The organism is Arthrobacter sp. OAP107 (assembly GCF_040546765.1).
Taxonomy (GTDB): Bacteria; Actinomycetota; Actinomycetes; order Actinomycetales; family Micrococcaceae; genus Arthrobacter.
This window is the reverse complement of record NZ_JBEPOK010000001.1, coordinates 3,477,359-3,592,155: the sequence shown is the minus strand read 5'-3', so window position 1 is coordinate 3,592,155 and position 114,797 is coordinate 3,477,359. Positions and strand designations below refer to the sequence as shown.

Genomic DNA, 114,797 nt, shown 5'->3' with positions numbered 1-114,797 from the left:
CCGCAAATACACTGCCGCGGCCATGGTCAGCAGCGCCTTCACGGCACCGCATGTGACGGAGTTCCTGACTGTCGACGTCACTCCGGCGATGGAGCTGCTGGCCAGGCTGAAGGAAAGCAAGCCCTTTGCCGGCCACAAGCTCACCCCGCTGACCCTCGTGTCCAAGGCTGTCCTGATTGCCCTGCGGCGCAATCCGGGCCTCAATGCCAGGTGGGACGAGGCCAACCAGGAGATCGTTCAGTTCAACTACGTGAACCTCGGCATCGCGGCCGCCACCCCGCGCGGGCTCACGGTTCCCAACATCAAGGATGCCGACCGGCTGACGTTCGTCGATCTCTCCACGGCGCTCGCGGAGCTGACGGATACGGCCAGGGCCGGCAAGACCAGCCCGGAAGACCTCTCGGGCGGCACCATCTCCATCACCAACATCGGTGTCTTCGGCATTGACGCCGGCACTCCCATCCTCAACCCGGGTGAGGCCGCGATCCTCGCCGTGGGCGCCGTTCGCAAGACTCCCTGGGAGTACCAGGACCAGGTCGCGCTCAGGCAGGTCATGACGCTGAGCCTGTCCTTCGACCACCGGCTGGTCGACGGAGAACAGGGATCCAGGTTCCTGGCCGACGTCGGCGCCCTCCTCGCGGATCCCGGCATGGCCTTCGCGATGGCGTAGCCGCAGCCCGAAACCAAAGGAAAACCGGAAGGTCGTGGGCCGTCAGGGGGCGGCCGGGGCAGCAGGCTACTCCGCGAGCGGGCTTGTAGTCACCAGCAGGGCCGCCAGAGCCATGTTCTCGAGAAGCGGCCGCGCCGACCTGATGGCCACGCGCCGGCCGTGGGTGCGGACCGAGTGCGGAGTGGAGTTGATCAGTCCGAACGTCGCGTGGGCGCGCATGCGGAGATCGGCCGTGTCGGTGGTTCCGTGGATGCCTGCAAGCACGTCCACCCACACTTCCACGTAGCTGCGCTGCAGGGCCCGCACCTGTGCCTGGTCCTCGCTGGCCAGGTTGCTGAAATCCCGATCCTGCACGCGGATCACGTCGGGGTTGCTGAGGGCAAAGTCCACGTGGAACTGCACCAGCCGGGCCAGCGCCGCGGAGGGATCGGCGGCATCGGCAACCACGTGGCGGCCACCGTCGAGCAAGTCCTGGCTGACGGTGAGCAGCAACGCGCCCAGTACGGCCTGTTTTCCGGGGAAGTGGCGGTATACGGCGGGTCCGCTCACGCCAGCCGCGGCGCCCAGGTCCTCGAGGGAGACCCGGTTGAACCCGTTGACGGCAAAGAGCGTGGCCGCAGCGGACAGGAGCGCCTGCCGGCGGGATTCCTTCGCCCGGCTGCGCTGCGTGGGGACGGACGCCTCATGGCCGGCAGCGGCCTGGGCAGGAGCGGTGAGCTCTCCGTGATCTGTGGTGGGCACATTTCCTCCTCGGAACCCAAGAACTCTACCAACATCCTGTGTTGGACATCACAGTTACTAGAGACTAACCTAAACTCAGTTACGAGGCACTAACCGAAATGCGGCAGGACTGCCGCCGGAAGTGCCCGGGAATGGAAGCGGTCAATGGAGACACTCGCCAGCCGGCTGGACACCTCCGGCAGCGCCTTCGAGGCCAACAGCCTCGCGCAGCGCGCGCTCGCCGATGAGCTGCGGAAGCGTCTTGCCACCACCGCCCTCGGCGGCCCGGAGAAATCCCGCGAGCGGCACATGGCCCGCGGCAAGCTGCTTCCCCGGGAGCGGATCGACCGCCTTCTCGACGACGGCAGCCCCTTCCTGGAGATCGCACCCTTGGCCGCGAACGGCATGTACAACGACGATTCGCCAGGTGCGGGCATCATCACTGGCATCGGCCTGGTGCACGGCCGCCACGTGCTGGTGATTTCCAACGACGCCACCGTCAAGGGCGGCACCTACTATCCCATGACGGTGAAGAAGCACCTCCGGGCCCAGGAGATCGCGCTCGAGAACCGGCTCCCGTGCATCTACCTCGTGGATTCCGGCGGAGCCTTCCTCCCCAAGCAGGACGAGGTCTTCCCCGACCGGGACCACTTCGGCCGGATCTTCTACAACCAGGCCAGGATGTCGGCCGCCGGGATTCCGCAGATCGCTTCCGTGATGGGCTCCTGCACCGCAGGCGGCGCATACGTTCCCGCGATGAGCGATGAAACAGTTATCGTCCGTAACCAGGGCACCATCTTCCTGGGCGGGCCGCCCCTCGTGAAGGCGGCCATCGGAGAGATCGTCAGCGCGGAGGAACTCGGGGGCGGCGACGTGCATTCCCGGATCTCCGGAGTTACGGACCACCTCGCCGAAAACGATGAGCACGCCCTGCAGATCGTCCGCGACATCGTCGCCACGCTGCCCGGTCCCGCCGGGCCCGCCTGGGACGTGGACACCGCCGTCGAACCCGTTGCCGCGCCCGGACAGCTGTACGGCGCCGTGCCCACGGACGTCAATGCCCAGTACGACGTTCGCGAGGTGATCGGCCGGCTGGTGGACGGCAGCCGCTTCCACGAGTTCAAAAAGAACTACGGGCCCACCCTGGTGACCGGCTTCGCCAGGCTTCACGGGCATCCCGTGGGCATCGTGGCCAACAACGGGGTGCTGTTCAGCGAGTCGGCACTCAAGGGCGCCCACTTCATTGAGCTGTGCGACCAGCGCGGCATTCCGCTGCTCTTCCTGCAGAACATCTCCGGCTTCATGGTGGGCAAGGACTATGAGCAGGGCGGGATCGCCAAGAACGGCGCGAAGATGGTTACCGCCGTTGCCACCACCCGCGTGCCTAAGCTGACCGTGGTGATCGGCGGGTCCTTCGGCGCCGGCAACTACTCGATGTGCGGCCGGGCCTATTCACCCCGCTTCCTCTGGATGTGGCCGGCCAGCCGGATCTCGGTCATGGGCGGGAACCAGGCTTCAAGCGTCCTGGCGACCGTCAAGCGTGACCAGTTCGAGGCGGCCGGGCAGGACTGGTCCGCCGAAGACGAGGAGGCGTTCAAGGCCCCCATCCGCCAGCAGTACGAGGACCAGGGCAGCCCGTATTACTCAACCGCGCGGCTGTGGGACGACGGCGTGATCGACCCCGCGGACACCCGCACCGTGCTGGGCCTGGCACTCGACGTCGTGTCCCGAGTCCCGCTGCCGGAGACCTCCTTCGGCCTTTTCCGGATGTGAGCCTGACATGACCAGCGAAACAATGTTCCGTACCGTCCTCGTGGCCAACCGTGGCGAGATTGCCTGCCGGGTAATCAGGACGCTGCGCGCCATGGGCATCCGTTCGGTTGCGGTCTACAGCGATGCCGACGCCGGTGCCCGCCACGTGCGCGACGCCGACGCTGCCGTCCGGATCGGTCCCGCCGCGGCCGCCCAGAGCTATCTCAGCATCGACGCGATCATCAGGGCCTGCCAGGAGACCGGCGCCCAGGCCGTGCACCCCGGCTACGGCTTCCTCAGCGAGAACGCCGACTTCGCCCGGGCTCTGAAGGATGCCGGCATCACGTTCATTGGCCCCGGGGTGGAGGCCCTGGAGGTCATGGGCGACAAGATCCGGTCGAAGAACCAGGTGGCCGGCTACGGCGTTCCGGTGGTCCCGGGCATCGCCGAGCCCGGCATGACCGATGAGGAACTCCTCGCCGCCGCCCCGGCCGTGGGCTTCCCCCTGCTCATCAAGCCCTCGGCCGGCGGCGGCGGCAAGGGAATGCATGCAGTGGGGCGACCGGAGGATCTCCCGGCCGCCCTGGCCACGGCACGGCGGGTGGCTGCCAGCGCGTTCGGGGATGACACCCTGTTCCTGGAACGCCTGGTCACCTCCCCGCGGCACATCGAGGTGCAGGTCCTGGCCGATACGCACGGCAACGTCATCCACCTGGGGGAGCGCGAATGCTCCCTGCAGCGCCGGCACCAGAAGGTCATCGAGGAAGCGCCGTCACCGCTGCTGGAATCCCTGTCCGACGGCGAGGCAGTCCGCGCGAAGATCGGCGAGGCCGCATGCCAGGCGGCCCGCAGCGTCCACTACACCGGCGCCGGCACCGTGGAGTTCCTGGTTTCGGACGACTCCCCGGACGAATTCTTCTTCATGGAAATGAACACCCGCCTCCAGGTGGAACATCCGGTGACGGAAATGGTCACCGGCAACGACCTCGTTGAATGGCAGGTGCGCATCGCCGCCGGTGAGATGCTCACCGTCGGGCAGGACGACGTCGAACTTAACGGCCACGCCGCGGAAGCCCGGGTCTACGCCGAGACCCCGCACCGTAACTTCCTGCCGTCCTCGGGCGAAGTAGTACTGCTCGACGAAGACGGTGGCCTTTTCAGGCCCCTGGGCTCGCCGGGCGCCCAAAGCCAGGGCGTACGGATCGACTCATCGCTGCTGCCGGGGCTCGAAATCTCCAGCGACTACGACCCCATGCTGTCCAAGGTCATCGCCTGGGGAACGGACCGCAAGGCCGCCCTGGACAAGCTGGACGCGGCGCTGGAGCGGTACACCGTCCTGGGCATCGACACCAACGTGGAATACCTGCGGCTCCTGATTAACGACGACGACGTCCGGGCCGGCCGCTTGGACACCACGCTCATTGACCGCAAGATGCCGGAGCTGGAGTTCCGCGAGATCGGCGGCACTGAACTCACGGCGGCGGCGCTGCGGCTGTGGCTGGGCGACGTCGTGGCCTCTGCCCCCCTCGGTGGACGGACCAGGGTCCGGGCGCCCTGGGACAGTGCCCGGGGCTGGCGCCTCGGCGCCCCCGCGGCCTGGCGGACCAGCTTCGGCCTTCCCGGCGGTGCCATGGCCACCGTGGCCATCACCCCGCAGGGCGACGGCGGCGCAGATGACGGCCGTGCCCTGGTCCGCGTCGACGACGGGCCGGAGCGCCCTGTCCGGGTCCTGTGGCCGGCGAGGACCGCCGTCATCACGTTCGAGATGGAGGGCCAGGAGCACACCTTCGCCATTGGTGAATCCCCGGGCCCCCGTGCCGGCGCCGGAAACCGCCGGGAAGTGCCCACCAGGATTTACGTGGGCAGCGGCGGCTGGTCCTGCGGGCTCGAAGTCCTCACCCGTGAGTCCCGCCTGGAGCGGGTCCTGGCCGCCGTCGAACGGGAAGAGGGCGCCGCCGATCCCGAAGTCCGCTCACCCATGCCCGGAACCGTCGTCTCCGTTGCCGTGAAGGACGGAGACCCGGTGGAGTCCGGCCAGGTGCTGGTGTCCGTGGAGGCCATGAAGATGGAGCACCAGCTCGTGGCCGAGGTCGCGGGCACCGTCCACATCAGCGTCGCCACGGGCGATCTGGTCAAGGCCGACCAGGTCGTCGCCACCATTCACGCGGAACAGCCCGCAACCCACGAACCAGCAGAAGAACGTAAGGAGGCCTAGCCATGGCCGATTTTGACCTCAGCGAGGAATACCAGGACCTCAGCAAGACTGTCCGCGAATTCGCCGACGAGGTGGTGGCCCCCGTCTCCACCAAGCACGACGAGGAACACAGCTTCCCCTACGAAGTGGTCTCGCAAATGGCGGACATGGGGCTGTTCGGCCTGCCGTTCCCGGAGGAATACGGCGGCATGGGCGGCGACTACTTCGCGCTGGCCCTTGCGCTGGAACAGCTGGGGCGGGTGGACCAATCCGTGGCCATCACGCTGGAGGCAGGCGTGTCTCTTGGCGCCATGCCCGTTTACCGCTTCGGCACCGAGGCCCAGAAGCAGGAATGGTTGCCGCTGCTCGCATCCGGAAAGGCGCTCGCCGGCTTCGGCCTCACCGAACCGGAGGCCGGCTCCGACGCCGGCGGCACCAAGACCACGGCCCGGCTGGAAGGCGACGGAGAGGCAAGAAACTGGGTCATCAACGGCAATAAGGAATTCATCACCAACTCGGGAACGGACATCAGCAAGCTGGTGACCGTCACCGCCGTCACGGGCCAGCAGGAACGCAAGGACGGCAGTATCAAGAAGGAAATCTCCACCATCCTGGTGCCCACAGATACACCCGGCTTCAAAGCGGAGAAGGCGTACAACAAGGTGGGCTGGAACGCCTCGGATACACACCCGCTGACGCTGCGCGACGTCACCGTTCCCGAGGGGAACCTGCTGGGCGAGCGGGGCCGCGGCTACGCCAACTTCCTGTCCATCCTGGATGAGGGCAGGATCGCCATCGCTGCCCTGGCCACCGGCGCGGCCCAGGGCTGCGTGGATCTCTCCGTCCGCTATGCCAAGGACCGCAGCGCCTTTGGGACCAATATCGGAAAGCACCAGGCCATCGCCTTCAAGATTGCCCGCATGCAGGCACGGTCCCATACGGCCCGTCTTGCGTACTACGATGCGGCGGCCCGGATGCTCGCCGGCAAGCCGTTCAAGACGCAGGCGGCCATAGCTAAGATGGTCGCAGGCGAGGCGGCCATGGACAATTCGCGGGATGCCACCCAGGTATTCGGCGGCTATGGCTTCATCAACGAGTTCACCGTGGCGCGCCACTACCGGGACTCCAAGATCCTGGAGGTCGGGGAGGGCACCACGGAGGTCCAGCTGATGCTGATCGCCCGGGAACTGGGGCTGTAACAGGCCCGGTGGCCGTGTCTGTCGAGAGTCTGTGGAGACGCCGAAAGGATCAACGATGATTGACAAGGTTGTTGCCAGCGCTGACGAAGCGGTCGCCGACATATCCGACGGTGCGTCCCTCGCCGTCGGGGGTTTTGGACTGTGCGGCATCCCGGTGGCGCTCATCGATGCCCTGCACCGCCGCGGCACCAGGGACCTGGAGACCGTGAGCAACAACTGCGGCGTGGACGACTGGGGCCTGGGCATCCTCCTCCGGGACGGCCGGATCCGCCGTACCGTCAGCTCGTACGTGGGGGAGAACAAGGAGTTCGCCCGGCAGTACCTCGCCGGTGAACTGGAGGTGGTCCTGACCCCCCAGGGCACCCTGGCCGAGAAGCTGCGTGCCGGCGGCGCCGGCATCCCCGCCTTCTACACGAAGGCGGGCGTGGGGACCCAGGTGTCCGACGGCGGCCTGCCGCAAAAGTACGACGCCGACGGCGGCATCGCCATCGCGTCGCCGGCCAAGGAGGTGCGGAGCTTCGACGGCGTCGATTACGTCCTGGAGGAATCCCTCACCCCCGACTACGGGCTAGTCCACGCCTGGAAGGGCGACCGCCACGGGAACCTGGTCTTCCATGCCACCGCCATGAACTTCAACCCGCTCTGCGCCATGGCTGGACGGATCACCATCGCGGAGGTGGAGGAACTCGTGGAACCGGGCGAGCTGGACCCCGAACACGTCCACCTGCCGGGCATCTTCGTCCAGCGGGTGGTCGTGGTGCCCGAGTCCGAGAAACGCATTGAGAAACGGACCGTAGCACTGTCAGCTGCGTCGGCGGGCCAGCCGGGCAATGCCGGCACCGCAGGAACCACAGCCGCGGCGGGCACCACCGGCACCACCGAACAGGCAGGAGCGTAGCCATGGACCTGAACAGCGCACAGGGGGAGCCGCCCCGCCCCGAGGCCGTCCGGCACGAGTACCGCCGGGCCGCATCCTCCCACCCGGAGGGGAAGGGCTGGACCCGCAATGAGCTCGCCGCCCGGGTGGCCCAGGAGCTCAGCAACGGCCAGTACGTCAACCTCGGTATCGGCATGCCCACCCTGATCCCCAATTACATCCCGGCCGGCGTCGAGGTGGTCCTGCACTCCGAGAACGGCATCCTCGGCGTCGGGCCCTACCCCGGCGAGGACGAGGTGGATCCGGACCTGATCAACGCCGGCAAGGAGACCGTCACCGTCAACAAGGGCGCGGCGTTCTTCGACTCCGCCCAGTCCTTCGGCATGATCCGCGGCGGACATGTGGACGTGGCCGTGCTCGGCGCCATGGAGGTGGCAGCCAACGGGGACCTCGCCAACTGGATGATCCCCGGAAAGATGGTCAAGGGTATGGGCGGTGCCATGGACCTGGTCTTCGGCGCCAAGAAAGTGATTGTCATGATGGAGCACGTGGACCGCAGCGGGAAGCCGAAGATCGTGGACCGCTGCTCCCTGCCGTTGACGGGCAAGGCCTGCGTGGATCGGATCATCACCGACCTCGCCGTCCTCGACGTGACCCCCGACGGCCTGGTCCTGCGCGAACTCGCCCCCAACGTGTCGGCGGAGGATGTTGCCGCGGCCACCGGCGCGGAGCTGTACGAGGAAGACCAGGAACTCACCGTATGACGCCCAAGCCTGAACAGAGTGCTGCCGGGGTTTCGGCGGACTCCACCAGTGGCGGCGCCCGCGTCGTCGAGCAGCGCGGACTCTACTTCGAGGAACTCGAGGAAGACGTCGTCTACGCCCACCGGCCCGGGCGCACCGTCACGGAGACAGACAACGTGCTGTTCACCACCATGACCATGAACACGCAGGGGCTGCACCTGGACGCGGCCTGGAGTGCGGGGCAGCCCTTCGGCCAGCGGCTGGTCAACTCCATGTTCACGCTGGCCACGGTGGTGGGGCAGTCCGTCGGCCAGCTGACGCAGGGGACCATCATTGCGCAGCTGGGGCTTACCGACGTCTCCTTCCCGCACCCGCTCTACCACGGCGACACGCTGTATACGGAGACCGTCATCACCGGCAAACGGCGTTCCGGGTCACGGCCCGGGCAGGGCGTGGTCACCATGCAGCACACCGGCCGCAACCAGGACGGAACCGTGGTTGCACTGGCCACACGGAGCTGCCTGATGTGGACGCGCGAGGCGCATATAGAGGCGCAGCGGGGCAAATAATCGGACAATGGAGCTATGACTTTTGTGATGGGCCCCGCCCTGCTTTTCTGCCCTGCCGACCGTCCCGAACGCTTCCAAAAGGCCGCCGAGCGTGCCGACGCCGTCATCCTGGACCTCGAGGATGCCGTGGCCGCGCCGGACAAGCAGCGGGCACGGGGCGCCATCCTGGCCCAGCTCGGCGGCTCCGGCGAGGGCCCGGAACTCGACCCCAGCCGGACCATCATCAGGATCAACCCGGCCGGCACGGAGGACTTCGAGAAGGACCTGCACTGCCTGGCCCACACGCCCTACCGCACCGTCATGCTCGCCAAAGCGGAGAGTGCCAGCCACCTCCGGGCTTTGCCGGACTTCCACGTGATTGCCCTGTGCGAGACGGCCGCGGGCGTGGTCCACGCACCCGCCATTGCCGCTGAACCGAACGTGGTGGCCATGATGTGGGGGGCGGAAGACCTGCTCGCCTCCCTCGGCGGCACGTCCAGCAGGAACGACGACGGCGGCTACCGCGCCGTTGCACTGCACGCCCGCTCCTCCGTGCTGCTGGCAGCCGGTGCCGCCGGCAAGCAGGCCGTCGATGCCGTCTACGTGAACATTCCGGACCTTGACGGGCTCGCGGCGGAGGCCCGGGATGCCGCCGCGTCCGGGTTCGGCTCCAAAGCCTGCATCCACCCCAGCCAGGTGGCCGCCGTTCGGGCCGCCTATGCGCCCTCGGGCGAGGACATTGCCGCGGCCACGCACCTGCTGGAGGCGGCAAAGGAAGCCGGGACCGGCGTGTTCCAATACCAGGGCCGGATGATCGATGGCCCCATCCTGCGGCACGCGGAGTCGGTGCTCCGCAGGGCCCGGTAGCCTCGCACAACCAAGCAGTCTGGCACCCAAGCAGTCTGGCCGCCAAGCAGTCTGGCCGCCAAGCAGTCTGGCCGCCAAGCAGTCTGGCCGCCAAGCAGTCTGGCAGCCGCCGTCGGAGCCGGCCGTCGGAGCCCCTGTCTGCCGGACGGCGTATGTCCGGCAGCGGTTATTTGCCTGCCCGCAGGGAAATGGGCGGGATCGCTTCATAGAGCGGCGTCCGGATCCAGCGCTGGCCGGTTTCCCGGAACTCCGCCCGGGTGGCGAAGCGGTAGAGGTAGGTGCGGGCGCGCACCCAGCGGGGGCGCTCGCCGTCGAACGGGTCATAGCGCAGCAGTCGCAGCATGGCTGCGTCCGCCTCAAGGAGCTTGCCGAGGAAGGCGTAGAACCATTCCTCGTGGACCGTGCGCAGGGGCAGGAACCACATGAGCCAGTCCAGCCGCAGATGGTAGGGAGCCCACTGGCGGGGGAGCCGGTGCACGTCGCCGGGTTTTCCCTTGAACCCGTACTCGCGCCAGTCGGCCGCCGCGTCCGGCTCCTCGTCCAGGGTGCCCTCCACCGCCACCTCGATGCGCTGCTTGGTTACCGTGCCGAACGCACCGTAGGTGTTCACCAGCTGCCAGCGGTTGAAGCTGGCGTTCATCAGCTGGTACTGGGAGAACAGGTTGCGGATGGGCCAGTAGCTCAGCACCACCAGGAGCAGCGACGCGGCCAGCGTGATGAGAAGCCACCACAGCGGCGTCTCCCCGGTGGTGTGCCAGTCCAGCGGAATGACCGGGAGCACCGCGTGCGCCACGGTATCGCTGACGCCGGCGAAGGCCAGCACGATCGCTATCCAGTTCAGCCACGCAAAATTGCCGCTGGCCACCAGCCACAGCTGGGTGAAGATGATGATGCCCGCCGCGATGCTGCCCAGCGGCTGGGGTGCGAAGAGGAAGAACGGCACCACGAGCTGGGCGAAGTGGTTACCCACCACCTCCAGCCGGTGGAAGGGCTTCGGCAGCAGATGCGCCTGCCGGCTCAGGGGGCCGGGCATCGGCTGGGTCTCGTGGTGGTAGTACAGCGCGGTGAGGTCACGCCACTCGCGGCCGCCGCGGATCTTGATCATGCCGGCACCGAATTCCAGCCGGAACACCAGCCAGGCCACGAGGATCAGGATGGTCCGCGGGGGATCGGTCTGGTCTGATCCCAGGAAGGCCACGGTGAAGCCTGCCTCCAGCAGCAGCATCTCCCAGCCGAACCCATAAAACGTCTGGCCCACGTTGACCACCGACATGTACAGCAGCCACAGCGCCAGGAACGCGATCAGCGGCAGCCAGGGCGGGCCCAGCTGGGGGAGACCGAGGACCAGAACGCCGGAGATGACCAGACCCACTGCGCAGACGGCCCGGAACAGCCGGTCTGAGTAGCGCCAGCGGAACAACGTGGGCCTGCGCATCCGGCTAAAGGATTTCAGATAGTCCGGAACAGGAAGGAGCCCGCGCTCGCCGAGAAGGGCGGGGAACTGGTTGAGGGAGGAGAGGAACGCAACAAAATAGAGTGCGGCGACACCGCGCTGCAGCACCTGCCGGGCGAATTCATAGTCCGGCGCATCGAACCATGCGGCCCAGTCCACGGGCACCACGTTACCCCGGCGCGGAAGCGCGTCAAGGTGCTGCCGGCCGCCCTTTGGATCCCGCGTCCCCGTCCGTCGGCCACCGGCGGTGCGGGATACTTAAGCCATGCAGACTTCCGGCTCCAGCCGTCCAGCCAGCCAGCCGCGCACCATCGTCATTCTCGGATCCACCGGTTCCATCGGCACCCAGGCGATTGACGTCGTCGACGGCGCGCCTCACCTTTTTGAGGTCGTGGCGCTGAGCGCCGGGGGCGGCAACCTCGAACTTCTTGCCCGGCAGGCCGTGCACACCCGTGCCGGTGCCGTGGGCATCGCCGAAGGCGATCCCGGACGCCTCCGGGCCCTGATCAACGACGCCGCCCGTGCGGCCGGGTTGCGCGAGTACCGTCCCGAGATCATCGCCGGACCCGACGCCTCAACCACCATCGCCGCCGTGAAGGCGGACGTGGTGCTCAACGGCATCACGGGCTCGATCGGGCTGGCGCCCACGCTCGCCGCGCTGGAATCCGGCGCCACCCTGGCGCTGGCCAACAAGGAGTCCCTGATCGTTGGCGGTTCCCTGGTCAAGGCCGCCGCCGCGGACGGACAGATCGTGCCGGTTGACTCCGAGCACTCCGCCATTGCCCAGTGCCTGCGCTCCGGGACCGCTGCAGAAGTGGAGAAACTCATCCTGACTGCCTCGGGCGGCCCCTTCCGCGGCCGGACCCGCGAACAGCTCTTCGCCGTGACGCCCGAGGAGGCGCTGGCGCACCCCACGTGGGACATGGGCCTGATGGTCACCACCAACTCCGCCAGTCTGGTGAACAAGGGCCTTGAAGTCATCGAGGCGCACCTGCTCTTCGACATCCCGCTGGACAGGATCGACGTCGTGGTCCATCCGCAGTCCGTGATCCACTCGATGGTGCAGTTCGTGGACGGTTCCACCATCGCCCAGGCGTCGCCGCCGGACATGCGCCTGCCGATCGCACTTGGCCTGGGCTGGCCTGACCGGGTTCCCCACGCCGCAGCCCCCTGCGACTGGACGCGCGCCACCAGCTGGACGTTCGAGCCGCTGGACTCCACCGCGTTCCCCGCCGTTCGGCTGGCCAAGGACGCCGCGCGGCAGGGAAGCACCTATCCCGCAGTGTTCAACGCCGCCAATGAAGAAGCCGTGACGGCCTTCCACGCCGGGCACATCCGGTTCACGCGCATCGTGGACACTATCGAGGCCATCCTCAGCGAACACTCGGGTTCCTCCGGGCTGACGGTCGGATCCGTGCTCGATGCTGAGAAATGGGCACGTGCGCGCACCCACGAACGTTTAGCAGTGAGCAGTCTCTAGGAAGCAGTAGATCTGAAGCATGAGTCCCGTCATCCTCTTCATCCTTGGTGTCGTCTTTGTGGCGGTCGGCATCGCGGTATCGATTGCGCTGCATGAGGTGGGCCACCTGGTGCCCGCCAAGCTGTTCAAGGTGCGTGTCACCAAGTACATGATCGGCTTCGGCCCCACCCTCTGGTCGACCAAAAAGGGCGAGACCGAGTACGGCTTCAAGGCGCTGCCGCTGGGCGGCTACGTGTCGATGATCGGCATGTACCCGCCCAACAAGGAGGACGGTTCAGTGCGTCCGTCTAGCACCGGCATGTTCCAGACGCTGGCCAGTGAGGCCCGCTCCATGGCGCATGAGGATGTGGGACCCGGGGATGAGCACCGTGTGTTCTACGGGCTCCCGGTCTGGAAGAAGATCATCATCATGCTCGGCGGCCCGGCCATGAACCTGCTGATCGGCCTCGTGCTGACGGCAGTGCTGCTCATGGGCTTCGGCATTTCCGAGCCCACCACCACCATCGCCGATGTTTCAAAGTGCCAGGTGAAGGCGGGCGAGACCGTCGACCCAAACTCTGCGGACTGCAAGCCGACGCCGGCAGCTGCAGCCCAGCTCAAGCCCAATGACGTCATCACGGCCTTCGACGGGAAACCAGTCACCAGCTGGGACCAGCTGACGGGCTGGATCCGGGCTTCGGCCGGCAAGGAAGTGTCCATCACCGTGGAGCGCAACGGTTCGCCGGTGACCAGCACCGTCACGCCTGTCCTGTCCGCACGCCCGGTGGTCGGAGCGGACGGGCGCCAGGCGAAGGACGACGCCGGAAAGCTCCTGTACCAGGACGTCGGCTTCCTTGGCATCGGTGCGCAGACCGCCCTGGTTCCCCAGCCGGCGTCGACCGTCCTGCCCATGGCAGGGGAGAACATCAAGCAGGTGGCCGGGGTGGTGCTCAACCTGCCGTCCCGGGTAGTTGGCGTTGCCAAGGCGGCGTTCAGCGAAGAACCCCGCGACCCCAACGGCCCCATCAGTGTGGTGGGCGTGGGCCGCGTGGCGGGCGAGGTGGCCGCCATGGAGGAAGTCCCCGCCCAGGCGCGGCTGGCCGCCTTGGTGGGACTGCTCGCCGGGCTGAACTTTGCCCTTGCCGTATTCAACCTGATCCCGTTGCTCCCGCTCGACGGCGGACACGTCGCCGGTGCACTGTACGAGGCCGTGCGGCGGCGGGTGGCCAGGCTTTTCGGGAAACCGGATCCGGGCGCCTTTGACATCGCGAAGCTGCTGCCGGTGACCTACGTGGTGGCCGCGCTGCTCATGGGCATGGGCGCGCTGCTGATCTACGCGGACATCGTGAAGCCGGTGAATTTGTTTGGCTGATGTTCATAGATCACCTTTTTCTGGCTGATAGGCAAAAATCAGCCCGGAATGATTGATTTGTAAATATAGGCTGGATATGGTTTAGCCATGTACGTTCTGACCATCGACCAGCGTGGCAGCAGCCATGACGTGGACAGGGTGCCTGAGCTCCTCGGAGACCTCGGCAGCCACTATGGTGTCCGCTTCGAACGCTCCGTCGGCGACGAAGTGCAGGGGGTTCTTCAGGACCCGGCACTCGTGGTTGACGTGGCTCTGCATGCCCTGCGGAGCGGCCACTGGTACGTGGGAATCGGCGTGGGCCCGGGAACCCTGGCGCCGGAGGCCAGCCCACGGGAAGGATCCGGACCCGCCTTTGTCGCTGCGCGCCGGGCCGTGGAACGGGCCAAATCAGCCGCGAGCCATGTCCCCGCGGCGGTGGTTGCAGGGAGCCGCGACAGCGAGGCCGCCACGGCGTGCGCCAACGCGGAGGCAGTGCTGCGGCTGGTCGGAAGGCTGGTGCAGGACCGGACGGAGGCCCAGTGGCGCGTAGTGGACGCCCTCCGGGCGAAGAGCGGGACCCGTTCCGGGCAGGGTCCTGGACGCCACGGACTGCAGAAACAGGTCGCCGGGGAACTGGGAATCAGTGAACAGTCGGTGAGCCGGGCCGTCCTCCGCTCCGGCTGGCAGGAAGAATGGGCGGCAAGGCCGGCCGCGGAATCGCTGCTGGCCGCCGCCCACCGCCTCATCCTGGGGAACCTAATGCCTGAGAACCCGAGTCCTGGAGACCCCGGCTCCGATAAACAGGACGGCGACGACAACCGAGGAGAACCGTGAACGCTGTCTGGATCGCAGCCGCCCTGCTGACGGCCGGGTTCGTGGGCTGGCCCGTTACGGCGCTGGTTTTCCGGCTGGCCCGCACCATTGACGACAAGGCCGATGCCGCCGCCGCCGGCCGGGACGCCGCTGATGATCCGTCCGCGGATGTGACAGTGGACGGCCCCGCCACTGCTGGCAGCCCAACTGCAACTGACAGCCCGGCCGCAGGGGACAGGGCCAATACGGTAAACGGCGACATCACAGTGGACGCCGGGAATGCCGCCGCGCCGGAACCCGGAGGCGGTGCTGCGGCCACGAGGATCCTCCGGGGCGGGGCCATCATCGGTGTGCTCGAGCGGCTGGCTGTCTGCCTTGCCATCCTGGCCGGGCAGCCCGTGGCCATCGCCTATGTGGTGGCCATCAAGGGCCTGGGCCGGTTCGCGGAACTCAAGGAAACGCCCGTGGCAGCGGAGCGGTTCATCATCGGCACCCTGGCCTCCATGCTCTGGGCGGCGGGCGTCGCCGCCTTCACGAAGGTCGTGCTCCTCGGCTAGCCCGGCCCGGGATAGGGTATCTCTATGACTGTTTTTGCTGTTGAGTACGTATACGACGCCGAGTCCTCCGAAACGCGTGCGGCCACCCGGCCCGCCCACCGCGAATGGACTGCAGGTCTGGCGCAGGACGGCACGCTTCTTGCCAGCGGACCCTACGGCGACGGCGCGGGAGCCCTGCTCATTTTCAAGGCGGCCGACGAAGCTGCACTCAACGAGCTCCTGCGGCAGGATCCCTTCGCTGCTGCGGGCGTTATTTCCGGAACCCGGACCACCGAATGGGCGCCCGTAACCGGCCTCCTGGCTGAGCACGCAGCCTAGCCGCCCCGCACTACCGATTTTCGAATTCAAGGAGTCCACGTGACCTCGGTCAGCCTGGGAATGCCATCCGCACCGCCGCCCGTTCTTGCCCCGCGCCGCAAGACGCGCCAGATCAAAGTGGGCTCCGTCGGCGTCGGTTCCGATTTCCCCATCAGCGTGCAGTCGATGACCACCACGCCCACCACGGACATCAACGCCACACTGCAGCAGATCGCCGAGCTGACCGCGTCCGGCTGCGACATCGTCCGCGTGGCCTGCCCGTCGGCCGACGACGCTGAAGCGCTGCCGATCATCGCCCGGAAGTCGCAGATCCCGGTCATCGCCGACATCCACTTCCAGCCGAAGTACGTCTTCGCGGCCATCGAGGCGGGCTGCGCGGCAGTGCGCGTCAACCCGGGCAACATCCGCAAGTTCGACGACCAGGTCAAGGAGATCGCCGCGGCGGCCAAGGACCACGGCACGTCCATCCGCATCGGTGTGAACGCGGGGTCGCTGGAGCCGGGCATCCTGAAGAAGTACGGCAAGGCCACCCCGGAGGCCCTGGTCGAATCGGCCGTCTGGGAAGCCTCGCTGTTCGAGGAGCACGGCTTCCACGACTTCAAGATCTCCGTCAAGCACAATGACCCGGTGGTCATGGTGGCGGCCTATGAAATGCTCGCCGAGAAGGGCGACTGGCCGCTGCACCTCGGCGTGACGGAGGCCGGCCCCGCCTTCCAGGGAACCATCAAGTCGGCCACGGCCTTCGGCGCCCTCCTCTCGCGCGGCATCGGCGACACCATCCGCGTGTCCCTCTCCGCGCCTCCTGTCGAGGAGATCAAGGTGGGCAACCAGATCCTGCAGTCACTGAACCTGCGCCCCCGCAAGCTGGAAATCGTCTCGTGCCCGTCCTGCGGGCGTGCCCAGGTGGACGTCTACACGCTCGCCGAGCAGGTCACTGCAGGGCTCGAGGGAATGGAGATCCCGCTGCGGGTCGCCGTCATGGGCTGCGTCGTCAACGGTCCGGGTGAAGCACGGGAAGCCGACCTCGGCGTCGCCTCCGGCAACGGCAAGGGCCAGATTTTTGTGAAGGGCGAGGTCATCAAGACTGTCCCCGAGAGCCAGATTGTTGAGACACTGATCGAAGAGGCCATGCGTATCGCGGAAGAGATGGGGGAGGCCGATGGCGAAGATGCTGTCAAGGGTAGCCCCGTGGTTAGCGTCTCATAAGGACGGCGCCGCGCCGGACGGTTCCACCGTCCGGGTACTGGGTGTTGCGGACACCCGTCAACTGCGCGAACTGGCGGAGATTGATCCTGTGGCCAACGTGTTCATTCTGGCGCACCTGGAGTCAACGGACTCCGCCGCACCCACCCCGGGCGGGGCCAACGTCCTGGGCGTTTTCGACGACGACGTGCTGGTTGGCGCCTGCTGGGCAGGCGCCAACCTTGTCCCGGTCCAGCTCGACCCGGAACTGGCCGGAGCGGTGGCCGCGGCGGCCCACCGCTCAGGGCGCCGGTACGCGTCGATCTTCGGACCGGCCGCCACGGTCCTTTCCCTGCACCGCCACCTGGAGGAGCTTGGCCACGTTGCCCACGAGGTGCGGCCCGACCAGCCGCTCATGACCATCACCGGTGCCCCGGCCGTGGAACCAAACTGGGAGCTCGGGTACGGGCAGTATGCAGATTTTGACGCCATCCTCCCCGCTTGTGCGGCGATGTTCGAGGAAGAAGTTGGCTATTCGCCCTACCTCGGCGGCCGCGACTTCTACAGCCGCCGGGTGGCGGGCCTGATCCGCCAGGGCCACTCCCTGGTCCACCTGAAGGACGGCGAAGTCGTGTTCAAGGCCGAGCTCGGTGCCGTCACCGCCGAGGTCACCCAGGTGCAGGGCGTATGGATGAATCCCAGCCACCGGGGACTCGGCCTGAGTGCCGGCTACATGGCGGCCGTGGTGCTGCTGGCCCAGAAAATGGCTCCCGTCACCAGCCTGTACGTCAATGACTACAACTCGCGGGCGCGGGCCACGTACGAACGTGTTGGCTTCCGCCAGGTGGGGACCTTCGCTACAGTTCTCTTCTAGCCGGCGCCGCCGACGCATTCACTCACACGGGGGAACATTTTGAAATCAGCTCTGCACATTTTTGCTGCCACAGCCGTGCTTGCCGCCGGCCTGTCCGCCTGCAGCAGCCCGGCAAGCACTTCCGGTGCAGCTACTGTCAGTTCATCGGCGACCGCCACCTCCGCTCTTGCCGCAGCACCTACTCCGACGCCCACTTCCTCCCCGACGCCGGTCAAGAAATACACCAGCAGCGAACTGGCCGCATTGGTGGGTCAGCTGCGTGATGCCGCGGGCAAAAAGCTCGCGGTAATGTCCAGCGCCGACCTCTCCGGGAACGTGGAACAGGCGAAGAGCGTGATGGCGTCAGCGGCTGTGGAGCCTGCAGCGTGCCGCGAACTCGCGTTATCTGGCAGCGCGCCGTCGGTGGAAGGGGCCACCGCTGCGATGGGAACAAGTTTGGATGCTGCGGCCGGTGCCTCGACCGCCATTGCCCTGACCTCCGGCTTGGACCCGGCGTTTCTCAGGAAAGGTCTTGCCCAGTCTGCGGAGCTCAGTAAGTGCGCGAACATGTCCCTGACCATGTCCGGCGTGAAGGTCGCTGTAACTATCAACAGGCTCAGTGGGATCGGCTCCGTGCCGGGGGCGAGTCGCATACAGGACTGATACCGCCTTGCCGGACGGCGGCCACCAGTCGATGATCACTGCGCAGGCTGTGAAGCGCGGCGTTCTGATCACCGTGCTTGCAGCCGGGGGCGCAAGCGAGGCAGACGCAAGCTCCAGGGCGGCAAAACTCATGGACTCTGCGGCAGCGCTTGTGAAGTAGCGTGACCTGGTCCGGTGGTCGGGCCGCTAGCCCCGCCAAGCCGGATTTGGAATCGGTGACGGCTATCACATAGGTTCTTCCTAACCGCGTTTACGGACTCGGGTGGTCTCTCAAGAATTAGCGGCATGACCGGCCGCGAAGCCACGCCACCGCAGGGATGACCAGCCGGAATCGGCCAGGGGCTTCTCCTGCGGGGCGTGGCTTTTCTGTACGCTGCCACAGGGTCCGGAAACCTGTACTGCTGCCCAGCCGGTAGATTAGTACCCAGACAATCAGCACTTCCCCCAGAAACGGACACCTACCCGTGGTTCTTCGACTCTCCAAGCTTTTCCTGCGCACCCTGCGTGAAGACCCCGCCGACGCCGAGGTGGCCAGCCACCGGCTGCTCGTGCGCGCGGGATACATCCGCCGCGCGGCTCCGGGCATCTACACCTGGCTGCCGCTTGGACTGAGCGTCCTGCGCAAGGTGGAACAGATCATCCGCGAAGAAATGGCCGAAATCGGTGCCCAGGAAGTCCACTTCCCTGCGCTGCTCCCGAAGGAGCCCTATGAGGCGACCAACCGCTGGACCGAATACGGCGAAGGGCTGTTCCGGCTGAAGGACCGCAAGGGCGGCGACTACCTGCTGGCCCCCACGCACGAGGAGATGTTCACCCTCCTGGTCAAGGACCTGTACTCCTCGTACAAGGACCTGCCGCTGAGCATCTACCAGATCCAGAACAAGTACCGCGATGAGGCACGTCCCCGCGCCGGCCTGCTCCGCGGCCGCGAATTCATCATGAAGGACTCCTACTCGTTCGACGTCGACGACGCGGGGCTGGATGCCAGCTACTCCGCCCACCGGGCGGCGTACCTGAAGATCTTCGAGCGCCTGGGCCTGGAAGTCATCCCTGTGACGGCCACGGCCGGTGCCATGGGCGGATCCCGGAGTGAGGAATTTCTGCACCCCACCGAGGTCGGCGAGGACACCTTCGTGCGCTCGGCGGGCGGCTACGCCGCCAACGTCGAAGCCGTGACCACCGTGGTTCCGGCCGAGATCGACTTCACCAACGCTCCCGCTGCGGAGATCCGGGATACCCCGAACACTCCCACGATCGAAACGCTCGTGGCTGCCTCCAACGAGCTCGTGCCGCGCAGCGAGGCCGACGGCGGCCCCTGGACTGCCGCTGACACGCTCAAGAACGTTGTTCTCGCCGTCACCCTGCCCACCGGGGAACGCCAGATCGTGGTCCTCGGTGTCCCCGGCGACCGCGGCGTCGACCTCAAGCGCGTGGAGGCCAATATCGGCGCCTACCTGCCGGTGGCCGGTGAAATCGCCGTGGAAGCCGCGGGCGAGGAGGACCTGGCCCGCAACCCGCTCATCGTGCGCGGTTACCTCGGCCCGGGCATGTCCCTGAACGAACCCCTCCTTGGCCTGGAGGGCGCCGCCAAGCTCCTGTACCTGGTGGACCCGCGCGTCGTCAGCGGCACGGCCTGGATCACCGGGGCCAACATGGCCGGCAAGCACGTCTACGGGCTCGTCGCCGGACGCGACTTCACGTGGGACGGCGTCATTGAATGCACCGAAGTCCGCGCCGGTGATGAAGCCCCGGACGGCTCAGGACCGCTCGAAACGGCCCGCGGCATCGAGATGGGACACATCTTCGCGCTGGGCCGCAAGTACGCCGAAGCGCTGGAACTGAAGGTCCTGGATCAGAACGGCAAGCAGGTGGTGGTCACCATGGGTTCCTACGGCGTGGGTGTCACCCGTGCCGTGGCCGCGCTGGCTGAATCCAACCACGACGCAAAGGGTCTCGTCTGGCCCCGCTCCGTGGCGCCGGCCGATGTGCATGTGGTGGCCGTCGGCCGCGGCGAGGAGATCTTCGCCGCCGCTGAACAGCTCGCCCTCGAGCTGGAAGGCGCCGGCCTGGACGTCATCTACGATGACCGGCCCAAGGTTTCCCCGGGTGTTAAGTTCGGCGACGCCGAGCTTGTCGGTGTGCCCACCATCCTGGCCGTCGGCCGCGGACTGGCGGACGGCGTCGTCGAAATCAAGGACCGCCGCAGCGGCGAGGCTGAGAACGTGGCCGTGGACAAGGCCGTTGACTATGTGGTCAACGCCGTCCGCAGCAACTGACGCCCACTCGCTAGTGGTTTCGGGGTTTGAGTCGATCCAGCTCGCCACTATCGTCCTGATAGTGGTGGCTGGCTTCTCCGCAGGCTGGGTGGACGCCGTCGTGGGCGGCGGCGGGCTGTTGCAGCTGCCGGCGCTGCTGCTCGTGCCGGGGATCACGCCGGTGCAGGCATTGGCCACCAACAAGATGGGCTCCATCTTCGGCACCACCACCAGCGCTGTGACTTACTACGGCCGCGTGCGGCCCGATCTGCGGACGGCTCTGCCCATGGCCGTGATCGCGTTGGCCGGCAGCTTTGGCGGTGCGCTGCTGGCCACCCGGCTGCCGGCGGAGGTGTTCAAGCCGATCATCGTGGTGGCCCTGGTGGCCGTTGCGCTGTTCACGGCCCTCAAGCCCGACGCCGGACACCTCACCGAGCTGAGGCATGAAGGCCATACGCACTATGTGGTGGCGTGCGCCATCGGCGCGGTTATCGGGTTTTACGACGGCCTGATTGGCCCCGGGACCGGATCGTTCCTGGTGATTGCGCTGGTTTCGGCGATGGGGTACGCGTTCCTGGAGGCCAGCGCCAAGGCGAAAATCGTCAACATGGCGACGAACGCCGGGGCGCTAATATTCTTTCTTCCGCACGGCTCCCTGCTCTGGGGAGTCGGCCTGCTGCTGGGCGCGGCGAACATGGCAGGGGGCTACCTCGGCGCGCGAACCGCGGTAAAGCAGGGGAGCAAGTTCGTGCGCGTCGTCTTCCTCGTGGTGGTTTTCGCCCTGATCGTCAAGCTCGCCTTCGACGTCTGGCAGGAGAACTTCGCCTGAACCAAGCCCCGGTGAAGCGTGTGTCCTCGCGGGCAGCTACGGGACGGCGTAGCATGCCTCTATGTCAGCCGGTGCGGAACCGTACCGGGACGCCTTGGCCGCAGCCGTCCGGCACGCCACGCGCTGGCTGGAAAGCCAGCCCAGCCGCCGGGTAGGTCCGCAGCAGGCAGCCCGGGAACTTGCCGCAGCGTTCGACGGAGCGCTGCCACAGTCCGGCATGGCGCCGGCCGACGTGGTGGATTACCTGGCGAGCCACGCCGAACCGGGCCTGATGGCCATGCCGTCCGGACGCTTCTTCGGCTGGGTCATCGGCGGCACCCTCCCGGCCGCCATGGCGGCGGACTGGCTGGTCAGTTCCTGGGACCAGAACTCGGTACTCCGCTACGCCACCCCAGCCATAGCCGCCATCGAGGATGCCGCCGGCCACTGGCTGCTGCAGCTGCTGGGCCTGCCGGAGGCGTCCGACGTCGGTTTCGTCACCGGGGCCACCATGGCCAACTTCACCGGGCTCGCGGCCGCCCGGTGGCGGCTGCTTAGGCGCGCCGGCTGGGACCTGGAACGGGATGGGCTCTTCGGGGCGCCCCGGATCCACTGCCTGGTGGGGCAGGAACGGCACGAGACCGTGGACCTGGCCCTGCGCTACCTGGGCATGGGCAGCCCCACCGTGGTTCCGGCCGACAGCCAGGGACGCATCGACGCCGCCGAGCTCGACTGTGCCCTGGACCGGATCGCGCTGGAGCATGCTTCCGGGCAGCGGTCGGATGCCGCTCAGCCTGGCGGAGCCCAAGGGCGGGGAGCTGCCCTGGTGCTGGTGTGCCTGCAGGCCGGAAACCTCCACTCCGGAGCCTTCGATCCCTTCGCCGCGGCCATCGCGGTGTCCAAGGCACATGGTGCCTGGGTGCATGTGGACGGGGCCTTCGGGCTCTGGGCTGCGGCGGTACCGGAACTCGCGGCGCTGACCGCAGGCGTGGAACAGGCCGACTCCTGGGCCACTGACGCCCACAAGAGCCTCAACGTCCCCTACGACTGCGGCGTCGTGGCGGTTCGCGACGCCCAGGCGCTGCGCAGCGCCATGGGGCTGAACGCCAGCTACCTCCTCCAGGATGCCGACGGCGCCGGTGATCCGAGCCAGCGGGTGCCTGAGCTCTCCCGCAGGGCCAGGGGAGTGCCTGTCTGGGCAGCGCTGAGGTCTTTGGGCAGGGACGGCGTGGCCGAACAGATTCGCCGTCTTGCTTCCTCCGCCTCCCAGCTCGCTGAAAAGCTCACCGTCCTGGACGGAGTGGAAGTGCTCAACGAGGTCGGCTACACGCAGATCACGATGGCTTTCGGCGACGACGCCACCACCCGGCGCGTGGCGGATCGGCTCATTGCCGACGGCAAGGTCTGGATGTCCGGGTCGCGTTGGCATGGCAGGGCCGTGGTGCGGATATCAGTCAGCAACTGGACCACCGACGCCGACGACGTCGCCACCGCTGTGGAGGCGGTGCGGACAGCCGTCGAAGGCGTCCGCCAGGCAGGGCCCTAACGGTCCTCCGGTCCTCCGGCCCTCCGGCCCTCCGGCCCTACGGCTCTACGGCGGGGAGGAGTTCATGGCCTCCTCGCCTGGTTCGGGCAAGTCGTGGGGAGCCGGAAGCCCGTCGAGGGTCCGGCCGGCAAGGGTGCTGGCCACCCACAGCGAGCGTGCCATGTCGCCGCCGTGGTCCGGCCTCGAGGCGTAGTGCAGCGCGTTGTCCACCTCGCGGGCCAGGCTCCACTGCCGGGCCACCTCCGGGTCCAGCCCGGCCGCCACGCTGAAGTCATGGCACCTCGCCAGCAGTCCGCCGGCCGGATCCGACGCGGGCAGGTCCGGGATCCGGTTCCAGAGCACGGGAGCCACGGCAAATTCCGCCTCACCCACCATCGGCTGGGGATCGATGGCGGCAAAGCCGTCTGCGGCTGCATTCCCGGTTGCGGCAATCCCGGACTCAGGTCCGGGCGCGTCCAGCCTGGCCAGGATGTTGAGGTAGTGGAAGTCGGTGTTCACCAGGACGTCCTCCGAGGAGCGGCGGCCCACGGCGCCGCGCGTCTGGCAGACTTCCAGCGCGGCCTCCAGCAGCCACCGGGGAAACGGGCGCCCAAGCTGTTCCCATTCGGCGGGCAGGTCGTCGCTCCACTGCTCTGCCCGTGCGGCCACGTGCACAAACTCCTGCCACTGCGGCCGGCCGTCGGGCAGAACGCTCAGCTGCCGCATCAGGCTGCCCCACACCTCAATGGCGGTGTCCATCGGCTCCGTCCGGAGCGACCTGCCCGCATCCAGGCGCTCAAGGAGCATGGAACAGGTCCCGGCGTCGGAGGCCAGCAGCTTCACCGCGCCATGGCCGCCCCACAGCGCCAGCGCATGTCGTTCCACCAGGGCTTCATCATGTGGAAAGGCCACCTTGAGTGCGGCGGCGGATCCTGCCGCGCGGACCGGCACCACAACACCGCCGTGTCCGCTCCACGGAAGCGCTCCGGGTTCCAGGTCAAGCTCAAGCTGCCACTGGTCCAGCCGGCCGCGGATCATGTCCGGCAGTGACGCCAGCCAGGCCCTGCCGGCGCTGCTGCGGGAATAGCGGCGCGTCAGGTCCGGGGGGATGGGAACGTCTGCTGGCGGGCTCACAGCTCCAGCGTAGTTGAGCGGCCCTGCAAACCGGGAAGGCCGGACAGCCCTGCCTGGACGATGCTGCCCGCGCTACGGATGCCGCTTACACGATGCCGCTGGCGCCCAGCAGGTTGCCGATCGTGAACGTCGCGGCCAAGGCAAGGCCGCCACCCACCACCACGCGTGCGCCGGCCCGGGTTTTCGAGCCGCCGCCGATCCAGGCACCGATTGCGCCTGTCACGGCCAGGGCCAGCAGGACGGCTCCAAACGTCACGGCGACGCGGATGTTTTCCGGTGGCAGCAGGATGGCGAGCATCGGCAGTACGGCCCCCAGCGTGAATGCAATGGCCGAGGCAAAGGCGGCATGCCAGGGGCTGACGATGTCCTGTTCGTCAATATTGAGCTCGGCGGACAGGTGGGCGGCCAGGGCGTCGTGTTCGGTCAGTTCCCGGGCAACTGTCCGGGCTGTTTCCTCGCTAAGGCCCTTGCTCCGGTAGATGGCGGCGAGCTCCAGCAGCTCCTCTTCCGGTTCTTCCGCAAGTTCGCGCCGTTCCTTCTCGATCAACGCCTTTTGGCTGTCACTCTGGCTGCTGACGGAGACGTACTCGCCCAGCGCCATGGATACGGCGCCACCCACGAGCCCGGCGGCACCGGCAGCGAGGATGGGGCCGTTCTCGCTGGTCGCACCGGCGACGCCCACCACAATGGCCGCTACCGACACGATCCCGTCGTTGGCTCCGAGGACACCGGCGCGCAGCCAGTTCAGGCGGTGCACGATGTCATTGTGGTGGGGCTCATTAGCGTGCTGCCCATCAGGGAGCGACAGCGATTTGTCCGTGGAGTCCATGGTTCCAGCAAACCACCTGGGGACAGCCGCGTGCCAGTGGAGAGTCATCGGCCGGACTTAGTCACCGGGCTGCCGCCCGCCGCATTCAGGGTGCGGATGTTGCCGCCGCATCGGCGTCGCTGTGGCTTGGCGACGGCGCGGCCGGTTCCGGAAGCTCCGGCAGGAGCGCAGTGTCCAGCACAATGCCGGGCACCGGCCCAGGGTCAGACCCCCAGCGCATGGTCCGCTGGGCAGCCGCGACCAGCGAGGAGACAGCCCACCGCCGGGTCTCACCGTCGCTCAACGCCACCAGGTCGCCGTAGACCGGGAGAGTTCCGGCTTCCAGGCTGGCCAGCCCCGCGGCGGGCTTCTGCAGGAACGAGGTGCCCAGGGTGTAGCCCGGTTCGCGGGGAGGAACTGACGCGCATTGAACACGGGTGTAGGCCTCTGCCTGGCCAACAAGGGTCTCGTGGGTGGCCAGCAGGGCGGCTGCCTGGTCCGCGGCGGCGCCGTCCAGGCGCGTCAGCGCCACCTGGTAGCCGTAGACCGTCTCAACTTCTGTCCGGACCACCCGGTCGAGGGCGGCGGCCAGCGTGGCACTGCCTGCCGGGTCCGCTGTTGGGGTGGGCTGGCTGCCGTTGCCCGGTTGGGCGCCGTCTTTTGACCCGCTGCTGCCCGAAGGGGTGGCCATGGAGCACGCCGTGGCCGCGTCGCGCTGCGTTGCCGCGGGCGCCGGGAGCGCAGGCGGCGGCGTCCCGGCAGCCTGGGCCAGGGTCGTGGCCTGAAGCAGTTGAGCGGTTCCTACCGCGGCGAGCAGGCGGGCCATCCCGCCGTCGGCCTTCTCTGCATGGAGGAGGCGTGCCTTTCCGCTCTTGGACAGCGCGGACACCAAAGCCGGCAACGTTGCCGTGCCCGACGGTGCTGCGCCGGGTGATGCCGTGCCCGAGGGGCCCTTGGTTCCAGACTGCCCGGCCGCCGAACCGGCGGTGGCGCCCGGAAGAAGGAGCGCCCTCGCCTGTGTAGTCAGCAAAGTCACAGTGTGCGAAAACAGCTGCCGCCGGGCGCCGGACGATCCGACCGCGAGCTGCTGGCTGACCGTCCTCAGGTCCAGGGTTTCGGCGAGGGCGGCGGCGCGTGCCTGCTCGGAGAAGGGGGGCGTTGCCGGTGCAGGGGATTCCCGCGGAATCAGCGCAAAACCGAGGCTCAGCACCAGGAACGCGGCGAGTGCCAGCAGGGCGTACCGGAGATAGCTGGCCGGCCTTCTTTTTCGCCCGCTGTCGTCATTCACAACAGACCATGTTGTCACGGCCGGCAGGAAGTCCGTGCACCAAGGCGCCCGGAAAATCGCTACGCTAGTAGTCACAACATCATCTAACGGGAGGCGGCCGGCATCGTGAGCAATGCAGAAGCCACGACTTCATCAGACCGGACCGACGCGGGAAAGGCTGAGCCCGCGGCTGTCCACAATCCCGAGGCTGAACGCCTCCGGGCGCTGCTGGAACCCGCGGTCCAGGCGCACCGGCTTTACCTGGAGGATGTTGCCATCCACATTGCAGGCTCCAACCGCGTGGTCCACGTGGTGGTGGATCTGCCGCAGGAAGAAACGGGCGGGGTGAGCCTGGACGTCATCGCAGACATCTCCAAGGAACTTTCCGACATCCTGGACAGTGACCCCAGCACGGACAGCCGTCCCTATGACCTTGAGGTTTCGTCGCCCGGCGTGGGGCGTCCGCTGACCGAGCCCCGGCACTGGCACCGCGCCCGCGGCCGAATGGTCAACGTCAACGTGATCCAGGGCGAGAACGTCACCGGCAGAATCAGCTCCGTCGACGACGCCGGCGTGACCCTCATCCCCGAAATCGCCGTCAAAAAGGGCATGAAGCCCAAGCAGGGCGACCCCGTAAAACTTCCTTTCGACAAGATCCGCAGCGGAAAAGTCGAAATTGAGTTCAGCCGCCTCGACGAGGCCGGTCTGGAAACTGAGCACAATGGACCTTCTGAGGAGGCCTGATGGATATTGACATGAGCGCGCTGAGACTACTGGAGCGTGAGCGCGAAATCCCGCTGGATCTCCTCATCCCCACGATCGAGCAGGCACTGCTCGTTGCCTACCACAAGTCGCCGGGCGCCTTCGAGAAGGCCCGGGCGGAGCTGGACCGCAAGAGCGGCCACGTGACCATCTGGGCCACGGAAATCGACGACGACGGCGCACCCATCGGCGAGTTCGAGCACACGCCGGCCGGGTTCGGCCGCATCGCCGCCAGCACCGCCCGGCAGATCATCCTGCAGCGGCTGCGTGACGTTGAGGACGACAACGTCCTGGGCGAATTCAAGGGCCGCGAGGGTGAACTTGTTGCCGGGCTGATCCAGCAGGGCAACAACCCGCACATGATCCAGGTCAACCTGGGCACCGTGGAAGCCCTGCTCCCGCCGCCGGAACAGGTGCCGGGGGAGAAGTACATCCACGGAAACCGGCTGCGCGCGTACGTGATCGACGTGCACCGCGGGACCAAGGGCCCGTCCATCACCCTGTCCCGGTCACACCCGGGCCTGGTTCGGAAGCTTTTCGAACTGGAGGTCCCGGAGATTGCCGACCGCTCTGTGGAGATCGTCGCCCTGGCCCGCGAGGCCGGGCACCGCACCAAGATCGCGGTCAAGGCGAACACTCCGGGCATCAACGCCAAGGGTGCCTGCATCGGTGAAATGGGCTCGCGCGTGCGGGCTGTCATGACCGAACTGAACGACGAAAAGATCGACATCGTTGACTTCAGCGAGGATCCGGCCACCTTCATCGCCAGCGCACTGTCGCCGTCGCGCGTGAATTCAGTCACCATCACCGACGAGGCCACCCGTTCGGCCCGCGTCGTAGTGCCGGACTACCAGCTCTCCCTTGCCATCGGCAAGGAGGGGCAGAACGCCCGTCTCGCCGCCAAGCTGACGGGGTGGCGGATCGATATCGTCTCGGACGCCGCCGCTCCGCGCGGTTAGAAGCACCGGCCGGACGGCGGAAAACCGTCCGGCAAAGGCCCTTGGCGCTGCCGGTCTGCCCGCCCCCGTGGCGGGCAGTTTCGTTTTCCGGTTTCGGGTATGGGGCCTGTGAGGGGCTAGAATAGAACTTGGCCGCGCCCAGCGGCCGGCATCAGCGTGTTCGTGCGCCCAGACCTGTCGAAAGCCAGTGCGGGGGGCCGGGCAGGCAGATAGGTACAGGCAGGAAGATACTCGGCAGTGGCACACGTGCAACAACTCGGGAATCAGCCGCAGCGTACCTGTATCGGATGCCGGAAAAAGGGGCCGCGGTCAGAGTTGCTCCGGCTCGTCTCCGACACCGGCGGTTCGTCCGCCATCGTGGTGGATGAACGACGCCGGATGGCTGGCCGGGGTGCATGGCTGCACCCCAGCGAAGCGTGCCTGGCCCTGGCGGTCAAGCGGCGAGCCTTCGGAAGGGCCCTCAACGGGGCAACCGGAACCGCCGCCGTCGAACGCCGGATAACGGCAGGAGCGCACGCTGCGGACGTCCCGGCGTCTGCAGTACCAACCGTCCAACCTGAAAGCGGGTCAGAAATCTGATGGAAACCCGATGAGTTCCCAGCGATGAGTGCGTAACGATGACAACTTTGTTGCGCTCTGCAAAGGGCCTTTCAGCTGTAACCGCAGCGGGGGCCCGCAGTAAGAAGTAGACGGTTCGTGCCTGGCTCGGTGCGGACCGAGACAGGAGAAATGTGGCCAAGGTCCGCGTACATGAGCTTGCAAAAGAGCTCGGTATTACTTCCAAAGATGCAGTAACTAAACTGCAGGAACTGGGCGAATTCGTTCGCTCCGCCTCTTCCACCATTGAGGCCCCCGTGGTGCGGAAACTCCGCAACGCGTTCCCGGCTGCCGCCGCTTCGAAGTCCGAAGCCCCCGCAGCTGCCCCCAAGTCTCCGGCCAAGCCGGCAGAATCCCGTCCCGCGCCGGCACCCGGTCCCGCTGCCCCCAAGGCTGCGGCGCCTGCTCCGGCTCCCGCACCGGCACCGGCACCGGCACCCAAGGCCGAGGCGCCTGCAGCTCCGGCTGCTCCAGCCGCCCCGGCAGCTCCGGCTGCCGCAACGCCTGCTGCGCCTTCCACTGGTGCCAAGCCGGGTGCCCGTCCCGCGCCCAAGGCCGAGACTCCCTCTCGTCCAGGTGGCGCTCCGCGTCCCGGCGGCCCCCGCCCAGGCAACAACCCCTTCGCCACGTCCCAGGGCATGCCCCGCGGCCGTGGAGGAGACGGCGAACGTCCGCCGCGCCCGGGCAACAACCCGTTTGCAACTTCCCAGGGCATGCCCCGTCCCGGCGGCGGCCGCACTGACGGTGAGCGTCCCGGTGGCCCGCGTCCGGCAGCCGGTGCGGGCGGACCCCGCCCCGGTGCTCCGCGTCCCGGCGCTACGCCCGGCCCGCGTCCTGCGGCCGGTGCAGGTGGCCCCCGTCCGGGCGGTCCCCGTCCGGGTGCCGGCGGAAACCGGCCCACGCCGGGCATGATGCCTAACCGCACCGAGCGTCCCGCACCTGCAGGTGCAGGTCGTCCCGGTGGCGGCGGGCGCGGTCCCGGCCGTCCCGGCGCTCCCGGAACCGGCGGTCCCGGTGGCGGCGGCGGTGCTCCGGCCGGCGGTGGCTTCGGCAAGGGTGGCCGCGGTCGCGGTGGTACCCAGGGTGCGTTCGGCAAGGGCGGCGCAGGCCGCGGCAAGCAGCGCAAGTCGAAGCGCGCAAAGCGCCAGGAACTTGAGCAGATGAGCGCACCGTCGCTGGGTGGCGTGAGCGTACCCCGCGGCGACGGCAACACCGTTATCCGCCTTCGTCGTGGCTCGTCCATCACGGACTTCGCTGACAAGATCGAGGCGAACCCCGCCGCACTGGTAACCGTGCTCTTCCACCTCGGTGAAATGGCAACGGCCACCCAGTCGCTGGACGAGGACACCTTTGCGCTCCTCGGCGAGGAACTCGGCTACAAGCTGCAGGTCGTTTCGCCCGAGGATGAAGAGCGCGAGCTCCTCAGCACGTTCGATATCGACGTCGAGGCCGAACTCGAGGCCGAAGGCGACGAAGAGCTCGAGGCACGTCCTCCGGTAGTCACCGTCATGGGTCACGTTGACCACGGTAAGACCCGCCTGCTGGATGCCATCCGTAACTCGGACGTCGTTGCCGGCGAGCACGGCGGCATTACCCAGCACATCGGTGCCTACCAGATCAGCCACGAGCACGAGGGTGCGCTGCGCGACATCACCTTCATCGATACCCCGGGTCACGAGGCGTTCACCGCCATGCGTGCCCGTGGTGCGAAGGTCACGGACATCGCCATCCTGGTTGTGGCAGCGGACGACGGCGTGATGCCCCAGACCGTTGAAGCACTCAACCACGCCCAGGCGGCCAACGTGCCGATCGTCGTGGCCGTGAACAAGATCGACAAGGAAGGCGCGAACCCGGACAAGGTCAAGGGCCAGCTCACCGAGTACGGCCTGGTTCCCGAAGAATACGGTGGCGACACCATGTTCGTTGAGGTCTCTGCCCGCCAGAACCTGAACATTAACGAACTGATCGACGCCGTGCTCCTGACCGCCGACGCCGCGCTTGACCTGCGGGCCAACCCGGACAAGGCCGCCCGAGGCATCGCCATCGAAGCCAACCTGGACAAGGGCCGCGGTTCCGTGGCCACCGTCCTGGTGCAGTCCGGTACCCTGGCCGTCGGCGACACGATCGTGGCCGGCACGGCTCACGGCCGCGTCCGTGCCATGTTCGACGAAGACGGCGAAGCCCTCGACGTCGCGCTGCCGTCCCGTCCGGTCCAGGTCCTCGGCCTGTCCAACGTGCCGCGCGCCGGTGACACCTTCCTGGTGACCGCCGACGAGCGCACGGCCCGCCAGATCGCCGAAAAGCGTGAAGCCGCTGACCGCAATGCCCAGCTGGCCAAGCGCCGCAAGCGCATCAGCCTGGAGGACTTCGACCAGGCCGTCGCTGAAGGCAAGATCGACACCCTCAACCTCATCCTCAAGGGTGACGTGTCCGGTGCCGTGGAGGCCCTCGAAGACGCGCTGCTCAAGATCGACGTTGGCGAAGGCGTCCAGCTGCGCGTCATCCACCGCGGTGTGGGTGCGATCACGCAGAACGACGTCAACCTGGCAACGGTCGACAGCGCCGTCATCATCGGCTTCAACGTCAAGCCCGCCGAGCGGGTTGCCGAGCTGGCAGACCGCGAAGGCGTGGACATGCGCTTCTACTCCGTCATCTACGCAGCAATCGATGACATCGAGATGGCCCTCAAGGGCATGCTCAAGCCGGAGTACGAAGAGGTCCAGCTGGGCACAGCCGAGGTCCGCGAAGTGTTCCGTTCCTCCAAGTTCGGCAACATTGCAGGCTCCATCGTTCGCTCGGGCACGATCCGACGCAACTCGAAGGCCCGCATCAGCCGCGGCGGCAAGATCATCGGCGACAACCTCACGGTGGAGACGCTCAAGCGCTTCAAGGACGACGCCACCGAGGTCCGGACGGACTTCGAGTGCGGTATCGGTCTTGGCTCGTACAACGACATCGTTGAAGGTGACATCATCGAGACCTTCGAGATGCGCGAGAAGCCGCGCGTCTAGTCGTGTGAGTTTCAAAGGTGCGGGGCCGTTGGGTTTTTCCCGGCGGCCCCGCCCCACTCCCAGGCGCCCACAAACGCTACGCGCTAACGTTGTTCCATGCTTTGGCGCGCCCCAGTTTTTCTATTTCCATCCAGGAGGATGTCATGGCTGATCCGGCACGCGCTGCCAAGATGGCGCAGCGGATTAAGGTTGTTGTTGCTGAGGCTTTGGGCCGGAAGGTGAAGGATCCTCGGCTTGAGGGGATTACTGTCACTGATGCCCGTGTGACCAATGACCTGCAGCATGCCACCGTCTACTACACTGTGTTCGGTGACCAGGCCGCGCAGGCTGACGCTGCCAAAGGCCTGGAGAAGGCCAAGGGTGTGCTGCGGCAGGAAGTGGGCCGGAATATCACTGCCCGTCTTACCCCCACGCTCGAGTTCGTGGCCGACCAGATCCCCGTGAACGCCTCCAACCTGGAGGAGCTGCTCCGGGAGGCCAAGCGGCGCGACGCCGAAGTGGCTGCCCTGGCCGAGAAAGCCAAGCACGCGGGCGACGCCGACCCATACAAGAGCGACGTCCAGCCGGACGTGGACATCGACGAGGACGATTTCGACGAAGAGGACCTGGACCTGGCGGACGACGAGGCAATCGACGAGGACCGGAACCGGTAGCGTTCCGCGTTCTGAACGGCTCATCGGAGCCATGCCGCCAGGCATAGTGGGGGTGCGGCCGGATCGAATCGATCCGGCCGCACCCTTACCTTTTGCTGTTCCTACTTTGTCCGGTCCTTATTTTTCGCTAGTCATCCAGCGAGGCCTTTACGACACGGCCGTCCGGTGCCGCATTCGGTGCCGGCAGCGAGTTGACCGTGGCGTAGATGCTTTCGCCCCGGATGTCGACGTCAGCCGTGAGCACGCCCGGAAGAACTACCGTCTGCTTGCTCGAGTGGGCGGACAGCCTCAGCACGCCCTTGCCGAACAGCGACGCGACGTATACGTGCCCGTCGTCGTCCATGTCCAGACCGGTGGGTGACATCACGTCGTCGGCGAAGAGCCTGACGCGGCCATTGTGGGGATTGATCTTGTACACCGCTCCGCGGGCACCCAGCGCGGGGTCCTCCGGGCCGCCGGGCAGCACGGAGACGTACAGCCAGCCGTCGGGCCCGCGCTTGACGTCGGTGGGCACGGGTTCGAAGCGGTAGGTGTGGCCGGCGATGCAGCCCGGAAGTTTGATGGCCGCGGCCTCCTTCGCGGTGAACGTGTGCGGCCGGGCGGGCAGCACGGCAACGGTTTCAGCCTCTCCCGACTCCACGTCGACCGAGACGATGGCGTTGGCCCCGGCGTCGGCTACGTAGATGGTGTCACCGTAAACATCGATTCCATAGGGATGGGAATCGATCTGGCCCTTATAGGAGATCGGCACGTCCTTCGGGAGTTTCGAAGCGCAGGCGGCGGGCAAGTCGTTGAAGCCGTAGCTGTTGCCTGCGTCGGCGTTGTGTTTCATCTCCAGGGCGGCCAGGTTGCCGAAGGTGCGCTGCTTACCGTCGGCGTCAATGCTCCTGATATGTCCGGACAGCGGCCTCGGATCCATCGGGCCGGCGCCCTGGCTTTCGGCCAGGTAAATGGTGTGGCCGCGGCGGTCGCTGCCAGCGACGTCCCAGGCCGCGTTGCGGTAGACCACGGATTTACTGCCGTCCCGGGCGATTTTCGTCAGCTGCCCCTTGAATTCCTCGCTGACCAGAACCGAACGCCCCGGTCCGTCGCTGAGGTGGAGCGGGCTCAGGAGGCCCTTGGCAAGCACGGTGGGTGCGGTCTGGGCCGCAGCGGCCGTGCCTGCCGGGGCCGCGTGCCCCGCCGGGGACGCTGACAAGAGGAGTGATGCAGCCGCGACAGCTGCCATAAGTGCTCGTTGCTTTTCCATACCGTCTCCAATGTCTTCGTTGCGCATCCAGAGCATTGAGACCGATATGTGGTCCGAAAAACGGGTCCACCGACGCGCGTTATTTTAAGCCCGGCTTTCGGGCCGTGTCGATGGGCCGGGGCCTTCGCCCGGATCTGCAAAAAGTTTTCGGGTGCCTTCGTACGGGGCCTTTAATGTCAGACCCCCGCTTCAGACTGGGTCCATGGAAGCCGTTGGGGGATTCACTGGGGACCGGGCCGGTCGGCCGGGTGCCGGTGGGTTGGCTTCTGGGCTGGTTTCGGTGGGTGCCAACGCCCTTCACAGCGTTCCTGCCGAGGCGGACGCCCGCGTCTTTGAGGGGGACGTGGTTGATCAGGCCCTGGCTTTGTTGTCATCGGATGCGGTCACCGCCGAGGACGCCGCGTTGTGGGGTTTCGGGCACGCCGCGGATTTCGCGGACCGGCTCGAGCGGCTCTCCCGGAGGGTGGAGCGCCTGCAGGTGATCGCCGCCGGGGCGGTGGACCGGTCCCGCACCGCCGCACTCACCGCCGCCGCCTCACCCCTGGTCCCCGTCCCTGACCCCGCCGCGGTCGCTGAGCCTTCGCCGGGGGATGACGGGTCCCGGAACAGTGTCGAGTTCCTCCGGGACAGGCTGCGGATCAGCTCCGCCGAAGCCCGGCGCCGGATCGGCCTGGCCGATTCGGTCCTGCCCCGGACCGGGTTCGGCGGGCAACAGCTCCCGCCCCGCTACGAACAGCTCGCCGCCGCGGTCGACACCGCCCGGATCAGCTCCCGCACCGCGACCACCATCACCCTGGCCCTGGACCGGGCACGGCATTTCACCACCCCGGACCACACCGCCGCGATGGAACACGACCTGACCCAAGCCGCGGTCGAGAACGACGCCGACTTCCTCACCCGGGTCGCCCGGCACTGGGCCGAGGCCATCGACCAGGACGGCACCGAACCCTCCGAAGGAGCCCTCCGGCAGATCCAGGGCGCCTTCATCCGCCGGCCCAAACACGGCCTGCAGCACCTGGAAATCTTCGCGACCGCCGAACAGTTCGAAACCATCACCACCGTCATGAACACCGCCACCAACCCCCGCACCCCACAACAGGAAGACCGCAAGGACACCGACGGCAACGGCGCCGACGGGAACAGCGCCGACGGGAACGGCGCCGACGGGAACGGCGCCGGCAGAACGATCAGTGGCGGGATGGACAGTGGCGGGATGGACAGTGCCGGGATGGACAGTGGCGGGGCGGGTGCCGCCGCACCGGCCAGCCTCGCAGGGATCCGGCACCGCGGATCCGCCGGAAATCTGCCTGGATCACCGGTCACAGGGTCAGAAACGGCTCGACGGGCTCGTCGGGGCGTTGCAAACAGTGCTCACCACCGACACCCTGCCCGCCAACGGCGGACACCGGCCCCAGATCCTGGTCACCATCAACTACCGCGACCTCCTCGCCGACCTCCAACACCGCCGCAACGCACAATGGGCCCACAACACCCAATGGGCTCCAGACACACCACCGGCCCACAACGCCCAAGACCTCGAAAGAGCCCACGGCACTCAGGTCACTCACGGCGTTCAAGGTCCGCGGCCGGCGTACTCTGCCGCGGCCGGCCGCGGAACCAGCCAAGGCACGGCCCTGTTCGCGTTCGGCGGCCCGGTGAACCCTGCCACGATCCGGAAAATCGCCTGCGACGCCGACATCATCCCCGTTGTCCTCGGCAGCCGGGGCCGGATCCTGGACATCGGCCGCGCCTCACGCGTCTTCCCACCCCACATCCGCAAAGCCATCACCGCCCGCGACCAAGGCTGCGCGTTCCCGGGCTGCACCATCCCCGCCGCATGGTGCGAAGCCCACCACATCACCTACTGGTCCCGCGCCGGAACCACAAGCACCAGCAACGGCGTCCTGCTCTGCAGCCATCACCACCACCTCATCCACAAAGAACACTGGAGCATCGAAGTCACCAACGAAGTGCCATGGTTCAAACCCCCACCAGAACTCGACCCCCAACGAAAACCCCGCCGCAACAACTACTTCCACTCACGACCCCAACACCAATGAACGGCACCTGGCTGTCCCGCAGCGCCATCCGGCTGACTATGATCAGACCATGCGCGCCCAACCATCAGCTGCAGACGTGACCCAATATCTGACCGAGGCCGTGGCCCTGGCCCAACGGAACGTCGCGGCCGGTGGCGGGCCCTTCGGCGCGCTGGTGGTGACGGCCGACGGCACCGTCCACGAAGGGGTCAACCGCGTCACCCGGGACAACGACCCCACCGCCCATGCCGAGGTGGTGGCCATCCGGACCGCCGCTGCGGAGACCCGGAACTTCGACCTCAGTGACGCCGTCCTGTACGCCAGCTGCGAGCCCTGCCCGCTGTGCCTCGCGGCGGCGCTCTGGGCGCGCATCGACCGGGTGTACTTCGCCGCCGACCGGCACGGCGCAGCCGCCGCGGGATTCGACGACGCGCTGTTCTACGAATACTTCGGCGGCGCCCGGCCCGAACTGCTGCCGGTCAGCCACACCCCGGTTCCGACGTCGGAAGATCCGTTCGAAGCCTGGCGCAAGAACGCCGAACGCACCGACTACTGACGACCGCTACCCTGCGGACCTGCGCGGGAGCCTCCCCACGCCCTCGACCAGTTCGCTTTGGTCACCGCACAAGGCGATCCGGATCCAGCCCTCGCCGATGGAGCCGAAGGCAGTTCCGGGGGCAAAGGAGACGCCGGCCTCGGCAAGGAACTCCTTGACCCATCCCCGGACGTTTCCGCCGCTGACGTGCGAGACGTCCGCCCACAGGTAGAACGCCCCCTGTGCGCTCAAAAACGGAATGCCCTTCTCTGCCAGCACAGCCGACGCCGCGTCGCGGTTGGCACGGTAATGCGCGTGGGCCTGCGACACATAGTCCTGAGGTCCGGTCAACGCGGCGAGCGCCGCGTACTGGGACGGCGACGCCACACAGGAGACGATCGCCTCCATGACATTGTTCATCCGCTGCTCCAGCCCGGTCGGGCAGATCAGCGCCCCGATGCGCAGACCGGTGAGCCCGTAGGTCTTGGACAGCGTCAGCGACGTGAAGACACGCGCAGCGCCGGGCGCGGTGCTGTCGAACCGGGCAGGACTAACATGCGGGACGTCGTAGGTGAAGGCCTCGTAGCATTCGTCCGAGATGATCCACAGATCGTGGCGGCGGGCCAGTTCCACCAATTCCCGGGTCAAGTCTTCCCGGAGGACTGCACCCAGAGGATTCGACGGCGAGTTGAGCATCAGTACGCGCGTGCGGTCCGTGATGAGCGCCTCGATGTCTGCGATGCGGGGCTGGAAATCGTGCGCCGGGTACAAGGGATACTCCACGGGGACGGCATGCAGCAGCCGGCTGGTCATGGCAAACGTGGGATAGCCCGGATTGGGAATCAGGATTTCGTCGCCGGGAGCGAGCAGCAGGCTCATCGCGAAGTGCAGGCCCTGCTGCGCGCCGTCGACCACATATACGCGGTCCGCCCCGATGTCCACGCCGGACTGCTCCCGGAACCTGGCGGCGAAAGCCTCCCGGAGCGGCGGGATGCCGGCGTTGGGAGTGTAGTTGGTCTCGTCGCGGTCCAGGCATGCGATTCCGGCATCCAGGACATGGCGGGGAAGCGGGAACCCGGGCTCGCCGATGCTGAGGATCAGCGCCCCGGGGCTGCGCCACGCCGCCTCAGTAATCTCGCGGATCTGGTTGACGGGTACGTCGCGTATGTGCGCGGAAAGCTCGGGCATGAGTGCCATCCTAGCGTCGGGCCGGGGCGCATCACCGATGAGCGGGCGCGTTCCCCAATACCCCCGCCGCGTGCCCGATATACTGATAGGCGTGCTTTCTGGACTGGTAATAGTGGACAAGCCGCAGGGATGGACCAGCCACGATGTGGTTGGACGGATGCGGCGGATCGCCGGTACCCGGAAAGTGGGCCACGCGGGAACGCTGGATCCCATGGCCACCGGCGTGCTGGTGCTCGGCATCAACAAGGCCACGCGGCTCCTGACCTACATCGTGGGCACGTCCAAGACCTACACGGCAACCATCCGGCTGGGGGAGTCCACCATCACCGACGACGCCGAAGGCGAAGTGGTCAGCCGGACGAGCGCCGCATCCCTGACCGAAGACGCCATCCGCTCCGGTGTGGAGTCCCTTACCGGCGACATCCAGCAGGTGCCCAGCAGCGTCAGCGCCATCAAGGTCAACGGCGAACGCTCCTACGCCCGCGTCCGCTCCGGGGAAGAGGTCAAGCTGGCCGCCAGGCCGGTCACCATTCACCGCTTCGACATTCACGGCATCCGCCGTGGCCAGGCCGCCGGACACGACACGGAGGTGGTGGACGTCGACGTGACGGTGGAATGCTCCTCGGGCACCTACATCCGCGCCCTCGCCCGGGACCTCGGCAGCTCCCTCGGTGTCGGCGGTCATCTGACCGCACTCCGGCGGACCAACGTGGGACCGTACTCGCTGGACCAGGCGCGCACCCTCGAAGAGCTTGCCGAAGACCTCGAAATCCTCGAAATGTCGCAGGCGGCCAGGGCACTCATGCCCAACCGGGACCTGACTGCCGACGAAACCACTGAGATTTCCTTCGGCCGGCGCATTGCCGCCGGAACCGCGGCGGGCACACCGGGTGCCGCCACAGCGGAAAAACCCGCAGCCGCGTTCGCGCCTGACGGATCTCTCGTGGCGCTGCTCGCCGACAGCGGAAGCTTCGCCAAACCCGTGCTGGTCTTCGCCCCAGGAACGGGACCGGGCACCCCCAACAGTTCCGGCACCTCCAACGGGTCCGGCACCTCCAACGGGTCCGGCGCAGATGCCGGCGTTGCGAACGGTTCCCATGCCGACGGCGTCGGGCAGGCCTAGCGTTGGACGCGTACTTTTACATCATCCTGGGGGTTGGCCTGCTGTCCACCCTCATCTGCGTGGCGGCCGGCATCCTGAAGAAAGCCCCGAACGACATCACCATCCTCTCCGTGGCCGCCGTCGAACTGGCGCTGCTGATCTACCTCGTGGGCTCGATAGTGCGGGTCATCGCGGGGGAGCAGATCGCGGGCGAGGCCTGGGAGTTTTGGGGCTACCTCGCCACCGCCCTCCTGCTGCCTGTGGCTGCCGTATATTGGTCCGTCCTGGAGCGGACCCGCTGGAGCAACTTCGTCCTGGCCGCCGTCGGAGTTACTGCCCTCGTCATGGCGGCCCGCATGAATCAGATTTGGTACTGAAGTGGAAGAAGCACGCAAGTTGACTGATACGTCCGAACATACCGAGCGACCGACCAATACGAGGAACACCGGCCCCGGCCGGCTCCTGATCGCCGTCTACGCCATTTTTGCCATCTCGGCCACTGCAAGGGCCGGCTACCAGATCCTCACCAAGTTCTCCGACGCCCCGCTGGCCTACCTGCTCTCCGCTTTCGCCGCCGTCGTCTACGTCGTGGCCACCGTGTCGCTGGCCAAGGCTGGCCGCACGTGGTTCAAAGTCTCCCTGGTGGCCGTCCTGGTGGAACTCGTGGGAGTCATTGTCGTGGGGGCGCTGAGCCTGTTCGACTCCGTGCAGTTCCCGCACGAAACCGTGTGGTCGGCGTTTGGCCGCGGCTACGCCTTCGTTCCGCTGATCCTGCCGATCCTGGGCCTCATTTGGCTCTACCGACGGCGGCCGTCAGCACCGGCGGCCTAGGAACCACTGCGGTCTGGGAACCACGGCGGTCTGGGAACCACTGTTCCGCGTCAGCGGTCCTCGTCGGGCAGGTCCACCTCGATCAGCTCGCCGGGCGTCACGGACCGGTGCGCCGGTGGCGCTGAATCGATCGTTTGGCCGGCGTCAGCTGTATTCGGCTCGGTGCCGGATGGCGTGGCTGGTTCCTGGTCCTGCTCCCTCAGCTGAGCCTGCTGGGGTTGCGAGCCGCCGCCAAGGATGCCGCCCAGGATATCGCCTAGCCCGCCTGAACCGAGTCCGCTCGAACCTGGCCCGCCGGGGCCCTGTCCACCGCCACCCTGTCCTCCGGAACCAAGTCCGCCGAGGCCGCCGCCCAGGATCCCGCCAAGGATGCTGCCCAAGTCAATCCCCCCGCCGGCCGGGGACGGCCGAGAACCCTGTGCCCCGGAGTCCTGCCCGCCACCGAGGACCTTCTTGGCCAGATAGGACATGACGATCGGGGCAAGGATCGGCAGCAGCTTGCGGACGAGGTCCCCGCCGACACCGCCCAGGTTCGCTGTCCCCGCCAGCCGGTTGGCCACCTGGTCCTGCTGGCCGCCGAAGACATGGCCAACGATCTTTTCACCGTCCTGGGTGTCAACCTGCGACGGATCCACTCCGCCGTCGGCCAGCCCGTTCCGGTGCCTGGCCAGTTCGGACTCGAGGGCCGCGGCGCCATCCGGCGCCTGGACGTTGTTCTGCATTCCGGCGAGCAGCGTCGGCACGGCGGCTTCCACTGCGGCCTGCGCGGACGCCGTGTCAGTGCCCAACAGGGAAGCAATCTGCTGGACAGGGATCTGTCCCAGCAGCTCCTGGATATCAGTCATGGCGTGGCTCCTTCCGGCCCGCTCATTCTGCAGGCGATCCGTGCGGTTAAGACGCGAATGAAACTCAGATAGGCCAAGGCAGCGCTGCCCGGCTACCGCCCTTGCATCCTAGCGGCGCGTGCTTGCGGAAAGGTAGGCCCCCGACGGGCCAGCGACGCGTCGCTCAGCGGGCCACCCACCCGGGGCGTCCGTGGCAGGCAGTGATTGCGGGTAACCTTAGAGAGTTCCGGCCCCTGGCGCGCCGGAAGCAAGTTCTGTCAGGCAGTAAAAGGCGAGGTTGATGGTCCACATCTGGAACGATCCGACCGAAGTCCCCGAAGACTTTGGTCCTTCCGTTGTCACTATCGGCAATTTCGACGGCGTCCACCGCGGCCACCAGCAGGTGCTGTCCCAGCTCATCAGGACCGCGCGGCTGAACAACGCCAAGTCGGTTGCCGTGACGTTCGATCCCCATCCGGCCCTGGTCCATCGGCCGGAAAGCGCCCCCGAACTGATCATGGGCCTGGAGGACAAACTCCAGGCGCTCGGCGAGCTCGGACTGGACGCCATCCTGGTCATGAAGTACTCCCTGGAGCTCGCCAGCCTCACCCCGGAAGAGTTCGTCGGCTCGGTCCTGGTGGACAGCCTCCACGCCAGCCACGTGGTGATCGGCCACGACACACGGTTCGGCAAGGGGAATTCCGGCGACCTGAACACCATGCAGGAGCTGGGGGAGAAGTTCGGCTTTGAGGTCCTCATCATCAGCGAGTTCGGCTCCGAGGGCTTTCCGCTCCATGACGACGGCGGAACGGACCGCCGCTGCTCCTCCACCTGGGTGCGCGAAGCGCTCCGGGAGGGAGACGTCGGGACCGCCGGCGCGGTCCTGGGCCGCGCTCACCGGATGCGGGGCGAGGTGGTCCACGGGGCTGCGCGCGGCCGCGACCTCGGTTTTCCCACCGCCAACCTCTCCAGTGATGCGAGCGGCCTGATTCCGGCGGACGGCATTTACGCGGGCTGGCTCGTGGACCAGGCCGGGACCCGCTGGCCGGCGGCCATCTCGGTTGGCTCCAACCCCACCTTCGACGGGGTGAGCCGCCAGGTGGAGGCGCACGTCATCGACAGGCCCGAAGAGCGTATCGAGGACTTCGATCTGTACGGCCAGACAGTGGTCGTGGAGTTCGTGGCCAGGCTCCGGGGCATGGTGGGGTACCGTGGGCCAGAAGCCCTCGTGGAGCAGATGCGCCAGGACGTCCTGCAGACGCACGACATCCTGCTCCAGCGCTAGCCCTGCATCCCGCGGTCCTTCACCAGTCCCGCACCACACAGTATTGGCAAGGAAGGCGACGCTGTGACAGTAGAGAAGAACACCAGGAAACTGGACAAGGGGATTGTGCGGGATTTCAGTTCCCGCATGAGTTACGCCTCCTACCTGCAGCTGCCCACGCTGCTAAGCGCCCAGCAGCCTGTCAGCGTCCCGGAACACCACGACGAACTGCTGTTCATCATCCAGCACCAGACCACGGAGCTGTGGCTGAAGCTGGTGCTCCACGAGCTCCGCAGTGCCGCGGTGTGGCTGCGTTCGGATGACCTCGGTTCGGCCCTGAAGGGCATCGCGCGGGTCAAGCACATCCAGAAGACCCTCACCGAGCAGTGGTCCGTCCTGGCCACGCTGACACCCACCGAGTACGCCGAATTCCGCGGTTTCCTGGGCAACTCGTCCGGTTTCCAGTCCAGCCAGTACCGTGCCGTCGAGTTCGTGCTGGGCAACAAGAACCGGAAGATGCTTCCCGTGTTCGAGTCCGATCCCGAAGCCCACGCCCTGCTCACCCAGGTGCTGCACGCGCCGAGCATCTACGACGAATTCCTCGCCTACCTGCACCGCCAGGGCTTCGACGTTCCCGAGGAGGTGCTGACCAGGGACGTGACCCGTGCGCATGAGTTTGAGCCCGCCCTGGTGCCTCTGTTCAAGCACATCTACGAGCATGCCGCGCAGAACTGGGGAGCCTACGAGGCATGCGAGGAGCTGGTCGACTTGGAGGACAACTTCCAGCTGTGGCGGTTCCGGCACCTGCGCACCGTGCAGCGCACCATCGGCATGAAGGCGGGCACCGGCGGCTCCTCCGGAGCGGCGTTCCTGCAAAAGGCGCTTGAGCTGACGTTCTTCCCGGAGCTGTTCGCGGTGCGCACGGAGATCGGACAGTGACCACGCAGGCAGGCGATGCCCTGGTGCAAAAAGCCGCACGCCTCGACGCCGAAGATCCGCTGGCCCGGTACCGGGACCTGTTCGTCGGCGCGGACACCGAGCTGTCCTACCTGGACGGCAACTCCCTGGGCCGGCCGCTCAAGCGGACCGCCGGAGACATTGCCGCCTTTATCCAGGAGGGCTGGGGCGGGCGCCTGATCAGGGGCTGGGACGAGGAATGGCTGGAGATGCCCCAGGCCATCGGCGACCAGCTGGGGCGTGCAGTGCTGGGCGCCGCCGCGGGGCAGACCATCATCGCCGACTCCACCACGGTGGTGCTGTACAAGCTGATCCGGGCCGCGCTGGCCGCCGTCGGGGATCCGGCGCGGACAGAGATCGTGGTGGACACGGACAACTTTCCCACCGACCGGTACCTCGTCGAAGGCATCGCCAAGGAGGAGGGCCTGACACTGCGCTGGATCGAGGCGGATCCCGCCTCCGGTGTCCACCTCGACCAGGTGAGGGAGGCTGTAGGGCCGGCCACCGCCGTCGTCCTCCTCAGCCATGTGGCCTACCGCTCGGGGTATCTTGCGGACCTGCCGGCCATTACGGCAGCGGTGCACGACGCCGGCGGGCTGGTGATCTGGGACCTGTGCCATTCCGCCGGGTCGGTGGAGCTGCAGCTGGATGCCTGGAACGTGGACTTCGCGGCGGGCTGCACGTACAAGTACCTGAACGGCGGCCCGGGCTCGCCCGCGTTCGCCTACGTCAATGCCCGGCACCTGCCCGGACTGGCGCAGCCTATCTGGGGATGGATGGGCCGGAAGGACGCCTTCGAGATGGGCCCGGGCTACGAACCGGCAGCCGGCATCCGTGGTTTCCTGAGCGGCACGCCGGCCATTTTCGGGATGATCGCCATGCGCGGCACGCTGGACCTGATTGAAGCGGCCGGCATGGCAGCCATCCGGGAAAAGTCGCGGCAGCTTACCGCTTACGCGCTGGAACTGCACGATGCCTGGCTCGCGCCGGCCGGGGTGAGGCTTGCTACACCACGCGATGCCGACCGCCGGGGAGGCCACATCACCGTTGACCATCCCGCCTTCCGTGAGGTGACCGCGGCGCTCTGGGAGAGGGATGTCATCCCGGACTTCCGCGCGCCGCAGGGCATCAGGATCGGACTTTCGCCGCTGAGCACCGGCTTTGCCGAACTCCACCGCGGCATGGCGGCCATCCGGGACCTGCTTCCGGACGCATGACCAGACCTTTTGCCGTTTCGACAGAATTGCAACACGCCCGGTAAACTAAGCGGTGGATCCGGCTGCAGTCCGTGGTTGCTGGATCCTGTCTTGTGCGGAATGTTCCCCGGAACACCGCGCCGGCACCCCCGGCAGTGAATTACTGACTCGGGCCTCACGGCACATCTCTAGGAGTTATTGTGGCACTTGACGCCGCCGTAAAGCAGTCCATCATCAAGGAATACGCAACGTCCGAGGGCGACACCGGTTCGCCGGAGGTCCAGATTGCGGTTCTGACTCAGCGGATCAAGGATCTGACTGAGCACATGAAGGAGCACAAGCACGACTTCCACACCCAGCGCGGTCTGCTGGCCATGGTTGGTCGCCGCAAGCGCATGCTGACCTACCTGAAGAACACTGACATCGCCCGCTACCGTTCGCTCATCGAGCGTCTCGGCCTGCGCCGCTAGTCTGGTTTGGAGGCGGCCCTTTCCACCCGGAACGGGCCGCCTCGTCAGTACATACAACTAAACAGGAGGATCAACCGCATCACGCATTCGCGGTCCTCGGTAGTGATCCCCGGGAAGCTTCGCTGACTGAAGCCGGCCCGTGGGTCTCGATCGATGACCGGGTGCAGGGCCAGTAGACAGATGCTGGGCTGGGTTGATGCGGCTGGACTTCCGTTAATCAAGAAACGGAGGTGACTCTCTTGGAGGGTCCCGAAATCCAGTTCTCAGAAGCAGTCATTGACAATGGCCGCTTTGGCAAGCGTGTAATCCGCTTCGAAACCGGCCGTCTTGCCAAGCAGGCAGCCGGCGCAGCCATGGTGTACATCGACGAAGACACCGCGCTGCTCTCCGCCACCACCGCCGGCAAGCACCCGCGTGAAGGCTTCGACTTCTTCCCCCTGACGGTGGACGTCGAAGAGCGCATGTACGCCGCCGGCCGCATCCCGGGCTCGTTCTTCCGCCGCGAAGGCCGCCCGTCCACCGAAGCGATCCTGGCCTGCCGCCTGATGGACCGCCCGCTGCGCCCCGCGTTCGTCAAGGGCCTGCGCAACGAGGTCCAGATCGTGGTCACCGTCCTGGCGATCAACCCGGACGAGCTCTACGACGTCGTGGCCATCAACGCCTCCTCGATGTCCACCCAGCTCTCCGGCCTGCCGTTCTCCGGCCCCATCGGCGGCGTCCGCGTTGCCCTCGTCGCCGACGAGCAGGGTTCGCAGTGGGTTGCCTTCCCGAAGCACTCCCAGCTCGAGAACTCCGTGTTCAACATGGTCGTTGCCGGCCGCGTTGCCGGTGACGACGTCGCCATCATGATGGTCGAGGCCGAAGCCACGGACAACTCCTGGAACCTCATCAAGGAACAGGGCGCCACCGCCCCCACCGAAGAGGTCGTTTCCGAGGGCCTGGAGGCTGCCAAGCCGTTCATCAAGGCACTCTGCGAAGCCCAGCAGGACCTGGCCGCCCGCGCCGCCAAGCCCACCGTCGAGTTCCCGGTCTTCCTGGACTACCAGGACGACGTGTACGCTGCCGTCGAGGCTGCTGCCTCCGAGAAGCTCACCGCTGTCTTCCAGATCGCCGACAAGCAGGACCGCGACAACGCAGCCGACGAGCTGAAGGACGAAGTTGTTGGCTCGCTGGCCGAGCAGTTCGAAGGCCGCGAGAAGGAGCTGTCCGCAGCCTTCCGCTCCGTCACCAAGCACGTGGTCCGCCAGCGCATCCTCAAGGACCAGGTCCGCATCGACGGCCGCGGCCTGACGGACATCCGTCAGCTCACCGCCGAGGTCGAGGTCCTGCCCCGCGTTCACGGTTCCGCCATCTTCGAACGTGGCGAAACCCAGATCATGGGTGTCACCACGCTGAACATGCTCAAGATGGAACAGCAGATCGACTCGCTGTCGCCGGTAACGCGCAAGCGCTACATGCACAACTACAACTTCCCGCCGTACTCCACCGGTGAGACCGGCCGCGTCGGTTCCCCGAAGCGCCGCGAAATCGGCCACGGTGCCCTGGCCGAGCGCGCGCTCGTCCCGGTGCTGCCGTCCCGCGAGGAGTTCCCGTACGCCATCCGCCAGGTGTCCGAAGCCCTCGGCTCCAACGGCTCCACCTCCATGGGCTCGGTCTGCGCCTCGACGCTGTCCATGCTCAACGCCGGTGTGCCGCTGAAGGCTGCCGTTGCCGGCATCGCCATGGGCCTGGTCTCCGACCAGGTGGACGGCCAGACCCGCTACGCCGCCCTGACCGACATCCTCGGCGCCGAAGATGCCTTCGGTGACATGGACTTCAAGGTTGCCGGTACCTCCGAGTTCGTCACGGCCATCCAGCTGGACACCAAGCTCGACGGCATCCCGGCGTCCGTGCTGGCAGCAGCACTGAAGCAGGCACGCGAAGCCCGCCTCCACATCCTCGAGGTCATCAACGCGGCGATCGACACTCCGGATGAGCTCTCCGAGTTCGCTCCGCGCGTCATTGCCGTCAAGATCCCCGTGGACAAGATCGGCGAGGTCATCGGCCCCAAGGGCAAGATGATCAACCAGATCCAGGAGGACACCGGCGCGGACATCTCCATCGAGGACGACGGCACCGTCTACATCGGCGCCACGGACGGCCCGTCGGCGGATGCCGCCCGCTCCGCGATCAACGCCATCGCCAACCCGCAGGTTCCCGAAGTCGGCGAGCGCTACCTGGGCACCGTGGTCAAGACCACAACGTTCGGTGCGTTCATCTCCCTGACCCCGGGCAAGGACGGCCTGCTGCACATCTCCGAGCTGCGCAAGCTCGCCAGCGGCAAGCGCGTGGACAACGTCGAAGACGTCGTCTCCGTGGGCCAGAAGATCCAGGTCGAGATCACCAAGATCGACGACCGTGGAAAGCTGTCCCTCTCTCCGGTAGTTGCTGAAGAGGAAGGCGCCGGCGACGCCGACCGCGTTCACGCTTCGGCTTCGGCAGAAGGCTCGGACGCTTCCGAGTAGTTCCGGGCTGCGGCAGCTGCATGCTGCCGGCAACCCATCAGGGCGGGGCCGTTGGTTGTACCACCGGCCCCGCCCCGTTTAACCCGCACCCAAAACCTCGCTTGCGGCGGCAAACAGCCCACGTCAGAGCCACGCCGACGGCGGGGCCCGCTGGTACGATTGCTGGCAGATTTGGCTCCGCTTCCCGAAAGGCCTTGATGACTGTCGTACCCCTGCCGCTGGAGCAAAACCACCCCGGCGACACCCTGATCCATGGAGCCGACGGCGGTTCGGAAGTCCGCCGCTCGGTCCTCCCCGGCGGGGTCCGCGTCCTGACTGAGGCCATGCCGGGGCAGCGTTCGGCCACCATCGGATTCTGGGTGGGCGTCGGGTCCCGCGACGAGGCCCCGGGCCAGCACGGCTCCACGCACTTCCTTGAGCATCTGCTGTTCAAGGGCACCAAGCGGCGCACGGCCCTCGAAATCGCTTCGGCCTTTGACGAGGTGGGCGGCGAATCCAATGCCGCCACGGCGAAAGAGAGCACCTGCTACTTCGCCCGCGTGCTGGATACGGACCTGCCGATGGCCATCGACGTCATCGCTGATATGATCACCGGCGCCGTGCTGGATCCCGCGGAGATGGAGCAGGAGCGGGACGTCATCCTCGAAGAGATCGCCATGGACAGCGACGACCCCACGGACGTCGCGCATGAACACTTCGTGGCGGCCGTACTCGGCACGCATCCGCTGGGGCGCCCCATTGGCGGCACGCCGGACGCTATCCGCGCCGTGGCGCGGGACTCCGTCTGGGACCACTACCGCCGCTACTATCGCCCGGATGAGCTTGTGATCACCGCCGCCGGCGGTTTGGAGCACGACGTCGTGTGCCGGCTTGTGGTGGATGCCCTCCACTCAGCCGGGTGGTCACTTGAGCCCGGGGCGGCTCCCGTGGAGCGCCGCTCCACCGCGCGCGCACAGATCACCGGCACCGCGGGGCTGCACGTGGTCACCCGCCCGGTGGAACAGGCCAACATCATCATGGGCTGTCCCACCATCGTGGCCACCGACGAACGCCGCTACGTCATGAGCGTGCTCAACGCCGTACTCGGCGGCGGAATGTCGTCGCGGCTGTTCCAGGAGATCCGCGAGAAGCGCGGGCTCGTGTACTCCACGTATTCGTTTGCGTCGTCCTACGCCGATGCCGGCTACTTCGGCATGTACGCCGGCTGCACGCCCACCAAAGTCCGCCAGGTCCTGGAACTCCTCGGCGCCGAACTCGACAGCCTTGCGGCCGGCGGCATTTCCGAGGACGAGCTCCGCAAGGCGGTGGGGCAGCTCTGCGGCGGGATCGTCCTGGCCCTGGAGGACACCGGCTCCCGCATGTCCCGGCTGGGCCGCGCCGAGCTGGTCTCCGGTGAGTACCAGGACATCGACGAGACCCTTCGGCTCATCAAGGCCGTGACCGCCGAACAGGTCCAAGAGCTCGCCAGCGAGCTTGCCGCGGCGCCGCGGACCGTGACAGTGGTCGGCCCCTTCGACGAATCGGAAACCTTCGGGCTCTGAATTTGCTGAAGTTTTCGGCCTAGGAGGAATGATGGACCAGCCGCAACCGGGCACAGCGCATGAAGCGCTGGAGATCTTCGTCGGGCGCTGGCTGGGAACCACCGAACTGGCTGCCTCGCCCTGGGGTCCGGCCCGCACGGCCACCGCGGAGGTGACCTTCACCCGCGCGGCCGGCGGGTTCGCCGTCGTCCAGTCCTACCGGCACACCGAAGCTGACGGCACGCACTTCGAGGGGCACGGGGTGTTCACGGTGGACCCCGACCACGACGAAACGCTCTGGTACTACGTTGACAGCATGGGCAGGCCGCCGGCGGCCCCGGCCCGCGGGGTGTGGCACGACTCCACCCTTACTGTGGAACGGCGCAGCGACCGCGGCACCGCCCGGCACACCTTCCGCGTGGACCAGGGCGTTCTGACCCACACGGCCGAACTGCGGCTGGGGGAGGCCCAGGACTTTCAGCCGTTCATGACCTCGATCTGCCACCGCGCCTGAACCAGGCCGGGCTCAGCCCGCTCAGCCGCCGGCGAAGGGCGGCAGGACGTCCACCACGTCGCCGGCTGCCAGGACGGTGGTCCGGTCCCGGACGGCGACCTCGTTCAGCAGGAAGCTGCTGCGGGCCAGGATCCTGTCCAGCGGCGGCGTTCCGGCCGGAGGCTCAGGGCGTTCGACGTCGAGCACAGCGGCAAGGAGCGACTCCACCGTGGAACCGGCGGGAAGTTCGAAGCGCTCTTCCTCCACGCCTGCCGCGGAGCGTGCGGCAGCGAAGTATCGTACGTTCAAGGATCAGCCTCCGATGGCGCTCATGCTGCGGTCCGGCTGGACGAAGTCCGGGGCGTCGAGTCCCACGTGGTCCATGCCGTGGGCTTTGGGCTTCAGCCACATGGCATCCTGCCAGCGTTCGGCGAGCTGCTCGTCGCTGGCGCCTTGCCTCAGCAGGCCGAGCAGGTCGAATTCCTCGCGGGAGAAGAGGCAGCTCATGATCTTGCCCTCGGCGGTGATCCGGGTCCGCCGGCAGTCGGAACAGAACGGCTCGGTGACCGAGGCGATGATCCCCACGGTGCCCAGCACCGGACCGAGCGAATCGGAACCGAGTGAATCGGAACGGGGCGAATCAGCGGAACCGGCAGTCCGGCGTCGTACTTCAAAGCGTTCCGCCGGTGCGCCGTCGCGGGCGCGCGGATCCGGGCTCAGCACGAAGTCCGCGGAGAGGAGTTCGCGGATCTCGGCCGCGGTGATCATGTTCCGGCGGGTCCAGCCGTGGTCGGCGTCCAGCGGCATCTGCTCGATGAAGCGCAGTTCGTAGCCGCGCTCCAGCGCCCAGGCGAGCAGGGACGGCGACTCGGTGTCGTTGATGCCGCGCATCAGCACGGCGTTGAGCTTCACAGGACCCAGGCCTGCGGCCCAGGCGGCATCCACCCCGGCGAGCACCCGGTCCAGGAACGGACGCCGGGTGAGTTTGGCGAAGGTTTCCTCGTGCAGCGAGTCCAGGGAGACGTTGATGCGGGTCAGGCCGGCGGCTTTGAGTGCCGCGGCCTTCCGGTCCAGCCCGACGCCGTTCGTGGTCATGGAAATGGGGAGATCGGGGTGTGCCTGGCGCAGGGCGGCAATGATGTCGACGAGGTCGGCACGGACCAGGGGCTCACCGCCGGTCAGGCGCAGTTCGCGCACACCCAGCCGGTCGACGCCGATGCCCACGATCCGTACGATTTCCTCGCCGGTCATGACTGCCTGCTTGGACAGCCACTCCAGGCCCTCGGCCGGCATGCAGTACGTACACCGCAGGTTGCATTTGTCCGTCAGCGAAAGGCGCATATCCGTGGCCCTGCGGCCGTAACGGTCGGCGAGGCCGGCGGGAGCCTCAGCCGGGCGGCGGGCGGGGATCCCGGCCGCGGGCGCAACCGGAAGGGGCTGTGACCCCGAAGCGGGTGCGCCTCCCTCACGGAGCTGCGGTAAGCCAAGCTGAACACTCATTACTTCAGGCTACGCCACGATGGGGCACGGATCACACCCGGCCCGTCCCGTGACTGCGCCGGGGCCCACGGGCCCGCGGCCGCGGGAGCCGCGGTGGGGGCGGGGACGGTGCCGGAAAGCACTGCTGAACCTATGCTTGAAGGGTGAACGGGTCCCAGGAGCCAGGCCGGCACCGGCGCCGGTGGGCGGCGGCCGCAGGCGTGGTGGCAGCCGGCGCCGGACTCGTCGCGAGTGAACTCATCGCCGGCTTTGTCAGTCCTTCGCTGTCAACAGTGAGCGCCCTTGGCGGCGCCGTCATCGATGCTGTCCCGCCCGGGGTCAAGGAGTGGGCTGTTTCCCTCTTCGGCACGGCGGACAAGCTGGCGCTGCTGGCCGGCATGGCGCTGGCAATCGCCGTTTTCGCCGCCGCGGCAGGCGTCCTCGAGCTGCGCCGGCGCTTTGCGGGTGCCGCTGTCTTTGCCGTCTTCGGCGTCGTGGGCCTGGCCGCCGTCCTGACCCGCCCCCAGGTAACCGCAGCCGCCGTCGTTCTTCCGCTCCTCGCGGCCGGGATCGGAATCGCCGTGCTGCTCAAGCTGGTCCGGCGCCTGGCTGCCGCGGACTTTGGCGGTGATGCCGGCCCGGGACCGGCCAGGCGGGGCTTCTTCCAGCTGCTGGGCGGCACCGCCGCCGGAGTCCTGGTGGGCGGCGCCATCGTCACCGTTTGGAGGGGCGGGGCCGCCGGCGTCAATGAGGTCCGCCGGACCCTGCGGCTGCCCGTGCCGAAATCACCGGCGCCGCCCATTCCGGCCGGTGCCGACATCGGACTGGCCGGGGTGGCGCCGCTGGTCACACCCAGCAGCGACTTCTACCGCATCGACACCGCCCTCTCCGTCCCTGTGCTTGATTCCCGCGAGTGGAGGCTCAAAGTCACCGGTCTGGTGGAACGGGAAACCGAGCTCACGTTCGAGGACCTGCTGGCGAAACCCCTGATTGAACGGCACGTGACCATCGCCTGTGTGTCCAACGAGGTGGGCGGCGACCTGATTGGCAACGCCCGCTGGCTGGGTTGGCCGGTGCGGGAGCTGCTGGCGATGGCCGGGCCCAAGCCGGAGGCGGACATGGTGCTGTCGCGGAGTTCGGACGGCTTTACGGCCAGCACCCCGCTCGAGGCACTCACCGACCGCCGCGATGCGCTGCTCGCCGTGGGCATGAACGGTGATCCGCTTCCGCTCGAGCATGGCTTTCCCGTGCGGATGATCGTGCCCGGGCTGTACGGGTATGTCTCGGCGACCAAGTGGCTCACCGAACTGAAGGTCACCAGGTTCGCCGACGACGTGGCCTACTGGACCCCGCGCGGCTGGTCCGAGCGGGGGCCCATCAAGATCTCGTCGCGGATCGACGTGCCCCGTGACGGAGCCTCGGTGCCGGCCGGGAACGTGGTGTTTGGCGGCGTGGCCTGGGAGCAGCACACCGGAATCGGCAAGGTCGAGCTGCGCGTGGACCGGGGGAACTGGCAGCAGGCCAACCTGGCTCCGGGCATTTCGGTGGACACGTGGTACCAGTGGCAGCTCGGCGTTGACCTGCAGCCGGGACAGCACGAGATCCAGGTGCGCGCCACGGACCTCAAAGGCATGGCACAGACGGAGGAGCAGCGCTCAGTGGCGCCGGACGGTGCCACCGGCTTCCACACCATTAGAGTGGACGTGAAAACGTAGCCCACCAAAGGCCGGACCATGCACAGCCCCCAGGAGCACAGCACCCATCAGCGCAGCCAGCACGATGAGGGCAAGCACCACCACGGCGAACACCGGAGCGTCGCGGATCACCGGCAGGCGGTCAGGGAGCTCCTCGAACCGCTGTTGTCCCCGGAGCGGACCGAAAAGCTTCCGCTGGTCCAGGCGCTGGGCCGCGGGCTCGCCGAGGACGTCACCGCTCCGTTGAGCCTGCCGCCGTTTCCGAACTCCCAAATGGATGGCTTTGCCATCCGCTCCACCGACGTGCCCGACGGCGGCGCGAACCTGCGCGTGGCGGCTCCGGTTCCGGCGGGCGCACAGCCCGCACCCCTGCAGCCCGGCACCGCTGTCCCCATCATGACCGGTGCCATGGTGCCCGACGGGGCGGACGCCGTCGTTCCCGTTGAACAGGCTGTCCCCTCCCTCTTTCCGGCCCCGGGGGAAGAAGCTGAGGTGAGGCTGCCGGCCACGGCTGCCGGCACGTTCATCCGCGCCGCCGGAAGCGACATCGGGGCCGGCCGGCAGGCCCTCGCGGCCGGCACCTGCCTGGGGCCGGCACAGCTGGGCCTGCTCGCAGCGCTCGGGTTGCCGGACGTCCTGGTCCACAAGCAGCTTTCGGTCCTGCTGGTCACGACCGGCGATGAAGTGGTGGAACCCGGGAAGCCGCTGGGTGGCGGCAAGATCTACGACGCTAACGGCACCCTCCTGGAGTCCTCCCTCCGGCAGGCGGGACTTGCCGTGACCAGGGCAGGGATTTCCGCCGACAACCCGGAAGATCTGCGGACGCTGCTGCGAACCCACACGTCCGCAGTGGACCTGATCGTCACCACGGGGGGAGTGAGCAAGGGCGCGTACGAGGTGGTGCGGCAGGCCATGGACGGCCAGGAGGTCGCGTTCCAGCACGTCGCCATGCAGCCCGGCGGGCCCCAGGGGCTGGGAACGTTCGACGGCGTCCCCCTCCTTGCGTTTCCGGGGAACCCCGTCAGCTGCCTCGTCTCCTTTGAAATGTTCCTCCGTCCGGTGCTGGGCGAACTGTTCGGGGCGCCCGCGCCCCGGCCCGCGGTCCGTGCCCGGCTGGCCCAGTCCCTGACCTCTCCGGCCGGCAAGCACCAGGTCCGGCGCGGGTCCTTCCAGGCTGATGGCACTGTCCGGCTGCAGGGCGGCGAAAGTTCGCACCTGGTCCAGGCGCTGGCCCACTCGAACGCCCTGGTGCACGTGCCCGCTGGCACCGCTGCTCTCGACGAGGGCGCCGAGGTGGAAGTATGGATGTTGTGACTGCAGAAAATGACAACCGCGCCCTGACCCACCTGCGCCGCGATGGCACGGCCCAGATGGTGGACGTGTCAGGAAAACCGGAAACCACCCGCGAGGCCACCGCCACGGCGACGGTGCGCAGCACCGCCGAGGTCCTGGCGCTGCTGGGCACCGGCGGCCTGCCCAAGGGAGACGCCCTGGCCGTGGCCCGTGTTGCCGGGATCATGGCCGCCAAGAAAACGCCTGAGCTGATCCCGCTGTGCCATCCGCTCCCCATTTCGAAGGTGACCGTCGACTTCGAACTTGGCCCCGAGGCCGTGGACATCCTGGCCACGGTCAAGACCCGCGGTGTGACCGGCGTCGAAATGGAGGCCCTGACGGCCGCTTCCGTGGCGGCGCTGAGCGTATATGACATGATCAAGGCCGTGGACAAGCACGCCATCCTTACAGACATCAAGGTCCTGGCCAAGAGCGGCGGCAAGAGCGGGGACTGGGCACTGTGAGCACTGCTGATTCCAAGACCCCCGCTTCGATGTCGACTGACCCCGGAGCCGGCGGCGCGCACGTCCACGGCGAGGTGCAGGGCCGCAAGGCAGGCGTCGTGATTGCCTCTACACGCGCTGCCTCCGGCGTCTATCAGGACGAGACCGGTCCGGTCATCACCGACTGGCTCACCGAACACGGCTTCGTGCCGTATCCGGTGATGGTGGTGCCCGATGGTGAGCCGGTGGGCGCGGCGATCCGCGCGCTCCTGACCCAGGATCCCGCCGTCGTCATCACCAGCGGGGGCACCGGACTGAGCCCGGACGACCGTACGCCGGAAATGACGCTGCCGCTGCTGGACCGCGAGATCCCCGGCATCATGGAGGGTATCCGCCAGTTCGGAACGGCGAAGACGCCGCATGCCATGCTGAGCCGCGGACATGCCGGTTCGGCCGGCCGGACGTTCATCATCAACCTGCCCGGATCACCCAAGGGGGTCATGGACGGCCTGTCCGTCCTGGACCCGGTGATCGGGCACCTGTGCGACCAGTTGGAGGGCGGACATGGCCACTGAGGCATCGTTCGAAGTAGTAACCGCGGTGCTCAGCACCGAACCCATCTCCGTGGACAAGGCCATCGCCGCCGTGGAGTCGGAGACCGCAGGGGCTGTGGTCAGCTTCAGCGGCGTGGTCCGGAACCACGACGGCGGCAAGCCGGTGGACCGGCTCAGCTACAGCGCCCATCCCACGGCCCGGAAGGTGCTGGACGACGTCGTGGCGCAGCTGATTGCCGAACAGGCCGAGGCGGCCGGAGCCGACGGGTCCGCTGATGGCGCCGCGGCTCCGCCCGTCCGGATCTGGGTCGCGCACCGGGTGGGTCCGCTGGAAATCGGCGACCCTGCCCTCGTCTGCGCGGTATCGGCCGCACACCGCGGGCAGGCCTTCGCCGTGTGCTCGGAGCTCGTGGACCGGGTCAAGGCGCAGGTGCCGATCTGGAAGGAACAGTTCTTCAGCGACGGCACGGTCGAATGGGTCGGGGCCGGGGAATAAGGAACGTCAGCGCCGGGGAATAGGGGACGTCAGCGCCCGGGAATAGGGGACCAGCAGCACCGCGGACTATGGGCAGGCGATACCGCGTCCCGGCGTGAGGTAACGCATGCGCTCCGGTTCCGTCCGCCAGCCACCCGAACGGTAGTGTTGAATCCATGACCCAACAACTTCCTGTCGCCGTTCTGGGCGCAAACGGGCGCATGGGCGCCGAGGCCGTCAAAGCTGTGGAGGCCGCACCCGACATGAAGCTCGTCGCCGCGCTGGGACGCGGTGACTCCCTCGATTCCCTGCTCGAATCGGGTGCCCGGTACGTCGTGGACCTCACCGTTCCGGAGAGCACCGAGGAGAACGTGCGCTTCGCCGTCGAAAACGGCATGCACGCCGTGGTTGGCACCACTGGCTGGGACCTGGGCAGGCTGGAGTCGCTGGAGACCCTGCTGGCCGGCCACCCTGAAGTCGGTGTGCTGATTGCACCCAACTTCGCCCTCGGCTCCGTGCTCACGTCTGCATTTGCCGCGAAGGCATCCAAGTACTTCGAATCCGTGGAGATCATCGAGCTCCACCACCCGGACAAGGTGGACGCGCCGTCGGGTACCGCCGTGCGCACCGCCCAGCTGGTGGCTGCCGAACGCGAGGCGGCCGGCATCGGCCCCAGCCCCGACGCCACCACCACAGAACTGGCCGGCGCCCGCGGCTGTGAGGTGGACGGCGTGCGCGTGCACAGCGTCCGGCTCCGCGGGCTCGTGGCGCATCAGGAAGTCCTGCTCGGCGGCCCGGGGGAGCAGTTGACGCTCCGTCACGATTCCTTCGACCGGGCTTCGTTCATGCCCGGTGTGCTCCTGGGCGTGCGGAACGTCGCAGCGCACCCGGGGCTCACCGTCGGCCTGGACGGCTACCTGGACCTGGGGCTGTAACGCCGTGAAACCGCTCTTTGGCTGGCTGAGGACTAACCGCACCAAGATCTGGGTGGGCGCGGTTACGCTCCTGCTGGTCTTCTACCTCGTGGTGTCCTTCCAGCGCTCCGTCCTGCTGCTGACGGACGCCGAGCCGGTGGCCAAGGCCATCGGCGCGGCGTACCTCGTTCTGCCGATGATCGGCGCCTGGGCGATGATCCGGGAACTCCTCTTCGGCGCCCGGACCGAACAAATGGCCCGGGTTCTTGAGGCCGAAGGCGGCCTGCCGGAGGACAATCTGCCGCGCACCCCCGCCGGCCGGATTATCCGGGCTGCCGCGGACCAGGAGTTTGAGAAGTACCGGGCCGAAACCGAAGCCGCGCCGGAGGACTGGCGGTCCTGGTTCCGGCTCAGCTGCGCCTACGACGCCTCGGGTGACCGGAAGCGGGCACGTTCCTCCATGCGCGATGCGGTGCGGCTCTTCCGCGCCTCCGGCGACGCTGTGGCCCGCTAAGACGCTGTGCCTGCTAAAAGGGCTCGCAGCCACCGGGCTGGCGCCGACCAGCGAGGTAAGCAGTCCGCCTGGGCGGGCGCGGCCGGTTAGCGGACTTTTGCCGGCTGGTGCCGGCCCACCTGGTTGGCGGCGTGCCCGAGCCACTCCAGCGGACCTCGCCATTTCAGGATTACAAAGATCATCCCGATCACCACGGCCAGCGCCGCGTGCGCGAAGTACATCCCGTCCTCGGTCCACCCTACGGGCAACGGCTTGAGGTGGAATGACGCCACAACGCACACGTGGGCTGTGTACAGCGTCAGCGTCATGGCGCCCGGTCCGCGCAGCGGAAGCAGCAGGTCCAGAGCCAGCCACTGCCCCAGCCTGCCCACCAGAAGGCAAAGCCCGACGACGGCGGCCGCCACGCCGCTGGTATGCAGCAGATCCAGTGTGGTTCCGGAATGGGGCGCACTGCTGGCCAGCCACCACCACGATCCCTCCTGCCGGACGCCGGCCAGATTGACCTGCAGGAGGCTGTCCAGTGGATAGTTGGGGTCCGTCAGGATGTCCTGCAGCGCGGCGCGGCCACCCCACTGCTCCATGGCCGCCGTGCCCAGGACCTTGGAAAATGCGGCCACCACAGTGCCGCCGAGCAGCAGCAAGACGGGAACAAACGCCGTGGTCAGCGCGAGTCTGCCAATGATGAGGCCCACCAGCAGATACGAAATCCACTGGAACACCGGGTAGTAGCCGGTCAGGAACAGGTCGCCGAGCAACTGGCCCGGGGTGGTGATGTCCTCCCACCCTGGATTGTGGTTGAGCTGCAGCGGGGGATCTGCGGCCATGAGCCACGGCCGCAGCAGGAACGCAATGACCGGGGAAAGCAGGAGCCAGCCTGCTGCCCACGCGCACAGGGCCTTCAGCCGCAGGCCTATGAACGGCAGGATGCACAGGAACAGCACGGCGTAATGCACCAGGATCACCGCGATGTTGACGTCAAGACCGCCGAGCGCGAGCCCGACGACGACGATCACCAGGGCGCGCATTGCGATGCCCCGCCGTGCCGCCGTCAGCGCAGGTCCGTAAAGCGGCTGCTGCTTGCCGGTGGACAGGGCGAGACCGATTCCCGCGAGCACGGCAAACAGGGCAGCGGCGCGGCCGGAGAACGTCAGGCCCACCCAGGTCGGGGTCAGCGCGGCATTGGGCTCGAAGGTCGGGAGCAGGTGGGTGGCCATCATGCCCAGGAGGGCCAGGCCGCGGGCAGCGTCGACGCCCGCCAGTCGGACGCCTGTAGCCGGCCCCTTCGCTGTCTTGGAAGATGCAGCCGTGCTCCGCGAGGTCATGGTGTGATCGTCTCATATCAGCCATGGCGCACTGATTTTCGTGAACCTCTGTCTCCGGGCCCCTGGCCACGGCCGCCCGAGTAATGAAGCAAAAACACGCCGTTGCCGAACGGCCGTGTCCGCTCGAGCTCGGGGCTCATCCCGATACCCAGGGTCTTCGATCAGCGGCCGGGCCCGCCTCAGGAACACGTGATGGTGCGCTTTGTCGTACCCCTCATTCAGGATGAGTCCGGGCCATTCAGGATGACTCCGGGCTGACCTTGTATTCGAATATATGTTCGAATAGTATTGCGGGCATGAAGAAGTCATCGGGGAGTTCGCCGGGCCGCCAGCTGGAAGGGCTGACCCAGGCAACCAGGGCTGATCCGCGCGGGACTGGTGGGCGCAGGTCTGACTTGCATGGGACGCATCCGCCCAGGTCCGACCCGCCAAAAGGTGATCCTTTGAAGGCGATGAGCCCAGGCGTGGTGGACTTCCTTTTCCGGCAGCTCGTGGCGGGGGAGCCTGCCGAGGATGTCCAGTGGGTCCGGGAAGGCGTTACCCTCTCCGACCAGGCTCCCGGGGCCGAGCTTGCCCGCAGGCTGTCCGAAACGGACGTCGATGCGCTAACGCCCACTGAACTTTTCCATTACGTCCGCGCCGCTCAGCGCCTCGCGCTGTGGGCCGAATCGTTGCGGGAGGCTGCGGTAAAGCGCTACTGCTCGGGAGCAGACCCCGCCTAGGATGGGCTCGTGACCGCACCGCTGACCGTTTCCGCCGTCCAGTACGAGGCCCTGGGCGGCGGCATCGACGCCAATGTGCCTGAGCATGTGCGCCTCATCGAGGACGCCGACTCCCACGGTGCCAGGCTGGTGGTGTTCCCGGAGCTCTCACTCACGGGGTACGACCTGCGGTTGCTTCGTCACGGGAATCAGCGGGGTCGTGATCAGCGGGGTGGGGACCAGCGCGGTGGGGACCAGTGGGTGACGGCCGGGGACCATCGCTTGGACCCCATCCGGGAAATCTGCCGCAGGACCGGGATCACTGCCGTCGTCGGGGCGCCCTTCCGGGAACGGGACGGCACGCCGCGGCTCGCATCCCTCGCCGTCCACCCCAATGGCATGGAAGAGGCCGGCTTCAAGGCGCACCTTCACGGCGACGAGCAGTCACTGTTCGAAGCAGGGCCAGGCTACCAAGCACGCCAGGAGCCGCTCCTGCTGGACGTTGACGGCTGGAAGATCGCACTGGCCATCTGTTTCGACGCCGCGCATCCGGCGCACTCCGGTGCTGCTGCCGCCGCCGGGGCCGATGTGTATGCCGTCTCGGCGCTCTATACGCAGGAGGAGGGCCACCGGCTGGGGCTGCACCTCGGGGCGCGGGCCATGGACAACCGCATGTACGGCGTCCTTGCCAACCTGGGTGGCCGCACGACGTTGGGCCCGTCCTGCGGCCTGAGCGGTTTCTGGGGCCCGGACGGGCTGTCGATGCAGAACGCGGGCGGTACCGGAACGGAAGTGGTCACCGCTGTGCTCCGGCGGGGGTCCCTGGAACGGTACAGGTAGGCAGACCGCTACAGACAGCCGGTGCTGTATCGCTGCTACCGTGCGCGGGCCAGCGTGCGCGCCGGAATTTGACGATCATCACGCGGCGGCCATTGTCCTAACCTGCACGTGACAAGGTAACGTTTTTCCCATGGCTGACACTTCCGCGAACATTCCTGCCCTGGGCACCCTCCTGACCGCAATGGTCACCCCGTTCACCACTGACGGCAAGGTCGATTACCAGCAGGCCGCGGAACTGGCCAGCAAGCTCGTTGACGACGGCTGCGACGGCCTCGTTGTCACGGGAACCACTGGCGAGACGTCCACCCTCACCGACGAGGAAAACCTCGGAATGTTCCGCGCCGTAATGGAAGCTGTCGGCGGGCGTGCCGCCATCATCGCCGGCACCGGCACCAACGACACCGCACACTCCGTGCACCTGTCGCAGGAAGCCGCAAAGCTGGGGGTCGATGGCTTGCTGATCGTCACCCCCTACTACAACAAGCCCAGCCAGGCCGGCGTCCGCGCGCACTTTGAGACTGTCGCCTCCGCCACGGACCTGCCCGTCATGCTCTACGACATCCCCGGACGGTCCTCCATCGAGATCGCCCCGGACACCATGATCCGCCTGGCCCAGCACCCGAACATCGTGGCCGTCAAGGACGCCAAGGCCGACTTCGCAGCGGCCACCCGCGTTCTGGCCGAGACCGATCTGGCCTTCTATTCCGGCGATGACGGCCTGACCCTGCAGTGGATGGCCCTGGGCGCCGTGGGCCTCGTGGGCGTGACCACGCACGTCGTGACCCGCCGCTTCCGGGAGCTCATCGACGCGGTCAACGCTAACGACCTCGGGACGGCCCGCAAGATCAACTTCGAGCTTGAGCCGGTAGTGCGCGCAACCATGACCCGTGTCCAGGGTGCCGTTGCAGCCAAGCAAATTCTTAAATGGCAGGGAGTCCTGCCCAACTCGATTGTCCGCTTGCCCCTCGTGGAGCCGGACGAAGCCGAGATCGAAACCATCCGCGAGGACTTGGCGGAAGGAGGGCTGGTCTTTTCCTGACGGACTGAGACCGGCACTCTTCCGTCTGGAAAGAAGTGCATTATGACCCAAGTAGCCCTCACCGGCCTCGTTACGCCTCCCCGCCTTCCTCAGGGCACCCTGCGGATTGTCCCGCTGGGCGGGCTGGGCGAAATCGGCCGGAACATGGCTGTGTTCGAAATCGACGGCAAGCTGCTGGTTGTCGACTGCGGCGTCCTCTTCCCCGAGGAAACCCAGCCCGGCGTTGACCTGATCCTGCCCGATTTCTCCTACATCGAGGACCGCATCGACGACATCGTCGCCGTGGTCCTCACGCACGGCCACGAGGACCACATCGGAGCCGTTCCGTACCTGCTGCGGCTCCGCAACGACATCCCGCTCGTTGGCTCCCAGCTGACGCTGGCACTCGTTGAGGCCAAGCTGCAGGAACACAGGATCAGGCCCTACACGCTGTCCGTCACTGAGGGACAGGTGGAGCAGTTCGGCCCGTTCCAGTGCGAGTTCGTGGCGGTCAACCACTCCATCCCGGACGCCCTGGCCGTCTTCATCCGCACAGCCGGCGGCACGGTGCTGCACACGGGCGACTTCAAGATGGACCAGCTGCCCCTCGACGGCCGCATCACCGATCTCCGGCACTTCGCCAAGCTGGGCGAAGAAGGCGTGGACCTGTTCATGTCCGACTCCACCAACGCCGACGTCCCGGGATTCACCACCGCGGAAAAGGAGATCGGCCCAACTTTGGACCGGCTCTTCGCACAGGCCTCCAAGCGCATCATTGTGGCCTCGTTCTCCTCGCACGTTCACCGCGTGCAGCAGGTCCTGGACGCGGCAGCCAAGCACGGCCGCAACGTCGCCTTCGTGGGACGCTCCATGGTGCGGAACATGGCCATCGCGGCCAAACTCGGCTACCTGCACGTGCCGGACGGCATCCTGGTGGACCTGAAGAACATCGACACGCTGCCGGACAACAGGGTGGTACTGATGTCCACCGGCTCGCAGGGCGAGCCCATGGCGGCGCTGTCACGCATGGCCAACGGCGACCACCGCGTGGTGGTGGGGGAGGGCGACACCGTCATCCTGGCCTCCAGCCTCATTCCCGGGAACGAGAACGCCGTCTTCCGCATCATCAACGGCCTGCTGAAGCTTGGCGCCGACGTGATCCACAAGGGCAACGCCAAGGTCCATGTGTCCGGCCATGCCGCGGCGGGGGAACTGCTGTACTGCTACAACATCCTCGAGCCACTCAACGCCATGCCGGTGCACGGCGAGACGCGCCACCTCATCGCCAACGGCAAGATCGCCGAGGAGTCGGGCGTTCCGGCGGCCAGCATCCTGCTGGCGGACAACGGCACGGTGATCGACCTGCGGGACCACCAGGCCGACATCGTGGGCCAGGTCGAGGTCGGCTTCGTCTACGTGGACGGCTCCAGTGTCGGCGAAATCACCGACGCTGACCTCAAGGACCGCCGCGTCCTGGGCGACGAAGGCTTCATCTCCATCATCACGGTCATCAACCGGGCCACCGGCAAGGTTGTCTCCGGGCCGGAGATCCACGCCCGCGGCGTTGCCGAGGACGACTCGGTCTTCGACGACATCATCCCCAAGATCAACGCCGCGCTGGAGGAGGCTGTGCTCAGCAACGCCGACCACACCAACCACCAGCTGCAGCAGATCGTCCGGCGGGTTATCGGCACGTGGGTCAACCGCAAGCTGCGCCGGCGCCCCATGATCATCCCGGTAGTCCTGGAGGCCTAACTGACGGTGCACGGGGGCTGAACACAGCCCCCGTGGGCCCGGAAATCCGCGGTTTCCCGGCTGACGTGGAGTACCGTGGCACATATGGCCACTCGTACTTCCCCCGCGCCAAAACGTACTCCCAGCAGTAAATCGGGCGCATCCGCAGGCCGCAGCGGTTCCTCGGCAGCCAAATCCGGCCGGGCCGGATCGTCCGGCGGCAGCGCCCGCACGCGCCGGCTTCCCGCCGTCGAACACCGGCAGCCCTGGCTGCTGCGGGTGGCCGGCGGGGCCTGGCAGGCCATCGGCCACCTGGTCGGCGGGGGAGTGCGCCGCATCGGCCAGGACGTCAGCGACCTCGCACCCGAAGACCGCCGTGACGGGGCCGCCCTGTTCAACCTGGCCCTGGCGGTCTTCATCGCCACCTTCGCCTGGTGGGGTTTCCGCGGCTGGTTCCCGGACGCCGTCTACGCCGTGGTCAACGGCACTTTCGGCTGGATGTCGCTCGTCCTGCCGCTCATGCTCTTCGTCTGCGCGTGCAGGCTATTCCGGCAGCCCGTGGACGGCCGCGGAAACAACCGGGTGGGAATCGGCTTCCTCATCATGACATTCGCCGGCTGCGGCATCGCGCACATCGTGGGCGGCCAGCCGACCGTCAGCGAAGGCTTCGACGGGCTGCGGCAGGCCGGCGGCATGCTGGGATTCCTGGCCGCCTCCCCGCTGGCCGCCATCCACCCCGCCGTGCCGGTGGTCCTGTACGGGCTACTGGCCTTCGTGTCCGTGCTCATCGTCACGGCCACGCCGTTCGGAGCGATTCCGCGCCGGCTGCGCGGCGCCTACGAGCACCTCATGGGCATCGACCTCCAGGAGAACGACGGCGACGCCCACGACCGCAGCTACCTGTACGAGAACACCCCTCCCGCACCGAAGAAGAAGCGCAAGCGGCTCTTTGGCAAGGACGGGGAAGCCGATCCCCGGCTGGAAGGCTACGTCGGGGACGAGGCCTTTGAGCACGCCGTAATCGACGACGACGACCCGTCACCGGAGGCCGGCAAGGGGGCACCCGCCGTGGCCCCCGGAGTCCGGCGCCCCACGCAGGCGGAGATCGCCGTCGAGAAGATCAAGGCAGCCCAGGGGCTCGGCGCCAAGGGCGCCGACACCGAGAACGCCACCGAAGCCATTCCGCTTGTGGTCCCGGGCACGGCCGGCTCGGCGAACGCACCCGTGGCAACTCCGGGCGCTGCCGTCCAAGTGCCGTCCAAGCCTGTGGCGCCTGCGCCGCTGCCCACGCCCATTCCGCAGCGCACCGAGCAGCTGTCCCTCGCGGGCGACGTCACGTACACGCTGCCCTCGTCCGACGTGCTGACGCCCGGATCCGTCCCCAAGGAACGCACGGAAGCGAACGACGCCGTCGTGGCCGCCCTGACGGACACGCTGCAGCAGTTCAACGTGGATGCCTCCGTGACCGGCTTCAGCCGCGGGCCGACCGTGACCCGCTACGAGATCGAACTGGCGCCCGGCACCAAGGTGGAGCGGGTCACCGCGCTCTCAAAAAACATCTCGTACGCCGTCGCCTCGAGCGACGTCCGCATCCTCAGCCCCATCCCCGGCAAATCCGCCATCGGCATTGAGATCCCCAACACGGACCGTGAGACGGTGTCGCTGGGCGACGTCCTGCGCAGCCAGAACGCCCGCCGCACGGACCACCCCATGGTCATGGGAGTCGGCAAGGACGTCGAGGGTGGCTACGTCGTGGCCAACCTGGCGAAAATGCCGCACCTCCTGGTGGCCGGTGCCACCGGTGCCGGTAAGTCCTCGTTCGTGAACTCCATGATCACGTCCCTGCTGATGCGCGCCACCCCCGACGAGGTCCGCATGGTCATGGTGGACCCCAAGCGGGTGGAACTTACCGCCTACGAAGGCGTGCCCCACCTCATCACCCCCATCATCACCAACCCCAAGAAGGCGGCCGAGGCGCTCCAGTGGGTGGTCCGCGAAATGGACGCCCGCTATGACGACCTCGCCAACTACGGCTTCAAGCACGTCGACGACTTCAACAAGGCAGTGCGCGCCGGCAAGGTCCAGCCGCCGGTGGACTCCAAACGCATCATCCGCCCCTACCCGTACCTCCTGGTGATCGTCGACGAGCTCGCCGACCTGATGATGGTGGCGCCGCGCGACGTCGAGGACTCCATCGTCCGCATCACGCAGCTGGCCCGCGCCGCCGGCATCCACCTCGTGCTCGCCACGCAGCGCCCCTCCGTTGACGTCGTCACCGGCCTGATCAAGGCGAACGTGCCGTCGCGCATGGCCTTCGCCACGTCGTCCGTGACAGATTCCCGCGTGGTCCTGGACCAGCCCGGCGCAGAGAAGCTGATCGGCCAGGGCGACGCCCTGTTCCTCCCGATGGGTGCCTCCAAGGCGATGCGCGTGCAGGGCGCCTGGGTCAGCGAATCCGAGATCCACAAGGTGGTTGAGCACGTCAAGGGCCAGCTCCAGGCCGTCTACCGTGACGACGTCGCACCCGAAGCGGAGAAGAAGCAGATCGACGACGACATCGGGGACGACCTCGAGGTGCTGCTGCAGGCCACGGAGCTGGTGGTCACCACCCAGTTCGGCTCGACCTCCATGCTGCAGCGCAAGCTCCGCGTCGGGTTCGCCAAGGCCGGCCGCCTCATGGACCTGCTCGAATCACGCGGCGTGGTTGGCCCGTCCGAAGGCTCCAAAGCCCGCGATGTACTGGTCAAGCCGGACGACCTCGCCGCCGTCCTGGCCGCAATGAAGGGGCAGGAGGCTCCGGCCACGCCTGATTCGCAGACCGCCGCGCTCAGCGACAACGCCAACGCGAACATCGCCCAGGGCGGCTACGCGGAGGACCTGGTTGCCGCCGACCTGGACAACCGCACCCAAAGCATCAACTATTACGACGGCGCCGACAGCTCCGGCGACGACGAGGACGGCTCCGAGGACGCCTGGTCCCTCACCGGCCGGTAGCCTAGAAGGGTGACTAGCACCGAAGCGGCCGCGGCCGGCTCCAACAGCTCCGGGATCTGGAATCTCCCCAACATCCTCACGATGCTCCGCATTGTGCTGGTGCCGTTCTTCGTGTGGTTCCTGATCGCCGACGCCCCGGGGCTGCACAGCGAGTCCGGCGGATGGCGCTGGGCAGCCGTGGCGGCGTTCGCCGTCGCGATTTACACGGACAAGCTCGACGGCGACATCGCCCGCAGCAGGGGACTGGTCACCGATTTCGGCAAGATTGCCGATCCGATCGCGGACAAGCTGCTGACCGGCTCCGCCCTGGTCATGCTGTCCGTACTCGACGAGCTGCCCTGGTGGATCACGATCGTGATCCTGGTCCGTGAGTGGGGGATCACGGCGCTGAGGTTCTTCGTGATCCGCTATGGCGTCATCCCGGCGTCGCGCGGCGGCAAGCTCAAGACGGTGGTCCAGACCGTCGCCATCTTCCTCTACCTGCTTCCGCTGGCTTCCATCGCACCGTGGCTGATCTGGGTGGCCTTGGCGGTAATGCTGGCGGCCGTGCTGATCACCGTCTGGACCGGAGCCGAATACGTCGTTCAGGCTCTGAAAGTCAGGTCGGAGGGACTCCGCCGGCGTGCTGCTGACGCCGGCCAGGCAGAAAAAGAGGAGGACCAGCCGTGACGAATCTGCACCGGATCGCCGGGGAGGCCGTCGCCGCGGCCGTAGGCCGTGGCGTCACTGTGGCCACCGCGGAGTCGCTCACCGCCGGAATGGTCGCGGCCGTGCTGGCCGATACCCCGGGGGCGTCCGCGATGCTCCAGGGCGGCGTTATCTCCTACAACAACACCGTGAAGCGCGACGTCCTTGGCGTGCCGCAGGACCTGCTGGACGCGGTCGGGTCGGTGGATGAAGCGGTGGCCGCGGCCATGGCGGAAGGCGCCCGGCGGGTCTGCGGCGCGGACCTGGCTGTCTCCACGACAGGCGTGGCGGGGCCCGACGCGCATGACGGAAAGGCCGTGGGAACGGTGTTCGTCGGCGTCGCCACCGCAGACGGTGTGCGGACCTTTCCCTACCGCTTCCAAGGCAGCCGGGCAGAAATCCGCGGGCTGGCCTGTGGCGCCGCGTTGGAGCGTCTTCAGGACGCCCTGGCGGCGTTAAGCTGAGTTTCCGGACCCGCTGGTCTGGCGCCCTGGCTGCGCTAAGCTACCCGGAGTAAGGTTGCCGGGAACAAAAAGCGATTCCGAATAGTTGTCACATTGTGTCGCCTCTGCCTGAGGGAGGCGCCTAGGATGAAGAGAACAAATGCGGTTCGCGTCACAGTGAATCGAAAGCATGAGGGAGCAAGGCGATACAGATGGTAAAGCAGCCCGTGTCCGTTAACGGCGTTGTCCGCTGGAAGGACGTGGGCCTCGCCGATCAGGCCAAGAGCGAACAGAAGGAGCGCAAGATGGTTGTACTTCGTCACGAAATCGGTGATGTACTGCGCGATGTCCGCCAGCGTCAAGGGCGTACCCTCCGCGAAGTCTCGCACAGCGCCCGGGTCTCCCTGGGTTACCTGAGTGAAGTGGAACGCGGCCAGAAGGAAGCTTCCTCGGAACTCCTGTCCTCGATCTGTTCGGCGCTGGATGTTCCGCTTTCCAGCATGCTCCGTGAGGTCAGCGACCGTGTGGCTGTCGCCGAAGGCGTTGCCGTGCCGGACACCGTCCCGCAGGAATTCTCCCAGCGTTACGGCCGTGACCTTGAACGCGACCTGAGCAGCGAGCTGAACAACGAGCTCGCCACGGAAATGCTTTCCGGCGCCCGGTAGAACACAATCCGGTAATCCGGACCAGATAGCTACAGCGAAGGCCTCCGGCATTGTGCCGGAGGCCTTCGTCGCGCCTTGAAGTTTGTTGCTGCGAGGCGCCGTGCTTCTGTGACGCGATGCTTCTGTTAGGAGGCGCCGTCGCGGGGGAATCCGTCGCGCTCGTAGGTGGCGTTGAGCTTGGCCATGTAGGTGGCCAGCGCCTCAAGGTCTTCCACCGGCCATTCGCCCAGGCGCTCCCGGAACACCTGCCGTCGGGCATCCTGCACCTGGTGCATCTTCTCTTCGCCCTCGGCGGTGAGCCGGATCGTTTGCGCCCGGCCGTCCAGCGGGTCGGCTTCCTTAAGCACTAGGCCGATGCTCTCCAGGAACGCGATCTGCCTGCTCACCGAGGGCTTGCCCACGCCGATGCAGGATGCGAGTTCGGTGAGCCGGATGGGGCCGCTCTTGCGGATCACGGTGAGCAGGCCGTAGGCGGCGGGCTCCATGTCCGGATGGACCTCGCGCGACAGCTGCTGGGAAACGGACCGGGCCCGTCGCCAGAAAATGCTGATCTGATGCTCCACGTTGGTCAGTGCCGTATCAAGCGTGTCCTCGAAGGGGGCAGCTGCTCCAGGGGCTTCAGCGGGGTTGCTCATGGCAACCATTCTAGAGTCAGCGCCCGTGAGAGACTGTATTGAGTGAGGATTAGTGATTTCTGGCGGCTGATGGATGACGAATTCGGGGCCGGCTACTCGCGGGTGCTCGGCAGTTCCCTCGTTCTTGCCGGCGTCGGAGGCCGGACGGCGAACCAGGCGCTCGCCGCCGGCGTCAGTCCGCGCGACATCTGGCTCGCGGTGTGCGACGTGCAGGACGTCCCCGAGGAGCGCCGCCTTGGCCGCGACATCAAGCCGCGACAAAACGGGCCGGACCTGGTCTAGATGCTGCCCGCACGCCGGGAAGCTGCTGACACGCCGACCGATTGTTCGAATATTTGTTCGGGTGCGACTATGCTTTTGGCCAGCGGGTTATCCACATACGTACGCCTGCCCGGTAACAATGTCAGCGGGTGGCACTAGCGTCGGTGATGACAGACAAAGGGCCGCAGAGGCCCCTCCAAAGCGAGAAAGCATTAGAGGTGTGAACCATGGCGGCAGCCCCGGATCGTGAAAAGGCGCTTGAAGCAGCGCTCGCGCAGATTGACAAGCAGTTCGGCAAGGGATCGATCATGCGGCTGGGCGACGAAACACGCGCCCCCATCGAGGTCATCCCCACCGGCTCCATCGCGCTGGACGTCGCGCTGGGAATCGGAGGACTCCCGCGGGGCCGCGTCATCGAGATCTACGGCCCGGAATCGTCGGGTAAGACCACCGTGGCCCTGCACGCCGTGGCCAACGCCCAGCGCAACGGCGGCATCGCCGCCTTCATCGACGCCGAGCACGCCCTCGACCCCGAGTACGCCGGCAAGCTCGGCGTGGACACGGACGCCCTGCTGGTCTCCCAGCCGGACACCGGTGAGCAGGCGCTGGAGATCATGGACATGCTGGTGGGCTCAGGCTCGCTGGACATCGTGGTCATCGACTCCGTCGCAGCCCTGGTGCCGCGCGCGGAAATCGAAGGCGATATGGGCGACAGCCACGTCGGCCTGCAGGCCCGCCTCATGAGCCAGGCCCTGCGAAAGATCACCGGCCGGCTGAGCCAGACCAAGACCACCGCCATCTTCATCAACCAGCTGCGCGAAAAGATCGGTGTGTTCTTCGGCTCACCGGAAACCACCACCGGTGGTAAGGCGCTGAAGTTCTACGCGTCCGTGCGCATCGACGTCCGCCGCATCCAGACCCTGAAGGAAGGTGCCGATTCCGTCGGTAACCGCACCAAGGCCAAGATCGTCAAGAACAAGATGGCCCCGCCCTTCAAGGTCGCCGAATTTGACATCATCTATGGCCAGGGCATCTCCCGCGAGGGCGGCATCATCGACATGGGCGTGGAACACGGCATCATCAAGAAGTCCGGCTCCTGGTTCACGTACGACGGCGACCAGCTCGGCCAGGGCATGGAGAACTCGCGCCGCTTCCTGCGCGACAACCCCGAACTCGCCGCGGAGCTCGAACGGCTTATCAAGGAAAAGCTCGGCGTGGGAACCAAGCCCGCGGCCGACGCTGAAGCCTCACCGAAGCTGAAGGCCGTTGACGGCTTCTAGCAAACGCCGGTCCCCTCAGGCCTTCGCCAAGGCAGGAGGGGACCGCACCGCAGGACCCGGCTCGCGGATGGGAGCCCAACCGGAACCCGCGGAGGACCGGAACGCGGATCCGGCGTCCGTGGCGCGCGACATCGTCTTGCGCCAGCTGACCGCATCACCCAAGAGCCGGCTGCAGCTTGAACGCAAGCTGGCCGAGCGCAAGGTGCCGGAGGACGTCGCCGCGGCCGTGCTGGACCGCTTCGAAGAGGTCCGGCTGGTTGACGATGCGGAATTCGCTGACATGTGGGTGCGGAGCCGGTCCCAGTCGCGCAAACTGGCCAAGGGGGCCCTCCGCCGGGAACTCGCGGACAAGGGCATTGACGCTGACACGGCGGCCGCCGCCCTGGAACAGCTCAGTGACGAGGACGAGGAAGCCGCCGCGCGCCATCTCGTGGAACGCAAGCTGCGGCCGGGGACGGACCTGTCGGACCGGGCGGAGCGGGACAAAACCACGCGGCGGCTCGCGTCCATGCTTGCCCGGAAGGGGTACCAGCCTTCGCAGGCGTTCCGGATCGTGGCCGAGGTCCTGGACGCTGCAGAAGACGCTGCAGAAGGTAGTGGGCGCAGCCGGTACCCTTAATGGGTGAGTCTGACCTACCCTTCCCCCGCAAACGGCACCGAGAACGAGCCCACCGGTGACGCCGCCGTGCACCGCACCTACCAGGTGCGCACCTTCGGCTGCCAGATGAACGTTCACGACTCCGAGCGAATGGCGGGGATGCTGGAAGCCGCCGGCTACGTGCCGGCCGACGGTGCCCAGGCCGACGTCGTCGTCTTCAACACCTGCGCGGTGCGGGAAAACGCCGACAACAAGCTCTACGGCAACCTCGGCCAGCTCGCGCCGATCAAGGCAGCCAACCCGGGGATGCAGATCGCCGTGGGCGGCTGCCTCGCGCAGAAGGACCGCGAGACCATCTTGAAGAAGGCGCCCTGGGTCGATGCCGTCTTCGGCACGCACAACGTCGGCGCCCTGCCCGCCCTTCTCGACCGGGCGCGCCACAACAACGAGGCGCAGCTGGAGATCCTCGAGTCGCTGGACGTCTTCCCGTCCACGCTGCCCACCAGGCGTGACTCGGTCTATTCGGGCTGGGTGTCCATTTCGGTCGGCTGCAACAACACCTGCACCTTTTGCATCGTCCCTGCCCTGCGCGGCAAGGAAAAGGACCGCCGGCCCGGGGAGATCCTCGCCGAGGTCCAGGCACTGGTGGATGACGGCGCCATCGAAGTGACGCTCCTCGGCCAGAACGTGAACTCGTACGGCGTGGAGTTCGGCGACCGCCAGGCCTTCTCCAAGCTGCTGCGCGCCTGCGGCGAAATCCCGGGCCTGGAACGGGTACGCTTCACGAGCCCCCACCCGGCCGCGTTCACCGATGACGTCATCGACGCCATGGCCGAGACGCCCAACGTCATGCCCCAGCTGCACATGCCGCTCCAGTCGGGGTCGGACAAGGTGCTGCGCGAGATGAAGCGCTCCTACCGCTCGGCGAAGTTCCTTGGCATCCTGGACAAGGTCCGCGCCAAGATGCCGCACGCCGCGATCTCCACGGACATCATCGTCGGTTTCCCGGGGGAGACGGAGGAGGACTTCCAGGCCACCCTGGACGTCGTCGAAAAGTCACGCTTCGCCACCGCCTTCACCTTCCAGTACTCCAAGCGGCCCGGCACGCCGGCCGCCGACCTGCCGGACCAGCTGCCCAAAGCAGTGGTACAGGAACGCTTTGAGCGACTCACCGCGCTCCAGGACCGCATCGCCGCCGAAGAGAACGCCAAGCAGCTGGGCCGCCGCGTCGAGGTCATGGTCACCGCCCAGTCCGGCCGCAAGTCTGAGGAAACCCACCGGCTTTCTGGCCGTTCGCAGGACCAGCGCCTGGTTCACTTCACGGTTCCCGAGGGCGCTCCTGCGCCGAGGCCCGGTGACCTGGTGACGGTGACCATTACGGAAGCGGCCGCCTTCCACTTGGTCGCTGATCCGGCCACCGCAGCCGATTACTCCCTGCGCCGGTCCCGCGCCGGCGATGCCTGGGACAGGGCGCAGGCCGATTCCTGCGGCGCGCCGGCACCCGGTGCAGCGGGGGCGGGCAGGACCGGCGTGTCGCTTGGCATGCCGTCCCTCCCGGTGCGGAGCCGCTGACCCGGTGGCGGGCCAGCCTCCCGTCATAGCGGTCGTCGGGCCCACAGGATCGGGAAAGTCCGACCTCGCCGTCGAACTTGCCCTGGCACTGGACGGCGAGGTGATCAACGCCGACGCCATGCAGTTCTACCGCGGCATGGATATCGGCACCGCCAAGGTCACCGAGGCTGAACAGCGCGGCGTCCGGCACCACCTGCTGGACATCCTGGACGTGACGCAGGAGGCGTCGGTGTCCGACTTCCAGAAGCAGGCGAGGGACGCCGTCGCCGACATCCACAGCCGCGGCAAACGCGCGGTCCTGGCCGGCGGGTCCGGCCTGTACGTCCGCGCAGCCCTGGACGTGCTGGACTTTCCGGGAACCGACCCCGAAATCCGCGGCCGGCTCGAACGGGAGAACGCCGCTGAAGGGACCGGGGCGCTGCTGGACCGGCTCCGGGCGGTGGATCCCGTGTCCGCAGGACGCCTCGGCGACGCCCGCCGCATCATCCGTGCGCTGGAGGTCTTCGAACTGACGGGCCGCCCGTTCAGCTCCTTCATGCCAACGCGCGAGTACCACCAGCCGGCCATCCAGATCGGCCTGGCGGTGGATCGAGAGCAGCTGCGCGACCGGCTCGCCGTCCGCGTGCACAGGATGGTGGAGCGGGGGCTGCTGGCGGAGGTCGAACGGCTGGACGCCCGGGGCCTGCGCCGCGGCAAGACCGCCCCGCGCGCACTGGGCTATGCCCAGTTCCTCAAAGTGCTCGACGGCGAAGCGGACGTGGCGCAGGCGGCCGAGGACACCATCGTGGCCACCAGACAGTTCGCCCGCCGCCAGCTGACGTGGTTCCGGGCAGATCCCCGCATCGGCTGGCTGGACTGGCAGGACCCCGGGCTGGCAGCAAAGGCCGCCGACCTCTGCCGCTGACCCCCAACGCACTGGAAGAAAAACCCTAATGACCCTTGCCCTTGCCACCACGCCCAAGCGCACCCCGCGGCGGAGGCTCACCGGTGCGGTCGCCTCGCTGCTGGGTGCGACGCTGTTCTGGGCCGGCAACTACGTCGTCGGGGCAGGCGCGGTGGAGAGCATGGACCCTCTCAGTTTGGTCCTGCTGCGCTGGTCACTGGCCCTGGTTCCGCTGCTGGCCATCGCGCAGTTGGTGGAGCGCCCGCATTGGCGTCAGGTGCTTGCCGCGTGGCCGTGGCTAATCGCACTGAGTGTGTCCGGGCTGCTGGGCTACAACCTGCTTTTGTACACGGCCCTCAAGCACACGGATGCATTCAACGCATCCCTCATCAATGCGTTCAATCCTGCGCTGATCACCTTGGCCGCTGCTGCTTTCCTGCGCGAACGCCTGACCCGCCCGGCAGTGGGCGGCGTCCTGATCGCGCTCGTCGGCGTCCTTCTGGTCCTCAGCAACGGCAACGTCGGCAAGCTGCTGCATGCCGGATTCGGCACCGGGGAGCTGTTCATGATCGGTGCCATCGGAGCGTGGTCCGCCTACACCATCATCGGACGACTGGCCCCGCCGCTGCCCCCGATAACGGCCACGGCCATCCAGGCCGCGATCACCATTGTGGTGCTCACGCCATTCAGCCTCGCCGCCGGCGGTCCGGCCCTGCCTTCCGCGCAGAGTGCCATCGCTTCCCTGGCCTTCATAGCGCTGTTTCCTTCGGTGCTGTCCTACCTGCTCTGGAACCGCGCGCTGACAGTCATTCCCGCGGGCAAGGCCGGGGTGTTCCTTAACCTCATCACTGTCTTCACGGCTTTGTTCACCATCCTCACCGGACACCCCTACACCGTTGCCCAGGTAGCAGGCGGAGTGATTGTCATCGCCGGCATCCTCCTCACCAGCGCCCGCGGACCGGGTGCTGGACCGGGACGGTTTTTCGGGCGCCGCCGGCGGGCGGGTAACCTTGAACCATGAATGAGACCCTTGCAGAAACAGCCCGGCCCGCCGCCACCACACTGAGCGGACTGCGGTTCTCCAAGGGCCATGGCACCGGCAACGACTTCGTCCTGGTCGCCGACCCCGAGGGCGTGCACGCCATTTCCCCGGAGCAGGTCGCCCAGCTGTGCGACCGCCACCGCGGCATCGGCGGCGACGGTCTCATCCGCGCCGTCCCGTCACGTCTTTTGGACGAGGGCCGGCAGATACTCGCCGAAAACCCCGACGCCCAGTGGTTCATGGATTACCGCAACGGTGACGGGTCCCTGTCGGAGATGTGCGGCAACGGCGTGCGCGTGTTCGTCCACTTCCTGCTCGCCGAAGGCCTGGCTGAGCTGCCCGCCGGCGGCGCGCTGAGCATCGGTACCCGCGGCGGCGTCAAGACCATCGTCCGCACAGGTGACGGCTACGCCGTCGACATGGGCCCCTGGGAATTCATCTTCCCGGACGAGGCAGCGGCCCGCGCCATGGATTCGCTGGTCAGCGCCGACGGTCTCGAGGTGCCGCGGCCGGCACTGTCCGTCAGCATGGGCAACCCCCACACGGTCGTCGCACTGGCAGAGCTGTCCGAACTCCGGGACACCCGGCTTTTTACCGCCCCGCACGTCGACCCGACTCCCGCGAATGGCACCAACGTCGAGTTCGTCGTTCCGGCCGAACCGCTGGTCCACGACGGCGTGGGCACCGTGACCATGCGGGTACACGAACGCGGCGTCGGTGAAACGCAGTCCTGCGGTACCGGTGCCTGCGCCGCGGCGGTGGCCATCCGCCATTGGGCCGGGCAGGGCGCCCCGGACACCTGGCAGGTGAAGGTGCCGGGCGGCGTCGTGGGCGTGAAGTTCTTCACCGTAGCCGGTGGCCGCGAACACGTGGAGCTCAGCGGACCGGCAACGATCGTTGCTACCGGTACGCTTTCCTGACCCGCAGGATCCTGAACGACTTGGATGTGCTCTCCCGCGTCACTGTAAAGGTGTCGTCCAGGACCTCCGCCAGCCAGCGCTGAAGCGAATCCGAACCCAGGTTCTTCTGCACCACCAGCCACGCCGAACCGCCCGGTGCCAGCCTCGGCAGCCAGAGCAGCAGGAGTGAGTGCAGTTCATCCTTGCCGATCCGGATCGGCGGGTTGGACCAGATGGTATCGAAGCGGATTTCGGGGTCCACGCCCTCCGGTGTGCTGGCTGCGACGTTGTTCAACCCGAGCAGTTCGGCGTTCCCGTTCGTGAGCGCGATGCAGCGTTCATTAACGTCAACTGCGTAGACCTGTGCGTGCGGTGCCCTGAGAGCCATGGTCAGGGCGATGGGTCCCCAGCCGCAGCCGATGTCCAGCAGGTTTCCCTGTGGTGCAGGAGCGGGGACCTCGGCCAGCAGGATGGCCGTCCCCTTGTCAATGCCGTCCGGGCTGAAGATGCCGGAGGAGGTCTGCAGCTTCCGCGTTTCACCGGCCAGCTCCACTGTGAGGGGCTTGCGGGTGAACGGCCCCGCGGGTGAGGCGCTGAAATAGTGGGCAGACTCCATAACTGGCCAGATTAGTGGGCCGCCCGCCTGATGGGAAACCGGCCGGCTGCCAAAACCGGTCCTGGTGTTCTGCTATCCTTGTACGCATGTTCCTGATTTTTGAGTAGCCGGCTTTCTTTGCCCGCGGCCTTCAGCCGCCGGTACCGGCCCGGGGCTTCCTTCCGACGCGACGCAGGCTTACCGCCTTCCGCCCGGTGCGCATTTGAAACAAGCGCAGCCCACACAGCACTCGATCAGCCACTTCCCGCCGGCCCAGCGTGTCCGCTGCCGGCAAGTCAGGAGCACCTCCATGACCCCTCGCAGTCAGCCCAGCGCGAATACCGCAGCCAAGGGCGCCAATCAGCACTATTCTGAAGATGCAGAACCTTCAAAGGAGACCATGACCAATCAGCAAAATTCCGGATCCGAGCCAGCCGCCCAGGACATGAGTCCCGAGGAGATCCAGGCTGTCATCGACCGGATTCTCGCCAAGGACGTCCCGGCCAGGAACGCAACGGCAGCCGACGGCGGCCGCTCCGACAGCAAGGGTGTCCTGGGCAAGGCGCAGGCCATCTCACAGCTCGCCGAAGAGCACAGCACCTTCGACGGCGACCAGCAGGACCTCGAGGAACGCCGGGCACTGCGGCGTACGGCCGGGCTCTCCACCGAACTCGAGGACGTCACCGAGGTCGAATACCGGCAGCTGCGCCTGGAACGCGTTGTCCTTGCCGGCCTCTGGAGCGAAGGCACCCTGGCTGACGCCGAGAACTCGCTGCGCGAACTCGCAGCACTGGCGGAAACGGCGGGCTCGGAAGTCCTTGACGGGCTGGTCCAGCGCCGGGCCAAGCCTGACCCCGGCACCTTCCTCGGCGCCGGCAAGGCATTGGAGCTCAAGGACGTCGTGATGTCCACCGGCGCCGACACCGTGGTGGTGGACGCCGAACTCGCGCCGTCCCAGCGGCGCGGCCTTGAAGACATCGTCAAGGTGAAGGTCATCGACCGGACCGCCCTCATCCTGGACATCTTCGCCCAGCACGCCAAGAGCCGCGAAGGCAAGGCCCAGGTGGAGCTGGCACAGCTCGAATACCTCCTCCCGCGCCTGCGCGGCTGGGGTGAATCCATGTCCCGCCAGGCCGGTGGCCAGGTGGGCGGCGCCGGCGCCGGCATGGGCTCGCGCGGTCCCGGTGAAACCAAGATCGAACTTGACCGGCGACGGATCCGCACCAGGATGGCCAAGCTGCGGCGCGAGATCGCCGCGATGAAGCCGGCACGGGAGACCAAACGGGCCAACCGCCGTCGTAATGAAGTCCCGTCAGTGGCCATTGCCGGATACACCAACGCCGGCAAGTCCTCACTGCTGAACCGCCTTACCGACGCCGGCGTGCTGGTGGAGAACGCCCTCTTCGCCACCCTGGACCCCACCGTCCGCAAGGCGGAGACCTCAGACGGGGTCGGCTACACGCTGGCGGACACCGTGGGCTTCGTCCGGTCGCTTCCCACCCAGCTGGTGGAGGCCTTCCGCTCCACCCTTGAGGAAGTGGCGGATGCAGACCTGATCCTGCACGTTGTGGACGTGTCCCATCCGGACCCGGAGGGCCAGATCGCCGCCGTGCGCTCGGTGTTCGCCGAAGTGGATGCCCGCAAGGTGCCCGAGATCATCGTCCTGAACAAGGCCGACGCCGCCGATCCCTTTGTGGTGGAGCGGCTGAAGCAGCGCGAGCCGCGGCACGTGGTGGTTTCGGCACGCACAGGGGAGGGCATCGCCGAGCTGCTCGCAGCCATCAGTGAGTCCATCCCGCGGCCTAACGTCAAGATGCAGCTCCTCGTCCCGTATCACCGCGGCGATCTCATCAGCAAGCTGCACGACTCCGACGCGGAGATCCTGAGCCTGGACCACGAAGAGGGCGGTACACGCGCCGTGGTCATGGTCCGGGAAGGCCTCGCGGCTGAACTGGAATCCTTCAGCACCGATGACTGACGGGGCGGCAGCCGCCGGCGCCGCGGACAATGCCTCCACCACGGCCGGCGAGCAGCATGTGCTTGACCTGCTCGACCGTGCCGTGGCGGGCATGGGCGGCCAAAGCCGCAGCGGCCAGCACGAGATGGCCCGGCAGGTGGCACGCGCAATAGAAACGGGCGACCACCTGCTGGTGCAGGCCGGCACGGGAACCGGCAAGTCGCTGGCTTACCTGGTCCCGCTCATCGCGCACTCGCTGGAGAGCAACAAGCCTGCGCTCGTGTCCACCGCCACCCTCGCGCTGCAGACCCAGATCGTGGGCCGGGACCTTCCCCGGCTGCTGGAAAGCCTCAAACCGGCACTCGACCGGCCGGTGAAGATTGCGCTGGTCAAGGGCCGCGCCAACTACGTCTGCCGGCACAAGCTTGAGGGCGGCTTTCCGTCCGAGGAGCCCTCGGAGGGACAGCTCTTCTCGCTGGGCGAGGACACCAGCGTCCCGCACTTCGCCGCGTCGGTGGGCGGCCCCTCGTCGCAGCTCGGCAAGGAGGTGGTCCGGCTCCGCGAATGGGCGGAACAGACCACCACGGGCGACCGCGACGAGCTGCTTCCCGGCGTCACGGACCGGGCCTGGCGGCAGGTGTCCGTCACGTCAATGGAATGCCTTGGCTCGCAAAAGTGTCCCCTCGCCGAAGAATGCTTCAGTGAGCTTGCCCGCCATAACGCCACAGAGGCCGACGTCGTGGTGACCAACCACGCCATGCTCGCCGTAAGCGCGTTCGAAGGCCTGGCGGTGCTGCCGGAGTACGACGTCGTCGTGGTGGACGAGGCGCACGAACTCCAGGACCGGGTGACCGGCGCGGTGTCGGGCCAGCTGTCGGTGGCCATGGTCCACGCCGCAGCATCCGGCGCCCGCAAGCACACCGGCATCACCGTCGACGCCCTCAACACCGCGGCCGCCAACCTTGAGGTGGCTCTCGCCGGCGTACCCAGCGGCCTGCTTCCCAACGGCCTGAACGACGAGCAGCTGGACTGTGTGGACCAGCTCCGTGAGGCCTGCTGGGCCGCACTGTCGGATTCCAAGGGGGACAGCAATACAACGGCCGACGGCGGGCGGCAGCTCGCGCGCTCCCGCCTGCTGGTGATTTTGGAGCTTTGCGAACGGCTCGTCGCCGCCCGGGAAAACCGTGAGGTGGTCTGGTTCTCCCGGAACAGCACGTTTGATCCCCAGCAGGGATACTCAGCGCCTGACGAGACCGCCCCGGCCCTGATCAACATCGCCCCGCTGAGCGTCGCGGGCCGGCTCCGGGAAGGCCTGTTCGCCGGGCACACCGTGGTGCTGACGTCGGCAACCCTCGCCATCGGCTCTGCTTTCGAACCCGCTGCGGGCGGGCTGGGCCTGGTCGGGGAAGGCGCCCCGAGCTGGACCGGCGTCGACGTGGGTTCGCCCTTTGACTATCCCCGGCAGGGAATCCTCTACGTGGCGGGCCACCTGCCGAAGCCTGGCCGCGGCACGTCGCCCGAGGCGCTGGACGAACTCGAGTCACTGATCCGCGCGTCCGGCGGGGGAGCGCTGTGTCTGTTCTCCTCCCGTCGGGCCGCAGAGGAAGCAGCAGATGCCCTGCGCACCCGGCTGGATGTCAGCATTCTTTGCCAGGGTGAGTCCACCATGACGGCGCTGGTGAAGCAGTTCGCCGATGAACCCGACACCTGCCTGTTCGGCACGATGTCATTGTGGCAGGGCGTCGATGTGCCGGGCGGGTCATGCCGCCTGGTGGTGATTGACAGGATTCCCTTCCCGCGCCCTGATGATCCGCTGATGACGGCGCGGTCGCGGGCTGTTGCCCAGGCCGGCGGCAACGGCTTCATGTCGGTATCCGCCACGCACGCGGCCATCAGGCTTGCCCAGGGGGCGGGGCGTCTCATTCGGTCCACGAATGACAAGGGCGTGGTGGCCGTGCTGGATTCCCGGCTGTCCACGGAGCGCTATGGCGGGTTCCTGCGGGCCGCGTTGCCGCCGTTCTGGCCAACGACCGACCGGAAGACCGCCATCGCGGCACTGGAGAGGCTCGCCGGCGCCCAGGCATAGGGACGCCCCGGGCTGCAGCAGCCCGGGGCCGAAAGTTCTCTGCCGAAGATTCCGTGGGGACAAGCCCCAGGGGGCTACAGCGAGCGAAGTACGGAAACCACCTTGCCCATGACCACTGCGTGGTCGCCGAGGATGGGTTCGTACTGCGTGTTCTGCGGCAGGAGCCAGGTGTGGCCGTCCCGTTGCCGGAAGGTCTTGACGGTGGCCTCATCGTCAAGCAGTGCCGCGACGATGTCGCCGTTGACGGCGTCGCTCTGCCGCCGGACCACAACCCAGTCCCCGTCACAGATGGCGGCGTCCACCATGGAGTCGCCCGCGACCTTGAGCATGAACAGTTCGCCATGGCCCACCAGCTGGCGGGGCAGCGGCATCAGCTCCTCCACCATCTGGTCCGCGAGGATGGGACCGCCCGCCGCGATCCGGCCAACCAGCGGCACCATGGCGGTGTCCATCGCGCTGGGCAGTTCGGACACGGAGCCGCCTGCCGTGCTGGGGGCCGGGGCTTTGTCACCGCCGGATTTCGCCGTTCCCGCATCCAGAGTGAGCGGCATCAGGACCTCCATGGCGCGCGGCCGCTTGGGGTCGCGCCGCAGGTAGCCGAGCTTTTCCAGCTGCGAAAGCTGATGGGTCACGCTGGAGAGGCTGGCCAGGCCTACGGTGTCACCGATTTCCCGCATCGACGGCGGGTAGCCGTTCTCGTTGACCGAACGCTGGATGGTTTCCAGGATCTTCTTCTGGCGGACTGTAAGTCCCTTGGGGGTCCGCTGAGACCGCGGGCTGCGCTGGGGAGCCTTGCCGTCAGAGGCCTGTGCTGCCATGTTCGCCAACGCCTTTCCGTTCCTCCCGGTTGCGGTAGCTGCAGAGGCCGGGAACTTCCGGCCTGAAAAATGTCAGACCCTGCTGATCAACTGCAGTTGTGGTTGTTCTTTGATTTCCAACGTAGGCCAGCCATTGGGCTTTTTCAAACATTTGTTCTAGCGAGTCTCGACTTAATTCGTTGATAGATGCTAAAACTAGGAAAAGCAAAGTTCGAACATGTGTTCTAGTGAGGGCCGCTTGTCAGTCCGGTGTTCGAACTGTTTGTTCGAACGCGAGGCAGTACAACTTTGGTCCAGGAGGGCTCACGCCATGTCAGCTTCAACAGCAGCAGTAACTTCTACGGCAGTTTCCCGGCCCGGCAAGCCGCCGCGGCTGCGCCTCACCCGCCGTGGCCGGATTGTCCTGATCGGCCTCCCGCTTGTCCTGCTCGCCGCCGTGATCCTGTCACTGACCGGGCTGCTGAACTCGCCGGCAAAGGCTGCTGACAGCGCCACCGGTCTCGCCGTCACGCCGACGGTGTCGGTCACGGTGCAGCCCGGCGAATCATTGTGGGCCATCGCGGGCAAGGTCGACCCGGACCGCGATCCACGGGATGTGATCGCGGACATCGTCCAGCTCAACGACCTTCAGGCCGGGAAGGTCATGCCCGGGCAGCAGCTTTTTGTACCGAACAAATAGAGCTTCACGCCCCCCGAACCGTGCGGTTCCCGGGCGCCGGAACCGTCACAGTTTCCGGCCAGCCCTGCAGGTTACTTAAACTGTGTAGGTGACTGACCAGCTTGAGCGACTGAACCGACTGCCCCTGCGGACCAACCTGAGGGGGCTGTCCCCTTACGGCGCCCCGCAGCTTGACGTCCCGATCCTGCTCAACGTCAACGAGAACACGCATGGCGTGCCCGCCGACGTCCGGGCGGCCATCACCGCGGCGGTAAGCGAGGCCGCCACCGGGCTTAACCGGTACCCCGACCGTGAATTCACCGAACTTCGGGAAGCGCTGGCGGAATACCTTGGCCACGGGCTCAGCGCGGACAATCTCTGGGCAGCCAACGGTTCCAACGAGGTCCTCCAGCAGATCCTCCAGGCCTTCGGCGGCCCCGGCCGGTCGCTTCTGAGCTTTCCGCCGACGTACTCCATGTACCCGCTCCTCGCCAGCGGCACGGACACTGCCTACATCGCCGGCAAGCGCGCCGACGACTACGGCCTCAGTGCCGAGTCGGCCGCCAGCCAGGTGCGTGAACTCCAGCCGAACATAGTCTTCCTGTGCTCGCCCAACAACCCCACCGGCACGGGCCTGGGCCTGGATGTGGTGGAAGCGGTCTACGAGGCAGGCGAGGCCAGCCAGGCGATCGTCGTCGTGGACGAGGCCTATCACGAATTTGCACACGACGGCACGCCCAGCGCGCTCACCCTGCTGCCCGGCCGGGAGCGGCTCATCGTCTCCCGCACCATGAGCAAGGCGTTCGCCCTGGCCGGCGCCCGCCTCGGTTACATGGCCGCGGCTCCCGAGGTGACCGACGCCCTCCGGCTGGTGCGCCTGCCCTACCACCTCTCGGCCGTCACGCAGGCAACCGCCCTCGCCGCGCTGCAGCACCGCGAGGCGCTCATGGCCGACGTCCAGGACATCAAGCGACAGCGCGACCGGATTGTCGCGGAGTTGACGCGGATGGGGCTGCGGCCCGCGGCGTCCGACTCCAACTACGTCTTCTTCGGCGGCCTGGAGAATCCCCACGGGGTCTGGCAGGACCTGCTGGACGCAGGGGTGCTCGTGCGGGATGTCGGCATCGCCGGCCACCTGCGGGTCACCGCCGGCACTGAGACCGAAACCACAGCCTTCCTGGAAGCGCTGGAAAGCATCCTGGCCCGGCAAGCTGCACTTCCGGCCTAAACTTGAACATGGACCGGGTCAGGTCCGCCCCCATCCTTCGTCAAAGGACATCTATCACCATGAGCGACACCGGAATCAAGGCTGCCGAGGCACGGACTGCACGCATGGAGCGTGCCACCAGCGAATCTTCCGTGCTGGTGGAGATCAACCTCGACGGCACCGGAGTGTCGGACATCAGCACATCGGTCCCGTTCTATGACCACATGCTGACGGCGCTGTGCAAGCACTCACTCATCGACATGACCGTCAAGGCCACGGGCGACACCCACATTGACGTCCACCACACCGTTGAGGACGTTGCCATTACGTTCGGCGAGGTGCTGCGCACCGCGCTGGGCAACAAGGCCGGCATCCGCCGCTTCGGCGAGGCCACCGTGCCCCTGGACGAAGCCCTCGCACACGCCGTTGTCGACGTCTCCGGCCGGCCTTACCTGGTGCACGGCGGCGAGCCTGCCGGGCAGGAGTACCACCTGATCGGCGGGCACTTCACGGGATCCCTGACCCGGCACGTCTTCGAGGCAATCACGCTGCACGCCGGCATCTGCCTGCACATGAACGTCATCGCCGGCCGGGACCCGCACCACATCGTGGAAGCCCAGTTCAAGGCCTTTGCCCGGGCACTCCGCGCAGCCGTCGAACCGGACCCCCGCGTCGAAGGCATTCCGTCCACCAAGGGAGCACTGTGACCGGCAAAGTACTGCGCGAGGGCGCGATCATCGACCCGTCGGCCACGCTGAAGCCGGCCTCCCCGGAGGGCAAACCCACCGTCACCGTCCTGGACTATGGGTCCGGCAACGTCCGTTCGGCCGTGCGTGCCCTGGAACGCGCCGGTGCCGAGGTCATCCTGAGCTCCAAGCCCGAGGACGTGCTGAACGCCGACGGGCTGGTCGTTCCCGGCGTCGGCGCCTTCGAGACGGTCATGCGCGAACTCAAGGCCGTTGATGGCATCCGGATGATTGGCCGCCGCGTTGCCGGTGGACGTCCGGTCCTCGGCATTTGCGTTGGCCTGCAGGTGCTGTTCGAGGCCGGCGTGGAACACGGAACTGAAGCCGAAGGCATGGGCGAGTGGCCCGGCAAGGTGGAGCTCCTGCCGGCCGAAGTGGTGCCGCACATGGGGTGGAACACCGTTAAGGTCCCGGAGGGCTCCAGGCTGTTCGACGGTGTCGAAGGGGAACGGTTCTACTTCGTGCACTCGTATGGGGTCCAGAACTGGGACTTCGACGTCATCCAGCCCCGGATGGCGCCGCCCCTGGTCACGTGGTCCGAGCACGGCGGCCCCTTCATCGCCGCCGTGGAGAACGGCCCGCTGTGCGCCACCCAGTTCCACCCGGAAAAGTCAGGTGACGCCGGTGCACGGCTGCTCAAGAACTGGGTCGACGGGCTCCGCGGTCCGCACCGCCGGCAGGCGGCGGACGCCTAAATGTGGTCGATTCTCCTGATGGGCCTGGCCGGCCTCCTGGTGGGCGGCGGCCTGTCCTTCAGGCAGCAGCGCAAGCCGCTCTGGGTCCAGATCGGGTTCTACGTGCTGGCTGCGATGTCGCTGCTGGCCGCCTACCTGCTGACCCTTCCCGGCAAATAACGAACGAACCCGCCGTGTGCGCCGCAGAAGACGCCGCTCACGGGAACAGGGTCCACAGAACTCCAGCGCCTACAAGAACTGAGGAAACCTCCGATGACGAGCCAAAACGAGCTGCCGGTACTTGAACTGCTTCCCGCCGTCGACGTCGTGAACGGCCAGGCCGTCCGCCTGGTCCAGGGCGAGGCCGGCAGCGAAACGAGCTACGGAACGCCGCTGGAGGCGGCGCTGAACTGGCAGCAGCAGGGCGCCGAATGGGTCCACCTGGTGGATCTGGACGCTGCCTTTGGACGCGGCTCGAACGCGGAGCTGCTGCGCGAAGTGGTGGGCCGGCTGGACATCAAGGTGGAGCTCTCCGGCGGGCTTCGGGACGACGAGTCCCTGGAGAAGGCGCTGGACCTGGGCGTTGCCCGGGTTAACCTCGGCACCGCCGCACTGGAGAACCCGGACTGGACGGCACGGGCCATCGACCGCTTCGGTGACCGGATCGCCGTCGGCCTGGACGTCCGGGGAACCACACTGGCCGGCCGCGGCTGGACCAAGGAAGGCGGGGACCTGTGGGATGTGCTGGGCCGCCTGGAAGAGGCCGGCTGCGCACGCTACGTTGTCACCGACGTGACCAAGGACGGCACGCTGCAGGGGCCGAACGTTGAGCTGCTGCGGCAAATGGTGGAGAAGACCGGCAAGCCCGTCGTGGCCTCCGGCGGGATTTCCAGCCTCGACGACCTGAAGGTGCTGCGCTCCCTGGTGCCGCTGGGCGTCGAAGGCGCCATCGTGGGCAAGGCCCTGTACGCCGGCGCCTTCAGCCTGCCCGAGGCCCTCGACGTCGCTGGCCGCCGCTAAGGCATCGCCGTGACCGAGCAGCAGCGCAATTCCACGGACGGCGGCGTACCTGGCACGGCCCTACCGGGCACGGGCGTGCCGCCGGCACGCCGGCTGCCCGGTCACATCGAGGCCGCCCTCGCCGGTGCAGGCGGTGCCGCGGATTCGGCGGGCCAGCCCTGGGCCGGGCGCAGCCTCGCCGGTGATGACGCCAAGATCCACAACTTTGAGGACGACGACGGCACGGCCGACGCCGGTTATCTCACCGCGCTCTCTGCTCTCGTTGCCGGCGACGGCGACGAAGCCGCGGTGGTTGCCTCGCTGGCCACCACCCGCGTCTTTGTCCCCGTGGTGGCCCAGCTGGCGGAGGAAGCCGAGGGCGCGCACGGCGTGCACGCCGACAAACAGGCGGACATGGCGCTGGTGACGCTCAAAGCGCCGGACGGCCGCCTTGCCATGCCGGTGTTCACGTCGGCAGCGGCCCTGGCGGCGTGGCACGCGGAGGCGCGGCCGGTGGCCGTTTATGCCGCAAGGGCCGCGCTGTCCGCCGTTTCCGAGGGGGCCGAGCTGCTGGTCGTGGACCCCGGCTCGGAAATTACCTTCGTGGTCAGGCGCCCCGGGGTCTGGGCGCTCGCGCAGCAGCGGCAGTGGGTGCCCGCTTACCTCGATGACGAGCTGGCAACGGTGCTTCGGGCCGGTGCCGAAGACAGACCCGCGGTCCGCGCACTCGAGGTCCTTCCCGGCGGGGGAGTGGCCACGGCCACAGCCTCGGGCAGCCGCGTCGAGGGCGGCGGAGCCGGACCGGAGCTGCGGGTGGTGCTCTATCTGGAGGACGGACTCGACGCGGCCGCGGTCCAGGACCTTGTTGCCGGCCTCCAGGCTGAGTGGAGCCGGAATGTATTGTTTGGTGAGCGCGTTGATTCGATCGAAGTCAAACTAAGGCGCGCCGCACAGTAACCGCCGACCGGTGGAGGTCCGTTGCGTTGCTGTCCGGCGGCTGAACCGAGGACCCACCTGTGAATTTCACCCTGTACCGGGAGCTGCTGGCCGTCCGCCCTATCCGACGGCTCCTGGCCGTCGGCATGATTGCCCGCATACCCCATTCGGCGGCGGGCGTCCTGCTGACCCTGCACATCGTCCTGACCCTCGGCGAGGGCTACGCCGCCGCGGGAACGGCGGCGGCCGTGATGACCATCGGCATCGCGCTCGGCGCACCCTGGCGCGGACGCCGGGTGGATACCGTGGGCCTGCGCACGGCGCTGATACCTTCGGTGATCTCGGAAACCGTCATCTGGTCCCTCGTGCCGCACGTGTCCTACCAGTGGCTGCTGCCGCTGGTGTTCGTGGGCGGCCTGCTGACGCTTCCCATTTTCAGCGTGGTGCGGCAGTCCCTGGGGGTCCTCGCGGACGGCGACCAGCGCAGGACCGCCTTCGCGCTGGATGCGGTCAGCACCGAGCTGGTGTTCATGATCGGCCCGGCCGCAGGTGCTGTGGTGGCCACCAGCGGCCATTCCGTGCTGGGGCTTACCGCCGTCGGTGTCTCCACGTCGCTGGCCGGGCTCTTCCTGATGTGGTTCAACCCGCCCACCCGCAGCGCGGTCCGCTCCGAATCCTGCGAAGCTGATGAGCAGGAAGCAGCAGAGGTAGCCGTTGTGGCCGCCGCCCCCGCACACCTGCAGGAGGCAGCGGCTGAGCTCGGTCCGGCGTCGGCGGGCAGCCGGCGGCGGGCGGTCCTGAAACGCAGGGTAGCCCACAGCTTCGCCTGGTTCACCGCCGGTGTAGCCGCGGTGTTCGCTGTGGCTGCCGGCGCCGGCATGGTGCTCAGCGGCACGGACGTGGGAATCGTGGCCGCGCTGGAGACCGGCGGCCACCAGGGCGAGATCGGCGTCGTGTTCCTCTTCTGGTGCGCCGCTTCGGTGATCGGCGGCCTCGTATACGGGGCCATGCACCGGCCTGTTTCCCCGATCCTCCTGCTGCTGGGCATGGCTGCCTTCACCATTCCCATGGGGTTTGCCACCGACACCCTGACCCTTAGCCTGCTGTCGCTGCTGCCGGGCCTCCTCTGCGCGCCGGTCCTCTCGGCAGCCTCCGAGAAGGTGGCAGAACTGGTGGAGGAGGCCAGGCGGGGCGAGGCCATGGGGTGGTACGGGTCCGCGTTGACCGCCGGTGTTGCCTTGGGGGCTCCGCTGGCCGGAATCTTCATCGACGGCATCGGGGCGGCGGGAGGCTTTGTGTCCGTCGGCGTGGCAGGTGTGCTGCTGTGCGTCGTGGGCCTCGTCCTGCAAGAGCGCCGACGCCGCGCTGCCACGTCCTGACGCCGCAGGCGCCCGCCGCCGGGGGACGGTCAATGGGGCGGCCGCACGAAAAAACGGCGGCGGGCCGGCCCCGAAGAGCCGGCCCGCCGCCGTCGAACGTCTAGCTTTAGTTCACCGCGCCGGTGAATTTCTCACCGGGACCCTTGCCCGGGGGATCCGGAATGATGGATTCTTCGCGGAAGGCAAGCTGCAAGGACCGCAGGCCATCGCGCAACGGACCGGCATGCTGTGAACCGATCTCCGGAGCGGCTGCCGTCACCAGGCCGGCAAGGGCGGTGATGAGCTTGCGGGCCTCGTCCAGGTCCTTCAGCTCAGCGGCGTTCTCCTCAGCGGCCAGGCCGAGCTTCACGGCGGAGGCACTCATGAGGTGCACGGCCGCCGTGGTGATGACCTCGATCGCGGGGACTTCCGAGATGTCGCGGATTTGCTGCGTGACGTCGTCCCCGGCGCCGGGTGCCTGGTAGACGTGTGAATTGCTGTCTGGAGTGCTCATACTGGTAAGCTTGTCACAGACCGACTGGATGTCGTTATTTTGCCGTGTATGAGACCCACTGCCGCAAATGTGCGGTAAGCGGGTATCTTTCTGTAGAATTGATACTCAGTTTGCAAGCGGAGTTCTCTCCCACCCGCGTCAGCCGTTTTCCCTGGAAGGTTCAGGGCAGCAAGGTTGCCGGGTAACGGTCGGGCGGTTCACCGGGCAGGAGTCCGGTGAAGTGCGTGCAGCCCCTGCGGGGAGGTGCACATCCGACCTTTGAGGCCTTCGATTGCTCCGGCAATTGGGGGCCTTCTCTATTTTGCCGGTGGAACACCCATTACAAACACAGGAGCTTTAACATTAGCGAGCCAAGAATCAATGAGCGTATCCGCGTCCCTGAGGTGCGGCTGGTCGGCCCTGCCGGCGAACAGGTAGGGATCGTCCGTATCGAGGATGCCCTGCGTCTGGCTGCCGAGTCCGACCTGGATCTCGTTGAAGTTGCACCGCAGGCCAAGCCTCCGGTGTGCAAGCTGATGGACTTCGGCAAGTACAAGTACGAAGCCGCAGTCAAGGCCCGTGAGGCCCGGAAGAACCAGACCAACACGGTTCTGAAGGAAATCCGGTTCCGCTTGAAGATCGACACCCACGACTACGAGACCAAGCGCGGCCACGCCCTGCGCTTCCTCGGAGCGGGGGACAAGGTCAAGGCCATGATCCAGTTCCGCGGCCGTGAGCAGCAGCGTCCCGAAATGGGCCTGCGCCTCCTGCAGCGTTTCGCTGAAGACGTGGCTGAAGTCGGTGTCGTGGAGTCAAGCCCCCGCATCGACGGCCGCAACATGGTCATGGTCATCGGTCCGCTGAAGAACAAGGCCGAGGCGAAGGCCGAAGCCCGCCGCGCGACCCAGCGCGCCGAGGCCAAGGCCCAGAATGAAGCCAAGGCCGCCGGCCGAGTCGACACCTCAGGTGACGATCAGGCACCGCTGACGCAGTCGCTGGGTGACCTCCTCCCGGAGGGCTTCCAGGTTTCTGCGGAGACCGCCGCCGAAGAGGTAACGGCAACGCAGGAAGCTCCGGCCCAGGCTGAGGCCACCCAGGCTCCGGCCGCTGAAGCTGAGGCAGCTCCGGCTGCCGAAGCCCCGGCTGCGGCACCTGCCGAGGCTCCCGCCGAACCCAAAGCCGCCGAGCCCAAAGCCGCGGAACCCAAGGCTGCGGAGCCCAAGGCTGCTGCCCCGAAGGCTGCTGCACCTGCCGCCCCGGCGGCACCCGCTGCGCCGAAGGCTGCTGCACCTGCCGCCCCGGCGGCACCCGCTGCGCCGAAGGCTGCCGCCGAGGCACCTGCGCCCAAGGCTCCTCAGGCCGAAACGCCTGCCCCGGCAGCGCCGAAGCCTGCAGCTGTGCCTGCGCCGAAGCCGGTGGCAAGGCCCGCTGCGCCGAAGCCGGTGGCACGACCTGCTGCACCCCGGCCCACGCCGAAGCCGGCAGGCAAGAAGACCAACTAGTTCGAAACTGCGGAAGGCATCCCCTTCAGGCAGCCAGCAACCAGCACGCCGTCCCCAGGGCCGGCTGCGCGAAAGACTGCAGACATGTCTGCGGATACGTTAGGAGATCGGTTCCCATGCCGAAGATGAAAACCCACAGTGGTGCTAAGAAGCGCTTCAAGCTGACCGGTACCGGCAAGCTGCGCCGCCAGCAGGCCAACCGCCGCCACTACCTTGAGCACAAGTCCACCCGCCTGACCCGTCGCCTCGCCGGCGACAAGATCGTCTTCAAGGGCGACGCCAAGGTCATCCGGAAGATGCTCGGCATCTAGTTCCAAGCTCTTAGGTTGCGGCCGTCAGGCAGCAGCCACCCACCAATAAAGCCTTCTCAGGCCAGCCGGATCACCGGCGAAAGATGCTTGGGACAAGAATTCTGAAGGAGTACGCACGTGGCACGTGTGAAGCGGGCGGTAAACGCCCACAAGAAGCGCCGGGTTGTCCTCGAACGCGCCAAAGGTTACCGTGGGCAGCGCTCACGCCTGTACCGCAAGGCAAAAGAGCAGCTGCTGCACTCGTTTGTGTACAGCTATGGCGACCGCAAGAAGAAGAAGGGCGACTTCCGCCGCCTGTGGATCCAGCGCATCAACGCTGCATCCCGCGCGAACGGCCTGACCTACAACCGTCTGATCCAGGGCCTGAAGGCTGCTGAGGTTGAGGTTGACCGCCGCATGCTGGCCGAGCTCGCCGTCTCCGACGCCAACGCCTTCGCTGCGCTGGTCCAGGTTGCCAAGGACTCGCTGCCTGCAGACACCTCCGCTCCGGCCGCCAAGGCTGAGACTGCACCGAAGGCCAAGGCCACCCGTGCACGCGCTGCGAAGAAGCCGGCCGCTGCAGCTGCTGAGTAAGCAGACAGCTCCCAGTTCAAGGACCGGTGGCAACAGCCACTAAGGTTTCTTATATGAACGAAACCGGGCGCCCGCAAGACTTTCCACTCTCCAATCCCCGAGCAGATCGGGTGCGGGACGTGGCAAAGCTTGCAGGGCGCCCGGCCCGTTTAAAGCGCCGCCAGTTCCTCGCCGAAGGCCCGCAGGCAGTTCGTGAAGCCCTGGTGCTGCACGGCAAACGGACCGCGGCGGGCCAGCCGGGCATCGTCCGTGAGGTGTATGCCAGCGAGGCCTGCCTGGACCGGTACCCCGAGTTCGAGGAACTGGCCGTGGGAACCAGCGCCCGGCTTGCGACGGACGATGTCCTCGCCGCCATGGCGGACACCGTCACCCCGCAGGGGATCGTTGCGGTGTGCGATTTCGTGGACGTCTCCCTGGCGGACGTGCTCGACGGCGGGCCACGGCTGATTGCCGTGCTGTGCCAGGTCCGGGACCCCGGCAATGCCGGGACTGTGCTTCGGGCCGCGGACGCCGCCGGCGCGGACGCTGTGGTGCTGACCGGTTCCAGCGTGGACATCTACAATCCCAAGGCCGTCCGGTCGACCGCCGGCTCGCTGTTTCACCTGCCTGTGGTCCTCGGCGCGGACGTTAATGAGCTGGTGGGGCTGTGCAAGGACCGGGGGATCGGCGTGCTGGCCGCGGACGGCTACGGGCAGCTGAACCTTGACCGGCTGCAGGACGAGAACGCCGCACGCAGGCTGGGCGCCTCGACCGCCGGCTCGGACTACGCCCTGGAGAACCCCACGGCCTGGCTCTTCGGCAACGAAGCCCAGGGCCTCTCCGAAGACGAGCTCGCGCTGGCTGACCACCGCGTGGCGGTGCCCGTGTATGGCGCCGCCGAGAGCCTCAACCTGGGAACGGCCGCCACCGTCTGCCTGTACGCAAGTGCGAGGTCCCAGCAGCCGGCCTAAGTTCCGGAGACTGCGGGCCGTCACACCAGACCGTCAGACATGAAGGAGCGGGGACCCACCGTGCTGGTGGGTCCCCGCTCTGTCTGTTTTTGTCTGTTACGGCCCGGGCTTGGCTCTGCGCTTGGGCTTGTTACGCGATGCGCTTGTCGAGGCCCGGTGCCTGTGGTCCTGGCCGGTTATGGTGCCCGGGTGGTCCGGTTGCGGCCGGTGATGGCGCCGTAGATACCTGCGACTACGAGGCCGCCGATGATGGCGAGGATCCAGGTGCCGAGGTCGAAGAACGCCAGGTCACCCTTGCCGAAGAGAAGGCTGCCGATCCAGCCGCCAACGATGGCGCCAACGACGCCCAGAACGAGGCTGGTGACCCAGCCGCCGCCGACCCGTCCGGGCATGACGGCTTTAACAATTGCGCCTACGATCAGGCCGAGAATAATCCAAGCAAGAAAACCCATTGTCTGCTCCTTCATATTCGTCGGGATCGATTCTTATCAGTCCCGATATGGCTTCAAGCTAACACAGGGCGCGTTTCTTTGTCAGCAGGCTTAGTTTTGGCTTTTCGTGCCGCCCGGAGGCCAGGTGCGCTGTCTGTTCCGGGCCGGACGGGTACGGTATTTACTAGACGGCGGATCCATCCCGCCCTGTCCCATCCGTTGAAATACCCACGTGAAGAGGTGAGCCTCCCTTGGCTGCAAATGGCGGTACCAAGGCGATTGTCGCGGCGCTGGCCGCCAACCTGACCATCGCCGTCCTGAAGTTCGTCGCGTTCCTGCTGACAAGCTCCTCATCGATGCTGGCTGAGGCCATCCACTCGGTCGCCGACTCGGGCAACCAGGTCCTGCTCCTGGTCGGCGGGAAACGCGCCCAGCGGGCTGCCAGCCCGGAACACCCGTTCGGCTACGGACGCGAGCGGTACATTTACGCCTTCATCGTTTCCATCGTGCTCTTCAGCGTCGGCGGCCTTTTCGCGCTGTACGAGGCTTGGGAAAAGATCCAGCACCCGCACGCCATTGAAGGTGACTTCTGGTGGGTGCCCCTGGCCGTGCTGCTCGGTGCCATCGTGGCCGAAGGCTTCTCGTTCCGGACGGCCATCAGCGAGGCCAACCATATCCGCGGCAGCCAGGGCTGGATCAGCTTCGTGCGGACCGCCAAGCAGCCCGAGCTTCCGGTGATCCTGCTCGAGGACTTCGGCGCCCTGCTGGGCCTGGTGTTCGCCCTGTTTGGCGTGGGGCTGACCCTGCTGACAGGCGACGGCATCTGGGACGGGATCGGGACCGGCATGATTGGCCTGCTGCTCGTGGCGATTGCCGTCATCCTGGCGATGGAGACCAAGTCGCTGCTGCTGGGGGAGTCGGCCACCAAGGACGACGTCGGCCGCATCCGGCGCGCCATCGAAGCGGACGGCACTGCCATCATCCACCTCAAGACCCTGCACCTGGGCCCGGAGGAGCTGCTCGTGGCTGCCAAGATCAGCGTGGGGGCCGGCGATTCCGGGCTCGATATTGCCAAGGCCATCGACGAAGCCGAAGCACGGATCCGCTCGGCAGTGCCCATCGCGCGGGTCATCTATCTGGAGCCCGACATCCGCCGTGCAGAGGTAGCCAGCGGGCCCGCCCTTGCGGGCGACTCAGGGGCGTAGCTGCTTGTTGTGAAAGTCCGGGCCGCCGGCCCTGTACTTGGTGAGCCGCTGGCTCCGTGACTTTTGTTACGGGGCCAGCGGCTTTTTGCGCTCCAGCAGGCCGCTGAGCAGCGCCACCATCAGGCCGAGGATGGCCAGGACGGCACCCACCAGGGCGGGCGCAACGTAGCCCCAGCCCCACGCGATCACTACGCCACCCAGGAAGGCGCCCAGGGCGTTGGCGACGTTCAGTGCTGCGTGGTTGAGGGAGGACGCCAGCGACGGCGCGTCGGGGGACGCGTCCAGCAGCCGGGTCTGCAGGGCCGGGACGAGCATGGACCCGGCGCCGCCCACCACAAACACCATGAGGAAGGCCGACCACGGCCAGTGCACGGCCACGGCGTACACCACAAGGGCGACGGCGATTCCCGGCAGGACGCGGTAGATGGTCCCCATCACGGACTTGTCCGCGATCCGGCCGCCGACGATGTTGCCGGCCACCATTCCCAGGCCGTACAGGGCCACCACGAACGGCAGCAGGGCGGCGGGGATCCCTGCCACGGAGGTCATCGTGTGGGAGATGTAGGTGTAAGTGGCGAAGAAACCGCCGAAGCCCACGATGCCGATGAGGATCGCCAGCCAGACCTGTGCCCGCTTAAGTGCGCCCAGCTCCCTGCGGATGCTGGCATCTGCGTGCGCCTTCTGGAATGGAACAAACTTCCAGATGAGCGCCAGGGTCACCAGCCCCAGCGCACCCACCAGGACAAAGAGCAGCCGCCAGCCAAAGGTCTGCCCGAGCCAGGTGGCGAACGGTACTCCGACCACGTTCGCAACGGTGAGTCCCGCCATGACCATGGAGATGGCCCAGCCCCGCTTCGTGGGCGCCACCAGGGAAGCGGCGATCACGGCGGCCACGCCGAAGAACGCGCCGTGCGGCAGGCCGGCGGCGAACCGGGAGACCAGCATGCTCGCGTAGTCGGGAGCGATGAACGAGGACAGATTGGCGACGCTGAAGAACAGCATGAGGCCCAGCGCGAGGTACTTGCGCGGCAGTTTCGCGCCGACGGCAGCAAGGACGGGAGCTCCGACGACGACGCCGAGGGCGTAGGCGGAGATGAGGTGGCCTGCCTCGGGAGTGCTGATCCCGAGTCCGGCCTCGACCTCCTTGAGTAGCCCCATCATGGCGAATTCTGTGACTCCGATGCCGAAGCCGCCCATGGCCAGGGCCAGGATGGCGGGACCGATGTGCACGGCAGCCGTGGGCGTGCGGGGAGACTGGACAGTGGAAGTCATGTGCCTGCTTTTCGAAAGGAGTTACGGAGTAGGCATCGTTGCCACTGATATGTCTGATTTTAACAAGCTACGCGGCTGGATGGATATCCGGGCCGAAGGCTGGGACCTTGCCCTCATAGACTGGACCGGTGACTGAACTGATCAACGTCGTGGGCGGGGCCGTGCTGGATTCGCTCTCCGCTCCCGCCCGGCTCCTCGTGGCCCGCCGCACGGCGCCTCCACAGTTTGCGGGCATGTGGGAGTTCCCGGGCGGAAAGGTGGAACCCGGGGAGGCTCCGGAAAAGGCGCTGCACCGTGAGCTCCGCGAGGAACTCGGCATCGATGTCGTCCTTGGGGCGGAACTGGAAGCGCCGGGACCGGACGGCTGGCCCCTCAACGCCAAGGCCGTGATGCGGGTGTGGTTCGCCGAAGTGGCCGACGGCGAACCCCGGCCGCTCGAAGACCACGATGAGCTTCGCTGGGTCAGCATCCGCGAGGGTGACGAAGCTCTCAGCCTGCCGTGGATCCCGGCCGACCTCCCGATCGTCCAGGCGCTGCTTGCCACCGTCGCCTCCGCGGGCCGGGCCGACTTCGTCCTGGGGAATTAGCAACAGGAAAGACCGCGCCCGGAGTGGTACGGCCGCGGACTCAGAACAGTGTGGGCTGCGATGTCCGGGTTTCGCTGCGGTGGCCATCTGGCCCTGACCGTTGCTGACCCGGCTTGTCGTGTCCCGTCCGGTCCCGCGGAATGCTTCCCTCGGGGTAGGCGGCTTCCTCACCGCGGGGATCGTCGGCCTGGTGGTCGTCGACGTCCCGGTGGCTGAACCCGTGCGAATTGGAGAAGCCGTGCCGGGCCTTGAAGAAACGGACCCTGCCGGCCAGCCAGATGCGGTATTCCTTGGAGGCGTACGAGCCCGTGCCGTAGAGCCTGCGGTAGCGGCCCACGAGTTCCGGATGGCGGGCAGCGATCCACTGCATGAACCACTCCCGGGTGCCCGGCTTCAAGTACAGTGCTCCGGCCGTGACGCCGGTGGCACCCGCGGCAGCCAATGAAGCGAACAGGGAGTCGAGGGCTTCGTCGCTGTCCGAGAGCCAGGGCAGGATGGGCATGGCCATCACGCCGCAGGGCAGCCCGGCCTCGCGGAGCCTGGACACGAGCTTGAGCCGCGCCCGCGGTCCGGGTGTGCCGGGCTCGATGGCCTCCGAGAGTTGCTCGTCCGTCATGGCCAGCGAGATGCCAATGCCCACCGGCACCTGTGCCGCGGCATGCTTCAGGAGCGGAATGTCGCGAGCCAGCAAAGTACCCTTGGTCAGGATGGACAGCGGGGTCCCGGAGTCGGCCAGCGCACCGATGATGCCGGGCATCAGCCGGTACCGGCCCTCTGCCCGCTGGTAGGGGTCCGTGTTGGTGCCCAGTGCCACCTGCTGCCGGTTCCAGGAGGGCTTGGCCAGCTCCTTGCGCAGCACCTCGGCGGCATTGATCTTCACCACCACTTGGCTGTCGAAATCGAGCCCGGCGTCGAAGTCCAGGTAGGTATGGCTCTTGCGGGCGAAGCAGTACACGCACGCGTGGCTGCAGCCCCGGTACGGGTTCACGGTCCACTCGAACGGCATCCGGGAACTGGCGGGCACCTTGTTGAGCACCGATTTGGCGGTGACCTCATGAAAGGTGACGCCGGCAAACTCGGGAGTGGACACGGACCGCACCAGCCCGGCCAGAGGCAGCAGCGGGGCAGTCCCGGGCATTTCTTCCTGTTCTGGTTTAAGTGCCTGCGCGTCCCATCTCATGGCCTCCATTCGAATGTATGTTCGAACTTAAGTCAAGGTCCGTCGCCGGCGTTTCCTGCAGACCGGCAGCTACCCTGGGTCCGTGATTCTGCACTCTCATGCATGAGCTCGCCTCCCGTCCGGGCATCTGCGGCGGGTTCGTCCATGTGCCGTTCGCGCCGGACGGTGGAGCAGGGCAGCGGTGCCCCCCCGCTGACTGTGGACTCGATGGCGGAGGGGGTAGCCGCCGTCGTCCGAACCTTGCTTAGCCGCCTATCCGACGCCCCAGCCATCTGACCTAACCCGGCCCGCCGACGCCGCGCTCGCCGCGGGCAGCCTCCATTAGCAACTCCCACTCAACCGTCAGACTCGTGCCGACGGCTGGCTCTCCGGGTTCGACCGGCATCGAATCGGCGGCGAAGGCGCGCTGCATCCCGCCCATCGGAACGGGCGCCGACGGAGCAGGATGCTGCCGTACGCAGACCACCTCTCCCAGCTCAGCGCCCGCAAGGGCGGCGAGCTGCGCTGCTGCCGCCCGAGCGTCGGCCCAGGCTGCATCGCGGGCCAGCGCCAGGACCGCTGCGGCATCGGCAAAACCGAGCTGCACGCCGTCCAGGCGCACGTCGTTGCCGCCTGCCTCGACGGCCGCCGCGATGACCTCCGAACCGGCAGGCAGATCCCGGAGCCGGACGCTGAGCATGCTGGAAGCCACGTAGCCGGTGACCTGCTGGCCGCGGCCTTCCTGCCAGACGACGTCGGCACGGACGTTAAGCCCCGACGTCCTGATGTCCCTGCTCTCCACGCCCCGGCTGCGCATTGCACCCGTGACGGCAGCGGATGCCGCTCCGGCAGCGGCAAAGGCGTCAGCCGCGTTGTCGCGGCGGCACTCCACGCCAATGGCGAGCGTCAGCAGGTCCGGTGCAGCCTCGGCGGTTCCGGAGCCCGTGACGGTGACAGTCCGGGCTGCCGCCCGGCCAGTGCTTTCACCCATGGCCGCGGGCTCACTCATGCCCGTGCCCCCGGTCAGACCAGCGCCCCCGCTCAGGCCCGAGCCTCCTGTCCCGGACCCGACGGTCCACGTACCCGCCGGCTGCCAGGCCTGCATGCCGCTCGAAGGGATTTCCCGACGCCGGATCGCCGTACCGCACCGCCGACCAGGCGGCTGCCGCGAAATAGAACAGCAGGAAGGGCAGCCCCAGGCACCACGCATACTGGGTGCTGTGCCGTTCCTCATGGCCGAGGAGCGTGCGGCCCGTCAAAGCCGTGCCGGCGTCCGCACGGAAGATCACCACGTTGCCCACGGTGAAAGCGGCGGCCACCGGCAGCGGCCAGCGGTATCCGGTGGCGACAATCAGGCCGCGGGGACCCCGGAAAGTCCTGGTGCCGGCCAGCCCGGCAAGCGCCAGCCCCAGCGGCGTGGAGGCATTCAGCACGTTGGCGAGTTGCCTGAGGCGCTGTGTTTTTGTCAGGGTGCCTCCAGCCAGTGGATCTCCCTTGAGTGGGCCCCTCGCCCGGGCACCTCCCGTTATGCAGCCATGCGTCATGGGGCCATGCTAGCCGCGGGCGCCGGAGCAATACAGGCGTCCCCAGGCGCCCGCTGTCAATTAGCCCGGTGCTGTCAATTAGACTGGGAACAGTACCCGCCGGCCACCCGCCGGCGAGCCTGCCCTTGTTCTCGGATGGCGTCTTTGGGCGGCGTCCTTGGATGACTTTCTGCAATGACGTGCCAGCGACGTACGCGCGGCCGGGGAACCGGCGCGGCTGCACCGGCCGCTGGCATCACCCGACTCGTAGCTAAGAACAGTAGATGACTGAAACTTTGCCGGGCGCCGCCGTCCCGAACCCTCTGGATGAAACCGCCATCAACGCCGCCGTGGACCAGGCCGTCGCCGCCATTGCCGGCGCCTCCACGCTCGATGAACTCAAGGCAGTGCGCCTGGCCCACACCGGTGAGAAGTCGCCGCTGAGCCTGGCCAACCGTGGGATCGGAAGCCTGCCCAAGGACCAGAAGGCCGCCGCCGGCAAGCTGATGGGTTCCTCGCGCGGACGTGTTAATAAGGCGCTCGCGGACCGTACCGCCGAGCTCGAAGCGGAGAACGACGCCCGCATCCTGGTTGAGGAGACCGTGGATGTCACGGCAGCCCCGCGCCGCCGCCGGGCCGGAGCCCGCCACCCGCTGTCCACGCTGCAGGACCGCGTCGCGGACATTTTCGTGGGCATGGGCTGGGAAATCGCCGAAGGCCCCGAAGTGGAATCCGAATGGTTCAACTTCGACGCACTGAACTTCAAGCCGGACCACCCGGCCCGCGAAATGCAGGACACGTTCTTCGTGGAGCCGCCCGAAGCGCACCTGCTGATGCGCACCCACACCTCGCCGGTGCAGGTCCGTTCCATGCTGGAGCGGGAGCTGCCCATCTACGTGCTGTGCCCGGGCAAGGTGTTCCGCACCGACGAGCTCGACGCCACCCACACCCCGGTGTTCCACCAGTTCGAGGGCCTGGCCATCGACAGGAAGCTCAGCATGGCTGACCTCCGTGGAACCCTGGAGCACTTCGCCCGCCAGATGTTCGGCGACGAAGCCCAGATCCGGCTGCGCCCCAACTACTTCCCGTTCACAGAGCCGTCCGCCGAGCTGGACATCTTCCACCCCGGCGCCAAGGGCGGGCCGCGCTGGATCGAGTGGGGCGGCTGCGGCATGGTCAACCCCAACGTCCTGCGGGCCGCCGGCATCGATCCGGACGTCTATTCAGGCTTTGCCTTCGGCATGGGGATCGAGCGGACGCTCATGTTCCGCAACGAGGTCGGCGACATGCGCGACATGATCGAAGGCGATGTACGTTTCAGCGAGCACTTCGGGATGGAGATCTAACAGTGCGTATCCCACTTTCCTGGCTGCGCGAATTCGCGCAGGTACCGGCCGGAGCCACGGCCGAAGACGTCATGGCGGACCTGGTCAAGGTCGGCTTTGAAGAGGAAGCGGTCCACCGCCCCACGGACGCCCTGCGCGGACCCGTCGTGGTGGGCCAGGTCCTGAACCTGGTCAAGGAACCGCAGTCCAATGGCAAGACCATCAACTGGTGCCAGGTCCGCGTCGTCCCCGAGGGGCAGGAGCAGAGCCTCACCGGCAAGGGCATTGACCCGTCCGGCGTGCAGGGCATCGTCTGCGGCGCCCACAACTTCGTTGAGGGCGACAAGGTGGTGGTCACCCTGCCGGGTGCCGTCCTGCCCGGCGACTTCCACATCTCGGCACGGAAGACCTACGGCCACATGTCCGCGGGCATGATCGCCTCGGTCCGCGAACTGGGCATCGGCGAGGACCACGACGGTATCCTGGTGCTTTCCCGGATCGGCCTGGACCCCGAGATCGGGACCGACGCCATGGAGCTGCTCGGCCTTTACGACCAGGCCGCCGAAATCAACGTGACCCCGGACCGCGGCTACGCCTTCTCGATCCGCGGCGTGGCGCGTGAATACGCCCACGCCACCGGCACGGTGTTCACCGACCCCGCGTCGAAGGTCAACGCGCCGGCCGTCCTCTCCGGCGGCTACGGCGTCAAGATCAACGACGACGCGCCGATCTACGGCAAGCCCGGCTGCGACCGTTTCGTGGCGCGCACTGTCCGCGGCGTGGACGCCACCAAGCCCACGCCGCCGTGGATGTCTTCCAGGCTTCGGTTGGCCGGCATCCGGTCCATCTCCCTGCCCGTGGACATCTCGAACTACGTGATGCTCGAACTCGGCCAGCCGCTGCATTTCTACGACCAGGACAAGCTGTCCGGGGACATCGTGGTGCGCCGGGCCGTGGCGGGGGAGAAGCTGACCACCCTCGACGGCAAGGAGCGCTCGCTTGACCCCGAGGACCTGCTGATCACCGACGCCTCCGGCCCCATCGGAGTCGCCGGCGTCATGGGCGGCGCGTCCACCGAGGTCTCCGACGCCACCAAGGCTGTCCTGATCGAGGCGGCCCACTTCGAGGAAGTGTCAATCGCCCGCTCGCGCCGGCGCCACAAGCTCCCGTCCGAAGCCTCCAAGCGCTTTGAACGCGGCGTGGACTGGCAGGTCGCCAACATCGCGGCCCAGCGCGCCGTCGATCTTCTCGTGGAACTGGCCGGCGGAACCGCCGACGAGGCGGGCACCGACGTCGGAACCGCCCCGGATCCGGTGACCATCGCGCTGCCGGCTGAGTTCCCCGCCGCCCGGATCGGCATCGACTTCACAGAAGAGCAGATCGTCACGTCCCTTGAGGACCTCGGTGCGGTTCTCGACAAAACCCGCGCCGGCTGGACCGTCACGGCGCCGAGCTGGCGGAACGACCTGGAAACCAAGGAGGACCTCTCCGAGGAAGTGGCCCGCCTGGTTGGCTACGACCAGATCCCCGCGACCCTGCCGGTGGCGCCCCCCGGCCGCGGCCTGACCCGTGTGCAGCAGCAGCGCCGCCGCCTGGTCCAGGCGCTGGCTGATGCCGGCCTGACCGAGGTCCTGGCCTACCCTTTCGTGTCGAAGGCCGCAAACGAGACGTTCGGTGTGGCTGAGGAGGGTGCGCCCCGGACTGCGGTCAAGCTCGCCAACCCGATCAGCGAGGAGCACGGCTACCTGCGCACGTCGGTGCTGCCGGGCCTGCTGGAAGTCGCCAAGCGCAACCACTCCCGCGGCTTCCGCGACCTGGCCGTCTTCGAAGCCGGCATGGTCTTCCTGCCCGGCGACACTTTGGGCACGCCATCCATTCCTCCGCTGGGCGTCAAGCCAAGCGATGAGGTACTGGACGCACTGTACGACGGCGTTCCGGACCAGCCGCTGCACGTCGCCGCCGTCCTCACCGGCCATGATTCACCGGCCGCAGCGGGCCACACCCCGCGGCTGTGGGACTGGGCGGACGCCCTGGACATCGCCCGCCTGGCCGGTGACGTCCTTGGTGTGGAGCTCGTGGTCACCCAGGGCCGGCACCAGGCCTTCCATCCGGGCCGCGCCGCGCAGCTGTCGCTGCGCTCCGGCGAGGTGGTGGGATACGCCGGCGAGCTGCACCCCAAGCTCCTGGCCGCACACGACCTGCCGGCACGGTCCGTCGCGCTGGAACTCAACGCGGACGCCCTCTTCGAGGCGGCGGCCGACGTTGTGGTGGCCCGCCACATCTCCACCTTCCCGGTAGCCACGCAGGACGTGGCCCTCGTGGTGCCGCAGGACGTCCCCGCCGACGACGTGCTGGCAGCGCTGCGTGAAGGCGCCGGTGAGCTGCTCGAGGATGTTGCGCTGTTCGACGTCTACGCGGGGAAGGGGATCGAGGAGGGCAAGAAGTCGCTCGCCTTCGGCCTGCGGTTCCGCGCCAACGACCGGACACTGACGGCCGACGAGGCATCGGAGGCGCGGGAGCGCGCCGTCGCCACCGCCGCCGAGCGGTTCGGTGCCGTCCAGCGCTAGACCGGCCATAAATGAAAGACCACGCCGTTTGGCGTGGTCTTTCTTTATGCCCGGAACCTTTTTTGCGGGACATACTTTTACGGCAGCGGCGGCAGGTCTTCCTCGTATAGCCAGGGATGCAGCAGCGATTCCGTGTCCAGTCCGGTGACGCGGTCGGCCGTGAGGATGAACTCGGGAGTCGACACGGACCTGTGGGCGTGTGTCCGGGTCCATTCCTGCAGCAGTGCGAAGAAGGCGAGGTCGCCGCAGCGCCGGCGCAGGGCGTGCAGCGCGAGCGCTCCGCGCTTATAGACCCTGTCGTCGAACATCAGCTCAGGTCCGGGATCACCCACCAGCAGGTCCTGCGCGCCGGCGTTGAGCCGCCGCCAGGCCGCGCGCGCCCGCTCGTGGGCGGACAACACGCCGGCCTCCTCGGACCAGATCCACTCCGCGTAGCAGGCGAAGCCCTCGTGCAACCAGATGTCGCTCCAAGTGCCGAGCGTCAGCGAGTTCCCGAACCACTGGTGCGCCAGTTCATGCGCGATCAGTCGTTGAGACTCCCACCCTGCATCCAGGTGGTTGCGGCCCAAGATGGACAGCGACTGGGCCTCGAGCGGAATTTCCAGTTCGTCGGCGGTAACCACCACCGTGTATTCCGGGAAAGGATACGGGCCGAAACGGCTCACAAAGGTGCTCATCATGGCTTCCTGCCGGGCCAGGGCGGTCTCCGCCCGGGCCACCAGCTCCGCCGGTGCCGCAACGAACTGGGGCACTCCGGCCGAGTCCGGCAACCTCACCAGCCCGTACCGGCCGATCTGGATGGTCGCCAGGTACGTTGCCATCGGTTCACGCTGCTCATAAACCCAGGTCTGGCGGCTGGACCGCACAGCCTGCCCTACCAGGAGCCCGTTGCACACGGCGCGGTAACCTGCATCCGTGGTGACGGTGATGCGGTAGCTGGCCTTGTTCCGCGGGTGGTCGTTGCACGGGAACCAGGACGGCGCCCCGTTGGGCTGGCCGGCCACGAGGACGCCGTCGGTGAGCTCCTCCCAGCCCACCTCGCCCCACAGCCCCCGCCGCGGCTGCGGGTTGCCGTCATACCGGATGTCGAGGCTGAATTCGGAGCCCGCCTCGAGGGGCTGTTCGCAGTGCACCACGAGCTGTTCCGCCCGCTGCGTAAACCTCCGCACGCGGGTACCGTTCAGCTGGATCTTCAGGGCGCGGAGGCCGGTCATATCAAGTACGACGGCGGACGTGCGGCGCTCCGCCACAGCGGCCAGTACGGCACGGCCGGACAACCGGTTGCTGGCCAGCCTGTAGTCCAGCTCCAGTCCATAGTGCAGGACGCGGTAGGCGTCCGTTCCGTGGCCCGGGACGTAGGGGTCGCCGGTGGCCGTGGCGCCGGCGGAGAGGACGGCGGCCGGGCCGGGCGATTCTCCGGAGCTCATTCTGCGTGTGACTTCCTTAGCTGTGGTGGGGCTACTTAAGGCGGGGTGCCGGAACGGCGGGCCCGGTCCACGGGCTCACCGGATTCCCCATCCAGTACGTCCCCGCCGGAACGGTCTCGCCGCGCATCACCAGGGACGCCGGACCAACGGTCCCGCCCTTGCCAATCCTCGCCTGCGGCAGAATCACCCCGTTGCGGGCCCATCGTCGCCCCGTCTTCGAGACTAACAGTGTCGATGCTCATGATGCGGTCGTGGAAGAGGTGGGTCTGGACAACGCAGCCGCGGTTCACAGTGGAGCTGGCGCCGAGGATCACGAGGTCCGCCTCCGGAAGCCAATAGCTCTCACACCATGTGCCCCGGCCGATCTTTGCGCCGAGGGCCCGCAGCCACCAGACGAGGGCCGGGGTGCCACTGGCGGACCTGGCGAACCAGGGGGCACTCACCATTTCGATGAAGGTGTCCACCACCTCGTTGCGCCAGATGAAGGAGCTCCACAGCGGGTGTTCGCCGGTCTTGATCCTGCCCACAAGCAACCACTTGGCCGCAACGGAGGAGGCTGCCGCGACCGCGCCCGCGAGCAGCAGGACCACGCCTCCGAGTGCCGCTGCCGCACCGTAACCCAGGGCGGTGGCGAGCCAGTCGAAGACGATCAGCACTCCGAGGGCCAGGCACACCGTCAGGGCCACCGGCACGAACCGGCACAGCTCCCAGAGGCTCCTGGCCACCTTGAGCCTGGCCCGTGGCTGGAAGGTGCGGGTGCTGTCCGATGCCACCGCTGTGCGCCGCAGCCTGACGGGAGGGCTGCCCAGCCAGGACGTGCCTGACTTGGCCTTGCCCGGCGTCGCCGAGAGGACAGCGACCAGGGAGTTCTTTGGCACGCTGCGCCCGGCCGCGGTCATGCCGGAGTTGCCCAGGAAGGAGCGCTTGCCGATTTTGGCGGGTGCGATGTGCATCCAGCCTCCGCCGAGCTCGTACGGGGCCACCATGGTGTCGTCGGCGAGGAAGGCACCCTCGCCCACCGTGGTCATGCGCGGCAGCAGCAGGACGGTGGAGGCCTCAACATTCTTTCCGACCTTAGCCCCCAGGAGCCTCAGCCAGACCGGCGTGAACAGGCTGGCGTAGATCGGGAACAGGAGGTCCCGTGCCATGTCCAGCACCCGCTCGGTGGCCCAGACCTGCCAGCCGACGCGGCTGCGGACCCGGTAGTAGCCCTCCTTCAGGCCGAGGCCCAGCAGCCTGGTGGTGACCAGGATCAGCAGCATGTTGGTGAGGAACCAGGTCAAGGCGGCCGGCGGAACCGACGCCAGCACCTGCGGCACGGCACTGAGTATTGAGTCGCTGCCCCTGATGAACAGGAAGACCACCAGGGCTGCGGCCATGGCTGAAGTGGAGGGAATCAGGGCAAGGACGGCGGACGCTGCAGCGAAGGCCGTGAACCAGAGACGCCCCAGGAGGGAGCTGACCGGCTGGCCGGCGGGCCAGTCCTGCTTCGCCTTGCCCCGCCGTTCTGCGGGGGAGCCGGCCACCAGCTGGCCGGCCTTGACCTTGCCCAGCACGGCCGATCCCGGCTCCACCTGGCCGCCGGCGCCGATACTGGCCCCGGGCATCAGCGTACTGCGGGCTCCCACGATGGCGTTGGCCCCGACGTGGACGTGGCCAATGCGGACAATGTCCCCGTCGATCCACCAGCCCGACAGGTCCACCTCGGGTTCGATGTTGCAGCCGCGGCCCAGAGTGAGGAAGCCCGTCACCGGGGGAAGGGAGTGCAGGTGGATGTTGCGCCCGATCTTGGCGCCGAGGGCTCTTGCATAGTACGGCACCCACGGTGCACTGGCGAGGCTGATGGCACCGGCCAGGTCCTGGATCTGTTCGGCCAGCCAAAGACGCAGGTGCACCTTGCCTGCCCTCGGGTAGTTCCCGGGCTGCACGTTGCGGAGCAGGATGCGGGCGGCGGCAACAGAGATGGCCATCCGGCCGGGCGGGCTGACGAAGACCAGCCAGGACGCGGCCACCCACCACCACGACACGGTGGGCGCAGCCGTGAACCCGGCAAACGCGAAGAGGACGTTGTTGGCGGCCATCAGGTAAGTCAGCCAGCGCATGCCCGCCAGAATGTGCAGCGGAATACCCATGAGCGTCTGGAAGGCCTGTGACTTCAGGGCAGTGGGGCGGACCGGCCGTTCCGGGGCCGGGCCGGCGGAGACGCCGCCGGGCAGGGACTGGCGGGCGACCTCGATGAGTGCGCCGATGCGCGGGGTGGCGTAGATGTCCGCCACGGTGATGGTGGGGTAGCGGCCCCGGAGTGCGGAGACGAGCTGGGCCGCGGCCAGCGAACCGCCGCCGTGGGCGAAGAAGTCCGCGTCGAGGCCGGCGACGCTGCTGCCCAGAACGGCCTGCCACTGGTCAACGACCCATTGCGCATCCTCCGGCAGGTTCAGCGGCGCGGCGTCCGCTGCCGCGGCGCCGGCACCCGGCAGCGGCCAGGGCAGCGCATGGCGGTCGACTTTCCCGCTGGTCTTGGCAGGCATGGTGTCGACGACGGTCAGCATCGGAATGAGCGGAGCGGGCAGCGTCGCGGAGAGCAGTTCACGGAACGCGGCCAGATCCAGTGAAGGGTGGTCCGGGGCGGCGTCCGATCCGCCGGCGGGGGCCAGGTAACCCACGAGGACCTGGTTGCCGGCCGCCGTCGTGCGGACTGCTGCGGCCGCGCCCGCAACCCCCGGGAGCGACTGCAGGGCAGCGTCGATCTCACCGAGCTCGATCCGGCGGCCGCCGAGCTTGACCTGCTCGTCGGCGCGTCCCATGAAGATCAGGCCGGCGCGCTCGAAGCGGACCAGGTCGCCGGAGCGGTACGCGCGGGCCCAGCCCAGCGAGGGCATGGCGGCGTACTTCTCCGCGTCCTTCTGCGGGTCGAGGTAGCGGGCCAGCCCCACACCGCCGATGATGAGCTCGCCCGCCTCGCCCTCGGCTACCGGGACGCCGTCGGAACCGACCACCGCCAGGTCCCAACCGTCCAGCGGGAGCCCGATCCGGACCGGGCCAGCACCGCCCAGGGGAGCCGCGCAGGCCACGACCGTTGCCTCGGTGGGGCCGTAGGTGTTCCACACCTCACGGCCGTCCACCGCAAGGCGCCCGGCCAGCTCCGGCGGGCAGGCCTCGCCGCCGAAGATCAGCAGCCGCACGTTTTCGAGGGCCTCTGCCGGCCACAGCGCCGCAAGCGTGGGAACGGTGGAGACCACCGTGATCCCGTGATTAATCAGCCATGGTCCCAAGTCCATGCCAGTGCGGACCAGGGCCCGCGGGGCAGGCACGAGGCAGGCGCCGTGGCGCCAGGCCAGCCACATCTCTTCACACGACGCGTCAAAGGCCACCGACAGCCCCGCGAGCACGCGGTCCTGCGGCCCCACCGGTTCGTCCTGCAGGAAGATGCGGGCTTCCGCGTCCACGAACGCGGCCGCAGAGCGGTGCTTCACTGCAACGCCCTTGGGCGTCCCGGTGGAACCGGATGTGAAGATGACCCAGGCGTCGTCGTCGGGCCCGGCCGGGCGCGGCGCGGGGAAGGGGCGCGGCCGCCTGTGGTCAGTGACGATCTCGCCGTTGGCCCGCAGGATGCCGGCCACGCGTGCCTCACCGAACACCAGCTTGGCCCGTTCGTCCGGATCGTCCGCGTCGACGGGCACGTAGGCGGCCCCGATCAGCAGGATGGCAAGGATCGCCACATAGAGCTCATTGGTGCCGGAAGGGATCCGCACCCCGATCTTGTCTCCCGCTCCAAGGCCGGCCTGGTGCAGCCGCCGGCCCTCGGCCTTGACCTCGGCCAGGAGCTGGGCGTAGCTCAGGGAGCGGCGGCCGTCGTCGAGCGCCGAAGCATCCGGGAAACGTGCGACGGTGCAGGTGAGGATGTCCACCAGGGTCCGCTCGGGCGGTGCGGCGGCAGCGCCCGGCAACTGGGCCGGGTACACCACTGCCGCCGCGGGCCCGCCGGCGGCAGGAGGAGCGGTGGTGTCCAGGGTTTTCGGCAGGGGCTCAATCACCGCTGGATTCTCCCTCAGCAAGATGAACGGAAGATGACATCGTTTCCCCTCCGTTCATCCGGGGCTGCCTTGTTACCGGCCCGCCATGCGGCGGGCCGTCGAAGCCGCTGGACCGGCGAAGCTGCGGGCCGGCGAAGCTGTCCGGTGATATGACCGCCGTTAAGGGACCAGCAGAACCTTGCCGGTGGTGCGCCGGCCTTCGAGGTCCTCGTGTGCCCGGCGGGCCTCGGCCAAGGGGTAGGTCGCGCCGATCCGGACGTTGAGGCTGCCGTCGGCCGCGGCGCCAAAGATTTCCGTGGAGCGCCAGAGCCGTTCCTGCGGGTTGCCGAGGAAGTGGGCGAGCGACGGCCGCGTCAGGGTCAGCGAGCCGCCGGCGTTGAGCCGCTGCGGGTCCACCGGCGGAACAGGGCCGGACGCTGCGCCGAAGAGTACCAGCGAACCGCGGGTGCGCAGGCTGGCCAGCGAGCCGTCGAACGTGTCCTTCCCCACGCCGTCGTACACCACGTTCACGCCGGCACCGTGGGTCAGGTCCCGGACGGCGTCGGTGAACCCGTCGTACCGCAGTACCTCGTCTGCGCCGGCACCCCGGGCCAGCGATTCCTTTTCATCGGTGGAAACGGTGGTGATGACCCGGGCGCCGCGGGCCTTCAGCAGCTGGATCAGCAGCAGGCCAACCCCGCCGGCACCTGCGTGGACCAGCACGTTGTGCCCGGGCTCAACGCGGAACGAGGAGTTGATCAGATAATGGGCCGTCATGCCCTGGAGGGGGAGTGCGGCGGCGGTGTGGTCGTCCACGCCGTCCGGCACGGGCAGGGCCTTCGCGGCGTCCAGCACGATGTACCCGGCGTAGCATGCGGTTCCTTCGGCCGTGGCCACCCGGTTTCCCACCGCGAAGTCCTCCACGCCCTCACCGATTTCCTCGACGGTGCCGGCTGCTTCGGATCCGGGGGTGAAGGGGTAGGCCACCTTGTAGGTGCCGCTGCGCTGGTAGGTCTCGATGAAGTTGACGCCCGTTGCCGCTACTTTCACCAGCAGCTGGCCGGGGCCGGGGACGGGGCGGTCGATCTCCGTGAAGTCCAGAACCTCCGGTCCGCCCGGCTGCCGGGCGACGATGGCGTGCGTCATGGAATTTCTCCTTTTCCGGGCCGGGACCTCCGGCACCCTTCCTCACCTCATCCTAGGGACCGGGGCGGTGCAGGCGAAGTCGGGTGGCCGGTCAGTAGCGCCGGGAGACCGCTGCCATGGGGCATTCGAAGCGGCGTCCGGCAGCGAGCCCCACCTCATTGAGGTACCGGACGATGATCCCGAACGACGCCGCCAGCGTGGTCTCCGTGAAAGGGATCCCCTGATTTTCGCAGTGCCGGCGCACGATCGCCGTTGCCTTGTGCAGCTGGGGGCGGGCCATATCGGGGAAGAGGTGGTGCTCCACCTGCCGGTTCAGGCCGCCGAGCAGGATATCCATGAACCGGCCGCCGGAAATGTTGCGCGATGTAAGGACCTGGCGGCTGAGGAAGTCCACGCGGCTGTCCGCCGGAAGGACCGGCATTCCCTTGTGGTTGGGCGCAAAGGACGCACCCATGTAGAAGCCGAAAACAGCGAGCTGCACACCGATGAAGGCGGCAGCCATGCCCAGCGGCAGGAAGGAAAACGCCAGCACCGGAAGGATGCTGAGGCGGGTCAGCAGGATCGGCAGTTCCACCCAGCGGTGCGTGACCTTGGCCCGCCGGAAGATGAAGCGGACCGAATCTATCTGCAGCCCAAGGCCCACAAGGAACAGCAGAGGGAAGAACAGCCAGCCCTGCTTGCGCGTCAGCAGGGCAAGCCGGCCCTGCCGTTTCGCCGCGGCTTCGGTGTGGAACACGATGGCGCCGGGTGCGATATCAGGGTCCTTGGATATGACGTTCGGATGGTTGTGGTGTGCCCCGTGTTTCTGCTCCCACCACGAGTAGCTGACGCCGGCGACGGATGTGGCCAGGAGCCGCGCGGACCAGTCGTTGGCCCGCCGGGAGGCGAAGATCTGGCGGTGGCCCGCCTCGTGGGCCAGGAAGCTCAGCTGCGTGCAGATGATGCCGAGCGCCGCGGCGATGACGAGCTGGAACCAGCTCTGGCCGATCAGCGCAAAACCGAACCAGGCCGCTGCCATGAGGACAGCCAGCGTGGCGAAGACGGTGATGTAAAAGCCCTGGCGCCGTTCCAGGAGTCCGGCTGCGCGCACGGACTTGAGCAGGTCGGAGTAACTCTGCGTGACAGGATTCGCCCTCTGCACTCTGCTCGCTTGGCGAATACTGGGTTGGGGGCGCTCGGAAGTGATAGTGGGGGCCATGGAGTGCGTGCCTCGTAACAATAACGGGCAACGCTGCGGCCGACATTCGGCGCGCACGGTCTGGATCACCCTCTGTCAAGCATACTCTGGCCAGCGAGGGAGGCTCTCCGGGCGGGCGCGGATGAATCATGCATAAATATCGGGACCTATGCATAGTCTTGCTGTATAGTCGTTGACATGACTATTTCTGTTGCCGTTTCCGGCGCCAGCGGCTACGCGGGCGGCGAAGTCCTCCGCCTCCTGGCCGGCCATCCGGACGTCACCATCGGAGCCATCACTGCCCACAGCAACGCAGGTTCCAGACTAGGCGAACTGCAGCCGCATCTCCATGGCCTGGCGAGCAGGATTCTCGAGGACACCAGCGTGGAGAACCTGTCCGGGCACGACGTCGTGTTCCTCGCGCTCCCGCACGGGGCCTCCGCCGAGATCGCGGCCAAGCTCCCCGAGGGCACGGTCGTGATCGACGCCGGCGCGGACCACCGCCTGGAGGACGCTACCGCGTGGGAAAAGTTCTACGGTTCGGACCACGCCGGGACGTGGCCTTACGGCCTGCCTGAGCTGCCGGGCCAGCGTGAGAAACTCAAGGGCGCCAACCGGATCGCGGTCCCGGGCTGCTACCCGACCTCGGCGCTGCTTGCCCTCACGCCCGGCTTCGCCGGCGGCCTGCTCGAGGGCAACGACGTCGTCATCGTCTCCGCCTCCGGCACGTCCGGAGCCGGAAAGGCAGCAAAGATAAACCTCATCGGCGCCGAGGTCATGGGGTCCATGAGCCCCTATGGCGTGGGCGGCGGCCACCGGCACACGCCGGAAATCGAGCAGGGCCTGTCCAACGCCTCCGGTGAGCCGGTGACGGTTTCCTTCACGCCCACTTTGGCGCCCATGAGCCGCGGCATCCTCACCACCGCCACCGCGCGGGTCAAGCCCGGCGTAGGAGCCGAGGACCTTCGCCGTGCCTGGGCGGAAGCATACGACGACGAACCGTTCGTCCACCTGCTGCCCGAGGGCCAGTGGCCCACCACCAAGTCCGTACAGGGTTCCAACCACGCCGCCATGCAGCTGGCCTTCGACCCGCACGTCGGGCGCGTCATTGTCACGTGCGCCATCGACAACCTGACCAAAGGCACCGCCGGTGGAGCGGTGCAGTCCATGAACATTGCCCTTGGCCTGCCGGAGACCGCCGGCCTCAACCTGCAGGGAGTTGCCCCGTGACCGTTACAGCCCCCAAGGGATTCCGCGCCGCCGGCGTCACCGCAGGACTGAAGGCCTCGGGTAACCCGGACCTCGCCCTCGTGGTCAACGACGGACCGTCCAAGGCGGCAGCCGCGGTCTTCACCTCCAACCGGGTCGCCGCAGCACCGGTCCACTGGTCACGCCAGGTGGTCTCGGACGGCCGGGTCGACGCCGTGATCCTCAACTCCGGCGGCGCAAACGCCTGCACCGGCCCGCAGGGCTTCCAGAACACGCACACGACGGCGGAGAAAACGGCCGAGGCGCTGGGCCTGTCCGCCACCGACGTCTTTGTCTGCTCCACTGGCCTGATCGGCGAGCAGCTGCCCATGGACAAAATTGTCCCCGGGATCGACGCCGCGGCCGCCGGCCTCAGCACCGACGGCGGTCCCGAGGCCGCCACGGCCATCATGACCACCGACACGGTGCCCAAGCAGGCCTTCTTCACCGGCGCCGACGCTGAAGGAAATGAATACACCATCGGCGGCATCGCCAAGGGCGCCGGCATGCTGGCACCCGGGCTGGCCACCATGCTGGTGGTGCTCACCACCGACGCCGACGTGCAGCCGGAAATGCTTGACCTCGTCCTCCGCGACGCCACGCGCGTCACCTTTGACCGGGCAGACTCCGACGGCTGCATGTCCACCAACGACACCGTGGTGCTGCTCGCCTCCGGCGCTTCCAAGGCCGTCCCGTCAGCCGAGACCTTCAGCCAGGGCCTCACCGAGGTCTGCGCCGAGCTGGCCCGCAAGCTGATCGGCGACGCCGAGGGCGCCAGCCACGACATTGCGATCAGGACGTTCAACGCCGCCACAGAGCGCGATGCCGAAACCGTCAGCCGCGCCGTGGCTCGCTCCAACCTCTTTAAGGCGGCCATCTTCGGCAAGGACCCCAACTGGGGGCGTGTGCTCTCCGCCGTCGGAACCACCGACGCCGCGTTCGAACCGGACCAGCTCAACGTCTCCATGAACGGCATCCAGATCTGCCAGAACGGCGGCATCGGCCAGGACCGCAAGCTGGTGGACCTGGAACCGCGCGAGGTGCTCGTGGAGATCGACCTGCAGGCCGGCGGGGCGGAAGCCACCATCTGGACCAACGACCTTACGCACGACTACGTCCACGAGAACAGCGCCTACTCAAGCTAGGTCCTGCCCGCTCAAGCTAGATCCGCCAGCAACCCTGGAGAACCAGCCGCATGAACACCCAGACCCGCGAGTCAACGTCCATGAGTGATGCCCAAGACAAGGCAGGCACCCTCATCGAAGCCCTGCCGTGGATCCAGCGCTTCGCCGGAACCACCATGGTGATCAAGTACGGCGGCAACGCCATGGTCAACGACGACCTGCGCCGCGCCTTCGCCGAAGACGTCGTGTTCCTCCACCACGTGGGCATCCACCCCGTGGTGGTGCACGGCGGCGGCCCGCAGATCAACTCGATGCTGGGCAGGCTCGGCATCGAGTCGGAGTTCAAGGGCGGCCTGCGCGTCACCACGCCCGAGGCGATGGACGTGGTGCGCATGGTCCTCACCGGCCAGGTGGGCCGTGAACTGGTGGGGCTGATCAACTCGCACGGGCCCTACGCAGTCGGCATGTCCGGCGAAGACGGCGGCCTGCTGCGGGCCGTGCGCACCGGCACCGTCGTTGACGGCGAGGAGGTGGACCTCGGGCTCGTGGGCGAGGTGGTCGGAGTGGACCCCGCGGGCATCGTGGACATTCTCGACGCCGGCCGGATCCCCGTGATCTCCACGGTCGCCCCGGAGATCACCGATGCCGGCAACGGCGTGGCGGGAACCGCGCGCTTCCAGCCCACCGGCCAGGTCCTGAACGTCAACGCGGACACCGCAGCGGCGGCCGTGGCCTCCGCGCTGGGTGCCTCGAAGCTGGTCATCCTGACCGACGTCGAAGGCCTCTACGCCAACTGGCCGGACAAGTCGTCGCTGATTTCGTCCCTGACGGCCTCCGAGCTGCGGGATATGCTGCCGAGGCTTGAATCCGGCATGATTCCCAAGATGGCCGCCTGCCTCAAAGCCATCGACGAGGGGGTTGAGCGGGCGCACATCGTGGACGGCCGGCTGCCCCACTCAATGCTTCTGGAAACATTTACGACGGCGGGGCATCGGAACCCAGGTTGTCCCGGACGAGGAGACGAACGCATGAGCAACTTTGAACAATCCGCAGTCGTTGAACAGTCCCCGGTGGTTGAGCTGGTCGAAACCAAAGGCCACTCCAGTGGTTCCGAGTGGCTGGCGCGCTACTCGTCGTCGCTGATGGGTGTCTTCGGCACGCCCCAGCGGGTGCTGGTCCGCGGCGCAGGCTGCCTCGTCTGGGACGCCGACGGCAAGGAATACCTGGACCTTCTGGGCGGCATCGCCGTTAACGCGCTGGGCCACGCCCACCCGTTCGTGACCTCGGTGATCTCCAGCCAGTTGGCCACCCTGGGCCATGTCTCCAACTTCTTCACGAGCCCCACACAGATCGCCCTGGCCGAAAGGCTGCTGGAACTCAGTAAAGCGCCGGCCGGCTCCAAGGTGTTCTTCACCAACTCCGGCACCGAAGCCAACGAGGCGGCCTTCAAGCTGGCCCGCCGGAACTCCGGCGCCGCCGGCGGCAAGCCCCGCACCCGGATCATTGCGCTCGAAGGCGCATTCCACGGCCGGACCATGGGTGCCCTCGCGCTCACGGCCAAGGAGGCCTACCGCACACCCTTCGAGCCCGTGCCCGGCGGTGTTGAGCACATTCCGTTCGGGGATATCGAGGCCCTGCGCAACGCCGTGGACGACACCGTGGCTGCCGTTTTCCTGGAGCCGATCCAGGGCGAGGCAGGCGTCCGGCCCCTTCCGGCCGGCTACCTGAAGGCTGCCCGCGAGTTCACCGCCGAAGCCGGCGCCCTGCTCATCCTCGATGAGGTGCAGACCGGCATCGCCCGCACGGGCAAGTGGCTGGCCAGCGAGGACGCCGGGATCGTGCCCGACGCCATCACCCTGGCCAAGGGCCTTGGCGGCGGATTCCCGATCGGTGCGCTCGTCACGTTCGGCGAGAAGACGTCGTCGCTGCTGACCGCAGGGCAGCACGGCACCACCTTCGGCGGCAATCCGGTGGCCACCGCGGCGGCCCTGGCTACGCTGCATGCCATCGAGAGCCAGCACGTGCTGGACAACGTCCGCACCGTAGGTGCGCACGTACGGGAGGCGCTGGCCGCCGTCGACGGTGTCACCGAGGTGCGCGGTGAGGGACTGCTGATCGGCTTCGACCTGGACGCCGACGTCGCCCCCGCCGCCGTGACCGCAGCCCTGGACGCCGGCTTCATCATCAACAGCCCCGGCCCCCGCACTATCCGTCTGGCCCCGCCGCTCATCCTGACGACCGGGCAGGCGGACCGTTTCCTGGCCGCCCTTCCGGCCATCCTGCAAACCGCAAAGGACGCACAGTGACCTCCACCGGCACCATCCGCCACTTCCTCAAGGACACGGACCTCAGCCCCGCCGAGCAGGCGGAAGTCCTGGACCTCGCGGGCCGCATGAAGGCGGCGCCGTACAGCGTCCAGCCGTTCGCCGCCGAAGGCAGCGGCCGCAAGACCGTTGCGGTGATCTTCGACAAAACCTCCACCCGGACCCGGGTCTCCTTTGCCACCGGCGTGGCGGACATGGGCGGTAACGCCCTGATCATCAACCCGGGTGAGGCGCAGATCGGCCACAAGGAGTCCGTCGAGGACACCGCCAAGGTCCTCGAGCGCATGGTGTCCACCATCGTGTGGCGAACGGGCGCGCACTCCGGCCTCGTTGCCATGGCCGAGAACTCCAAGGTTCCGGTTATCAACGCCCTGTGCGACGACTACCACCCCTGCCAGCTGCTGGCCGACCTCCTGACCGTCAAGGAGCACAAGGGCGAACTCAAGGGCCTCACCATGGCCTACCTCGGCGACGCCGCCAACAACATGGCCAACTCCTACCTGCTGGCCGGCGTCACTGCCGGCATGCACGTGCGCATCGCCGGTCCCGAGGGCTACCTCCCCGCGGCCGATATCGTGGCCGCCGCCCAGGAACGTGCCGCAGAAACCGGCGGCTCGGTCCTCATCACCACGGACGCGGCGGAGGCACTCAAGGGAGCCGACGTGGTCGCCACTGACACCTGGGTCTCCATGGGCCAGGAAGCCGAAAAGGAGGCGCGGATGCAGCTGTTCCGTGAATACTCCGTGGACGAGGCCGCGCTGGCGCAGGCCGCCGCTAACGCCGTGGTGCTGCACTGCCTTCCCGCTTACCGCGGCTACGAAATCTCGGCCGGCGTGATTGATGGCCCGCAATCGATCGTGTGGGACGAGGCAGAGAACCGCCTGCACGCGCAGAAGGGGCTCATGGCCTGGCTGATGCACCAGTCCGGCCTCGCCGTCGTCGACGGCTTGCGGCCCCTGGCAGGGCAGGCGTAGTTGTCCGTACCCGCTCCCACACCCGGCGCGAGCCCGGCCACCAAGACGGCCCGCCAGGCGCGGATCACCGCGATCCTGACCGGCGAATCGGTGCGTTCCCAGGCCGAGCTCGCGGCGTTGCTCGCGGACGACGGCGTGCAGGTCACCCAGGCCACGCTGTCGCGTGACCTGGTGGAGCTGGGCGCCGTCCGCGTCCGGGGCAAGGAGGGCGTGCTGGTCTACGCCGTTCCCGGTGAAGGCGGGGAGCGGGCGGCCAAAAGCGGGGTCAGCCAGGAAATCCTCGATGCCAGGCTGGCGCGGCTCTGCGGCGAGCTTCTGGTGACGGCCGAGGCATCGGCCAACATCGTGGTGCTTCGGACCCCGCCCGGCGCGGCGAACTTCCTCGCGCTGGCCATCGACCATTCCGTGATGCCCTCGATCCTGGGCACCATCGCCGGGGACGACACCGTGCTGCTCGTGGCCCGGGACCCGCTGGGCGGGCAGGAACTGGCTGCCCGGTTCCTGCAGCTCGCCGAGGAAGCCGGCCAGTAGCAACCGGCCCAGCAGGGTCCCGGCCGCTTTCTTCCTCGACTAATACACACAGACAAGCAAGAACAGAAACAACAAACTAAGGAGCATGTTCCGTGACTGAGCGTATTGTTCTGGCCTACTCCGGTGGCCTTGATACTTCCGTAGCCATCGGCTGGATCGGCGAAGCCACTGGTGCCGAGGTCATCGCCGTGGCGGTCGACGTCGGACAGGGAGGCGAATCGCTGGAGACCATCCGCCAGCGCGCCCTCGGCTGCGGCGCCGTCGAAGCGTACGTTGCTGACGCCTCCGACGAGTTCGCCAACGAGTACTGCGTGCCCACGCTGAAGGCCAACGCCCTCTACCAGGGCCACTACCCGCTGGTCTCCGCGATTTCCCGCCCGGTCATCGTCAAGCACCTGGTCAAGGCCGCCCGCGAATTCGGCGCCACCACCGTGGCCCACGGCTGCACCGGCAAGGGCAACGACCAGGTCCGCTTCGAGGTGGGCATCCAGACCCTCGGCCCGGACCTGAAGTGCATCGCGCCGGTCCGGGACCTCGCGCTGACCCGCGACAAGGCCATCGCCTTCGCCGAGGAAAAGGGCCTCCCGATCGAGACCACGAAGAAGAACCCGTATTCGATCGACCAGAACGTCTGGGGCCGCGCCGTCGAAACCGGCTACCTCGAGGACATCTGGAACGCCCCCACCAAGGACATCTACGACTACACCGCTACACCGGAATTCCCGCCGGCACCGGACGAGGTCACCATCTCCTTCGAAGCCGGCGTTCCGGTAGCGATCGACGGTGTGAAGGTCACCCCGCTGCAGGCCATCAAGGAACTGAACCGCCGCGCCGGCGCTCAGGGCGTGGGCCGCATCGACGTCGTCGAGGACCGCCTGGTGGGCATCAAGTCCCGCGAAATCTACGAAGCACCGGGTGCCATGGCGCTCATCACCGCGCACAAGCACCTCGAGGACGTCACCATCGAGCGCGAGCAGGCCCGCTTCAAAGCCACCGTTGGCCAGCGCTGGGCCGAACTGGTGTATGACGGCCAGTGGTTCTCCCCGCTGAAGCGCTCCTTGGATGCCTTCATCGAAGACACCCAGAAGTACGTCTCCGGTGACATCCGCATGGTGCTGCACGGCGGCCAGGCGATCGTCAACGGACGCCGCTCCGAGACCTCGCTCTACGACTTCGACCTCGCCACCTACGACACCGGCGACACGTTCGACCAGTCCATGGCGCGGGGCTTCATCGAGCTGTGGGGCATGTCCGCCAAGGTTGCCTCCGGCCGCGACATCCGCGTCGCAGGCCAGTGATGGAGGAGCTGGGCCCACGGGCGCAGGGGTCCCCGGCCGAGCGAAGCGAGGTTGGGGCGCGCTCCGGGACCAACGAGGGTGCGCTCTGGGGCGGCCGGTTCGCCGGCGGTCCCGCCGATGCCCTTGCGGCGCTGAGCAAGTCGACGCACTTCGACTGGCGGCTGGCCCGCTATGACATCGCCGGTTCCAAGGCGCACGCCCGCGTGCTGCACAAGGCCGGGCTGCTGGATGCCGCCGAACTCGAAGGCATGCTCGCGGCCCTGGACCAGCTGGATGCGGACGTCGCCTCGGGCGCCTACGTTCCGGCGGAATCCGATGAGGACGTGCACGGTTCGCTGGAGCGCGGCCTGATCGAGCGCGCCGGGACCCAGTTGGGCGGCAAGCTCCGGGCAGGGCGTTCACGCAACGACCAGGTGGCCACGCTCGGCCGCATGTTCCTGCGCGACCACGCCCG

106 protein-coding genes and 3 pseudogenes (2 of these 109 running past the window's edge) are annotated in these 114,797 nt (G+C 67.4%); 85 read left to right on the top strand and 24 right to left on the bottom strand.

All coding sequences use genetic code 11. The features are described 5' to 3' along the window. On the top strand, positions 1 to 670 hold the final stretch of the coding sequence (locus ABIE00_RS16515) for a dihydrolipoamide acetyltransferase family protein (protein WP_354261818.1). Its footprint begins 743 nt before the window's first position; 670 of the gene's 1,413 nt are visible here — the last part of the coding sequence; the start codon falls outside the window, past its left edge; the stop codon is at positions 668 to 670. Positions 671 to 736: 66 nt separating this feature from the next. On the opposite strand, the gene ABIE00_RS16510 is transcribed toward ABIE00_RS16515, so the two are convergent. Continuing rightward, a complete protein-coding gene (locus ABIE00_RS16510; RefSeq protein WP_354261817.1) occupies positions 737 to 1,411 on the bottom strand; it encodes an SACE_7040 family transcriptional regulator in 675 nt (224 codons plus the stop codon). A gap of 144 nt (positions 1,412 to 1,555) precedes the next feature. Between ABIE00_RS16510 and ABIE00_RS16505 the strand changes: the two genes are divergently transcribed. Genes ABIE00_RS16505 through ABIE00_RS16475 form a run of 7 tightly spaced genes read left to right on the top strand, consistent with a single transcriptional unit; the run spans position 1,556 to position 9,570 of the window. Then, positions 1,556 to 3,163, top strand: coding sequence for a carboxyl transferase domain-containing protein (locus ABIE00_RS16505; protein WP_354261816.1), 1,608 nt, complete (start codon positions 1,556 to 1,558; stop codon positions 3,161 to 3,163). 7 nt (positions 3,164 to 3,170) lie between these two features. Further along, a complete protein-coding gene (locus ABIE00_RS16500) occupies positions 3,171 to 5,357 on the top strand; it encodes an acetyl/propionyl/methylcrotonyl-CoA carboxylase subunit alpha (RefSeq protein ID WP_354261815.1) in 2,187 nt (728 codons plus the stop codon). 2 nt (positions 5,358 to 5,359) lie between these two features. Then, positions 5,360 to 6,535, top strand: coding sequence for an acyl-CoA dehydrogenase family protein (locus tag ABIE00_RS16495; RefSeq protein WP_354261814.1), 1,176 nt, complete (start codon positions 5,360 to 5,362; stop codon positions 6,533 to 6,535). Between the two features lie 55 nt (positions 6,536 to 6,590). After that, a complete protein-coding gene (locus ABIE00_RS16490; RefSeq protein WP_354261813.1) occupies positions 6,591 to 7,433 on the top strand; it encodes a CoA transferase subunit A in 843 nt (280 codons plus the stop codon). A gap of 2 nt (positions 7,434 to 7,435) precedes the next feature. After that, complete coding sequence (locus ABIE00_RS16485) at positions 7,436 to 8,176, top strand: CoA transferase subunit B (protein ID WP_003805903.1); 741 nt, start codon at positions 7,436 to 7,438, stop codon at positions 8,174 to 8,176. Further along, positions 8,173 to 8,724: a MaoC family dehydratase gene (locus tag ABIE00_RS16480; protein ID WP_354261812.1), complete on the top strand. Its 552-nt coding sequence runs from the start codon at positions 8,173 to 8,175 to the stop codon at positions 8,722 to 8,724. The genes ABIE00_RS16485 and ABIE00_RS16480 overlap by 4 nt, the downstream gene beginning before the upstream one ends. A gap of 15 nt (positions 8,725 to 8,739) precedes the next feature. Then, on the top strand, positions 8,740 to 9,570 hold the full coding sequence (locus ABIE00_RS16475) for an HpcH/HpaI aldolase/citrate lyase family protein (RefSeq protein ID WP_354261811.1): 831 nt from the start codon (positions 8,740 to 8,742) through the stop codon (positions 9,568 to 9,570). Positions 9,571 to 9,736: 166 nt separating this feature from the next. On the opposite strand, the gene ABIE00_RS16470 is transcribed toward ABIE00_RS16475, so the two are convergent. Next, a complete protein-coding gene (locus ABIE00_RS16470) occupies positions 9,737 to 11,182 on the bottom strand; it encodes a lipase maturation factor family protein (RefSeq protein ID WP_354261810.1) in 1,446 nt (481 codons plus the stop codon). A gap of 106 nt (positions 11,183 to 11,288) precedes the next feature. Here ABIE00_RS16470 and dxr point away from each other — a divergent pair, with 106 nt between their 5' ends. From dxr to ABIE00_RS16415, 11 genes are all read left to right on the top strand, one after another. Continuing rightward, on the top strand, positions 11,289 to 12,503 hold the full coding sequence (dxr, locus tag ABIE00_RS16465; RefSeq protein ID WP_354261809.1) for a 1-deoxy-D-xylulose-5-phosphate reductoisomerase: 1,215 nt from the start codon (positions 11,289 to 11,291) through the stop codon (positions 12,501 to 12,503). A 19-nt stretch (positions 12,504 to 12,522) separates the two neighbouring features. After that, positions 12,523 to 13,854, top strand: coding sequence for a M50 family metallopeptidase (locus ABIE00_RS16460; protein WP_354261808.1), 1,332 nt, complete (start codon positions 12,523 to 12,525; stop codon positions 13,852 to 13,854). 87 nt (positions 13,855 to 13,941) lie between these two features. Further along, the gene (locus ABIE00_RS16455; protein WP_354261807.1) at positions 13,942 to 14,667 is read left to right on the top strand and encodes a MarR family transcriptional regulator; all 726 of its coding nucleotides are present in this window, start codon (positions 13,942 to 13,944) and stop codon (positions 14,665 to 14,667) included. Continuing rightward, on the top strand, positions 14,664 to 15,203 hold the full coding sequence (locus tag ABIE00_RS16450; RefSeq protein WP_354261806.1) for a hypothetical protein: 540 nt from the start codon (positions 14,664 to 14,666) through the stop codon (positions 15,201 to 15,203). Before ABIE00_RS16455 ends, ABIE00_RS16450 begins: the two co-directional genes overlap by 4 nt. Positions 15,204 to 15,227: 24 nt before the next feature. After that, entirely contained in the window at positions 15,228 to 15,521 is a 294-nt protein-coding gene (locus ABIE00_RS16445; RefSeq protein WP_354261805.1) for a YciI family protein, read from the top strand. Positions 15,522 to 15,560: 39 nt separating this feature from the next. After that, positions 15,561 to 16,727, top strand: a complete 1,167-nt coding sequence (gene ispG / locus ABIE00_RS16440) for a flavodoxin-dependent (E)-4-hydroxy-3-methylbut-2-enyl-diphosphate synthase (RefSeq protein WP_331573793.1) — start codon at positions 15,561 to 15,563, stop codon at positions 16,725 to 16,727. After that, the gene (locus ABIE00_RS16435; protein WP_331574162.1) at positions 16,690 to 17,577 is read left to right on the top strand and encodes a GNAT family N-acetyltransferase; all 888 of its coding nucleotides are present in this window, start codon (positions 16,690 to 16,692) and stop codon (positions 17,575 to 17,577) included. Before ispG ends, ABIE00_RS16435 begins: the two co-directional genes overlap by 38 nt. 39 nt (positions 17,578 to 17,616) lie before the next feature. Further along, positions 17,617 to 18,219, top strand: coding sequence for a hypothetical protein (locus tag ABIE00_RS16430; RefSeq protein WP_354261804.1), 603 nt, complete (start codon positions 17,617 to 17,619; stop codon positions 18,217 to 18,219). 464 nt (positions 18,220 to 18,683) lie between these two features. Then, positions 18,684 to 20,495 (top strand): proline--tRNA ligase, encoded by a 1,812-nt coding sequence (locus ABIE00_RS16425; protein WP_331573789.1) that lies wholly within the window; start codon positions 18,684 to 18,686, stop codon positions 20,493 to 20,495. A 13-nt stretch (positions 20,496 to 20,508) separates the two neighbouring features. After that, on the top strand, positions 20,509 to 21,303 hold the full coding sequence (locus ABIE00_RS16420; protein ID WP_354263386.1) for a sulfite exporter TauE/SafE family protein: 795 nt from the start codon (positions 20,509 to 20,511) through the stop codon (positions 21,301 to 21,303). Between the two features lie 61 nt (positions 21,304 to 21,364). Beyond that, a complete protein-coding gene (locus tag ABIE00_RS16415) occupies positions 21,365 to 22,828 on the top strand; it encodes a pyridoxal phosphate-dependent decarboxylase family protein (protein ID WP_354261803.1) in 1,464 nt (487 codons plus the stop codon). Positions 22,829 to 22,873: 45 nt separating this feature from the next. On the opposite strand, the gene ABIE00_RS16410 is transcribed toward ABIE00_RS16415, so the two are convergent. The 3 genes from ABIE00_RS16410 to ABIE00_RS16400 form a co-directional block, all read right to left on the bottom strand. Then, complete coding sequence (locus ABIE00_RS16410) at positions 22,874 to 23,941, bottom strand: aminoglycoside phosphotransferase family protein (RefSeq protein WP_354261802.1); 1,068 nt, start codon at positions 23,939 to 23,941, stop codon at positions 22,874 to 22,876. An 85-nt stretch (positions 23,942 to 24,026) separates the two neighbouring features. After that, complete coding sequence (locus ABIE00_RS16405; RefSeq protein WP_354261801.1) at positions 24,027 to 24,770, bottom strand: VIT1/CCC1 transporter family protein; 744 nt, start codon at positions 24,768 to 24,770, stop codon at positions 24,027 to 24,029. Between the two features lie 85 nt (positions 24,771 to 24,855). Continuing rightward, positions 24,856 to 26,037 carry a DUF4439 domain-containing protein gene (locus ABIE00_RS16400; RefSeq protein ID WP_354261800.1) on the bottom strand — a complete coding sequence of 394 codons (1,182 nt, stop codon included), beginning with the start codon at positions 26,035 to 26,037 and terminating at the stop codon, positions 24,856 to 24,858. 105 nt (positions 26,038 to 26,142) lie between these two features. Here ABIE00_RS16400 and rimP point away from each other — a divergent pair, with 105 nt between their 5' ends. The 5 genes from rimP (at position 26,143) to rbfA (ending at position 31,998) form a co-directional block, all read left to right on the top strand. Beyond that, a complete protein-coding gene (rimP, locus tag ABIE00_RS16395; RefSeq protein ID WP_331573777.1) occupies positions 26,143 to 26,760 on the top strand; it encodes a ribosome maturation factor RimP in 618 nt (205 codons plus the stop codon). Then, positions 26,760 to 27,737 carry a transcription termination factor NusA gene (gene nusA, locus ABIE00_RS16390; protein WP_076798160.1) on the top strand — a complete coding sequence of 326 codons (978 nt, stop codon included), beginning with the start codon at positions 26,760 to 26,762 and terminating at the stop codon, positions 27,735 to 27,737. The genes rimP and nusA overlap by 1 nt, the downstream gene beginning before the upstream one ends. A gap of 237 nt (positions 27,738 to 27,974) precedes the next feature. Continuing rightward, complete coding sequence (locus ABIE00_RS16385) at positions 27,975 to 28,316, top strand: YlxR family protein (protein ID WP_354261799.1); 342 nt, start codon at positions 27,975 to 27,977, stop codon at positions 28,314 to 28,316. Positions 28,317 to 28,468: 152 nt separating this feature from the next. Further along, positions 28,469 to 31,345, top strand: coding sequence for a translation initiation factor IF-2 (gene infB, locus ABIE00_RS16380; RefSeq protein WP_354261798.1), 2,877 nt, complete (start codon positions 28,469 to 28,471; stop codon positions 31,343 to 31,345). Positions 31,346 to 31,488: 143 nt separating this feature from the next. Beyond that, positions 31,489 to 31,998 (top strand): 30S ribosome-binding factor RbfA, encoded by a 510-nt coding sequence (rbfA, locus tag ABIE00_RS16375; RefSeq protein WP_331573770.1) that lies wholly within the window; start codon positions 31,489 to 31,491, stop codon positions 31,996 to 31,998. Between the two features lie 127 nt (positions 31,999 to 32,125). On the opposite strand, the gene ABIE00_RS16370 is transcribed toward rbfA, so the two are convergent. Further along, positions 32,126 to 33,247 (bottom strand): ScyD/ScyE family protein, encoded by a 1,122-nt coding sequence (locus ABIE00_RS16370; RefSeq protein WP_354261797.1) that lies wholly within the window; start codon positions 33,245 to 33,247, stop codon positions 32,126 to 32,128. Between the two features lie 202 nt (positions 33,248 to 33,449). Here ABIE00_RS16370 and ABIE00_RS16365 point away from each other — a divergent pair. From ABIE00_RS16365 to ABIE00_RS16355, 3 genes and pseudogenes are all read left to right on the top strand, one after another. Further along, a pseudogene (locus ABIE00_RS16365) lies at positions 33,450 to 34,406 on the top strand (DUF222 domain-containing protein); the annotation flags it as partial. Positions 34,407 to 34,614: 208 nt separating this feature from the next. Then, a complete protein-coding gene (locus ABIE00_RS25990) occupies positions 34,615 to 35,307 on the top strand; it encodes an HNH endonuclease (RefSeq protein ID WP_502914220.1) in 693 nt (230 codons plus the stop codon). A 49-nt stretch (positions 35,308 to 35,356) separates the two neighbouring features. Next, positions 35,357 to 35,842, top strand: coding sequence for a nucleoside deaminase (locus tag ABIE00_RS16355; RefSeq protein ID WP_331573764.1), 486 nt, complete (start codon positions 35,357 to 35,359; stop codon positions 35,840 to 35,842). A 6-nt stretch (positions 35,843 to 35,848) separates the two neighbouring features. On the opposite strand, the gene ABIE00_RS16350 is transcribed toward ABIE00_RS16355, so the two are convergent. After that, the gene (locus ABIE00_RS16350; protein WP_354261796.1) at positions 35,849 to 37,009 is read right to left on the bottom strand and encodes a pyridoxal phosphate-dependent aminotransferase; all 1,161 of its coding nucleotides are present in this window, start codon (positions 37,007 to 37,009) and stop codon (positions 35,849 to 35,851) included. A gap of 91 nt (positions 37,010 to 37,100) precedes the next feature. Between ABIE00_RS16350 and truB the strand changes: the two genes are divergently transcribed. The 3 genes from truB to ABIE00_RS16335 are packed head-to-tail and all read left to right on the top strand — an operon-like array spanning position 37,101 to position 38,942. Beyond that, positions 37,101 to 38,132: a tRNA pseudouridine(55) synthase TruB gene (truB, locus tag ABIE00_RS16345; protein WP_354261795.1), complete on the top strand. Its 1,032-nt coding sequence runs from the start codon at positions 37,101 to 37,103 to the stop codon at positions 38,130 to 38,132. A 2-nt stretch (positions 38,133 to 38,134) separates the two neighbouring features. Further along, complete coding sequence (locus tag ABIE00_RS16340) at positions 38,135 to 38,488, top strand: hypothetical protein (RefSeq protein WP_331573758.1); 354 nt, start codon at positions 38,135 to 38,137, stop codon at positions 38,486 to 38,488. Between the two features lie 19 nt (positions 38,489 to 38,507). Beyond that, positions 38,508 to 38,942 (top strand): hypothetical protein, encoded by a 435-nt coding sequence (locus ABIE00_RS16335; protein ID WP_354261794.1) that lies wholly within the window; start codon positions 38,508 to 38,510, stop codon positions 38,940 to 38,942. Between the two features lie 50 nt (positions 38,943 to 38,992). Here ABIE00_RS16335 and ABIE00_RS16330 read toward each other — a convergent pair whose 3' ends face one another. After that, positions 38,993 to 39,787, bottom strand: a complete 795-nt coding sequence (locus ABIE00_RS16330; protein ID WP_354261793.1) for a DUF937 domain-containing protein — start codon at positions 39,785 to 39,787, stop codon at positions 38,993 to 38,995. Positions 39,788 to 40,067: 280 nt separating this feature from the next. Between ABIE00_RS16330 and ABIE00_RS16325 the strand changes: the two genes are divergently transcribed. The 7 genes from ABIE00_RS16325 (at position 40,068) to ABIE00_RS16295 (ending at position 48,191) form a co-directional block, all read left to right on the top strand. Continuing rightward, positions 40,068 to 41,051, top strand: coding sequence for a bifunctional riboflavin kinase/FAD synthetase (locus ABIE00_RS16325; protein ID WP_354261792.1), 984 nt, complete (start codon positions 40,068 to 40,070; stop codon positions 41,049 to 41,051). 63 nt (positions 41,052 to 41,114) lie between these two features. Continuing rightward, complete coding sequence (gene kynA, locus ABIE00_RS16320) at positions 41,115 to 41,969, top strand: tryptophan 2,3-dioxygenase (RefSeq protein ID WP_354261791.1); 855 nt, start codon at positions 41,115 to 41,117, stop codon at positions 41,967 to 41,969. Continuing rightward, positions 41,966 to 43,204 carry a kynureninase gene (gene kynU, locus ABIE00_RS16315; protein WP_354261790.1) on the top strand — a complete coding sequence of 413 codons (1,239 nt, stop codon included), beginning with the start codon at positions 41,966 to 41,968 and terminating at the stop codon, positions 43,202 to 43,204. Before kynA ends, kynU begins: the two co-directional genes overlap by 4 nt. 179 nt (positions 43,205 to 43,383) lie before the next feature. After that, positions 43,384 to 43,653 (top strand): 30S ribosomal protein S15, encoded by a 270-nt coding sequence (rpsO, locus tag ABIE00_RS16310; protein WP_003798808.1) that lies wholly within the window; start codon positions 43,384 to 43,386, stop codon positions 43,651 to 43,653. 239 nt (positions 43,654 to 43,892) lie between these two features. Then, complete coding sequence (locus ABIE00_RS16305) at positions 43,893 to 46,157, top strand: polyribonucleotide nucleotidyltransferase (protein WP_331574160.1); 2,265 nt, start codon at positions 43,893 to 43,895, stop codon at positions 46,155 to 46,157. A 197-nt stretch (positions 46,158 to 46,354) separates the two neighbouring features. Continuing rightward, positions 46,355 to 47,698, top strand: coding sequence for a M16 family metallopeptidase (locus ABIE00_RS16300; RefSeq protein ID WP_331573745.1), 1,344 nt, complete (start codon positions 46,355 to 46,357; stop codon positions 47,696 to 47,698). A gap of 28 nt (positions 47,699 to 47,726) precedes the next feature. Beyond that, a complete protein-coding gene (locus ABIE00_RS16295) occupies positions 47,727 to 48,191 on the top strand; it encodes a DUF1579 family protein (RefSeq protein WP_502914219.1) in 465 nt (154 codons plus the stop codon). 21 nt (positions 48,192 to 48,212) lie between these two features. Here the strand turns inward: ABIE00_RS16295 and ABIE00_RS16290 are convergent, their stop codons facing one another. Both ABIE00_RS16290 and moaA read right to left on the bottom strand, forming a co-directional pair. Next, entirely contained in the window at positions 48,213 to 48,479 is a 267-nt protein-coding gene (locus ABIE00_RS16290) for a MoaD/ThiS family protein (RefSeq protein WP_331573741.1), read from the bottom strand. Between the two features lie 3 nt (positions 48,480 to 48,482). After that, the gene (moaA, locus tag ABIE00_RS16285) at positions 48,483 to 49,670 is read right to left on the bottom strand and encodes a GTP 3',8-cyclase MoaA (RefSeq protein WP_354261789.1); all 1,188 of its coding nucleotides are present in this window, start codon (positions 49,668 to 49,670) and stop codon (positions 48,483 to 48,485) included. Positions 49,671 to 49,813: 143 nt separating this feature from the next. On the opposite strand from moaA, the gene ABIE00_RS16280 reads away from it, so the two are divergent. The 7 genes from ABIE00_RS16280 (at position 49,814) to ABIE00_RS16250 (ending at position 55,575) form a co-directional block, all read left to right on the top strand. Further along, positions 49,814 to 51,364 (top strand): molybdopterin-dependent oxidoreductase, encoded by a 1,551-nt coding sequence (locus ABIE00_RS16280; protein ID WP_354261788.1) that lies wholly within the window; start codon positions 49,814 to 49,816, stop codon positions 51,362 to 51,364. A gap of 18 nt (positions 51,365 to 51,382) precedes the next feature. Next, positions 51,383 to 52,657, top strand: coding sequence for a molybdopterin molybdotransferase MoeA (locus tag ABIE00_RS16275; RefSeq protein WP_354261787.1), 1,275 nt, complete (start codon positions 51,383 to 51,385; stop codon positions 52,655 to 52,657). Next, entirely contained in the window at positions 52,645 to 53,139 is a 495-nt protein-coding gene (gene moaC, locus ABIE00_RS16270; protein WP_354261786.1) for a cyclic pyranopterin monophosphate synthase MoaC, read from the top strand. Before ABIE00_RS16275 ends, moaC begins: the two co-directional genes overlap by 13 nt. Before the next feature lie 29 nt (positions 53,140 to 53,168). Continuing rightward, on the top strand, positions 53,169 to 53,693 hold the full coding sequence (locus ABIE00_RS16265) for a MogA/MoaB family molybdenum cofactor biosynthesis protein (protein WP_354263385.1): 525 nt from the start codon (positions 53,169 to 53,171) through the stop codon (positions 53,691 to 53,693). Next, positions 53,683 to 54,168, top strand: coding sequence for a molybdenum cofactor biosynthesis protein MoaE (locus ABIE00_RS16260; RefSeq protein ID WP_354261785.1), 486 nt, complete (start codon positions 53,683 to 53,685; stop codon positions 54,166 to 54,168). Before ABIE00_RS16265 ends, ABIE00_RS16260 begins: the two co-directional genes overlap by 11 nt. A 155-nt stretch (positions 54,169 to 54,323) precedes the next feature. Beyond that, entirely contained in the window at positions 54,324 to 55,082 is a 759-nt protein-coding gene (gene dapB / locus ABIE00_RS16255) for a 4-hydroxy-tetrahydrodipicolinate reductase (RefSeq protein ID WP_354261784.1), read from the top strand. A gap of 4 nt (positions 55,083 to 55,086) precedes the next feature. After that, the gene (locus ABIE00_RS16250) at positions 55,087 to 55,575 is read left to right on the top strand and encodes a hypothetical protein (RefSeq protein WP_354261783.1); all 489 of its coding nucleotides are present in this window, start codon (positions 55,087 to 55,089) and stop codon (positions 55,573 to 55,575) included. Between the two features lie 86 nt (positions 55,576 to 55,661). Here ABIE00_RS16250 and ABIE00_RS16245 read toward each other — a convergent pair whose 3' ends face one another. Next, on the bottom strand, positions 55,662 to 56,897 hold the full coding sequence (locus tag ABIE00_RS16245) for a heparan-alpha-glucosaminide N-acetyltransferase domain-containing protein (RefSeq protein ID WP_354261782.1): 1,236 nt from the start codon (positions 56,895 to 56,897) through the stop codon (positions 55,662 to 55,664). Positions 56,898 to 57,349: 452 nt separating this feature from the next. Between ABIE00_RS16245 and ABIE00_RS16240 the strand changes: the two genes are divergently transcribed. The 8 genes from ABIE00_RS16240 to ABIE00_RS16205 all read left to right on the top strand — a co-directional run bounded on the left by ABIE00_RS16240 (position 57,350) and on the right by ABIE00_RS16205 (position 65,979). Next, positions 57,350 to 57,619, top strand: a complete 270-nt coding sequence (locus ABIE00_RS16240) for a hypothetical protein (RefSeq protein ID WP_354263384.1) — start codon at positions 57,350 to 57,352, stop codon at positions 57,617 to 57,619. Between the two features lie 9 nt (positions 57,620 to 57,628). After that, positions 57,629 to 58,438, top strand: coding sequence for a carbon-nitrogen hydrolase family protein (locus ABIE00_RS16235; RefSeq protein ID WP_354261781.1), 810 nt, complete (start codon positions 57,629 to 57,631; stop codon positions 58,436 to 58,438). A 130-nt stretch (positions 58,439 to 58,568) separates the two neighbouring features. Next, a complete protein-coding gene (gene dapA / locus ABIE00_RS16230) occupies positions 58,569 to 59,477 on the top strand; it encodes a 4-hydroxy-tetrahydrodipicolinate synthase (protein ID WP_331573719.1) in 909 nt (302 codons plus the stop codon). A gap of 42 nt (positions 59,478 to 59,519) precedes the next feature. After that, complete coding sequence (locus tag ABIE00_RS16225) at positions 59,520 to 61,211, top strand: ribonuclease J (protein WP_354261780.1); 1,692 nt, start codon at positions 59,520 to 59,522, stop codon at positions 61,209 to 61,211. A gap of 84 nt (positions 61,212 to 61,295) precedes the next feature. Further along, on the top strand, positions 61,296 to 64,184 hold the full coding sequence (locus ABIE00_RS16220; RefSeq protein WP_354261779.1) for a DNA translocase FtsK: 2,889 nt from the start codon (positions 61,296 to 61,298) through the stop codon (positions 64,182 to 64,184). Between the two features lie 9 nt (positions 64,185 to 64,193). Then, entirely contained in the window at positions 64,194 to 64,853 is a 660-nt protein-coding gene (gene pgsA / locus ABIE00_RS16215) for a CDP-diacylglycerol--glycerol-3-phosphate 3-phosphatidyltransferase (protein WP_354261778.1), read from the top strand. Beyond that, entirely contained in the window at positions 64,850 to 65,335 is a 486-nt protein-coding gene (locus ABIE00_RS16210) for a CinA family protein (protein WP_354261777.1), read from the top strand. Before pgsA ends, ABIE00_RS16210 begins: the two co-directional genes overlap by 4 nt. 191 nt (positions 65,336 to 65,526) lie before the next feature. Continuing rightward, the gene (locus ABIE00_RS16205; protein ID WP_003798764.1) at positions 65,527 to 65,979 is read left to right on the top strand and encodes a helix-turn-helix domain-containing protein; all 453 of its coding nucleotides are present in this window, start codon (positions 65,527 to 65,529) and stop codon (positions 65,977 to 65,979) included. A gap of 125 nt (positions 65,980 to 66,104) precedes the next feature. Here the strand turns inward: ABIE00_RS16205 and ABIE00_RS16200 are convergent, their stop codons facing one another. Then, on the bottom strand, positions 66,105 to 66,614 hold the full coding sequence (locus ABIE00_RS16200; protein WP_354261776.1) for a MarR family winged helix-turn-helix transcriptional regulator: 510 nt from the start codon (positions 66,612 to 66,614) through the stop codon (positions 66,105 to 66,107). 42 nt (positions 66,615 to 66,656) lie between these two features. Between ABIE00_RS16200 and ABIE00_RS16195 the strand changes: the two genes are divergently transcribed. The 7 genes from ABIE00_RS16195 to dapF all read left to right on the top strand — a co-directional run bounded on the left by ABIE00_RS16195 (position 66,657) and on the right by dapF (position 73,170). After that, the gene (locus ABIE00_RS16195; protein ID WP_354261775.1) at positions 66,657 to 66,896 is read left to right on the top strand and encodes a DUF3046 domain-containing protein; all 240 of its coding nucleotides are present in this window, start codon (positions 66,657 to 66,659) and stop codon (positions 66,894 to 66,896) included. A 206-nt stretch (positions 66,897 to 67,102) separates the two neighbouring features. Further along, entirely contained in the window at positions 67,103 to 68,155 is a 1,053-nt protein-coding gene (recA, locus tag ABIE00_RS16190; RefSeq protein ID WP_331573704.1) for a recombinase RecA, read from the top strand. Between the two features lie 67 nt (positions 68,156 to 68,222). Beyond that, positions 68,223 to 68,774, top strand: a complete 552-nt coding sequence (locus ABIE00_RS16185; protein WP_354261774.1) for a regulatory protein RecX — start codon at positions 68,223 to 68,225, stop codon at positions 68,772 to 68,774. A 3-nt stretch (positions 68,775 to 68,777) separates the two neighbouring features. After that, entirely contained in the window at positions 68,778 to 70,325 is a 1,548-nt protein-coding gene (miaB, locus tag ABIE00_RS16180) for a tRNA (N6-isopentenyl adenosine(37)-C2)-methylthiotransferase MiaB (protein WP_354261773.1), read from the top strand. Positions 70,326 to 70,329: 4 nt separating this feature from the next. Further along, complete coding sequence (gene miaA / locus ABIE00_RS16175; protein ID WP_354261772.1) at positions 70,330 to 71,229, top strand: tRNA (adenosine(37)-N6)-dimethylallyltransferase MiaA; 900 nt, start codon at positions 70,330 to 70,332, stop codon at positions 71,227 to 71,229. A 28-nt stretch (positions 71,230 to 71,257) separates the two neighbouring features. Further along, positions 71,258 to 72,229: a DMT family transporter gene (locus tag ABIE00_RS16170; RefSeq protein ID WP_354261771.1), complete on the top strand. Its 972-nt coding sequence runs from the start codon at positions 71,258 to 71,260 to the stop codon at positions 72,227 to 72,229. Then, positions 72,226 to 73,170: a diaminopimelate epimerase gene (dapF, locus tag ABIE00_RS16165; protein WP_354261770.1), complete on the top strand. Its 945-nt coding sequence runs from the start codon at positions 72,226 to 72,228 to the stop codon at positions 73,168 to 73,170. Before ABIE00_RS16170 ends, dapF begins: the two co-directional genes overlap by 4 nt. On the opposite strand, the gene ABIE00_RS16160 is transcribed toward dapF, so the two are convergent. Further along, positions 73,151 to 73,765, bottom strand: a complete 615-nt coding sequence (locus ABIE00_RS16160; protein ID WP_354261769.1) for a class I SAM-dependent methyltransferase — start codon at positions 73,763 to 73,765, stop codon at positions 73,151 to 73,153. The two genes, dapF and ABIE00_RS16160, sit on opposite strands and share 20 nt — an antisense overlap. Before the next feature lie 379 nt (positions 73,766 to 74,144). Between ABIE00_RS16160 and hflX the strand changes: the two genes are divergently transcribed. After that, positions 74,145 to 75,722: a GTPase HflX gene (gene hflX / locus ABIE00_RS16155; RefSeq protein ID WP_354261768.1), complete on the top strand. Its 1,578-nt coding sequence runs from the start codon at positions 74,145 to 74,147 to the stop codon at positions 75,720 to 75,722. Continuing rightward, positions 75,715 to 77,787 carry an ATP-dependent DNA helicase gene (locus ABIE00_RS16150; protein ID WP_354261767.1) on the top strand — a complete coding sequence of 691 codons (2,073 nt, stop codon included), beginning with the start codon at positions 75,715 to 75,717 and terminating at the stop codon, positions 77,785 to 77,787. The genes hflX and ABIE00_RS16150 overlap by 8 nt, the downstream gene beginning before the upstream one ends. A 74-nt stretch (positions 77,788 to 77,861) precedes the next feature. Here the strand turns inward: ABIE00_RS16150 and lexA are convergent, their stop codons facing one another. Next, complete coding sequence (gene lexA / locus ABIE00_RS16145; protein ID WP_354261766.1) at positions 77,862 to 78,605, bottom strand: transcriptional repressor LexA; 744 nt, start codon at positions 78,603 to 78,605, stop codon at positions 77,862 to 77,864. A 310-nt stretch (positions 78,606 to 78,915) separates the two neighbouring features. Here lexA and ABIE00_RS16140 point away from each other — a divergent pair, with 310 nt between their 5' ends. From ABIE00_RS16140 to ABIE00_RS16105, 8 genes are all read left to right on the top strand, one after another. Continuing rightward, positions 78,916 to 79,284 (top strand): LysM peptidoglycan-binding domain-containing protein, encoded by a 369-nt coding sequence (locus tag ABIE00_RS16140; RefSeq protein ID WP_354261765.1) that lies wholly within the window; start codon positions 78,916 to 78,918, stop codon positions 79,282 to 79,284. An 88-nt stretch (positions 79,285 to 79,372) separates the two neighbouring features. Beyond that, on the top strand, positions 79,373 to 80,491 hold the full coding sequence (locus ABIE00_RS16135; RefSeq protein ID WP_331573684.1) for a histidinol-phosphate transaminase: 1,119 nt from the start codon (positions 79,373 to 79,375) through the stop codon (positions 80,489 to 80,491). A 59-nt stretch (positions 80,492 to 80,550) separates the two neighbouring features. Continuing rightward, complete coding sequence (gene hisB / locus ABIE00_RS16130) at positions 80,551 to 81,177, top strand: imidazoleglycerol-phosphate dehydratase HisB (RefSeq protein ID WP_003798736.1); 627 nt, start codon at positions 80,551 to 80,553, stop codon at positions 81,175 to 81,177. Beyond that, positions 81,174 to 81,911 (top strand): imidazole glycerol phosphate synthase subunit HisH, encoded by a 738-nt coding sequence (hisH, locus tag ABIE00_RS16125; RefSeq protein ID WP_331573681.1) that lies wholly within the window; start codon positions 81,174 to 81,176, stop codon positions 81,909 to 81,911. The genes hisB and hisH overlap by 4 nt, the downstream gene beginning before the upstream one ends. Then, positions 81,912 to 82,070: a CG2302 family histidine operon protein gene (locus tag ABIE00_RS16120; RefSeq protein ID WP_331573679.1), complete on the top strand. Its 159-nt coding sequence runs from the start codon at positions 81,912 to 81,914 to the stop codon at positions 82,068 to 82,070. A gap of 93 nt (positions 82,071 to 82,163) precedes the next feature. Beyond that, positions 82,164 to 82,910, top strand: coding sequence for a bifunctional 1-(5-phosphoribosyl)-5-((5-phosphoribosylamino)methylideneamino)imidazole-4-carboxamide isomerase/phosphoribosylanthranilate isomerase PriA (gene priA, locus ABIE00_RS16115; protein ID WP_354261764.1), 747 nt, complete (start codon positions 82,164 to 82,166; stop codon positions 82,908 to 82,910). A gap of 75 nt (positions 82,911 to 82,985) precedes the next feature. Continuing rightward, positions 82,986 to 83,846 (top strand): SseB family protein, encoded by an 861-nt coding sequence (locus ABIE00_RS16110; protein WP_502914289.1) that lies wholly within the window; start codon positions 82,986 to 82,988, stop codon positions 83,844 to 83,846. 59 nt (positions 83,847 to 83,905) lie between these two features. Beyond that, positions 83,906 to 85,204, top strand: a complete 1,299-nt coding sequence (locus ABIE00_RS16105; RefSeq protein WP_354261762.1) for an MFS transporter — start codon at positions 83,906 to 83,908, stop codon at positions 85,202 to 85,204. Between the two features lie 106 nt (positions 85,205 to 85,310). Here ABIE00_RS16105 and ABIE00_RS16100 read toward each other — a convergent pair whose 3' ends face one another. After that, positions 85,311 to 85,697 carry a DUF1844 domain-containing protein gene (locus ABIE00_RS16100; protein WP_003798723.1) on the bottom strand — a complete coding sequence of 129 codons (387 nt, stop codon included), beginning with the start codon at positions 85,695 to 85,697 and terminating at the stop codon, positions 85,311 to 85,313. A 383-nt stretch (positions 85,698 to 86,080) separates the two neighbouring features. Here ABIE00_RS16100 and infC point away from each other — a divergent pair, with 383 nt between their 5' ends. The 4 genes from infC to ABIE00_RS16080 all read left to right on the top strand — a co-directional run bounded on the left by infC (position 86,081) and on the right by ABIE00_RS16080 (position 89,012). Beyond that, positions 86,081 to 87,178 carry a translation initiation factor IF-3 gene (gene infC, locus ABIE00_RS16095; protein WP_354261761.1) on the top strand — a complete coding sequence of 366 codons (1,098 nt, stop codon included), beginning with the start codon at positions 86,081 to 86,083 and terminating at the stop codon, positions 87,176 to 87,178. A 116-nt stretch (positions 87,179 to 87,294) separates the two neighbouring features. Next, entirely contained in the window at positions 87,295 to 87,489 is a 195-nt protein-coding gene (rpmI, locus tag ABIE00_RS16090) for a 50S ribosomal protein L35 (protein ID WP_076798109.1), read from the top strand. Between the two features lie 117 nt (positions 87,490 to 87,606). Continuing rightward, entirely contained in the window at positions 87,607 to 88,062 is a 456-nt protein-coding gene (rplT, locus tag ABIE00_RS16085; RefSeq protein ID WP_354261760.1) for a 50S ribosomal protein L20, read from the top strand. Between the two features lie 53 nt (positions 88,063 to 88,115). Further along, a complete protein-coding gene (locus ABIE00_RS16080; protein ID WP_354261759.1) occupies positions 88,116 to 89,012 on the top strand; it encodes a TrmH family RNA methyltransferase in 897 nt (298 codons plus the stop codon). 176 nt (positions 89,013 to 89,188) lie between these two features. On the opposite strand, the gene ABIE00_RS16075 is transcribed toward ABIE00_RS16080, so the two are convergent. Continuing rightward, entirely contained in the window at positions 89,189 to 89,464 is a 276-nt protein-coding gene (locus ABIE00_RS16075; RefSeq protein ID WP_076798106.1) for a GlsB/YeaQ/YmgE family stress response membrane protein, read from the bottom strand. Between the two features lie 230 nt (positions 89,465 to 89,694). Here ABIE00_RS16075 and ABIE00_RS16070 point away from each other — a divergent pair, with 230 nt between their 5' ends. Continuing rightward, positions 89,695 to 90,648, top strand: coding sequence for a cation diffusion facilitator family transporter (locus tag ABIE00_RS16070; protein ID WP_354261758.1), 954 nt, complete (start codon positions 89,695 to 89,697; stop codon positions 90,646 to 90,648). Between the two features lie 66 nt (positions 90,649 to 90,714). Here the strand turns inward: ABIE00_RS16070 and ABIE00_RS16065 are convergent, their stop codons facing one another. After that, positions 90,715 to 91,920 carry an MFS transporter gene (locus ABIE00_RS16065; RefSeq protein ID WP_354261757.1) on the bottom strand — a complete coding sequence of 402 codons (1,206 nt, stop codon included), beginning with the start codon at positions 91,918 to 91,920 and terminating at the stop codon, positions 90,715 to 90,717. Between the two features lie 128 nt (positions 91,921 to 92,048). Here ABIE00_RS16065 and ABIE00_RS16060 point away from each other — a divergent pair, with 128 nt between their 5' ends. Further along, complete coding sequence (locus ABIE00_RS16060) at positions 92,049 to 92,507, top strand: (deoxy)nucleoside triphosphate pyrophosphohydrolase (RefSeq protein WP_354261756.1); 459 nt, start codon at positions 92,049 to 92,051, stop codon at positions 92,505 to 92,507. A gap of 40 nt (positions 92,508 to 92,547) precedes the next feature. Here the strand turns inward: ABIE00_RS16060 and ABIE00_RS16055 are convergent, their stop codons facing one another. From ABIE00_RS16055 to ABIE00_RS16045, 3 genes are all read right to left on the bottom strand, one after another. Continuing rightward, positions 92,548 to 93,687 carry an Rv2578c family radical SAM protein gene (locus ABIE00_RS16055; protein ID WP_354261755.1) on the bottom strand — a complete coding sequence of 380 codons (1,140 nt, stop codon included), beginning with the start codon at positions 93,685 to 93,687 and terminating at the stop codon, positions 92,548 to 92,550. A gap of 277 nt (positions 93,688 to 93,964) precedes the next feature. After that, positions 93,965 to 94,675 (bottom strand): SIMPL domain-containing protein, encoded by a 711-nt coding sequence (locus tag ABIE00_RS16050; protein ID WP_354261754.1) that lies wholly within the window; start codon positions 94,673 to 94,675, stop codon positions 93,965 to 93,967. After that, the gene (locus ABIE00_RS16045; RefSeq protein WP_354263383.1) at positions 94,668 to 95,135 is read right to left on the bottom strand and encodes an eCIS core domain-containing protein; all 468 of its coding nucleotides are present in this window, start codon (positions 95,133 to 95,135) and stop codon (positions 94,668 to 94,670) included. Before ABIE00_RS16045 ends, ABIE00_RS16050 begins: the two co-directional genes overlap by 8 nt. A 338-nt stretch (positions 95,136 to 95,473) precedes the next feature. Between ABIE00_RS16045 and pheS the strand changes: the two genes are divergently transcribed. Both pheS and pheT read left to right on the top strand, forming a co-directional pair. Continuing rightward, positions 95,474 to 96,535 carry a phenylalanine--tRNA ligase subunit alpha gene (gene pheS, locus ABIE00_RS16040; protein ID WP_354261753.1) on the top strand — a complete coding sequence of 354 codons (1,062 nt, stop codon included), beginning with the start codon at positions 95,474 to 95,476 and terminating at the stop codon, positions 96,533 to 96,535. Positions 96,536 to 96,537: 2 nt separating this feature from the next. Then, entirely contained in the window at positions 96,538 to 99,081 is a 2,544-nt protein-coding gene (pheT, locus tag ABIE00_RS16035) for a phenylalanine--tRNA ligase subunit beta (protein WP_354261752.1), read from the top strand. A 77-nt stretch (positions 99,082 to 99,158) separates the two neighbouring features. On the opposite strand, the gene ABIE00_RS16030 is transcribed toward pheT, so the two are convergent. The 4 genes and pseudogenes from ABIE00_RS16030 to ABIE00_RS16015 all read right to left on the bottom strand — a co-directional run bounded on the left by ABIE00_RS16030 (position 99,159) and on the right by ABIE00_RS16015 (position 106,865). Next, positions 99,159 to 100,508: a M1 family metallopeptidase gene (locus ABIE00_RS16030; protein ID WP_354261751.1), complete on the bottom strand. Its 1,350-nt coding sequence runs from the start codon at positions 100,506 to 100,508 to the stop codon at positions 99,159 to 99,161. Between the two features lie 31 nt (positions 100,509 to 100,539). Then, a pseudogene (locus tag ABIE00_RS16025) lies at positions 100,540 to 104,473 on the bottom strand (Pls/PosA family non-ribosomal peptide synthetase). A 228-nt stretch (positions 104,474 to 104,701) separates the two neighbouring features. Further along, positions 104,702 to 105,667, bottom strand: coding sequence for a quinone oxidoreductase family protein (locus ABIE00_RS16020; protein WP_354261750.1), 966 nt, complete (start codon positions 105,665 to 105,667; stop codon positions 104,702 to 104,704). 91 nt (positions 105,668 to 105,758) lie between these two features. Continuing rightward, positions 105,759 to 106,865: a fatty acid desaturase family protein gene (locus tag ABIE00_RS16015; protein WP_354261749.1), complete on the bottom strand. Its 1,107-nt coding sequence runs from the start codon at positions 106,863 to 106,865 to the stop codon at positions 105,759 to 105,761. 177 nt (positions 106,866 to 107,042) lie between these two features. Between ABIE00_RS16015 and argC the strand changes: the two genes are divergently transcribed. From argC to argH, 8 genes and pseudogenes are all read left to right on the top strand, one after another. Next, on the top strand, positions 107,043 to 108,074 hold the full coding sequence (gene argC / locus ABIE00_RS16010) for an N-acetyl-gamma-glutamyl-phosphate reductase (RefSeq protein WP_354261748.1): 1,032 nt from the start codon (positions 107,043 to 107,045) through the stop codon (positions 108,072 to 108,074). Further along, positions 108,071 to 109,237 carry a bifunctional glutamate N-acetyltransferase/amino-acid acetyltransferase ArgJ gene (gene argJ, locus ABIE00_RS16005; protein ID WP_354261747.1) on the top strand — a complete coding sequence of 389 codons (1,167 nt, stop codon included), beginning with the start codon at positions 108,071 to 108,073 and terminating at the stop codon, positions 109,235 to 109,237. The genes argC and argJ overlap by 4 nt, the downstream gene beginning before the upstream one ends. A 50-nt stretch (positions 109,238 to 109,287) precedes the next feature. After that, positions 109,288 to 110,248 (top strand): annotated as a pseudogene (gene argB / locus ABIE00_RS16000) (acetylglutamate kinase). Then, entirely contained in the window at positions 110,245 to 111,522 is a 1,278-nt protein-coding gene (locus ABIE00_RS15995) for an acetylornithine transaminase (RefSeq protein WP_354261746.1), read from the top strand. Before argB ends, ABIE00_RS15995 begins: the two are co-directional and overlap by 4 nt. Then, entirely contained in the window at positions 111,519 to 112,514 is a 996-nt protein-coding gene (argF, locus tag ABIE00_RS15990) for an ornithine carbamoyltransferase (protein WP_354261745.1), read from the top strand. Before ABIE00_RS15995 ends, argF begins: the two co-directional genes overlap by 4 nt. Continuing rightward, a complete protein-coding gene (locus ABIE00_RS15985) occupies positions 112,515 to 113,045 on the top strand; it encodes an arginine repressor (protein WP_354261744.1) in 531 nt (176 codons plus the stop codon). It abuts the gene before it with no gap. Between the two features lie 92 nt (positions 113,046 to 113,137). After that, positions 113,138 to 114,343, top strand: coding sequence for an argininosuccinate synthase (locus tag ABIE00_RS15980; RefSeq protein WP_354261743.1), 1,206 nt, complete (start codon positions 113,138 to 113,140; stop codon positions 114,341 to 114,343). Beyond that, positions 114,343 to 114,797, top strand: the beginning of a protein-coding gene (argH, locus tag ABIE00_RS15975) for an argininosuccinate lyase (RefSeq protein WP_354261742.1). It continues 1,018 nt past the right edge of the window; only the first 455 of its 1,473 coding nucleotides appear in the window; it begins with the start codon at positions 114,343 to 114,345; its stop codon lies beyond the right edge, outside the window. The genes ABIE00_RS15980 and argH overlap by 1 nt, the downstream gene beginning before the upstream one ends.

Excerpts from the sequence above, each read along its gene's own strand:
- ABIE00_RS16295 (WP_502914219.1), top strand. The coding sequence starts at position 47,727 with ATGATGGACCAGCCGCAACCGGGCACAGCGCATGAAGCGCTGGAGATC.
- ABIE00_RS16020 (WP_354261750.1), bottom strand. The coding sequence starts at position 105,667 with ATGACGCACGCCATCGTCGCCCGGCAGCCGGGCGGACCGGAGGTTCTG.
- ABIE00_RS16150 (WP_354261767.1), top strand. The coding sequence starts at position 75,715 with ATGACTGACGGGGCGGCAGCCGCCGGCGCCGCGGACAATGCCTCCACC.
- ABIE00_RS16300 (WP_331573745.1), top strand. The coding sequence starts at position 46,355 with ATGACTGTCGTACCCCTGCCGCTGGAGCAAAACCACCCCGGCGACACC.
- ABIE00_RS16500 (WP_354261815.1), top strand. The coding sequence starts at position 3,171 with ATGACCAGCGAAACAATGTTCCGTACCGTCCTCGTGGCCAACCGTGGC.
- ABIE00_RS16275 (WP_354261787.1), top strand. The coding sequence starts at position 51,383 with ATGCACAGCCCCCAGGAGCACAGCACCCATCAGCGCAGCCAGCACGAT.
- hisB (WP_003798736.1), top strand. The coding sequence starts at position 80,551 with ATGAGCGACACCGGAATCAAGGCTGCCGAGGCACGGACTGCACGCATG.
- dapF (WP_354261770.1), top strand. The coding sequence starts at position 72,226 with ATGAATGAGACCCTTGCAGAAACAGCCCGGCCCGCCGCCACCACACTG.
- hflX (WP_354261768.1), top strand. The coding sequence starts at position 74,145 with ATGACCAATCAGCAAAATTCCGGATCCGAGCCAGCCGCCCAGGACATG.
- ABIE00_RS16485 (WP_003805903.1), top strand. The coding sequence starts at position 7,436 with ATGGACCTGAACAGCGCACAGGGGGAGCCGCCCCGCCCCGAGGCCGTC.
- ABIE00_RS16355 (WP_331573764.1), top strand. The coding sequence starts at position 35,357 with ATGCGCGCCCAACCATCAGCTGCAGACGTGACCCAATATCTGACCGAG.
- ABIE00_RS16460 (WP_354261808.1), top strand. The coding sequence starts at position 12,523 with ATGAGTCCCGTCATCCTCTTCATCCTTGGTGTCGTCTTTGTGGCGGTC.
- ABIE00_RS16015 (WP_354261749.1), bottom strand. The coding sequence starts at position 106,865 with ATGGCCCCCACTATCACTTCCGAGCGCCCCCAACCCAGTATTCGCCAA.
- ABIE00_RS16220 (WP_354261779.1), top strand. The coding sequence starts at position 61,296 with ATGGCCACTCGTACTTCCCCCGCGCCAAAACGTACTCCCAGCAGTAAA.
- argC (WP_354261748.1), top strand. The coding sequence starts at position 107,043 with ATGACTATTTCTGTTGCCGTTTCCGGCGCCAGCGGCTACGCGGGCGGC.
- ABIE00_RS16030 (WP_354261751.1), bottom strand. The coding sequence starts at position 100,508 with ATGAGCTCCGGAGAATCGCCCGGCCCGGCCGCCGTCCTCTCCGCCGGC.
- ABIE00_RS16265 (WP_354263385.1), top strand. The coding sequence starts at position 53,169 with ATGTCGACTGACCCCGGAGCCGGCGGCGCGCACGTCCACGGCGAGGTG.
- ABIE00_RS16480 (WP_354261812.1), top strand. The coding sequence starts at position 8,173 with ATGACGCCCAAGCCTGAACAGAGTGCTGCCGGGGTTTCGGCGGACTCC.
- rpmI (WP_076798109.1), top strand. The coding sequence starts at position 87,295 with ATGCCGAAGATGAAAACCCACAGTGGTGCTAAGAAGCGCTTCAAGCTG.
- moaC (WP_354261786.1), top strand. The coding sequence starts at position 52,645 with ATGGATGTTGTGACTGCAGAAAATGACAACCGCGCCCTGACCCACCTG.
- ABIE00_RS16065 (WP_354261757.1), bottom strand. The coding sequence starts at position 91,920 with ATGACTTCCACTGTCCAGTCTCCCCGCACGCCCACGGCTGCCGTGCAC.
- ABIE00_RS16205 (WP_003798764.1), top strand. The coding sequence starts at position 65,527 with ATGGTAAAGCAGCCCGTGTCCGTTAACGGCGTTGTCCGCTGGAAGGAC.
- ABIE00_RS16455 (WP_354261807.1), top strand. The coding sequence starts at position 13,942 with ATGTACGTTCTGACCATCGACCAGCGTGGCAGCAGCCATGACGTGGAC.
- moaA (WP_354261789.1), bottom strand. The coding sequence starts at position 49,670 with ATGAGTGTTCAGCTTGGCTTACCGCAGCTCCGTGAGGGAGGCGCACCC.
- ABIE00_RS16245 (WP_354261782.1), bottom strand. The coding sequence starts at position 56,897 with ATGACCTCGCGGAGCACGGCTGCATCTTCCAAGACAGCGAAGGGGCCG.
- ABIE00_RS16170 (WP_354261771.1), top strand. The coding sequence starts at position 71,258 with ATGACCCTTGCCCTTGCCACCACGCCCAAGCGCACCCCGCGGCGGAGG.
- ABIE00_RS16050 (WP_354261754.1), bottom strand. The coding sequence starts at position 94,675 with ATGAGTGAGCCCGCGGCCATGGGTGAAAGCACTGGCCGGGCGGCAGCC.
- dapB (WP_354261784.1), top strand. The coding sequence starts at position 54,324 with ATGACCCAACAACTTCCTGTCGCCGTTCTGGGCGCAAACGGGCGCATG.
- ABIE00_RS16350 (WP_354261796.1), bottom strand. The coding sequence starts at position 37,009 with ATGCCCGAGCTTTCCGCGCACATACGCGACGTACCCGTCAACCAGATC.
- ABIE00_RS16200 (WP_354261776.1), bottom strand. The coding sequence starts at position 66,614 with ATGAGCAACCCCGCTGAAGCCCCTGGAGCAGCTGCCCCCTTCGAGGAC.
- ABIE00_RS16055 (WP_354261755.1), bottom strand. The coding sequence starts at position 93,687 with ATGAGATGGGACGCGCAGGCACTTAAACCAGAACAGGAAGAAATGCCC.
- ABIE00_RS16325 (WP_354261792.1), top strand. The coding sequence starts at position 40,068 with ATGGTCCACATCTGGAACGATCCGACCGAAGTCCCCGAAGACTTTGGT.
- ABIE00_RS16495 (WP_354261814.1), top strand. The coding sequence starts at position 5,360 with ATGGCCGATTTTGACCTCAGCGAGGAATACCAGGACCTCAGCAAGACT.
- ABIE00_RS16330 (WP_354261793.1), bottom strand. The coding sequence starts at position 39,787 with ATGACTGATATCCAGGAGCTGCTGGGACAGATCCCTGTCCAGCAGATT.
- lexA (WP_354261766.1), bottom strand. The coding sequence starts at position 78,605 with ATGGCAGCACAGGCCTCTGACGGCAAGGCTCCCCAGCGCAGCCCGCGG.
- ABIE00_RS16225 (WP_354261780.1), top strand. The coding sequence starts at position 59,520 with ATGACCCAAGTAGCCCTCACCGGCCTCGTTACGCCTCCCCGCCTTCCT.
- ABIE00_RS16075 (WP_076798106.1), bottom strand. The coding sequence starts at position 89,464 with ATGGGTTTTCTTGCTTGGATTATTCTCGGCCTGATCGTAGGCGCAATT.
- ABIE00_RS16415 (WP_354261803.1), top strand. The coding sequence starts at position 21,365 with ATGTCAGCCGGTGCGGAACCGTACCGGGACGCCTTGGCCGCAGCCGTC.
- ABIE00_RS16505 (WP_354261816.1), top strand. The coding sequence starts at position 1,556 with ATGGAGACACTCGCCAGCCGGCTGGACACCTCCGGCAGCGCCTTCGAG.
- ABIE00_RS16140 (WP_354261765.1), top strand. The coding sequence starts at position 78,916 with ATGTCAGCTTCAACAGCAGCAGTAACTTCTACGGCAGTTTCCCGGCCC.
- ABIE00_RS16490 (WP_354261813.1), top strand. The coding sequence starts at position 6,591 with ATGATTGACAAGGTTGTTGCCAGCGCTGACGAAGCGGTCGCCGACATA.
- pheS (WP_354261753.1), top strand. The coding sequence starts at position 95,474 with ATGACTGAAACTTTGCCGGGCGCCGCCGTCCCGAACCCTCTGGATGAA.
- ABIE00_RS16080 (WP_354261759.1), top strand. The coding sequence starts at position 88,116 with ATGAACGAAACCGGGCGCCCGCAAGACTTTCCACTCTCCAATCCCCGA.
- ABIE00_RS16120 (WP_331573679.1), top strand. The coding sequence starts at position 81,912 with ATGTGGTCGATTCTCCTGATGGGCCTGGCCGGCCTCCTGGTGGGCGGC.
- nusA (WP_076798160.1), top strand. The coding sequence starts at position 26,760 with ATGGATATTGACATGAGCGCGCTGAGACTACTGGAGCGTGAGCGCGAA.
- ABIE00_RS16435 (WP_331574162.1), top strand. The coding sequence starts at position 16,690 with ATGCTGTCAAGGGTAGCCCCGTGGTTAGCGTCTCATAAGGACGGCGCC.
- ABIE00_RS16475 (WP_354261811.1), top strand. The coding sequence starts at position 8,740 with ATGACTTTTGTGATGGGCCCCGCCCTGCTTTTCTGCCCTGCCGACCGT.
- ABIE00_RS16260 (WP_354261785.1), top strand. The coding sequence starts at position 53,683 with ATGGCCACTGAGGCATCGTTCGAAGTAGTAACCGCGGTGCTCAGCACC.
- priA (WP_354261764.1), top strand. The coding sequence starts at position 82,164 with ATGACGAGCCAAAACGAGCTGCCGGTACTTGAACTGCTTCCCGCCGTC.
- ABIE00_RS16240 (WP_354263384.1), top strand. The coding sequence starts at position 57,350 with ATGAGCCCAGGCGTGGTGGACTTCCTTTTCCGGCAGCTCGTGGCGGGG.
- recA (WP_331573704.1), top strand. The coding sequence starts at position 67,103 with ATGGCGGCAGCCCCGGATCGTGAAAAGGCGCTTGAAGCAGCGCTCGCG.
- ABIE00_RS16100 (WP_003798723.1), bottom strand. The coding sequence starts at position 85,697 with ATGAGCACTCCAGACAGCAATTCACACGTCTACCAGGCACCCGGCGCC.
- dapA (WP_331573719.1), top strand. The coding sequence starts at position 58,569 with ATGGCTGACACTTCCGCGAACATTCCTGCCCTGGGCACCCTCCTGACC.
- ABIE00_RS15995 (WP_354261746.1), top strand. The coding sequence starts at position 110,245 with ATGAGCAACTTTGAACAATCCGCAGTCGTTGAACAGTCCCCGGTGGTT.
- rbfA (WP_331573770.1), top strand. The coding sequence starts at position 31,489 with ATGGCTGATCCGGCACGCGCTGCCAAGATGGCGCAGCGGATTAAGGTT.
- ABIE00_RS16185 (WP_354261774.1), top strand. The coding sequence starts at position 68,223 with ATGGGAGCCCAACCGGAACCCGCGGAGGACCGGAACGCGGATCCGGCG.
- dxr (WP_354261809.1), top strand. The coding sequence starts at position 11,289 with ATGCAGACTTCCGGCTCCAGCCGTCCAGCCAGCCAGCCGCGCACCATC.
- ABIE00_RS16160 (WP_354261769.1), bottom strand. The coding sequence starts at position 73,765 with ATGGAGTCTGCCCACTATTTCAGCGCCTCACCCGCGGGGCCGTTCACC.
- ABIE00_RS16405 (WP_354261801.1), bottom strand. The coding sequence starts at position 24,770 with ATGGACTCCACGGACAAATCGCTGTCGCTCCCTGATGGGCAGCACGCT.
- ABIE00_RS16370 (WP_354261797.1), bottom strand. The coding sequence starts at position 33,247 with ATGGAAAAGCAACGAGCACTTATGGCAGCTGTCGCGGCTGCATCACTC.
- ABIE00_RS16445 (WP_354261805.1), top strand. The coding sequence starts at position 15,228 with ATGACTGTTTTTGCTGTTGAGTACGTATACGACGCCGAGTCCTCCGAA.